The sequence below is a fragment of the Mesorhizobium sp. M0698 genome, from assembly GCF_040320455.1.
GTDB lineage: Bacteria > Pseudomonadota > Alphaproteobacteria > Rhizobiales > Rhizobiaceae > Mesorhizobium.
Genome location: NZ_JAMYPQ010000020.1, coordinates 1 through 102,757, shown reverse-complemented (window position 1 = coordinate 102,757; position 102,757 = coordinate 1). Strand labels below are relative to the sequence as shown.

Genomic DNA, 102,757 nt, shown 5'->3' with positions numbered 1-102,757 from the left:
ACAGCCAGCCGGCCAGATGTTCGAACATCGCCGCCACATCTCAGGTGGCCACCGCTTCCGCGATTACTTCATGTTCGTGCATCGGCCCCACACCGGTCGTTGCGTTGCTCCGGCTTAGTGGACGATTCTGGCGCTACAGCCATCTTCGCCAAGCGATACGGATACGTGCTGCATCTTCACACCAACCCCACCCTGAAATCCTCCAGAACGTGAGCCAGCCCTCGCGCGCCGAGAAGGGTCACAACACGCCTCGCTTGAAGCTTCGGTACCGCGCGATCGTAAATGGCAAGATTGGTCGCCTCGTTGAGGCGCGAGGGATAAATGATCCCGTCGGGCTCAGATGGGTGCTCGTGAAACGCCAGTGACCACCGGCGTGCCAGGTTCTGGCGCTGCGCCCGAACGACATCGGTCGGCACACCCATCCGAACGGCATTGTCGCCTCTGAGATCGACCAGGCATAGGTCTGTCGTGGTCGCGATCTCCGCGTAGCGCCGACGGGTCAGCTCCACCTCCTCTATTGGAAGATCGTCGAGAAGCCCTTCGCGGCGGTCGCGGAGCACGGTCTCTAGGAAGCACACCTTCAGGGAGTCACCGAGGTAAAGAACGCCAAACCGGTTGGCGTCAACGCGGCGTCGAGGATCGCTGAACCGGCTCGGCGACTTCCCGTATCCCAACGGATCGGGATAGGTGCTCCAGTAGATCCGGCCGAATGGCCGTCCCGGCGATATGGTCTCGATTTCGAGCTTTGCGCGCCCAAAATCGGGTGGAGGTGGAACGCCGGGCATTCAGTCGAAATCGCCCCTGGCCTTGCCTTCCGCCGCGACCAACACCGAGGCGTCATCGCCTTGCTGTAGGGCTCGAAGGCCCGTCCGCCCATCGAGGGCGCCATGGCGCGACACCAGAAACCGATAAACCGCCCAGGCGCTGTTGCCGAGCGTCTCATGGAGCGCCGGCAATGTCCCGAACGGCCGGCCGTCCTTGTCGAGTTGCCACACAGGAAAGCGGAAGCCGCGCTTGGCGCCATCGATCCCGAGTACCTGACCGCTCTGCCGCTTGGCATTGACCGTCACCCGCGAGGTGCCGAGCAGTTTGGCGAAGGCTTCCGCGCTCAGCATGTCCTCGCCGGCGACAATTTCGGCGACGCGCTTGCGGCCACGTTCGCGCGCCGCGGCAACAGCCGCCTCGAGTTCGGCATCCGGCTTGCCCGTGTCCTCCACGGGAAACACATCCGCAGCGATCGGTTGCTCCTCGACCGGCGTGATCGTCTGCGCATCAGCCGTTGGATCGACCTCTACCCGGAACGAGACGCGATGGCCGATCTTGCGGCTGCGTGCGATCGCTTCCTGATAGCGTTCGAGCAGCACCTTCTTGAAGTCTGCCTGTGCCGGCAGCTTCGTTGTGAAGCTCACGGTGGCGGCGACCCCCGCCTGCGACGCGGTCCCGCTATGATTGCTGCGTTTCGGAGCGGCCATGATGACAACCTCTTGCTGTCACCAATATGGTTGCAGAGCGCAAGTTCGTCAAGTTCGATAATTTCGTAAAGTCAGTGGAGAATGGCTGCGGATTAAACAATTCCCCAGGCGCGAAACCTTCCCCTGCCCGTCATCTCGCGCAGGCCGAGTTCGCCGACCAGATTGAGCGCCCCCTGCTTTGTCACTTTTAGCCGCTCCTGGATCATGCCTGCCGAGACGAGTGGCCGCGACAGCACGAGTTCGACCACGTCGGACAGTTTGGAGCTGGCGCGGCGGTCGCGGAGTTTTCGCTCCATCTGGCTTTTGGCCAGCACCAGCCGGTCATGCTCCTTCAGGCCGACCAGCGCGGCGTCGTGGATGGCATCGAGGCAGGCCAGCAACCGGTCGGACCGATTGCGCGCCCGCCGCCGCTCGCGCGGAATGTTTTTGGCGCCGAGATGCAGGCTGGCGAGATGGTTGGCGGCAAGACCCTCCTGGCGCAGCAGCGCAGCCACCAGCAGCGGCCCGAGCCAGGCGGCATGCTGCAGCACCTCAATGTCGGTCCAGGCGTCGAGCAGGATTGCGCTTCGCAGGACCACCGGCAACTCTTTCGTTTCGGCGAGCACCGCCTGCCATTCGGCGAGGCGTTCTTCTTCGTTCCAGTCGAGATCGTAGATCAGGCCGTCTTGCGGCTCCGGCCGGTCACGTCGTGACGTTTCCTCTTTTCGAGCCGGCACGTCGGCGCCGCTGAGAATCTTCGACGAGCGCGCCAGGACGGCATCGATCTCGGCAAATTCCTCGGCCAAACGATCGTCCTCTGCGTCATCACGACCGTCGGCTTCAACGGCGCTTGCGGCGACAACCCCCTGCCCTTCCCGGCTTTTTGGCCCCGATGCCGGTGTAACGCCGCCGCGACCGGTCAGCGTCAAAAACCCGTCGCGGCTGAGCGCCCAGTCCGGCTTTTGCGCAAAAATCCGCCGGCGGGTTCGCAGCACCGCGTGCGCCCGGGTGAGTTCGTGGGTCGGGGTGCGGATGTCCATGTGGGCGTCGTGCAGCACGAGGTCCTCGACGTGGACCAGTTCGCCCGCGAGCCAGAGCGCGGAAGCGGCGTCGGCAAAATGCTGGCGTTCGACAAAGCCGTCGCGGACCGGCGAGCGGGCGACCCGCTCGTCGAGGCGGACCAAAACCTCGGTCGCGCGGGCAACCGGCCCGATCAGGGTTTCCAGGGGCAGTTTGTCGAGCGTGTAAGCCATTGTTTTCATGATGCCTGATTCGCGTTGGTCAAGCTAGCGAGGCTATCACTGGACTTACGTCGTGTTTCTTCAGGGAAAAAAGACACTATCGATAATGACCGCATATCGGGACTGTACAGCACCACGCCCTAGGACGCTCAGGAGGCCGAAAAACGTTGATTTGCCGGCTCATCGAAGCCGTAGGAGCTACGCAAAAAGGCACTAGAGACGTTTACAAAGGATCGTTTGTTGATATCTTCGGTGTTTGTACAAACGCCTCTTTCCCATGCTGAGAGACGCCGCAAATGGCCCGTGAAGCGCAAGATCGACGCTCCGGACGACCAAGAGGCCGGCAAATCGGCTACGCGCGCGTGTCGACGGACGAACAAGCGACGGAAGCGCAGGAGATTGAGCTGCGATCGGCCGGTTGTGACGTCGTCGTTCAGGAACATGGATCCGGTGCGTCGAGAGCTCGCCCGGCCCTACTGCGGTTGATGAGCGACATCGGCGCCGGCGATATCTTGGTCGTCGTGCGTCTCGATCGCCTTGCGCGCTCGGTCAGCCACCTTCTTCAGGTGATCGAGGATCTGACTGAGAAGGGCGCGCATTTCCGATCTCTCCGAGATCCAATCGACACGTCGACGCCACAGGGCATGTTTTCGCTACAGGTACTCGGCGCCGTTGCCCAGCTCGAGCGTGCACTGATTTCGGAGCGAACCAAGGCCGGCATCATCGCTGCACGATCCAAGGGGCGACCGCCAGGCAATCCTGGTATCCGGGAGCGCAGGCCCGAAGCCCTGGCGAGAATGACCACGATACAAAAGGCGGCTTATGGCCGACGGCTACAATCAACTATGAACCAATGGCTTCCGACGGTCCGCCGGATGCGACCAGACCATAACTGGGACGACATCGCTCGGGTCCTGAAGCAGCGCGGCCTCGACTGGACGCCTGAACGACTGCGGCGGGCAGTGAGGTGGCTCGTCACCGAGCACCTGGCCGAATCCACACTGCTAAAGCGGGCGTCTCCTCTGCCTCCCGAAGATCGCCTGATGACTCTTGTGGCAGGGATTTCGCAGTCTAACCCAGACCTGTCGCTCCGCGACATCGCTGGCCAGCTCGAGCGCCTGCATGAGCGAACCCCACGAGGAAGCGCAAAATGGTCTGCCTCCTCAGTCAAGAACCTACTCGATCGAGCCCGGCGGCTTGGACTCGTCGCCGAACTACCCGCGAGCTGACCGTCATCCCGCTGCAAAACAGTCCTCAGTTTACAGTCTGTGGCTGACGCTCGACATTCCCGAGCCGCTTGTACGCGGTTCAGGCATCAGCTGGAACAGCGCTGCCGGCCCGCGTCAGCCAAGCCGCTCGATCGGTTTCGGCGAGTGAGTTCCACCACACCATTCCGGCGGTTTCATCGGGCGTCGGTTCCTGGTCGTGTTGGTTTTTTCATGCCTTCGATGCTCTCACAAGACGCTCGTCCCGACAAGCGCTGCAGCCACCGTCCACGGATCGAAACCCGCCCGGCTGATCATGATCCGCGCCCTGGCTTGTCGAGGCTGCGGCGCAACGCATCGCTGATTTCCAGCCGGGATTCGGTGCGCACAACCTTGCCTGCCGCCTCCAAATCGACGGCAGCGGCTTCAGCTCCGGTTCCGGTCGTCTTCGACGCGTCAAGCTTGTCTCGCAACAAGGCCATCACCATCGGCCAGACCGAGAACTTTCCGACCTTTGCTCGATCTGTCAGGCTGCGCAAATAGCCGCCGGCGCTGTTGATCTGGTCCTGCCGCTGGTAGATCGCGGCAACGGCAATCGCCGCCTGCTGCTCACCCATTGCCGTTCGCGCTTCCTCCCAGGCGCTCGGGCTGATGCCCATAGCTGGCCGGGCAACCTCGGCCGCGGCCAGAAATTCACGCCAGTTGCGGATTCCGCCGCCGCCCTTCACCAGCCAAAGCATGTCTGGGCAGGCATCCAGCACGATCCCAAGCGGCAGTTCGCGTTTCGGCAGGCTCCGTACGTTGTCGATGTCCGTAACGTTGCCGTCCGCTTCATCTTTGTCTCCTAAGCTACTTTCAGATTCAAATTTAGAGTCTGGTTTTGAATTCTGTATGTGGCGTCCATTTCGGGACTCATTGGCGTCCACTTTCCGCGTTTTTACAAATGATTCCAATGCCTCACGCACTTCAGCCCAAAGGCCTTCAAGCTCCTCGGCAATCGCCTCGAGGGTTTGTCTGGTTGCGGTGCGTGGTATCTGGCCGACAATCGCCTGGTAGGCCTGCTGGACCCTGCCCCAGTTCGCCGGCACGCCTTCCTCAATCCCGGCGTCGATCATCTTGACGATGTCACGGCGGCATATGGTTAGCCGCTCCTTAACGAGACGAAAGGCCTTCTTCTCAGATCTGACCGCTTCCGCAAGATTCTTGAACTCCTCAGCGCGCGCCACGATCGGCGAGATGTCAAAGCCATAGGCCTGCTCGATCTCGCCCCCCTGACCCTTCCGGGCGAAGCGCTTGCCGTTTGGGCTGTCCCGACGGATGATCAAGCCGCACTCGACCAGAACGGCCAGGTGCCGCCGTAACGTCGTTGGGGGCATTCCGTTGGCGCGGCGGATCAGCTGCTCGTTGGATGGCCATACAACCAGTTCGCTGTCGCCATAAAGCGCCGTGTCCGGATGGAACGACAACAGCGCGTCGAGAATAGCCAGAGCGCGATCGGTGGCGCCCAGAGCGATCCTGGCGTCCTTGATATCTTGGAAGACATGCCATTTGTGGACTGTCGCGTCCTTCGGCACCGCCCTTGCGGTGACTTGGCTTGAAATCATGCCAAGCGTCATCGGTCGCCGCCCAAAGGGCGTCGTTGCAATATTCGTCTCCATTTTCTTTCACCCTCGATGAGGCAAAAGAAACCTGCTCGCCAAAACGACGCCAATGACTCTTGACAGTGATTCGTGGAGATGCGATTCTCAGAGTGCTTAGTTCAGAGAGAGGCTTCCACGGCTTGCCGTTCGGGGGCCTTTTTCTTTTGCGGTTTCAGACTCCTTGTTTCGTGATGGACTTCCGAAAGGCCTCAAACAGGTCGTCCAGTTGTCCGGCGATAAACGCTGCGAAACGCGATCCTTCAGCCTCTCCCACGGCAATCATGGTAGTTTTTCCGTTGTCTTTGAGGCTGACGCTGACTGTTTTGTCTGGAGCAGCCCAGGATTTCATAGCAATCTTGGGCTTTGATGGCTTGGCCGGACTCGCAGGTTCTTTGATCGCATTATGATCCGATGGAAGCGTCTCAAGCAGAATAATGAATCTGTCGTCGGACGTTGCCTCGCGGAATTTGTTTTTGCGAATAAGATCGAAAGCTTTTGCGAGTGAGCCGTCTATGGAATAGCGGTTCGAGAATTCCTGCCATCGTCCTCGACCAATCCCGGGAGCTTTACCAATCGATTGCAGTATCTCCTTGTCGACCGATGAGGCGATTTTGATCATCTCGGAGACATGCGATTTTCCTGTCGACAGCGAAGCGCAGATGGTGTCCCGTTTGTATCCCGCTTCCTGCTGCGCAAGCGCAAAAGCGCACTTTTCAATGTATGAAAGATCCTCTCGAGCGGTGTTTTCTTCGCCTTGGAAAATGACTGCTTGTTCATCAGTTAACTCGCGGACGGCCGCTTTGAATCCGATCCCAAGCTGCTTAGCTGCCGCTAATCTTCTGCGACCATAGACGATTTGAAACTCGCCATCCTTGCCTTGCACTGGCCGAACCAATCCAGGCACAATCTGACCGCGCTCCCGCATGGATTCAGTGATCTCAGCAATGGCGGAAATCTCGTAGGCGTCATCATATCGATCGGTGATAGACGACGGCCGTATTTTGTCGGGATCGAGTTCAATGATCTGTTCGCCTGACTTCAGTAACTTGTCGGCGATATCGCTACGCTCTTGCATTTGGCGAACACCAGCCGCCACCTTCATCAGGTGCGGCGATGACGTGCGGCGGCTGACGCCCTCCTCCGAATTGTCCTCCCCGAGTTGCCCCAAAACAGCAGCAAACATGCCCTTAGAATCTTTACGGCTCACTGTTCACGCCTCCATGCCATTGTGATGAGGCTTTCTATTTCCGCGTTCGCGGCATTGATCGATTCGATTGCACGATCATAAGTTTTAGGTGCCGAAAACCTCGATCGTTGCACTTCATAGAGGCTCTGCTTCCAAGTGAGAGCGTCCGCAACCGCAGTGGATTTGGAGACTGAATTCAGAAGTAAATCCTCGCCAAACACTTGGCGCATTAGGGCCTGCATGTTGGCTTGCGGGTGGTCGTTGGCCTCAAACTTTGTGATGAGGAATTTGGCGAAATCCCAACGTGCGCCTGCACCAGCCTCATCCAGGATTTGCATATAAGATGCGGCCAGCTCCAAAAACTTCCCTGTGGAGTCGACATCGAGCATGTGCGCTGGAACTGGGATTAGGACTCCGGTAGCGGCAGTGAGCGACGAAAGTGTCAGGAAATTGAGTGACGGCGCACAGTCGAGAAGGACGATGTCGTAGTTATCGACGATCTGTTCGAGCGCCTGTGACACTCGAAGCAGAAAACTGGTTCCACCGCTCTTGCGCATCTCAAGGGTGACGGCCGTCTCGAATTCTGTCAGCTCAAGACCGGCGCAGATGACGTCGAATCCGATGATATGCGTCTGATGAATAATCTTTTCCGTTGGCACCGGATCATCAAACCGAATCGCTGAGTAAAGGGTGTCACCTTCTCGGTAGTCAAATCCGGGTAACGCTCCTTGCAGACTTGTTAACGACGCCTGGGGATCCATGTCGACTGCGAGAACGCGATATCCACGTAGTGCCAACCAATGACCCAAGTGAATAGTGGTCGCTGTCTTGGACGATCCACCTTTGAAGTTCGTGATCGCGATGATCTGGCAATCCTCGCCTTTAACACGACGAGGATTGATCCATTTCTTCCGTGCCTTTTCCGCCAGGTGCATCCGAAGGTCCAGCACCTGCTCCACAGAATATAGGCGCTTTCCGGTGGTCGTTGTCTCTGGCTCAGGTCCCTGCCCTTTTAAGGAGACCTGCCGTATGTAAGCTTCGGTCACTCCTAGCAATGCTGCCACTTCCGTCGAAGTGAATTTGCGCATCGTACGAATCGCATCAGGAGGATACTGAGCCAGCGAAAGATTGTTGAGTGCCTTCTCGAGTTTCGTCGAAAAGGTATTCATGAACTGAAGGCTACTTAGATGCCGCGTCACCCAGATTCTCCTCTTGCACCCAGCGCCTATTGATAGCGACTGTGGTTAACAAGCTGTTAACGCCACGCCAACTACGCCAACTTTTCGAATTACGCGGTTTTTCCGTTACTGGAGGTATGCCCGATTCGGAGCATTCGAGCAAATGGACACAGGGCAGTTCCCAGCTGGGAACTTTTCGTTATCGCTGGCTTCCCTGTGCCGTCAAAGTTGCGCATCAGGCATTGAAAACGACAGCTATGAAGTTGATCACGCAGCATGGGGGCACGGGCGAGCCCCGTTGCCCGTTTTGTTCTCGGTCGACGTTGGTGTACCGGTTGGCCTCTGGCTTCCGCGTACGGCGGCGAGCGACCTTACAAAAGCGCAGGCAAGTTTCGGCGCATGGAGAGATACCCCCCACATTGGCGCGGCGGCGAAATTCCCGTTGTGACGGAGGCACTGAGCTCGCGCAGTCCTAGGGGAGTCACCATCCTTTGCGTCGGAGACGATGGGTTGTGTTTGTGATGCAGCCATGCCGCGCCGCTTCCGATGTCACTTCGGTGATCGCCCCCCAGGCTGACAAGTTAGACGCCCCACGGCCCCTACCCTGCAACGAGGCATTCCTTCCGGGCCGAGCGACTCTCGCGAATGGCAACTCAGCGGCTAGGATCTATCGCCAGGCGTCCCACGCGATTTGACAGCAATCAGCACCGTTTGGCACGTGGGCGTCCTGTCCACGCGCACTTTCCTCCAGCGTCGAGCGAGAGGCTCCTGCAGTCGCCAGGCAACTTCCCTCGGGGGCTAGTCCAAGTGTCGGCGAAGGATCCTGGAGAACTCATCGAGAAGCAAACTTCTCGCACACCGTACTTTGAGTTCCCAGCTGGGAACAGCTCTTCAAGTTGGAGGCTTGCGCCGCACCAATAAACCTTAGAAACCCATCAACTTGAGGGTTGGATCTGTGGCGCCGGGGTGGATTGGCGCATCCAGAGTCACCTGCGGCTTGGGGGGCGTACCGCACTCTACAATCCTGACGCCTTAGTTAGATTGACGCGGAAGCGATCGCGCCGGCGCTGGTATTTGCGTGTCATCTGCCGAGGCGTGACCAAGCTGCTTCTGCACGTAGCGCTCGTCAACCTCGGCAGAGGACGCGAGGCCGGCACGCAGCGAGTGGCCCGAAAATATTTGGCCGCGCTCGCCCTCGGAAAGATCACCGCGCACGCCAGCGGCCAAGGCCGCGCGTTTGACCGCCGCGCCACCTCCTGATCGTTGAGCCGCTCGGCGCCCACAGCTTTGCCCTGCCCCGTGACGCGGCGGAAGAGGGGGCCATGCGCGATGCGGGCCAGCTTCAGCCAGGTCCGCAGGGCGACGACCGGGCAGGTGGCATCGGACGAGCCGCGGCCAATCTCGACCTCGCGCCAGCCGGTCTTGCCTCGCAGCGTAACCAGCACGCCCTTGTCCGGGAAAAATTCAATCCAGCCGCACCCGTCCTCGGTTTGATCGCGCGCAACATCGAGGCCCACGATTTCGGAGCGGCGCAAGCCGCCAGCGAAGCCCAAAAGCAACATGGCGCGGCCGCGCAGACCGCGCAGCGTGCCACGATCGAGCGTTTCCAGCATGGCGACAAGATCGTCGCGCAGGATGGCTTGCTTTTGACGGGGAGGGGAGGCGTGTTTATTGCGGATACCGGCGAGCACGGTGGCGATATGCCGGTCCTTCCGGTCGAGCGGTTGACCGCGTTGCGTATAGTTCCAGGTCAGCGACGACAGGCGGCGCTCAATGGTCGACACAGACTTTTTGTCCCGTTCCGATCCTGAGGCCTGGGCCGTGATGTAGAGGCCGACGACTTGTGGATCTGGCGGCAGCGGATCAAACGCCTGGCGCCGGCACCAGGCGCAAAAATGCTTCCAGTCGGCGGCATAGGCGCGACGGGTGTTTGCCGAACTCGCCGCCTCGACGTAATCGCGCGCGCGGTCGGCCAGCTTTTCTAGATGGGCAGGCAGTGATGCTTGTCGCGAGTCGAGGACCTGCGTGGGAGGGGAGGGGGCCTCATCCGGGTGCCCCATTTCCATGACGACGTCGACAATGTCAGGCAGGTCGCTGGTGTCGACCGCGTCGATGGGCGTCATGAAATTACGGGGACTGCCCATCGAAACTCTCGATCATTTGAATGTCACAGTGGTGCGATTCTGAGAGCCCCAACGTGCGACCAAGCGCCCAATTGTCCACCGCGAGGTGCTTGACCAATAGCTCCCGAGATTTGCGCCGGTCGCGTACGACCACACGATGGGTCGTGCTATAGCATGACCGGGCGACGGACCATGTCCGATCCAGTGTTGACCCTCCTAGGGCCCTCTTTCTCAGTGCCGATCCTTGCCTTCATGTTCAACATCCCTTATGTTTCGTTCAACAGGAGAATCCAGGATGAGCGTACGTGGCGCAACGGCAGCCGAAAGCGAGGAGCGGATCGCCCACACCCGGAACCGTCTGGTGCTTGAGCAGGCGAGGGCGGTCGGCCTTCTCGGCGCGGCCAAGAACACACGCCTTTCCGGCAGGGTGCCGTCGGAATTGATCGAGGCGGCAAAGAAGCGCGCTCATGTGACCTCCGACACTGAGCTGCTGGAGCTCGCCTTGTCGCGGCTGGCCCTCGAGGACGATTTTGGCGCCCGGCTCGTCCGCCGCAAGGGCAGCATCACCGCAGACATTGATCTTGGCGTTTGATCTCGGGAGCGCACTGCGTTCCCTCAAACCACAGCGGCGTGCCGGCGGGCTGGAACGGCGGCCGGATTCCGCTCTGTCCTGGGCAGGGGACCAGCCGCCTGTCGGCGGTGCATTGCTTCTCGACACGAGCGTCTATCTGGATGTCCTTCAGGGCCGCACGCCCAAAGTGGTCGATGACCTTCTGACCTATCGGCTCTGTCAGCACTCGGCCGTCTGCCTTGCCGAGCTCAGCCACCTGTTCGGCCGGCTCGACCCAGCGCACCCCACGACGAAGTCGGTCCTGAAAGTGGTTGCAGGCACGATTGAAGACATTCCAGTGCACCGGCTGCATGCACCCGACGCCACCGCCTGGGGACGCGCCGGCATGCTTGCCGGCCTGCTGTTCCGGCTGAGCCGTCTGCCGAAAGGGGAGGGGCATGAACGCCGCTTCCTCAACGATGCGCTGATCTTTCACCAGGCCGGTCTGCTGGGCGCGACGGTTCTGACCGGCAATGTTCGGGATTTCGATTACCTCAACCAGCTTGTTCCGTCGGTGCGTGTGATCGTCTACCGGCCGGTGACAGACTTGCGCCCGCAGGGTTGAAAGCGTCTGTGGCAGATATGCCCGTGCACCGTGATCGTCCAACCTTCTTTAATGACCAGCAGTCTTCAGAAAGGTCACTGACACTCTCCTGCGACCGTTGAAACGCGGGCGATAACGGCCATTTCTAACGTAAGGACAAAAACGACCGATAATGCAAGATTATCGGTCATTATTTGTTGGCGACAGGCGCGGCGGTTATTGCGCAAATCGATTGCTAAAAGCGCCGCCGTGATTCATCCTGTTCTCGATGATTCTTCGCCCCAAGCCGTCCCCGCGCCGCCATGCCCAGCCTCCCGCGACCGAGCCGTTCGCGCCGATGGCGCCGGTGCCGTTCTGGCTGCGCAAGGCGGTCGAGGCGGCGCAAACCTGCGCTCCAAAGGGCCTTGAGGATGCTGCGATTGCCTTTGGAGCCGCGATCGCCATGCTCGACACGGTCGTGCGCCGGGAGGAAAGATGGGCCGGCGCCTGGCGGCAGCGGCTGGCGCTTTCGGCGGCCGCGGTGACGGCGAAGCAGGCTGGCCGCGTCGAGGATGAAGCCGCCCTGCGCGATTCTTTGCTCCTCACCCGCCCGGGCGACGATTGTGGGCCGGCCGGTTCTTTTGTCCTGGCCTGGCGCCGGCTGGCGGCGCGGCCCGTGGAGAACCTTCTGACGGAGGGAAACCTCGCTGCGGCATCGGAGGAATTCGGTCACGCCCGCAACGACAAGGCTGTCAGCGATCTGACTGACGAGCTCGGTCCGCTGCCTGCGGCAGAGGGCGTTGTCGAAATGCTGACCGGCGCTTTCGCAGCTGCTGAGCGCCGTGGCTTCGGGCGCAATTTGGGTTCATGGCTCGCCGACGCCATGCTCGCGAAAAAACTGGGATGGTCGCATGCGGTGCCGCTGCTGGGAGCGCAGCCGGGATCGGCTGGCAGCACGCGTGGCATGCGCCCGAAAACAACCAGCCTGACGCAGAGGGACCAGGTGCCGGGCAGGGAGACGGTGCAGGGCCTGCTCGTGGCGCAGTCGCGGGCCGCGCTGCGGGCCATCGACCTTTCGGCCGAGCTCGGCCGCCGCGCCGAACGGCTCATTGCCGTCGCGCCGAAACTGAGGGCGAAGGGTGCGGACCTGGTCGTCGACCAATTGCTGAACGAAGATGCGCTCGTCGCGTCGCGTGGTGACAAAAAGACCGGAATGAGCGACCGCGGCCTGCGGCGCCTGTTCGACAAGCTGGTCGACCTCGGCGCCGTGCGCGAGCTGTCGGGCCGCGCCACGTTCCGCATCTACGGACTGTGACAGCGATGGCCGAGGCGACGCGCGCGAAACGGGGGAAAGGCCGACCAGACGACGGTCTGTTCGATCGTGAGTTGGATCACCTGTCGCCGGAGGGGCGCTGGCGCGAGTGGATGAACCGCGTCGAGGCGACCATTTTTGCCGCCACCGAGCCCGTTGGCCGCGAAACGCTGGCCCGCATTGTCGGCAAAAGCTGCAGCATCGACCTTTTGATCGACGATATTCGTGAAGAGCTGCGCGGCCGGCCCTATGACCTGGTTGCCGTCGCCGGCGGCTGGAAGCACCTGACCCGCCCGGTCTATGCCGACGCCATCCGCAATGCATTTGGCACGGCCGTCGGCGGGGGCGGGCGGGCGGTCGACCTGGCGCAGCCGGAGGTGCTGGTGCTGATGTGCATCGCCTATTTCCAGCCGATCACCCGCACCGAGCTGTCGAGCTTCTTCGGCAAGGAGATTTCGCGCGATCTGATCGGCCATCTGCGCGGCGCCGGGCTGATCGCGTCCGGCCCGCGCAGTCCGACACCGGGCGCCCCCTACACCTACGTCACGACCAAAGAATTCCTGCTGGAGTTCGGGCTCGACACGCTGCGCGACCTGCCGGATTTTGAGGCGCTCGAGGATGCTGGCTTGCTCTCGAAGGAAAAGCTGCTGGCCGGAGATATTCCGGTTGGATTGGCGAGTGGGGAGGGCGAGAGCGAAGAGGAAGAAGCAGAGGCCGATGTCCTTGAGGACCAGGTGTCTTGAGCGGGTCGTTGCCGCGTTGCACCCTCAGCGACAGGCGGCACTCATGACCAAGACGACTGATCCTGTGGCAGCCGGTGATCGGGATCATGGACCGCGACCTGATCGCCTTCGACAAGATTGGCCAGGAAGATCACCAGATTGGTGCCGCCGGCATGACGCAGCGACGGAAACAGGATACCGCGAAGCCCAGCCTTGATGACCAGGTCCGCGAGCTTCCAGGAAGGCGGGATTTTCTTCTCGATGCGAGCGATCTGTCGCCAGGCACAATCCCATTCTTGCCAGGTGTCGTCCCAAACGTTCGGGTCGAATCCCTGCGAAAGGTCGGCGACCTCGGCGAGCGTGATCTTGTAGGCTGCAAGGGTGGCCGGCGGGTTGATGCTGGCGCCCTGCTTGTATTCATCGAGGGCCGTTTGCGGCGCGCGTGACAGGTAAAGCGCCTCGACGCCTGGTCGATTGAAGCGGCCGCCGTCGATTCGCCGCGCCCGCACCGCTGATGGGCAGGAAGGCCCATTTGGGTGTCAGATAGCGGTGAAAGATCTCGTCCGGGCCGACGTGGGTGATTCTCACCCGCGCGCGCCATTCTCGAGATCCCGGATGAAGGCCAGAACCGCCTCGACCTGGCCGTCCGCAACGAGCTCGGCCGCCGTGCGATGGCCATAGTCGGCGAGGGGCTCGTTGCGATACCAGTAGATCGCCTTGTCGACATTACCGGTGAGTTCCGTCGCGGCCGAAATCACCTTCACCATTTCGCGCATCCGGCCCTGCAGGCGTTCCGATGCGGGGTTGCGCAGCGTATTGCGATGAACACCGATTAACCGCGCCAGGTTGGCCACCTTCACGCCCAGCGCCTGCGACAGGCGCTTCGGCGAGATGTAGGGCGTGCGTGGTTCCTGCAGGCTCTCGACAAAACCTGATACCACCGTGGAATGTGCGAGCTGTGCGTGGGTCATGACAAATCTCCGACCTCTTATTCGCACAATATATGCACATTAAAGCGCATACCAAGTGAACAGAGGCCTGAACCCTTCTAGCGCACTGCGTGTCCTTCCTCGTCCTCATAGCGGTTGCTAGCGGCAGCAATGCGCCTAATCTCGGACGTTCGGACAGGTTTGAACACCTCCTGGAAGCGGAACGTATATCGCCAGTGTTTCTTCCCGAATTCCTGATCGTGCGCTATGCAGGCCACCCTGCGGGTTGGGACTTGTAACTATACTGGGGACAGGTCGCCCGCTTGCCGAGCAGCTTAGGGAGGCGGAGAGCAGCTGGTAGCAATATTGGCGACTTGATAGCTGATACGTAGAGTTGGGAGACATGATGACCGGCAAAGATCTGATTGCGAGGCGCAACGGCTTCAGTCCCTCATCCCACTATCAGAGGAGGATGTCATTGTTAGGCAGCTGAACAGCGCCTTACGCCGCATCCCCGCCCTCCAGCTAGTGTCCACAGAAACCTGAAAGCTGTCTTAGGTTACAGCACAACCCGGTACGCGAACGGCGAAGGAATATGCGTTTCAGGCCGATCAGAGCTGGACTGAAAGCTGCCAGTTCATTGACTTAGTGCGCGAAATAATCTCGGGCACTGATGTTAATAGAAACTCGCCAGTAATCTTATTGAACAGAGCGACTCGGTGTCGCGCGCCCAACTGCTCAGACGCTGCAATTTCGCTTTCCGTCAGAGCGAAAAAGAACCTCTTGAAGCCAGGTTGCACCCGCAGTTGATTTGCGGTCTTGATTTCGATGAAGATGATCTCAGGCAGATGCAATGTAAGACCGTATGTCCGCCTCTGTCGGTGAGGTGGCTCGCCCTACACTGCGCGTCCGAGGATTGCTCGGGCGGGCCGAGCCGATCCTCATCACAGGAGGACGAGCCGTGGCAGATTATAGTCGGGACGATCGAAAAACATGCGCGCGTGACGCACGCAATCGGCGCCGAGATCGAGGTCGGCGAGCGCGGCCGTGCCGGTTGCCGGCTTTGCGGATCACTTCACATATCTCCGCGCAGGCGACGCGCCACGAAATGTGTCTGCCATGCTGGCCGGCATCCTGGCCGATGCAACGAATCTCGGTCCGAAGCGGATGGCCGGCGCATCCAAGGGCATCAGCGCCAATCAGATTGGCTGGATGCGCACCTTCCATGCTCGATCAGAAACCTATCGCGCCGCTCAGGCCTGCATCACCGACGCCCATACCGGTGACCCACATTCCCGCCTGTGGGGCAACGGAACGACCGCGTCGTCCGACGGACAGTTCTTCCGTGCGAGCGACCGAGCGGCAAAACGCGGTGACGTCAATCTGCACTATGGCAGCGAACCGGGATCGAAATTCTACAGCCACCTGTCGGACCAGTACGGCTATTTCAGCATTTTGCCCATCAGCCCCACGGAAAGCGAAGCGGCCTATGTGCTCGACGGCCCGTTCGACCAGGAAACGATCCTGGACATCCAGGAGCACTTTACTTTACGGATCCCGGTGGCGCGAGCGATCACGTCTTCGGGCTGTTCGCTCTTCTCGGCAAGCGCTTCGCGCCACGACTGCGCAACCTCAAGGATCGGAAATTCCACACATTCGAGAAGGGCGATGCCTACCCGGCGTTGACCAACCACATCGGCGCGCCGATCAACACCGCGCTGATCCTTGACCATTGGGACGATCTGCTCCATCTGGCAGCCTCGATCACGACGCTCCGTCGTCCCCTCGACCATCCTCAAGAAGCTCTCGGCGTCTCCGAAGGAAAATCAGCTGGCCAAGGCGCCGCGAGAACTCGGCCGGATCGAGCGATCGCTCTTCATGATCGAATGGTATTCGAGCCCAGCATTGCGCCGGCGATGCCAGGCGGGCCTCAACAAGGGCGAGGCAGCGCACAAACTGAAGCGCGCGGTGTTCTTCCACGAGCGTGGCGAAATCCGTGACCGCTCATTCGAGCCAGGCATTCCGCGCTTCCGGTCTCAATCTCGTCGTCAGCGCCATCGTCCATTGGAACACCATCTATCTTGACCGCGCAGCCACACACCTGCGCACGGCGGGTCGGAATATCCCGGATGGAGTGCTCAAACACATCTCGCCGCTCAGTTGGGAACACATCAACCTCACAGGCATCTACATCTGGCATTCTGAACACCAGATGCCCGAAGGCTTCAGAACGCTTCGCTTGCCAGTACCAATTCGACGGGGGCGTGATGTTCATATTTCGTTCGGCCTTAGCGTACGGAAAATCGACGAGTAGCCAACGTTAGGGCCCGCATCCACGATAACGGGTATGAACCCCTTTTGTCTCCACTCGTCGTCAGCCGGTTAAGCGCGCTTTGGCCTGCCTTTCCGATTTCATATTCGCGATGCCCAAAAACCTGGGAGATGACAAACAAGTCGCTGTCGGTAGGCCTGATCAGCAATTCATGACAACCACAGCGAACTTTCATCGCCGACCCGATCCCCAGCGCCCGACGAAACAGTACGGAGACCAATTTCTTCCACCCGATGGCGTGCGCGACGCCATCTATGTGATAAAGCTTCGAGTAGTAGCTCATATGGATTCTCATTCTTCCACACCGAGGACGCCGGAAGCCCATTGTGTCGCCGGCCGCTTTCTCTACAAGGGCCAGTCTTAGCCGTGGATCAGCGTTATGGGGTTCTGGGTGTTCGTCCCGACCCGCACCTTGTCGCCGATCTCCTTCGCCCTGGCCAAAGTCTTAGCCATGTCTTTTGTCGTAAGCACCGTGCGCCGATGCGGCTTCTCGAATACGCTCACAACATAGGTGGTGGCTGGCTTGTCGGTCATCCCAGGCCTTAGCCGGTTCCTCATTCGCACGCATCGCTTTCATTGGCGTGAGCGCATAATTTTGCCAGCCGGCGACTACACCCGCCGGTCAGGCCCGGTGCTCTTTGGGTTGGTGCCCCCCTGCCTAACGGGGCGCCGGGTCGCCTCGATCTGCGTGGTCCTTGGATGGGCCTACGTACTCCGCGCAACCAGGTAGGCGATCCGATATGCGAGAAGGAGCAAAAGAACGAGGATCGTATATTCGAGAACTGTGCGTGAGGGATAAATTTTCAAGGCTTCCGACCTGTTGGCAGCGGGCTCAGTCAGACATAACTGCCGCGGTAGCAATCTATGGATTGTCAATTCCTTACGCCACAAAAAAGCCGGCACGTTAAGGCGCGGGCCATGGAACCGTGGCTTCTTTGCCTGCGCGAACGGAAAGGAATTGAAGGGCCTAGCCCGCCACCTTGGCATCGATGACCACCAAGCTGCCGACTTGGCTAAATCCCTCGAAGCGGAGTTCGAGCGCCGATCGGCTTCGGAATGCGTGGCGATGCTGACAAAGCTCAATATCGGTGCGGTTCAGCCAAGCTCAATCGCCGAGCTCCGCGAAAAGTATCTCCATCAGACGGCGGTGCTCAAGAGCGGGTCCGGCCCCACCTATCAGTTCGTCAGGCACGATATCGATGCCGCTGACCGATGGGTCGATTTGTTCGAACCGTGCGCGATCGGGCCCGACAATGGCCATATCAGCACACATCCGCCAGCGGAGAAGTACGGTGCCTCGACGAGGCAGGTTCTGACGGAACTCGGATTTGACGAGCCGCGGGTCGAAGCAATGATCAATCAGCGCGCGGCGGCAGTCCAATGGTCCGAATTCTATTTGCCAGAATGATTTCGGTCCGCCAGCTCAGTGCAGAAGACTTGAGCAGGATTAGGGTCGCAGCACCAAGCGGTTGTGTTAGCCTCCCATATGAGCCAGACGCCGGTCACCATCGTGCTTTTTCCGCCGGGACCTGAGGGTTCCGATAACAGGGCACTCGCGGCAGCGGCGTCGACCGGGAAGCCGGTCATGGCTCTCTACATTTTAACGAGCAAAGCCAAGGCTTGCGCGCAATCGGCGGAGCCAGTCGCTGGTGGCTGCATCATTTCCTGGCCCGCCTGCAACTGAAGTTGCGAAATCTTGGCGTCACCCGCAGTTTTGGGCGCGGTCCAACACTCCAAACCGTCAGCAAAGCCCTCGCGGAGTGTGGCGGCGACGCGGTTCTCTCTGGAACCGCCGATACGATCCAGCCGAAGCTGCAGTGGATGCCGAACTGAAAACCTCTTGGAGACAGCAAGGGATCGAGTGCCGCAGCTTCCCGGTCGCTTTGCGTCAAGAGCGGTCCATCATGAAGACCAGTTGGCTGGGATCGATCCGCCTAACAAGCTGGTGTTCGCTCACCTCGTTCGACGTCAATTGACGGAGATCAAAACCTAGATGCCGGTCCAGGGCTCCCAGCGCGGTTTCATCAGATGGTCTGCGCTCGAGCGCGAGAAAAGGACACGGGGCGCATCACGTCAGAGCGCTCCTATGGCGCGTCCATAGTGATGCCCTTTCAGCGGGACCAACTTAGGCACGGACTTCGGCATCGTCCGGAGAAGTAAACGGTGCGGCGCAACTAAAATGTCGCAATGCAAAAGAGACTGTCATATACTGGGAGTTGTAAGGGCGGGGCAACAAACCATCGCCAACTAGAAGGATAAGGAAATGTCCAAGACCGCTGAAAAGACCAGCGAAACCGTTGAAAAGACCGAACTCCCGGCATTCGACCCCAGCAAGGCCACCGATCAGCTCCGCGCGGTCGCCGAAAAGGACGTCGAGCAATCGAAGGAAGCTCTTGCCAAATTCCAGTCGGGCGCTGAAGATACCCAGAAGGTGCTCAAGTCGACCTTCGAAACCGCCAAGTCGGTCGGTAACGAGCTGTCGTTGAAGACGATTGCCGCGCTGCGCGCCAATGCCGAAGCCGACTTGTCGCATCTCGAAGCTCTGGTGGGTGCCAAGTCGCCGTCAGAAGTTTTTGAGCTGCAGACCACTTTCCTGAGCAAGCGCGTCGAAATGGGTGTCGAGCAGGCCAAGGAATTCCAGGCGCTCACAACCAAAGCGGTGACCGACGTTTCCAAGCCCGTCAAGGACGCCTTCGAGAAGGCCTTAAAGGATCTCAAGGTCGCTTGACAGCTCGGGCGACCGCTATACCCGCAACGCGGCGCCTCGTCTCGCCTTCTTCCGGGCGTAGCGGCCAGCACCTCCGACTGGACTTTGGTGCAGCGATCAAAAGATCGACGCATCCCGGTCTTTGATATCAACCCTTATGCCTTCATGGCTCGGCAGCGGACAGATTCCGGGCGTCCATATGCCAGCATGCGGTTGAGAACCATGCAGCCGATGGCGACCTCGGTCTGCTGAGCCGGGAAGGAACGCGCCCGCAAGCGGCGTCCAATCAGCGCCTTGTAGCGCCCCGATGGCGGTTTCGATCAGGGCACGCTTGCCATAGCCGGTGGCCGCCTGCCATGGCAGCCGCCCGTCTTTCGCGATCACCGCGACGTGGCTGTCCCTTTGACCAGGCGGTCCGGTGTCACCGCTTTCCACCGCTGTTGCACGAGGCGGGATGACAACCCTTGCGAGGCCACTGTGCTGCAGGACTTTTCCGTCGGTCGGCTTGCCGTCATAGGCGCCGATCGTCGGTGTCCAGCCCATGGGCAATGATGGGCTCAATATTTGATCTCATGGGAGTGGAGATACCCGTCCAGGGTATGCTCCGCAGTTCAGTTCGAGCTCGAATTTCGAAGGCGCTCCCGAGCACAGCGAATGGCGCGAGCAATTTGCTACCCGTCGATATGCCCTTTGACGAGATGGTCCTGCGCACCGTCTCGAACCGCCTCTGGCAGGGGCAAGAATCAATCATAGGCGGCGCGAACGACGAACTTACAGGCCTTCACAACCGTCGCGGCTTCGCAATGCTCGCTAAAGAAGTGGTGAAGCGCGCCGCCCGGACCGGAACGGGGTTGGTGGTGACCTTCATCGATCTGGACGGCATGAAGCCCTCAAATGGCTGCAGGCGTGGATCTGATGGGCAAGGCGAAACAATCCGCAACTCACGAGAATTAGGCACGGTTTCGTTTTGAACTCGTAGCTGGTTCCTTTGACGCCGTTGGCGCAATCGAGGGCAGATTTGCAGATTTCTAGTGCGACAAAAGGACAGGCAGGCGCAGATCGCCAAGAACGCCTTTGGTTGCGCCACCCACGACAAAATCTCTCATCCGGGAATGGCCGTACGCACCCATGACAAGCAGATCGGCGCTCATGCCGACAGCGCGCTCCTGAAGCGTAACGCCAATGGGGCGATCTTCAGCATCGATTGAGACTCCCTCAGCGGGAAGGCCACGCGTTCTCAGGCTTAGAGCGAGGCGTTCGCCAATATCGCGCAGCGGCTTTTCGCTTGTCACTGTCAGTACAGTTATCTTTGCCGCACATTGCAGAAACTCATACGCGTCGGCAACGGCCCGGGCCGCAACGCGACTCCCATCCCAAGCGATGATGACATGATCGATTGCACCGACATTTGCGCCTTCCGGCAGAATTATGGTCGGTCGGCCCGAACCAAACAGAACCGCGTCAACGGTCATACGCGCAGTCTGGTTATTTGGCTCCAACCCAATCAAAGAAAAATCGAAATAGCGTGACTGCGTTGCTGCAACATCGCTGATAGATGCCGGCTGAACAGCAATCTCCTCGGTTGTCAGGGGCGATCCGACGCGTGCCGCTTCAGCTTTCAATGCCTCTAGCAAATCGAGCCCATGCTTGCGGCTGGTCGCTTCTGTCTCCCGGATCATTTCGGGAAGGTTGATCAAGTATCTCGACACGGGGTTGGAAATACCCGGGATATCGACATTGACCGTTAATGCGTGAAGCGCCGCGCCAATGTGCTTGACCACCGCGATTGCGTTTGAGACGATTTTGGTGGAATTCGCTTCCGGATACGTCACCAGAGGAAGTAAGGCAATTTTACTCATCAGACCTCAGCTCCATGATTTCGGTCGCTGTCGAGCGACCATTGGCCCAATGCGTGTTACACCTCAAGCCTCGCCACTTCAGCCCGCCAAAAAGCTCAGACGACCGAGGTTCGCTATAGCCTAGCTCAATATTCCAAGGCGATCTTGCGCCGCATCGATTCCGTCCTGAACGATTGTGGCTATGATGGCAGGCGTCGATGACGAGAGAGGGTCAACCAAAATTAGCCTGTTTGTTGCCATGAGCGCAGTAGCGACCGCAAGCATTGTTTTGACAGTAGCGGCAGCCGAGGATGTGGTGGCAACTCCGCTGTTCACGATCCGCGCCCGGGATATCTGGTGCCGGTAAACGCGGACATCAATCAAGTTGATGTGATCCTCGTCCCAGAGATCGATCTGGACGTCAACCCGGCCGGCGTCAAAGGGCTGGGCGAACTCGGCAATGTCGGAACGGCGGCGGCTGTGGCGAGCGCCGTGTACCATGCCAGAAACAGAAGTTCAAAGACGCCCCTTGAGCGCGGAAAGAAGTTCGCCGCGAGCAGGAAGAGCGCCCGCAATGAAGAAGGGGAAGCAATGGTGGCCCTATGGCGGACTTACGATCCGCGTCTTTTCGGCGTCCGTGCGCCGCCGCCGGCCCGTCGGGCCCTCGATCACCTCCAGCCGACCGGCATAGCCGTCGCTTGAGACGTCCAATTGGACGCCCATTTTGCCGTCTCTATCCATGCAGTCACCTCCGTCCAAATCAGAGGATTCTTCGCATGGTCAGGCCAGGCTGAGCAGGTCCGGAATCGAGGGGGTCGTATGAGCGCTTACAGACCTGAAGCCGTTGAGGAGGTTTAGGCATGACAAAGGCTTCCCTGCACATGCTGAAGGGCGTGGGCTATTTGATCTCAACGGTGACTGTGATCCTGCTAGCCATCGTAAGTTGGTCGAGCGCTTCAACCAGTCCTGTACTTACTGCCTGTTTGCTCGGCGGCGGCGCGTCATCCATCGTTGGGATGTTCTGCCGTTGGCTGACATACGAAATTGAGAAGCGCCGAGGGGGACGAGCAATAATGTCTCGTCGGCCGCTTCATGCCCTTTGGCGCCGTGCCTGCACGCTCCTGTATTCGCTTCCAAAGCCGTTCGCGCATTTCGCGGTTCAAGGTGATAAAAGCAGAGCCGACATAACGGCCAGTACCGCGTTCGGCCATCAGTGCGAAGGCGGGCTTTCCGACCTCGCGCTCGACGCCAAGCAGCTCGAATTCGTCGATAGTGAAAGCCTTCGTCTTCAGCCAGGCTGTCGAGTTGCCGCTGCGATATTTGCTGCCCTTGCGCTTCCAAACCATACCCTCCAGACCGGCCCGATCGACGAGGTAGAAGATTGCCTTGGCGTCGTCTGGCAGGGCTTCGCTGAACTGGATGCGCTGTCCTTCAGCGATTGCCCTCCAACGGCACGTCGCGCAGGTCGTGGCCGTTGAGGTGCAACAGATCGAAGGCGACGAAATAGAGCTCGTGCTGGCGCCGCGTGATGGCTTTGCGCAGCGCACCGAAGTCCGACAGGCCGGTCTCATCGAGTACGATGATCTCGCCATCAATAATGGCGCTTTCCAACTCCAGTTCGGCGGCGGCCTTTGCGAGGTCACGGTACTTCGAGGTCCAATCAAGGCCACGGCGGGTGAAGATACGCACGCCGCCGACATCCGTGACGATCTGCGATCGGTAGCCGTCGAACTTAACTTCGTGAATCCAGTCGTCGCCCTCTGGAGGTTTCTCCACAAGGGTCGGGAATACGGTTCGATGAACTCCAGCCGAGCGTGTCGGGCGATGAAGATCATGAGGTCAGATACTTCGCAAGCAGCACCGCATCACGCCCCGAGCAGGTTCGGGAGCTCATTCAGGAGCATGGCAACAATCGAAAACTTTGGAGCGCGAGGCCACGAACCTGGGAAGGGTGACAAAGCTATCCGATCTCGGCGCGCCAATCATCGGTCGCCGGCACGGCCAAGAGCCCGCCGACAGGGCAGACAACTTCTACATCTGCCCTGCATGTGGCCAGCCGGTCGATAGGCGAGACCTCCGGGTCATCTGGCACGAGCAGCCCGGACACAAGCCACTGGAACGTGATTCCTGATTGTTCCCTTGTCGGCGAGTCTAGTTGGCCTAGAGATGACTTCGCCGCCCTCAACCCGGTATCAACCCGCGGTCGGCTTGCTGCCCATGCCCGCGCCTTCCGGCTGAGTCAAGCGCTCCGTCGGAACTCTTAGGAGCGTCGCTGGTTCATCTTGTCTAACCCACAGGAGACCCGGTCATGGACCACACCAACCACGTACGGCTTACAAACGCTGAGCTGACGCCATCGATACTCGAAGGCGCGACCATTTACGGCCCTGACGATGAAAAGATCGGTTCTGTCGATCATCTGCACGGCAGCCAGGTCGTCATCGATGTCGGCGGCTTTCTCGGCATAGGCACCAAGCCTGTAGCGGTTTCCGCCAGCCAGTTGGATTTCATGCGCGACGAGAACGGCGACGTCCATGCCGTTACCAACTGGACGAAGGACCAGCTTAAAGACATGCCCGAGCATCACGATTAGGAGACAGTGAGAATCCCCGAATGGTGCTCCAGGCACCACGGACCAGAAACCACGTTGCGAAGCTCCGCCGGAAAATCGACCTCGTGGCTATTCGCCGGAACTGGCCGAGGAGCGCTGGCGCTGACGAAATCACTCCCGGGCCGAGGTGACCTCCTTGGGCCCGAAAAAAGCCGCGCCACCGGAGAGATCGATGACGCGGGCCGGCCGATGTTTGTCCATCTAGACACCATGCGGCGGCATCCAGAGCAAGAACTCAACTATTCGATATCGCTAATGTTCCATTGGGAAAGGCGTGCTCGTTCGCTCGCGCGTTTGCGTCGCCGGCGAATGGACTCTGATTCCTAAACCCGCGGCTTTTTAGCCGTTAAGCCTGTTGTATTGCGGAGAGCTTCCAGTCCGCGCCGTTCTGGCGCGTGAAGGTCCACAGTTCGGTTGTTTCCGTCGGCCGATCGGCGTCGCCCGCGACGATCTTGCCACTGTCGCGCTCGCGGGTGACGTCGCGAGACTCGTAGCGCAACGCAGCCGTCGCGTAGTTGCGATCATCTTCCCGCCAGCATTCTGCAATGTCGGCCTGCAACAGGCTGACATCCGACACGTCGTTCCTGAGGCCGTTTTTGGCATTGTCGGCAAGTTCCTCGGACAGGTAGGACACCATCTCCGGGGTCGCCAGCCGGCGCAGGGCAGCATGGTCTTCGCGCCCGAACGCTTCCTGGACTTCGGTCAACCGTTGCTGGAACGTGTCGAGGTCCGCCTGGGTCAGTATGATTTCATCGGAAGCGGTAGCTTGAGCCGTCCCGCCAAATCCAGACCCGATGCCCGGAATGGGAAACGATGTGACGTTGTCCGCATCGCGCTGGGTCGTGTCGCTTCGCCCAAAGCTCCCCACGCCTCGCGGAACGCCAGCCATGGCAGGCGCTTGGCTGCGTGCCGACTGCGACCCGAAAAAGCGGAGGGCCAGCATGATCGCGCCGCCGATCAGCAGCGCCTGAAGCAGCAGGCCAAACATGCCTGCCAAACCGCCGAACCCGTGGCCCAGAAGAACTCCGATCAGACCACCAAGCAGCAAGCCCCGCATCATCGAACCGCCGAAGCCGTTAAGGAAGCCTGGTCGTTGCGGGAATACCTGCGTCTGGCGGGCCGCAGTATTCGTTCCGGTGTTGGGCGTCATCGAGCGCTCGACCGGAGCGACAGGCTGTGGCGCCGTTCTGGTCGGCGGGGCCGACTGAAACGTGCGCATGCCACGGCTGCCAAAGCTGCCGCCACGGCGCGCCTCAGCGTGATCCATCGCGACCATGGAAAATGCCAGGAACAGTCCTGCAAACAAAACTGCAAACCAACGCGAAATCAACATAGGTAAGTTCCCTAATCGATGCTCTTGCTGCTTCATATAGGCAGCGCCGAGCGAAATAGCAGTGATCCGCACCTTCCGCGTTCAACCGGTGATCCAAATTCTTTGGACACGTTCTGACTGGATCACGACTATGTCGGACGGACCCAATGGGCCCTGATCCTGTCGACGGATTGCGTCCCTCGCGTGCGGACTTGTCCTGAGAACCCGGCGAGCCTACGTCCCGCCGCCCCAGGTTGAGGCGAGGGCCCGCATGGCAGCCTATCGGTTCTGTTGCAAATTTTGGGACCTATATACGTGTCTCACCCAGCATTTGACAGAGCACAGGTTTCAGGATCAGAGTCCGGTTAGGGCAAGCGTTGCACCGAGGCCGGGCGGACTGATCAATCGCCACGCTACATCGCAATGACTTCCGGCACCGTTATTCAGAGGCTCGAAAACACTGGGGAGGTGATAACCGGGTGCCCGCCCATCATGCCTCATCAAGAAGATCGTGGCGGACTGCGGGGGTGCCGGCGTCGGTCGGCAGCTCCTCTTCAGGCGGCGTGTTTTCCATCTGGTCATTGTCGGTGCTGGTCTCGGGGAAGTAACCCGCCGCCTCGTTTGGAACGTCTGCCAGCCAATAGCCGCCGCCTTTAACGCGGGCCACACGGTCGCGCGTGCGCCACAGCATCGTTGAGAGGACCATCTCAGGGTCAGTGCCTGCAATCGTCAGCCCGCGTTCGGTGAGGGCCTTGAACAGGTCCGTGCGCGATACCGGTTCATTCCGCTCGCGGATTATGGCGCGTCCACGCTCGGCCAGCTCGTCGGCCTCCTTCTTGTCTGTCTGTGCGAAACGTTCGAGAGCCTCGGCAAAGCCCATGTCGAGATAGAGCGGCGGTTCCTGTTTCTTATCGGTCACCCGATCAAATCCTTGTACCGCAGCCGGCCCTCGACGCACGTGAATATGTCATTCAACAGGGTGTAGGTTTTCGCCTCCTAGGTCGCGACCGCTGTTTGCAGGGCGGCCATGATCTTCTTGCCACCGTCGATCGACAGGTCAAGGTCTCCGTCACGCAGACGCTCATCGCTTTTGTCGATCCGGACCTCATTTCGGCGAACATCGCCGAATTCGTTCCTGCTCTCGATCGTGATCGTCCATTCCACCGCCATCGCCGCCGCCTTAAACAAAGCAACGGTGATGGCCCAGTCGGCGCTAACAAATCGTGGCCGGGCTCACCCCAGAGAAGTTACCGGTCTCCATGCCTCGATGCCCCGAGCGCTTCATCCACCGAGTTACTGCGCAAGAACGTTGCTGATCTCGACCAGGTTCGAGCGCACGCGCAACATGTAGAAGCCAATTGTCGTTAGGTGATCCGGCAACAGCCAGCCATCCTCGCGGCCATTGGCGATGATGAAGGGCTGGATGCGCAGCGCCGAGACGAACTGCGAGTCCATCGTGTCCCACAGGCTCTGCAGGTGCTTTTCGTTGATCACGTCCTCGAAATCGGCCTCGGCGCCTTTCATCAGCCCGTAATAGGCATAGAGCTGGCCATAGGCGAACCAGAAGCGATCGTCGGCGCGGAAATCGAACCAGCCATTGTTGTAGTGCTCAGCGCGCTCCTTGAGGATCGCCGAGGTCGAGCCGATATCGGACGAGATGCGGTCGATATACTGCTTGAGATTGTCGGCGCGGGCATCGAACACCGTCTGGCAGGTTTCCAGCCGGGCGTTGAAGGCGCGCAGCTTGCGCACCGCATCGCGATAGTAGCTCGGCGTCGGCGTCTTCGGCCCGAACGGGTTCAGGCCGAAATACCAGGTCTCTTCATCGAACTGCAGATTGCCGCGCGCGTCCTGAAGATCGGCGTCGATCTGCGAAGTGGTGCGCACGCGGCCGAGATTGTCGGCAAGCTCGGTCGCCGTGCGCCGCACCGCCTGGTTGATGCCGCGCTGGAACGAAGCTTTGTTGTCCATGAACGGCGTGTGGTCCCAGTCGATGCCGAACAGGCCGAGCTTGTAGAGGATCATCGACGACACCCAGGCATTCTGGTTGACGTTGAAGTCGGTCAGGTCGGCAGCGACCTGGGCAATGGCTGAATTTCCGCAGGTCTTGGCCGTGTCGGTGCCGGTGGCGGCGGAAACCTGTTCACCGGCGGAGCTGTTGCGTTTTTCGAACGTGTATTTGTCGACGTAATTCGGGTCGAAATTGTTCCACCACTGGGTGGCGTAGAAGAAGTTGACATAGAGACCGATCAGCACGAGCACAGCCAGGCCGAGCACCGCCTTCAGGATCCAGCCGCGTTGCGTGTACCAGCGCCCCGCCCACAGGAACGGCCACAGGATCGCACCGATCAGCAGGCCGATGCCGCGGCCAATCCACTGGAAAATCCGGGTGAAGAAACTCACGATCGGATCAAGCATGGCGATGTCACCCCCTCAGTCAGTCAAGCCGTAGAGGCGTGTGCGAAACGCCACCTTGTCCTTCAAATATGTGGTTTTCAGAACGTCGCGCTGGGTAAGCCATTCTCAGTTTGGAGCCGCATGGTTATCGACACACGAAACCTCGCTTGGCCATCTTGCACGCGACCGGCAATTCCGGCGCGCTTTATGAGTTCGCTTGAGTGCACTGTTTGCTTCCATCTGATGTCGACAGACGTTCGCCAAATGCAAGCGGAATTGGTCTCATGACAGCCAGCTTTTCCGGCATAAATCTGTCCCGCCATCCGACGCAGGTTCGCGAGTGTCCGGCCACCAACCACGATCATTTCGTGCCATCGGTGAGAAGCGCCTTGAGTACTTCGAGCCTGTCGTTGATGAGCCAGCCGTAATAGTTCTCGACGGGCAGGGTGCGGCCGGTCTTGTCGGTCACGGCCTGCCTCAACTCACGTGCACGTCTGCGCGGCTGGCCAACATTGTAGAGCGTGGCGGTGATTCCGGGATTACCGGATATATCGAACCCCTGTTCCCGATAGGCATCGATCGAATCCCGGATGATCGCGGCGATGTAAACAAGACTGCGATCAGGATCCATGACGTCGCGATAGATCGCCTGCGGGCGATCGGGCGACAATCGGGGAAGCTTGCTGACCCGGCTGACCATGTCTGTGACCTGCAGGGCTGCAAGCGGGCTTATCTGTCCCAGGCCGAAGGTCTGCCCCGCATAGAAGGGTTGGAAGAAGGCCCGCTGGAACGTGATGGGTTCGTAGTCGACGCCATCGACCTTGCGACCCCGGAATGTCTCTTCCCAGACCTGGTCGCGGCAGCTCCAAATCAGCGCGCTGCTTTCGAGAGAAGAGCAGGATGCGAATTCGGGCCGCTGGACGAATGACTGGACCGGAGTGCCCCTGTAGCTGAAGGAGAACTTCAGATCGGCATAGGCGAGCGCCTTGACGTAATAGGTCTGAACCGAGTCGACCACGCTGATATTGTAGGTGTGCTCTCCGACGAGAGCCGCGACGATGTGGATCGGATCGATGCCATAGGCGAGCGCCGCCTTCCTGATCTTGCCGACGAGTTTGCGGTCGTCCCGTAGCAAGGCGGTTATGGCCCGATACTTCTCCTCGTACGTCGTGTTGAATGCCTTGGAACGAAGCGCGGACGCTCTTGGGATCACCGGTTGCTCGGCAAGACGATTGCCCGTCGGGACGACTGTGACAGTCTGCGCCACGGCTGGGGCCGTTCCGACACAAGTTGCAACGATCGTCACCGTCATCAAAAAGCGCTGCAGCTTGGCTGTTGGCATGAGGCTCCGTTGGCAGCCTCCGGCTCCGTGAAGGGATGCAGGGTGTGCCGTCATATGGTCATGGCAGTGTGCTTTCGAGCCTATAACAGAGAGGCGGAGGTTTTGCGAGCCGGCAAGGTGTTCGGATGCAAGGACGCTGGAAAAAATGTTCGGCATCGCGTTACCTAACCGCGCCGACGAAAAGATCGTCTTCGCTCAAGATGGAAACCCACCGTCTCGTGTTGTATTCCGCTTGGCGCTTCAGGTAGTGATAGTTCGTCTCGTACCAGGGACGAACCCTATTGGTCAGATTATCGAGAATGAAATCGCCCTTGTCGGTTCGAACCGCCAATACAGCGTGTCCTTCGCCATCGGACTTGCGCACTACCGTCAAGAGCAGACTGGAGACGCGTTCGCATCAGCGGTCGCCGATTTTCCAGTGCATAATCCTCGCAATCACCCAGATTATCGTCAGGATAGGACCAATATTCTGGAACTCCATTGTGTTCCATGTCGCTCACCGGCTTGACGCGGTGGTTTACGGATACGTTAACGCCTACGAGCGATCGCAAAAGTCATCGGTCATGGTCGGCGAATGCAGGGCAGCTCGCATTCATGCGAACAAACGGACGGACAACGCAGCGATCGGTCATTACGAATACTGTCGGAACTATCGCGATGATTGCTCGATCGTCAGGCGCGACCCGAAGCCCATCGAACTGACCCGCTCCTTGTGTAAGACAAGGATCGAAATCAACAACGGGGCCAACACGACGATCATGGCCATGACGGACATAGATACCCGGGGTGTCGAGGAGAAATGGGAGTATCCCTATAAGGGATTTGGCGACTGCGACGACATCGTGCTGGAAAAACGTCGCGAACTGATGAGACAGGGCGTGCCCCCGCAAAACCTTTTGGATAACGGTGGTCAGGCAGTCGAGCGGCGAGGGGCACGCGATCCTGAGCGTCAACACGACCGCCGGTGACTTCATTCTCGACAATCTGGAGCCGAAGGTCCTGCTGTGGTCGGACACCGGATACACCTACCTGAAGCGCCAGTCGCGATCCAACTCCGGCCACTGCGAAGCGATCGAATCCCAACAGAACATTCTCGTGAGCGGCACGAAATAATCTCAGGACGCTGACAGGAGACCGGCGCCGAGAAGCAGAAATATCGAGGCGCCGAGCCCGATCCGATAGTAGACGAAGGGTATGTAGCTGCGCGTCGAGACCAGCTTCAGAAAACCCGCGATCGCGACATAGCCGACCGCGAAGGACAGCAGGGTGGCAAGCGCGGTCGGACCGGTGCCGACCGGACTGTCTGCCCCCCAACTTGCATAGAGCTGGAAGAAGCCTGAGGCGAGCACGGCAGGTATCGCCAGCAGGAACGAATACCTGGCCGCGGCCTCTCGCGTGTAACCCATCAGCAGTCCGGCGCTTATAGTGCCTCCCGATCGCGAAACGCCCGGGATGAGGGCCATCGCCTGGGCGGCGCCGAACAGAAAGCCGTCCCGCCAGCCCAGATCGCGCAAAGCCTTGCGCTTGGGGCCCAGCCGGTCGGCGGCCGCGAGAACCAGCGCGAAGACGATCAACATGGTTGCCGTGAGATAGAGGTTGCGGGCCGGACCTTCGATCAGGTTCTTCAGCAATAGTCCCAGGATGGCGATCGGCGGGGTCCCTATGATCACCAGCCATCCCATGCGGGCATCCGGGTCCAGCCGTTCACGGCGGCCGGCCAGGGAACGCAGCCATGTGGCGATGATGCAGATGATGTCATGCCGGAAATAGATCAGGACCGCGATCTCGGTCCCGATCTGCGTAATGGCGGTAAATGCGGCGCCGGGATCGCCGGCCGGTGGCAGGAATTCACCAACGATCCGCAAATGCGCGCTTGAGGAGATCGGGAGAAATTCCGTCAGTCCTTGAACCACTCCTAGGATCGCCGCCTCGCTCCATCCGATTTCAGCCAATTGCACTTCCTTTGCGGCCGTCACGATCTTCCGGCAACCTGAACCGACGACTGTCTTGGGTGTCAATCGCGATAGAGCGTTGGGCATAGGTTTTGTTGGCTTTGACGAAACCGTTTGCGAGGACGAGCAGTTTCCTAATTCGGGCTGCGGTGAGAATTTTTGATGAGCACAAATCGGTTCAGTTTCTGAGTGCCTGCGCCGGCGATTGCCGGTATGCAAGCATCGACGGCACCAGAGCGATCAGACCCGTGACAGCCAATAAGACAAGGGCGGACTGCCAGTCCTCGCTGTGGAACTCGACGGGCAATGTAAAGCCGCTGGCTCCGCTCAAGAGGTGCGCACCCGTTCTGGCGGCCGTGTAGCCCAGCCCGAAGCCGAGAAGCACCCCTGCTGCGATGATTGCGAACGTCTCCAGCCAGACGATTTCAAACACCACCGTCCGCGCGGCGCCCCGAACGCGCGCAAGGCACCAATCTGCCGGCGCCGCTGCATGACGTGAAGGATCACGACAAGCAGGATCGCGGCGGCGACAAGCGCCTGCGCTCCGCCGGCCACCAAGGAAAGCACGCGTCGCGCATCGCCGAGCGTTCCGTAGAGCCTCGTCAGCACCTCGCCCGGGAAGATCGCGACGGTCCGATTGTTGCGGTGCGCCTGTCGCAGCTTATAGGCGTCAGCGACCGTACGCGGTTTCACCACGATGGCTGGCAGGCCGGGTGTCGATGGATCGAGGACGGCCTCCGGATGGATCGGCTGGTCGAACTCGCTTGTCTCTGCGGCGCCTTGGGCGGCAGCCTGCAGGAGCGGCGATCCTGTTCCCGCCGGATCGCGTTCATGAATGTGCCAGACCGCTTCGATCGGAACGATGACGGCTCGGTCCCAGGCGGTACCGGTCGGCCTCAGCCGTCCCACGACCGCGTAGGTGACATCATTGTGCATTGCGGTCGCCTGGCGGACCTGGCCGTGCGCCGGGTGAAAGCGGCTTCCCATGTTCTTCGCCACGGACGCTCCGACAAGCGCTTCGCCGAGCTTCTCGAACGTGCGTCCTTCGGCCGCGCCGCCCAGTCCGTCGACCAGCGCTTGCGTCGTGCCGACGATCGGGAAATCCTCGACGAAATCACCGAACCCGACGGGGGCCGCCCAGGCCACACGTTCGTCCCTGATCAGCCCCGCCAGTACATTGCCCGGCATGAGCGTCAAGGGCGCTGCCTGCAGGAACACGGCGGACAGCAGCAATTGGGTCTCGCTGCCGGGCGCGCCGACTACCAGATCGAAGGCGCCCGCCGCACGCGCGCTACCCAACCGAAGCGCCCGCTCGCCGAGCGTGACAGCGACGCCGAGCGCGGTCGCGAGCGCGATGAGCAGCGCCACCGCAGCCACGCCGATCCAGTGTCGCTTCAAGTCCGCAGCGATAAACCGCAACAAGGGTCATTTCCTTCGCGTGAGCGCGGCCGCAGAACCGGCAGTATGGTTACCTCGGCTGATCGGATTCGCGACCGATCGTGCGCGCACGTCAAAGAAACGCCTCATCATGCGTGGCCGCGGGCTTGCCGGTGTCGCTGACGACGGCGCCGGACTCCAGATGGATCACGCGATCGAGGCCTTCGATGAGGCGTTTTTGGTGGCTCGCCACGATCAGCGTCGCACCCGCCTGGTTGGACAGTCGCAGCAACAGGTCCGCGACAGAGGCCCCGGAATCGGCATCGAGACTGGCTGTCGGTTCGTCGGCGACGATGATTGCCGGCCGCCCGACCAACGCCCGAGCCACCGCGACCCGCTGCATCTGTCCACGAGACATGGTTTCGACCGGCTGATCGGGACGATCTATATCGACCAGCTCGAGCAACTGCATGCCGTCCGCTCTGAAGTCGGTATTCGAACGGAGCCGCGACAGTCGGCTCGGCAACAGCACGTTGTCGAGCGCCGAGAGGCCGGGGAACAGGTGGATCTCCTGCATGACAAGGCCGACATGCATAGCGCGCCAACGGTCGCGACCAGCTTCCGAAAGACCGGAAAGATCGGTCTCGCCCCATCGCACCGAACCCTTCCGAACGCGATCGAGCCCGGTGACGACGTTCAGGAAGGTCGTCTTCCCGCACCCGGACGGACCGGTAACGGCAACCTTTTCGGTTGGCGCGATTTCCAGCGCGGACAGAGCCAGCGCAGGCCTGCCAAGACCCTGAAACGACATCTCAAGGTCACGGATCGTCAAACGGAGCATCTGCGGTCAGGCCGTGCGGAAATGCGCATCGACGATGCGAAGCAGGCTGACGAAGCCGGTTTCCGGGTCGGTCCATGAACCGACCTCCAGCCGCCCGCTCACCTCGATCGGGGCATTGGCCTGCTCGAACGTCTGCGCCTCGTCGAGGTAGATTACCACGATGTTGTCCGGCCAGTCGGCGTCGGAGGAACAGAACGGGCAGAGCGCCATTGGGATTTCCGTGAGCACGAAGAAATTTGCCTCGGCCTTGAGCGGCGGCGCCATGAAGCCTTGCATGGAGACTTCCGCTTCCGCGAGCCCTTTCACCTTGTCCGAAAAGCTGAGCCCGAGAACGCTGATCTTTCCATAGAGCTCATCGAAGCCAAGGGTTGCCGTTGCCGTGGAAGCGGAACTCGCGCCAGTCATCTTGACCAGTGCGACGGCCGAGCCAAGCAGCACCAATTTGCGGCGGGTGATCGGGCGCTGTTTCATGAGCGAAACTTGCTTCCGGCGTTCTGCTCCAGGCGCCGCAGCGTCAGGAGCCATGTCGCGACTGACCGCGCTCAGACAGATATGAGATTCTTGCAGTTGAGGAGGGGTTCTCCGTAACTCGGGTTGCGAAGCTCGAATCATAGGAGAACCCCATGCAGGTTTTTGGCCTGCCCGGTCATATTATACGCAACGCCGGCCGGGCGTCGCGGCTTCTCGGCGCGAAGACCCCAACTATCGAAGCAGAGAGAAGACGCGACGCGGTGGCGCGATGGCGGCGCGCGATGCGGGACGGACTGGATGCCGGGCAGGCAGCGCGGGCCGTCGGAGTGCCGCGTTCGACCCTCTATCGCTGGGAAAGCGCACCCGAGCCGAAGAGCCGGCGTCCGCACCGGGTTCGCGCCAACGGCTGGAGCCCGACCCTTCGCCCCGAGGTCGAGCGGCTCAGGCTGGACTTTCCTTTCTGGGGCAAGGACAAGCTCGGTCCTGTGTTGCGTAAGGCCGGCTTTGCCGTCTCCAACGCCACTGTCGGCCGCATCCTGAAGAAGCTGGTCGAGCGTGGCCGGGTGACGCCGGTGCCCGAACTCATCCGCAAGGCCGGCCGCAAATCGCCCCCAAAGACCAGGCCACACGCCATCCGCAAGCCGAAGGACGTTTGCTTCGAGAAGCCCGGCGATGTCATCCAGATCGACACGCCGTGCGTGTGATCGCCCGTGGCGACGATCAGCGTGTCCGGATGCGTCTTGGCGAACTCCATCCCGATGCCGACGGCTTTGTCGAACTCGATGGTCTCGAACAGCGACCGCTCCCAGTCCATCGGATGCGACATCTTGTCGACGGACGCCGCTTCGACCATGAGGAAGAAGCCGTCCTCGTCCTTGGAAAGCTGATCGAGTGCGGTCTGCGTCATCTCGACAAGGCCGGGCTGGTTCGGGAACTTCTCGACGCTGCCCTTCTTGAGGAATTCACGGTCGAGTGTCGTGTCCATGTTGCCGGTGTGGAAAAGGCCGAGGATCTTGCCGGTGTTGGTTCCCTTGGCGGCCACGAGTTCGGTCTTGTCGGTCGCCAATGTGTAACCGGCATCCCTCAACATCGCGATGTAGTCCTTGTCGTCCTTGCGCTTTGAGCCCGGCGTGCTCTGCGGCAGGAAGTAGGCGGAGCCGCCGCCAAGGACGATTTCGGGCTTGACGTCGAAGAACATGCCGACAATGTCAGCCTTGTCGGCGCGCAGGCGGGTATGGGCGAGGACCGCTGCAGGGGTGGCGTCTTCCACCTCGGCGGTCGAGACAACGCCGATCGACTTGTTGCCGGTGCGCCGCAGCGCCTCTGCGATCGTCTCGACCCTGGGGTCGTCAAGGCTAGCCTTGGTGCGATCCGCATAGACGCCGAGCGCGTTGACAGCCGTCTTGTGGCCCGTCATGTAAGCCGACATCGTGTTGGCGCTATCGGTTGAGATCGCATTGGTCGCGGACGTGCCGATGAAGGCCATGTGATCGAGGTCGTCAATGTTGAGGCGCCCGTTGGCTTTGCCTTCCGTCATGCCCTTCGACATGATGCGGGCGCCGGTGCGATGCGCGACCGAAAGCCCGTCGCCGAGGAAGAAGATGACGTTCTTGGCCTTGGGCGTTGCCGGGGTGCCGAAAACCTGCCAGCTCACCGACTTCATTTCGTCGCCGGCCTTCGCCTCCAGCTTGTAGGTACCAGGCTGCGAAATGCTGGCTGCGCGGATCAACACCGCCGAAGCGTCGAAACCTTCTTCCTTCTCGATGAATTCGAATTTCTTGCCCAACACGGTTTCCGCCGGCTGGCCGTTGATCGTCACCGTGACTTGGTCGGCGCTAACGACCTTGTCGAACTCGACCTTCACGTCGAAAGGCGACTGCGCCAGGATCGTGGCCCGATCAAGCGGGTAGACCGTCGCTGCCCCCGCAACGGCATCTCGCTCGTTTCGAGGCGCATGGTGCGCAGCTCGTCTCGGGCTGTCGCTTCATCGGATCGTCGAAGAGCCGACGTTAGCCGGTGCGGGCCTGCAGATAGGAGAGCATGAGGAACTGTGGGGCGGTCACGCAGCTTTGCTGCGCTGATCGGGTCTGGATTGTCGTTTGCCATGCCCGGATACCATTCCGCGAAGACTGCTTTGAGACTTCCGTCGAGTGTCCGGGTGCGGCCATTGGTCTCGCCAGTTGCCTCCGGTGCTCAACGCGAGGTGCAGTGATGATCCAAAAGGCGCTCGGCCGGCGAGCTTTCCCAGTTGGTCAGGATGTAAAATCCCGGTCTTGCGCCGGCGAGTTCGGCGCCAACGACGACGACATTTACGTGATGCATGGCGCGCCGGGCCTGCGGCAGGCCGGAAGCGATGATGCCGACTACGTTGGTCGTTTCCAAATCCGGCTTATCGACTGCCTTGATCCAATAGCGTTTCCCCATCAGAGCCAAAGGGAGAAGCTGCCACGGACCTTCCACCTTCGGCCCCTTCAGGACAAGTTTCTTTTCCACCGACACCGCAACGCAATCGATATGGATGTGGAACTGATCCTGGGATCGCTCAGTCCTGGAATTCACAGCCATGGCGATGGCCGTTCGTGGAAGGTGACGTCCGAGGCTCGCCGAGACCTTGCTTCGTGCTTTCCATGCCCGATTCCAGAGTTGGGAACTGCCCTGCCAACGGACAGACGGGCTTTCAACGCCGGCAACAGCCGTGAGTGGCGTCAACAGAAACTCGGTCCGGTAGCGGGGTGATTTAATGAGAGCTGATCCAGGCACGCCCTGCCTGGGCAGGATCACTTCCTCGCAGGGGAAAGCGCTGCCAAGATGCGCTGCGGCAAGAGCGCAGGTCTGCACAACCTGCCAGAGCGCGTTGCGATGCGCTGAAGCGGAGCCGACGTCGGTGGCCGCCGCAGTCAGCAACGCGATTGTCAAAAAGACCACGGCTGCAGCACGGCAGTGGGGGAACAACGGTAACCTGTGAAGGGATTTCACAGTGAGGGGATGCCCGTCATGAGGTCTTGAGCCTCGGCCTGTGGTCGGGCGAAACCGAGACGGTGAAGGTGGAACGGCTGGGAGCCTCGCGATGGTTCCGATGGGCGACTGCTCTTCTGCCCGATCACTGGTTTGATGACGTTTCTGCATTAAACCTCGCGTCCTTGGCCGTGACCGACGTCAGTTCAGATTCTGCGCCCCGCTCAGCGGCCGGATTGAGATTGCTGTCCTTCCCTACTATGGCCTTGTCAGCGCTTCGCGGCACGTCCTCCATCGCATTCTGAAGCATCGAGCGGGTTTCCTGCAGGTCGAGTTCCTTCTCGGCTTGATGTATAGCGTCGTCAAACTGTTTTCGAAAATCGCCCGCAATCCGATTGAATGTCTTCATCATTGCCCCCGCCGATCGCATGACTTTTGGAAGCTCCTCGGGGCCGAAAACAACCAGCGCCACCACGAAGATAACCAACAGGTGGGTCATGCCAAGTCCGAACATCGGTACGTCCTCTCGCGCATATCGCCGGCAGCGACAACCTCTCCGCGGTTTGCGGTGGCCGATCCGGTTGAATGCCTCGACCTACGGCGCCAAATCCAACCATCATACCCTCTCGCCTGAGCCATTCCAGTATGCGGCCGCGGGAATGTCGTTCATACTTCGAGCCATGTGGCACCACCCGTCAACCCGAATATCAGGCGCACGTCTGGTAGGGATATTCGCAACCGTGCTCGCAGCAAGCGGACTCCTCGCTGGAGCCGATGGCACAAGGCCCAGAATATTTGAAGCAGGCGCCTACTCCTTTTCCGACGAACTCGGCGGATTCCGGATCATTGCCGCTTCGGGAGCCGGAACAAGGGCCGATCCTGTCGTGATTACCGAGGAACTCGAGTCGGCAAGCCCGGTAACCCTCACCATACGCGCCATCCGGCCGGTTCAGCCATTCGGTGCCTCCGGCAACTATGCCACCGGTTTCATTTCCCTAAGGATCGTTGCCCTCAACAACAGCGGTCACGCCTGGGTCGAATTCGAGTTCGAGTTGCAGGAGATTCTCAACCAGCCAAGCGATTCCAGCGACGGGCTTTCGTTCGACCAGGCGCGCCGCGAAACGGATGCAATTCGGTCCGATAGTTTCGCCGAATTCAGTCGTGAATTCGAACCTTATGACCATCTTCTGTTCCGGAAAGGCGAGGTCGATCCGCTGAGCACGGTTTCGTTCTCATTCCTGGTGACTGATTTCACGCCGACTGCGCGGCTCTATCTCGTTCAGGACCCGCGCATTCCCTCAACCTGAACGTGCCGCGCATCATCGCGGCCGTTGGTTCGAACAACGCTGCTCGTCATGCATGCCGGCAGTTTGGCAGGTGTCGTTGGGCGCGGCATGCCGATGGATTTGCTGGTCATTTTGGTCGCTTGGCCGTGCCTTTGATTCGGGCCACAAAATACGGACAATGAGGGCAAAAACCGACGCGAACGACGATTGAGGGATCGCGAGCGCCCGCGGTACGAGTTCTCCGCCGAGTTACTTGTGGAGCGTTCACACTAGCGACAGTTCCGGATCGTGTTATGATCTTGCGCATGAGGACGATCACGGCCTCTTACATTCTGGTTTTCGCGGCGCTCGCTGCAACGCCCGCGCGGGCCGAATGCCAGTGCCTCGCCAACGGCCACATTTTCCATCACGGCGAAATCGCTTGTCTGCAATTGCCGTCAGGTCCTGAACTCGCGCAATGCGATATGGTTCTCAACATTTTCGTCATGGAAAAAATTCAGGATGGATGCCCGGAGGCGACTGCGCCGTTTGGCTTGCCTGTCAACGGGGACGAGCAGAAACCAGGCGAAGGCGGAGATAAAGCCAACGATTTGGCTTTATCAACAGCAAACGCCCGGAGCTAAAGCGAAGCGCAGCTTGCGCGCAGCCAACAGTGCGACGCAAGGCCAATGCATACCCTAGCGGTGTTCCAACACCGCTAGGGACCAGTCCTATGGATGAGCTTCCTGTTAAGATTCTGCTATCCTGTCAGTCCTTCTTGTTCCGGTAGCTCTCAATGGCTTTGCCAACCATGTCGATGGCGACGTTGGCGCCACCAAAGCCGTTCAGCTCAACGACCTTGCGGCCTTCAGGTAGCTGCTTGTAAACTCGAAAGAATGCCTCGATGCGCTGTCGTTCGATGGCCGGAAGATCATCGATGGTCTTGATCCCGTCATATTGCGGATCGATGTCCGTGGCCGGCACAGCGATGATCTTGTCATCCGTTTCGCCGCCGTCGACCATGTTGAGCACGCCGATGGCGCGGACTTTGATCAGAGCACCGGGCACGACGGGTTCCCGGGTGAAGACGAGCGCATCCAACGGGTCGCCGTCGCCGCCCAACGAACTGGTAACGGAACCGTAGTTGGCCGGATAGACGACCGGCATGGACTGGTATCGATCGACGATGATATGGCCAGTTTCTGAGTCAATCTCGTATTTAGTGAAGCTTCCCGCCGGAATCTCGATAACCGTGTAAAACTCGCTGGTGTCTTTCGGCTGCGGAAAATCGAAAGCTGTGACGAATTCGGCGAAAGCAGGCTGCGTGCCCAGCAGGGCCGCAACCGCCATGACAGTCGGCAAAGCGCGCATGGTTGTCTCCAGAGGTTGGACGGGCAGGGCGCCCTGCATCCGCCTAGCCACCGTATGTGACGGCAGCATTACAGGGTTCCGTTATTGAAATTGGATGACCGTATTTGCACCGATCCTGCGGCGAGCAGAAATGGGCCGAAATAGAGCGCTGACGAGTGATGAGCGTCTATGGGCGTTTGCGTTTATGGGGCGTTTAAGAGACCGTGGCCGCTTCAAATGTGCTATTTCAGGCGAGCCCATTTCCGGCAAGGGGATAGCTTGCGTCGTAACTCCTGCCAATCGGGCACGCTACACCCACAACAAGCCGTTCGGCGAGAGCTGCCACGTAGACGCCTCGCGGTTCAGTGCGACGTTGTGTGGCAATCATCAAAAAGCAAGTGAAACTCCAACTTCAGTTGAAGTCCTTCGGAGACTACGCCACCTTCACCTTGAATCATTGCCAGGGTTCGAAATTCGTGAAGGAAGACACAACAACACCACGTCCGCTATACTCCACTGAAAGGGCTGCTTCATGTCGGGAATGTCGCGCAGGGGATTCTTGCTGGGCGGCACGGCAGCAGTAGCTGTCGGCGCTGCAGGCGGGCTGATTGCCGGCAGGGCCGTAGCAGCCGATCTGACCTTGCCGGTTTCAGCGATCAGTCGGTCGATTTTGCCCGGCACCGTCACCAAAGGGATGATGAGTTTCGGTGCGGGCGGGCCGCCGCCTACTCTGCGTTTATTGCGAGATAGGCCGTTTTCCATAGACGTGGTCAATGATCTCGATGAAGCGACGAGTGTGCACTGGCATGGATTGCGCATCGCCAATGCCATGGACGGCGTGCCTTATCTCACCCAGCGTCCTATCGCGGCGGGCGAAAGCTTCCGTTACACTCTGACACCGCCGGATGCCGGCACCTATTGGTATCATCCGCATTGCAACACGCTCGATCAGATGGCCCGCGGTCTGACCGGCGTGCTTGTTGTCGAAGATGACGAAGATGCCGGTTTCGACCAGGATTTGCCGCTCAATATCCGCGACTTCCGTCTCGGCGAAGACGGCCAGTTCATCGAATTGTTCAAGGCACGCAACGCTGCGCGCGGCGGCACGCTGGGTACGGTCTCGACGGTAAATTGGGAAGTCACCCCGATTTACGATCTGCCGGCGGGCAGCCTTGTGCGCCTGCGTTTGGCAGTCACCGATGTCACCCGTATCGGCACTTATGACCTCGATGGCGGAACGGCCAAAGTGATCGCTCTTGATGCCAACCCGCTGCGGCAGCCTGTTGCGCCTCGGGGCATTGTCGTCGCGCCCGGCCAGCGCGCCGATATCGCCCTCCGCGTGCCTGATGGCGAAGACGAGATTGTCAGCCTGAAACTCAGAACAGCCAAGGGACCTCGCGTTCTCGTCCGATTCCGGCCTATCGGCGCCAGCGCCGGGCGGGCGCTTGGCGAACTCAAGCCGCTGCGGCCGAATCGCGTACCGGAGCCGGATCTTGCCGATGCCGAGACAATGGACTTCGTCTTTGGCTGGTCGCCCAATGGTGATGCGCCGGCGCCGGGTATTTGCGGCACGCTCGGCTACACCTTCTGGTCGATCAACCGCGTCGCCTGGCGAGGGGACGCGCCGGGGCCAGTTGGTCCGCTCGCGGCTCTAAAACGGGGCAAAAGCTATGTTCTGCGCCTTCGCAACGAAACGCCGAACGATCATCCGATCCATTTGCACGGTATGTCTTTCCGTCTGCTACGCTCCGATAAGCGCAAAATTGCGTCGCTTGTAACGGATACGGCCCTTCTTAAATCGCAAGAAGTGATGGAAGTGGCGTTGGTCGCTGACAATCCGGGTAACTGGGCATTCCATTGCCACGTCATTGAACATCAGAAGAGCGGCCTGACCGGTTATTTGCGTGTGGAATGACGCGGTCCTCATCCAGGGTTGCGTTGCCGAGCGCGTGAAAGGGTCGAAATTGGGCGAGGCGGAGCGTCCGAGTTCTCGCCGCACTGATGGCGCTACTGCTCGCGGGCGCCGGAGCGGCCGGCGACGGGTGCTGATCTGTGCATCTGATCGAGCCTCTGCTGAGTGGCCTCCCGGGCTCGCTCGCCAACGCCGGTTCCCATGCCACCGCCGTCGCGATTGCGTTCGTCATCATCACGGCGCTGTACCTCGTGCTGGGCGATCTGGCGCCCGCTCCGGATCGTGCTATGATTTCGCATGAGGACGTTCCATGCCTCTTGCATCCTGGTTTTCGCGGCGCTTGTTGCAACGCCCGCGCGGGCAGAATGTCAGTGCATCGCCAACGGCCGCACGTTCCATCACGGTGAATTCGCCTGTCTGCAATTGCCGTCGGGACCGGAACTCGCGCAGTGCGACATGGTTCTCAACATTTCGTCATGGAAAAAAATTCAGAGCGGCTGCCCGGAGGCGACAGCGCCATTGAGTGTGCCCGTCGAAGGGGGCGAGCAGCAATCAGGCGAAGGCGGACACAAAGCCTTAACAACGACGAACACTCCGACCTAAGACGAAGAGCAGGCTGCGCACCAGCCGGAGAGATCTCTTTCGGCAAGGCGTCAACTTTGGGTGAACTGTTACACGACCGTCACTTGATCGCGCTGACCAGTGGGTTGTCGCCATCAAGGATGGAGACCCAGCGCCCCGTGTCGGTGCCGGCTTGCCTCTTCAGGAAGCGGTAGCCGGTCTGGTCCCAGCGGCGCACCGTGTTGATGAGGTTATCGAGGATGAAGTCGCCCTTGTCGGTTCGAACAGTCAGCACTGCATGACCCTCGCCGTCGGGCTTGCGAACAACCGTCATCAATAGATCCGACACAGGAATGCCGCTGTTTATCAGCAGCCGGCGCTTTTCCAGCGCATAGTCCTCGCAATCGCCGAAACCGCTGTCTGGATAGGCCCAGAATTCGTCCTGGCCATACTGGTCGAGATCGCTCCTCGGCTTGACTTTGTCGTTGACCGTCAGGTTGACGCTCGTAATCTGCCGCCAGAGTTTTCCGGTCATGTGCTCCGGACCATTGTCGCGTGAGCGGATCTCACATTCGGCCCGATGGGATTTGCAGAAATTGTAGTGACCGATCGGCTGCGAGATAAAGCCACCGATCAGCATCGACTGTGAAGCCGTCGCCGCCGACCACGTGGACGTTATCGCAACGATTGCAACGACCGCACCGCCGCCCAACCGTACGCACAACCGCACTCGTGAGGAACTCATCCGACCCGCCCAACCAACTTTTGTTAAGAATGAGTTAAGGTCGATCCCGTGGGTACTGTCAATCAGAGCGAGAGGAACATCCTTCTGAATGGTTACTTGCGCCGTGTGCGTTGCTCGGCCGCTACACGTCTGCAAGACATCCGTTCCGACGTGGCAGGTCTTTGCCAGAGGGACCGATATGGTGAGATGTCAGCCGCCGGTCACGCTTGGTGCGAATTGGAAAGTGATGAATGAGCCTCGATGAGATCACGCGAGCGACGATCGCGTTTATCCGGACGCATGAAGCATGGGGTTTTCCGCTGGTGCTCGTGCTGGCCTTTGGGGAATCGCTGGCGTACATCTCTCTGTTGTTGCCTGCAACCGTGATCCTGATCGGTGTCGGTTTTCTCATCGGCGAAAGCGGTATCGCATTCTGGCCTCTGTGGCTTGCCGCCGCCATTGGGGCGGCATTGGGGGACTGGCTGTCCTTCTGGATCGGCACGCGGTTGGGAAACGGGGTTTCGCACTATTGGCCCTTGTCACGTTATCCAAACCTCATTCCGCGCGGTCACCTGTTCTTCGAGCGATGGGGGGTGGCCGGCGTGTTCTTTGGGCGCTTCTTCGGTCCTTTGCGCGCATCCGTGCCATTGGCGGCGGGCATCTGTAAGATGCCCGCCCTGGCGTTTCAGATTGCCAACACCACCTCAGCCTTCGTCTGGGCCACCGGCATTCTGGTTCCTGGCGCGTTCGGCCTCAAATGGCTGCAGCAGTAGATGTGATGGACAGCCGGCGGGCGAGCAGCTTGTCGATCCGCTTTCCATCCATATTGACGATCTCGAACCGCCAGCCCTCATAGTCGAAATGCTCCCCGGCTTCCGGGAGATGCCCAAGCCGGGAGAGGGCGAACCCGGCGATCGTGTGAAAACCGCCATCCGGCTGTCCTGATCGGAAGCCAAGGCGAGCGAAAGCATCATGAGCCGGCATCATGCCGTCGATCAGCAGCGAACCATCCCCACGCTCGACGATGTACGGTTCCTCGCCCTCCGCGTCCGGCAGATCGCCGGCGATGGCCTCGAGCAGATCGGTTTGCGTGACGATCCCTTCCAGGCTGCCATATTCGTCGATGACGATCGCCAGACGTACAGGCGCCTTCTTGAATTGATCGAGCACACGAAAGATTGCTGTTCCCTCGTGAACGATCAGAGGCTGGCGGATGGCAGCCATCGGATCGAGCGTTTGCCCGTCAAGCACCTGATCGAGAAGGTCCTTCTTCAGAATCATGCCAAGCGGTTCGTCGATGCCATCCCGGCCGACCAGAAGCTGCTCATGGCGACATTCGCGAATGGTGCGCAGAATCTCGTCCGGACTGTCATCAGCGTCAATCCAATCGACGTCGCGGCGCGGCGTCATGATATCAGCGATGCGCCGGTCGCCGATACTGAAGACGCGCTCGACGACCTCCTGTTGCGCCTGGTGGAGCAGCCCCGCCTCCTGGCTTGCCGCGATGAGCAGCTTGAGTTCGTCCGGCGAGTGAAGGGATTCCTCTCCCGTGCCGGGTCGCAACCCACAGAGGCGCAGTACCAGGTTGCCGAGTCCGTTAAGCGAGATGATCGCTGGCCGCAGCAGAAATAGGAATAGGCCGAGCGGGCGCACGACCCAGAGTGCCGTGCCCTCGCTGCGCTGAAGGGCAAGGCTCTTGGGGGCGAGTTCGCCGAGCACGATGTGCAGGGCGGTGATAATGATGAAGGAGATCGCAACCGCGATCGCATGAGAGCCGGCCATGGCGAGCGATCCCGGCAGCGCGCTCAGCAATGGCTCGATCAAATGGGCGAGCGCAGGCTCGCCGATCCATCCGAGCGCAAGCGACGATATGGTGATCCCGAGCTGCGTGGCAGCAAGGTTGGCGTCGAGATTGTCGACCGCCCGCTTCAAGGCACTGGCATTGGTCCTGCCGGCATTGACCAGTTCCATCACCCGGCTACGGCGGACTGCGACGAGAGAGAATTCCGCTGCGACAAAAAAACCGTTCGCGGCAACGAGAACAAGTACGGCGAGTATCCCGATCAGATCGTAAATACTGCCATCGGAACTAGGCATGGTCTCCTTTTGGGCGGCAATCCGCCACGGTTGTTGATGGGAGTCCGCCTATAACACAACTCCTCCGTATTGACACAGATAGTGCCGACGACGGCCAGGCGATGGAAGTTTGCTTGCCGGTGCCGAAATCGCGAAATCGCGATACGTTTTACCGGCGTCGCCCATTACTTTGGCATGCCGAAGAATCCGAAACTTGTGACGCTTGGTCGTTGAGCGGGCTGGTGGCACGCTGATCGTTATCAAGAGAGCGGCGATTCACGCGCGAACCTTCATCGGCGGGCCATCGAAATCCCACGCATTGCGTACCTGCCGCACTTGGCAACGTCGGCGTCGACGGTTCCACCCCATCGATTAGGCCATTCTTGCGCGTGCGCTTGGCCTGCCGACTCGCTTGCTCGAGGGCCGAAGCATCCTCGCCGAAGGCGCGGGTGGCGCGGACGGCCGCTTCCAGCAGCGGCCGTTTCATGCCCCGAAGGAACGCCTGATCGACGCGTGACCGCGGACCGGCAAGTGTTAGCGCGCCAAGCAAAGTGCGCCCTGGTCCGAACACTGGCGCCGACACGCCGGCCGTTTCGGGATCGCGCTGTGACCCGCCCTTTCCGCTTCCGCACGCCATCGATGCAGCAGCATCAGCAATGCGTTCTCGTCGATCGCGAGCTTCTTCAGCGGCTGGCTGGCGCTCGACGCCAGGCACGATCCCGGCGACAAGCCAACTCGCCAGGATCAGTCTCGCCGCCGGTCCCATAGCATCTTCCCTGGAGGCTTTCCGACGCCGGCTCCGTGCAGGAGGAGAGACTTTCGCTTGGGCCGGCATCCGAAACCCTACACACCACCCGCCATTCTCCGGCTCGCGCGACCTTGCCGTTGTGGACCCCTAAGCGGACGTTCAATTCAATGATGCCATCCAAGCTTCGTAGTGGTCAGAATGAGAGTAACCTGCCTCGCGGTCACGCAACTTGATGCCGGGCGCGTCTTTGTTTTCGACCCCTTACGGAGTGTCGCCGACCATGCCCGAGAACAGCACCGAACCGCGTTGCTCGAGAAGCGATAGCGAGGTGTAGTCCAGAATCGAGAGCCCCCCATCGGCAACCAGGGTTTGGCCGGTGATGAACGAAGCTTCATCGCTCGCCAGGAACGCGACAGCGGCGGCGATTTCGGCCGGTGTGCCCATCCGGTCGAACACGCTTGGCGGCACCGTCCAGTCGCCGGTACCCGACGCTGGCGCCGCTGCATCGATTTCGGTGGCGATCCAGCCAGGGCTGACGCAGTTCGCCCTGATCCGATGCGGAGCCCCCTCGATGGCCAGCGATCGCGTCAGCGCTTCGACGGCCGCCTTGGCGACGCAGTACAGGCCCCAATTGCCGTGCAATGTGGCCGTGGACGATATGTTCACAATCGCACCTCCACCGGAATCCCGCAGCAGCGGCAAGCCGTAGGAGGATACAAAATAGGTGGAGTCCAGGTTGGCGCCGCGCATCTTGTCCCATCTCGTTCGGGGGCGATCGCCGGGCTCAACCCCGCTTCGGCGCGAACCGGCGCCTGCGTTGTTGACACGACACTCAGTCGCCCCCATTGGCCGATCTGGCCGATCAGGTCCTCGACTTGATGTTCTTCCGACAGATCGCACGGGAAAAAGCGGGCTTCGCCTTCGATCGCCTTTGCTTCCGCTTCAACGGCGCGGCCCTTCTCGCGGTCGCGGCCGGCGAAAGCGACCCGGGCTCCCTCTTTCAGGAAATACTGGACGATTCCGCGTCCTATCCCCGAATTCCCGCCGGTCACGAGAACGTCTTTACCTTTGAATCGCATGGACCAACTCCTGCTCAAAACTGGCGCAGATGCGCGCGAACTGCGGCATCTCTGGTCCCATTTCGCTGAGAAACGACGGACGATAATGGTGTATATCTCGCCCTTCAAATCAGCGTCAGCGCCACAGCCGGGTCGAGGATTAGCCATCGATTGCCGGGAGCAAATTCTTCAAGTGGCGGCGATTGCGGCGCGCCGGATCCGGCCCTCTTTTGAAGTCATGGCTGGTATTGTAAACTGCTGTCGGATCTCCTCGCATCCGCCAAGAGTTTCAGAAAGGCCTTCGGGGCGTGATCTGGCGGGGAATCACTCGTGCCGTCGCCGGCTGCATAGGCTACCACGAGTTCCCAGCAGAGCTCTGTTTGAGCGATCGGGTTGATGCTGAGCGTGGAGCGCCGTGCTTCGGCGATGGCCTCCGGAACAAGGGCGATCCCGAGGCCGCGCGCAACCAATTCCAGGAGCGTTTCAAGGTCGCTAACCTCGAAGACGGTACGACGCTCTATGCCGACCTCCAGAAAGGCGCGGTCGACGAGTTTCCGCGTCCCCCAATCCGGCTCGAAATCAACGAATGGGTCGTCTTTCAACGCGGATAGCGACGCCTCACCGCAGTCGGCCAGAGCATGATTCAAAGCGCAAATCATGACAAGGGATTCGCAGGCGATCATGGTTGTCGCAATGCCGACAGGCGGCTCGAACAGAGGCAAAAAGGCGAGATCAATTCGGCCGCTTCTGATCTTCTCCAGAAGATGGGTCGAGCTTCCCTGGCAGAGCCGGACCTCGATACCTGGGTGCTGCGCATGGAACCGCGCGAGCAGCGACGGCAGATCCAGAAAGGCCGGGAGGCTCTGCACGGTGCCGATAGTGAGCGTGCCTCGATCCAGTCCCCTAATCGCCGCCACGGTGTCGCGAGCTTCGCGCACCGCTTCAAGTGCCGCTCGCGCCTTGTCGAGGAAGACACGGCCGGTGGTCGTAAGCCGCACCTGTCGCGTACTGCGAATGAAGAGTTGAGCGCCGAGCTCCTCCTCGAGAGCCCGGATGGAAACCGACAGAGCCGATTGGACGATGTTCACCCGCTGGGCGGCCCGGGTGAAATGGTTCTCCTCGGCGACCGCCACGAAGTGCTGCAACTGGCGCAGTTCCATGATCGCATCCTATTAAGGCATCAAACTGATCAATATCATCTCAATTATCCATTGGAAAGATGGACGTAGATTTCTCATGTTGCGGTGCACATAGGAGAATGCATTATGGATACGCTTCAACAATCGACATCCCTCGCCAAGGCACTCCCAACCCGCCGCTTGGGTCGCACCGATATGGAGATCACCCGTGTCGGTTTTGGCGCCTGGGCGATCGGCGGAGCCGATTGGGCCGTCGGGTGGGGCTCTCAAGACGATCGCGCGTCGATCGCTGCAATCCGCCATGCGGTGGAACGCGGTATCAACTGGATCGACACGGCGGCTATCTACGGCCTCGGCCACTCGGAAGAGGTCGTGCGGCAAGCGCTCGCCCAGATCCCGGCCAATGAGCGGCCTTACATTTTCACCAAGTGCGGCCTCATCTGGGACGAAAAGGATCGCCAAGCGCTGCCCCGCCAAGTCGGCGCGCGCGCAAGTATCCGCCGCGAGGTGGAAGCCTCGCTGAAGCGGCTCGGGGTTGAGCGCATTGATCTATACCAGATGCACTGGCCGGCGGAAGATGGCACGCCGCTTGAAGTGTACTGGCAAACGCTCCTCGACCTGAAGAAGGAGGGCAAGGTGCGTGCCGTCGGCCTTTCCAACCACGGTGCCGCGCAGTTGGAAACGGCCCAGAGCCTCGGCCATGTCGACACGTTGCAGCCGCCGTTCTCCGCGATTCGTCGCGATGTCGCCCAGGCGGAGTTGCCCTGGTGCCACGCTCATGAGACCGGCGTCATTGTCTATAGCCCCATGCAATCCGGCCTCCTCACCGGCGGCTTCTCCGTCGAGCGCGCCCAAGCCCTGCCGAAAGACGACTGGCGATCCCGCAACGCCGAATTCTCCGGCGAAAAGCTCACCCGCAACCTGGAGTTCGCCGATGCCTTAAAACCGATCGCCGAGCGTCACAGCACGAGCGTTGCCGCGGTTGCGATCGCCTGGACGCTGGCCTGGCCGGGGGTGACGGGTGCGATCGTCGGCGCCCGCAGCCCGGCTCAGGTGGACGGCTGGCTCGACGCCGCAACCCTCGAATTGACAGGGCGGGATTTGGCTGAGATCGCTGCCGCCATCGAAGCCACCGGCACCGGTTCGGGCCCGTCGCAGCCCAGAGCGTGATTGCACCCATGACAATGATCGAGGCACGTAGTCAGACGCGGCTCCTCGGCTTACCGGGGAGCCTGCGCCTTGGCTCCTACTCCCTTGCCGTTCTCCGAGGTCTGCAGCCGGCGCTGGGTCCGGCGGTTGATCTCCAAATCGGCGATCTGCGGCTGCCTCTTTATGACGAGGACCAAGATGGACCGTCGACACCGGAGACAGTGCAGGCGTTCAGGCAAGCCGTTGCGGAAAGTGACGGGGTCGTGATCGCGACGCCGGAGTACAATCACGGCATCCCAGGTGTCGTCAAGAACGCGCTTGACTGGGCGTCGAGGCCTCTCGGTCGGTCGGCGTTGACCGGCAAAGCGGTGCTCGTCATCTCTGTGTCGCCGGGCTTTACCGGCGGTGTTCGTGCTCAGGCACAGGCCAACGAGACGCTGCTCGCCATTCAGTCACGTCCCGTTCTCGGTCCGCAGGTCGTCATTGGCAACGTTGCCGATAAGATTTGGGATGGACGATTGGTCGATGAGCCCAGCCTACGCTTCGCCTTGGCGGCGATCGATCGCCTGATCGCCCTTTGCCCAGCTGTTCGTCAGGCCGAACATCCGCACCCGTCATTGAGCTGAGGTTGGGATAGTTTCCAAAGTGCACTCACGATGGCAACCGCGCGAGGATGGAGCACGTTCCAACAGGAACCGTATACCGCAAGAGTTCAGGCCCAAGAGATCCCCAGCCAACCCGAGCGTCTGGATCGGGCGGATCGGCACAAGTGAGAAACGCGCGTCTCGCGACCGCATCGAAAGGAGAACATCATGGACGTCGGCTTCATCGGACTGGGGCACATGGGTGCCGCAATGGCCACGAACATTCTTGAGGCAGGGCATGCCATGACCGTCTACAACCGGACGCCTGGCAAGGACGAGGTCCTGGTCCGCAAGGGTGCGCGTTCGGCGGCCAAACTTTCAGAGGCCTGCCGCGGCGAGGCTGTCGTCACCATGCTGGCAGATGATCACGCGGTCGAAAGCGTGGTCTATGGCGATGGCGGTTTGCTCGCGACCCTTCGCACAGGAGCGACGCACATCTCCTTCAGCACGATCAGCGTCGCTCTGTCGGAGCGCCTCGCGGCCGATCATGCCGCGGCTGGCCAGCGCCTCGTCGCAGCGCCGGTGTTCGGCCGGCCCGAGGTGGCGGCTGCCGGCAAACTGTTCGTCGTCGCGGCCGGAGCGCCGGATGCCATCGCCGCCGTGCAGCCGATTTTCGACGCCGTGGGCCAGAAGACCTTCGTCGTCTCCGAGACGCCGAAAGCCGCCAACCTGGTAAAGCTTAGCGGCAACTTCCTGATCGCCTCGGTGATCGAATCGCTGGGCGAAGCCATCGCGCTGGTCAGCAAGGGCGGTGTCGACAAGGAACAGTATCTCGATATTCTGACGTCGACCTTGTTCACGGCCCCCGTCTACAAGACCTATGGTGCGCTGATCGTGGAGGGCAAATTCGAGCCTGCCGGCTCGCCGCGCCGTTGGGTCAGAAAGATATCCGGCTGACGCTGGCAGCAGCCGAGGACCTGCGCGTGCCGCTGCCGGTGGCAAACCTCCTGCGTGACCGCTTCCTCACCCTGCTCGCCCATGGCGGCGAAAAGCTCGACTGGTCGGCGCTCGGTTCGCTTGCAGCGAGAGATGCTGGGGAGGCAGTAAACTGAGCAACTGCGATCCCGCGCCAGCATTGGCAGACTGGACCAGTGCCGGTTCATGCGAAGCGCCTTGAAGGCAGCCTTCCGATTGATTTCATTGGATGCGAGTGACCGGCTGCCGGTCGTCCTCTTTCCATCGACGTGCTCGTGGCCAGCGTGCGTCGATCTCAGGATGCTGTGCGCCTTCGACGGCTGCTTAAGAACTCCATGATGCCGTGTGCGCTCATCGGCGGGCTCAGCGCATATGCGAGGTTCTCCTTGATTTGATGGGCATGTCACTGCCTGACTTTGCCGGGGATGCCGAGGCGAAAGTCGCCGCCAAACTCATCGCCGCCGCTGCCGATGACGGCGCTAAGGCGGTCCTGGGAGATGTCGACGCTCACAAGAACGCCTGGGCCGCCAAGAGCAACGAGGAGCGCACCACGCTCAGCCAGTCGGCGGCCGTTTGGGCAATCCGCCAGGCGGCCATCGGGTGAACTGTCCATCGTGCGCTTCCCAAGCGTTTGTCGTGGGTGAGCCCCTCACTGCGCCGACACAGAAACTCGAGGACGGCGAGATCACCGAGACGCAGGAATATCTGCCCAATCGCTTCGAGTGCATCGCCTGCGGCTTGAAGATCAACAGCTTTTCGCGCCTCGCTGCGGTTGGCCTGGGCGAGCGCTACAAGAAGACTCAAGTCTATGACGCAGCGGAATATTATGCGCCGCAGGACAACTATGAAGGCTATGAGGATGACAACAACGAACGTTGATCCTGCGGAAAAGTGCGCAGGGCAGGGCATGACCCATGCTGGACTGATCGCTTCCGCTGGGCGCGAGCCCTCATTCGACGGGGTTCCATTGCTCGACCGTGATAGCAGTGCATTCGGCAAAAAGTAGATCGAGAATGCGGCCGAGCAGACTGGCGACGCCGGTAGCCAGACATGACTTTCGCGCATTTCAGATTCGAGAAAGTCCTTGACTCTTGACGCCTATTAGCGGACTTTCGCGCATCTGAAATGCGAGAAAGTCCGTGCCCATACTGCTGGTTGGAGAGACAATAGACAAGAGACGTGCGCATGCGCTAGCGGCGGTAGGGGAACTCGTCCCGCTCGTCCGCGGTGTTTATGCACGATCAGGCGACGACGTTGAGCAAGCAGTTTTAGGCCACGCCGTGCGCATCGCGCGCTACCTCTATCCTACTGCCTATCTATCGTCGGCCTCTGCCCAACTTCTTGCTCCCACACCTGACGGCCGCCTGTTCGTTAGCGGTCGGCGCAACCAACGAACCCGGCTACGGATGCTCGAAATAATCCAGAATGAGGCGCCCCCCCATCCTTCGACTGCCTCTGCGGTGGTAGGGGACGATCTCGGCGAGTTGCGAGTTGACGTTTCCTCGCCGCGCCAACGCTTCCTGGAAGCGTTCCGTTTGCGGAGCGAGCATGCCAGCGCCATCACCGAACCGATGCGCGCCGAGATGGCGGCAAGACTCATAGAGGAACATGGCTCGCCACAGGTGGCCGCTGACGCGGTCTGGGCGTTGGCTCGCGAGAACGGATGGTACCGCGAAGGGGAGGGCGCTGAGCGTTATCTGATTGCGCGCCCGGCGGCGCCCAAGGGCTCCGTTAACAAGGCAGCACTGGATCTCCTTGTGGCATGGCATGGGGATCCCCTCGGCCGTCTAATCCACGATGGATTCGAGTGGCGCTGGAAGCCTGTGAGGCGCAGCGGTCCGCCACTCGTTCGACAGACTGCACCAGGCAAGCTGCCGGCTTTCATCGAGTCGCTCCTCCCAGAAGGATGGCTCGCGCAAGTGCTCCATCAGCGGGATGAACGCGAAGCGCTGCGACGCGGCAAGCGCTACATGTCAAATATCGCGGTCGTCGAGAGCCAAGCCGAGCTTAACGTCCTGCCGCGAGACGAACTCGACACCAAACTTGCCGCGTTCACCGACGATGGGCGCTTCACTGGTCGATACGTCGGCCCGTCGCGAGGCGAGATCGAGGAGACGTTCGAGCACAACTTGGCTCAGCTGTTTGCGCGCGCGGAAACGCCGAGATTATCGGGTGTCCAGATCAAGGCGCCGATGAATTTGGCATCGGACGGCGCCCTGCTGCCCGCGATCGATCTGCCATTCACTCACATCCTTAAGCCGGCCGGAACCGCGGGCTTCGAAATGCTGCCGGTCGTCGAATGGCTTTGTCTTGAACTTGGTCGCGCAGCGGGCTTCGAGGTTTCGGCCGCCGCGCTCATCGACATGCCGGATGGGATGTCACCTGCATTGGTCGTCGAGCGATTCGACGTGCGACGCGGGCCCGATGATCGACGCTTCCTAGCGCTCGAGGACTTCTGTTCGGTTCTCGATCTGCCGGCCTCAGCCAAATACGACGGCACGATCGAACGCATGGCGCGGGGTTTGCGGCCGCTTTCGACCGACCCTGCCGCCGATATCGAGACCTTGTTCCGCCGGGCGTTTTTCGCGTGGCTGATCGCCGACGGGGACATGCATCTCAAGAACCTGGCGCTCCTCAAGATTGCAGAGCTTGGCTCTAAGCGGTTCGAGACTGTCCGGTTCGCACCCCTTTACGACGCCGTGACGACCCGCGTCTTTCCGGGGCTTGGTGGCGATCGTACGGCGCTGAAGCTCAACGGTAAGGACGACCGGCTTACACGGCAGGACTTCCTAACTCTCGCGCGCACGATCGAACTGCCGGTCGCGCGAGCGGAAGAAGCGATAGGTTCGATTGCCGCCGCCCTGCGCGAAGCAGCGCCTACGCTCGCTCTGCCGTCCTTTACCGGACGGGCCGACGCTGCTCAAAAGGTCGCGGAGCGAGTGAAGGCGATCGTGAGCGATCGTATCAAGGCGTTTCCATGACCGGCAGCGCGATCAAGATCTATGTCGGCGTCACCGATCTGGATTGGTTCGAATTTGTGTCGCGCCGCCAGGACGTTTGCGAGGTGAACGGGCTCGCGATCAACACCGGGCCCAGGCATCGAACGGAGGACGGCCATGAAACATTATATCGGTCTCGAAGTGTCCATGAAAGAGACGGCGCTCTGCGCCAAGCCGCATGACCACCACCATGGCCGTCCCTTTTTGCAGAACTTGACGCACACAACTATCCCAAGCCGTGCACGCAAAGCGGCGCACGCCTCTGAGGTACGAACCGCCGCTGACTTCCATAAAGACGGTACACGTGTCAGGCGTCGATACCTGGATGAAGAGAGCTGTGCAAAGACCCGTTCTCGGGGCGCTCACGCTATATCCTTCAGCGTGTCGAGCGGCCCTTTCAAAGCGGACCTGGGTTGGATCAACTCCGGCGCAATCAGGAAAATCTGCGGGGCCGTCGGCGGTTCATTGATCAGTTCGAACGCCTTCGCAATCATCGCCTCAAAATTCTGCCGCACCATGATTACGGGGAAGGGCAGGAAAGAGGCGAATGGGTCATAGTCGTAGCAACCGACGACAAGCTCGCTAAACATCTCCGCCGGCCGGCCCGCCATGAAACGCAGCAGACCCTCCATATTGATCGACGAATTGATGAACAATGCGCGCGGCAGCTTGCCATGGCGTTGGCAAAATGCCTCGAAAGCACGCAATGTTATGTCGGGCGAATAGCCGGAGGACTGTACTCCGTCATCAGGGTCGGCGCCCAACAGTGCCTTTTTGGTCGCATGGAAAGCGGCGATGCGTGCGCGGCTTGCGTGGTCGTTGCGGCCGCCAAACAGAAACAGCTCGTCCGGCCGCAGGGGGTCATCATTGCCGAACTGGCGGATGATTGACTCCGTCAGCATCCGCGCGCCCTCATAGTTGTCGCTGATCACCGAATGCGCCTTTGCTCCCGGTAGGTCGATGTTGACATGCCTCAGTCCCGCCGCCTCGCAGACCTCGTGCACGCCGTCCGGATCGGTGGCGCCGACGATGAAGAGCTGGTCGATTGAGTAGGAAATCAGCGTCTTCGCGGTCCGGCGTTCCTCTTCCGGGTCGCGGCTGGCACTGACCACGACCGGGCATTGACCCCGGCTGCGCACATTTCCCTCAAATGTCTGCGCCATGGAGGAGAAGTAGCGATTGTCGTGGATGGGCAGCATCAGGCCGACCAGGCCCGATCGCGATCGTCGCAAGCCTCGCGCCTGCAGATTGGTGGTGTACTGGTGGCGTTCGGCGAGGCTGAGAATTGTTTCCGCCGTACTTTCCTTGATGCGGCGCTTGCGCCAAGTGCCGTTCAGCACCGCGCTCACGGTCGACGGCGAACTGCCCGATAGCACGGACAGGTCATAGATCGTCGCCTTCTTCTTGACCTGCTGATGCATCTGGCCCTCCGGAGCGTCTGTTTAGAGCAATATCCCGCTGGAGCAATATCTCGCTTGACGAGCGCGTCTTGATGCACAATAGTTAATGCACCATCGATTGTGCAAGCACAAATCGGTGGCGGAGGTGTGTTCCCGTTGGGAACGTTATGGGAGGAGTACAGATGAAAAAGTTCATGATCGCGGCGCTCGCCGCGACCCTTATGCTTGGCGGATCAATCGCTGCCATGGCTCAACAGGCCGGCAAAGTCGGCGTCGTCGTCAAGATCGGCGGCATTCCCTGGTTCAACGCAATGGAGGCGGGCATCAAGGAGCGCGGCCAGAAGCTCGGCGTCGACGCATTCATGGTTGGCCCGACCAGTGCCGATCCGGCACTGCAAGTTCGCGCCATCGAGGATCTGATCGCTCAGGGAGTCAAGGTCATAGGTGTCGTGCCGAATGACGCGAAGGTGCTTGAACCTGTCCTGCAGAAGGCGAAGGACGCCGGCATCATCGTCATCACGCATGAATCGCCCGGCCAGAAGGGCGCCGACTGGGATTTCGAACTCGCGTCCGCGACCGGCTTCGGCGAGGCTCATGCCAAGCTCTTGGCGGACAAGATGGGCGGCAAAGTCTTCGTTGGTTCGCTGACGGTGCCGCTGCACAATGCCTGGGCCGATGCGGCAATCGCGTATCTGAAGAAGAACCATCCGGACATGAAGCTTGTCGGCGATCGTTACGGCGTCGCCGAGGATGTGGACAAGAGCCGCAGCACTGCACTTGATCTGATTTCCGCCAATCCCGGCTTGAAAGGCTTCCTTGCCTTCGGCAGCCAAGGCCCGATTGGCGCTGGCCGTGCAATCGAAGAGCGCCGGAAGGTGGGCCAAATATTCGTGCTCGGCCCATTCTCGCCGGGGCAGGGCCAGAAGCTCATCAAGAGCGACGCGATCTCCGGCGGCTTCATGTGGAATCCGAAGCAGGCGGGTGAGGTCTTCGTTACGCTAGCCGACCAGCTCATGAAGGGCAAAGAAGTCAAAGATGGCGATACGATCGAAGGGCTAGGGACAGTCAAGCCCGACTTGGAAAGCTGACATTCTTCAGGGCCTTCACGCCGCCAAACGTCATGTTGACATTGCGCAGCGATAGCAGCGGCCAAGAGCACGCTGATCAAGGTCATCACTGGCGTGTACAAGCCCGAGGCTGGCGCCGGGATCGACTATGACGGCCAGAGCTACGCCCATATGTCACCGGTAACGGCGCAGGCCGGCGGAATTCAGGTCATCTGGCAGGACCTCGCTCTGTTCCCCGAGATGACCGTCGCGGAGAACATCGCGTTTCAGACTGTCATCGGCCGGTGGCCGCGCCTCGTTAACTATTCCGAAATGCGGCGTGTCGCGACCAACGCTTTGCAACGGCTTGGTGTTACCCTCGATGTCGATCTCGCACTCCAAAATTTTCCCATCGCACAGCGGCAGATCGTAGCAATCGCGCGCGCGCTCGTCGGCGAGGCGAAGCTTGTCTTCATGGATGAGCCGACGGCCTCGCTCACGCAATCTGAAACCGACTATCTGCTGGACATTGTGCGTAATCTGTCGGCGTCGGGCGTTGCCGTTGTGTTCGTCAGTCATCGCTTGGCGGAGGTTCTCGAAATCTCCAGCCGTGTGACGGTGCTGCGCGACGGCGCCTTGGTTGGCGTCTATCCGACCAAAGGTCTGACCCAATCGCGTATCACAGAGCTGATGACCGGTAAGACCTTCGACTATTCCGTCCTGCATCGCGATTTGAGCACGAGCCCGGTCATGCTTGAGGTTAAAGGGCTGTCGCGGCCCGGTGAATTCGAAGACGTGTCATTGACGGTCCGGCGCGGCGAGACGCTCGGCGTCACCGGGCTGCTTGGGGCAGGGCGCACCGAGCTGGCGTTGACCTTGTTCGGCATGCGCAAGCCGAGGTCCGGCTCTGTTGTGCTGGATGGCAGGCCCGTTCGCTTCGGTTCCAACCGTGACGCGATCGCCGCCGGCGTCGCCTATCTTTCGGAAGACCGGCTGTCGCTCGGCCTCATTCAGCCCCAATCAATTGCCGACAACATAGTCATTGCCTCGCTGGACAAGGTTCTTTCGGGCGGTTTCATTTCGAGCGATCGCAAATGGTCCCTGGTCAGTAGCTGGATAAGGGATCTCGGCGTTAGGATCGGAATGCAGGAAGACGCGGTTTCGACCCTGTCGGGGGGAAATCAGCAACGTGTCGCCATTGCAAAATGGCTGGCGACCCAACCGAAACTGCTGATCCTCGACGGACCGACGGTCGGTGTTGATGTTGGCGCGCGTGCCGGCATATTCGATATCGTTTCCAAGCTGGCCGACAGCGGCCTGTCGATTATCTTGATCTCGGACGAGGTGCCGGAAGTCTATTTCAACGCGGACCGTGTGCTGCACATAGCTCAGGGGCGCGTTGTCGGCGAATATGTTCCCGGCGCCACGTCCCTCCAGGCGATCGAAGAGGCGGTCTATGCGTAGGTTTGTCCGCTCTCATGCAACAGAGCTGGCTTTGCTCGCCGTGATCGCGGTCATCTGCGCCTTTCTGTCGTTTGCGACAGACCGGTTCTTCACTCTCGGCAATGCGTTTGACCTCCTGAACACAAGTTCGGTAAACATCATCTTCGCCATCGGTCTGCTCGTCGTGCTGATTGCCGGCGGCATTGACATCTCCTTCGCGGTTGCCGCCTCCGTGGTGCAATATCTGACGGCAATCGTCCTTGGCTGGATCGGCGGCGGGAATTGGATTGTCGGCCTTACCATTGCTGGCGCATTGGGCGCCGCGTTGGGCTGCATCAATGCTTTCCTGATCCATAGGTTCAGGATCATCTCGATCGTCGCCACGATTTCGACCTACAACATTTTCTTCGGCTTGCTGATGTTCTTCACAGGCGGCGTTTCGATCTACAATCTGCCGGACTGGCTCACCAACCGCGTGGTGCTGTTCGAGCGCGAGATGGCTGACGGCACCTGGGCGGAGATAACCCTACCCGTGCTCATTATGGCCATATGCGTATTCGCGACGTGGGCGTTGATCACGCGCACGACCACTGGTCGGCAACTCTACGCTTTTGGCGACAATCCGGAAGGCGCGCGCCGCTTCGGCATCAATATCGGTGCCATGCAGTTTATCGCCTTCGGCTGGCTTGGCCTGATGGCAGGCATCGCCGGTCTCGTCCAAGCGCACTACGCGCAGGAAGTGGTGCCTAACGCCCTATATGGGCGCGAACTCGACGTCCTGGCAGCCGTAGTGCTTGGCGGTGCGCGGCTTGGCGGCGGCAAGGGCAGCGTGCTCGGCTGCATTCTTGGCGTTCTGTTGGTCTCGATCACCCAGAACGGACTTAATTTGATGGGCGTGTCGCCTTTCGCGTTCAAGATGATCGTCGGCACCATCATCCTGACCGCCATCACCCTGTCGAACACCAGCATCGAACGCCTGCTGCCGTTCCTGAAAAGCCGGCGGGTGCCTTCATGACGGCTGTGATTGAACGCGTCCGCAACTTGCTTGGCCCCGAACTGGCAGGTCCGCTTGCTGCCTTCGTGGTAGTCATGATCGTGTTCGGCATTGCCGCACCGAACTTCCTTTCCCGGGCCACTTTTGGCTCCGTCGCCTACCAGCTGCCGGAGCTCGGCCTGCTCACACTCGCCATGCTGCTCCCGATCCTGACCGGCGGCCTGAACCTGGCCATCACCTTCACGGCCAACATCGCCGGGCTGACGCTCGCTTGGATCCTTCAAAGCCAGGGCGGCGTCGACGCGGGCATCGGTGCCTTTGTCCTTGGCGCGATCCTTGCCCTTGCGGTCGGAGCACTTAGTGGACTGATCATGGGGCTCGTCATCGCCAACACCAAGGCTCACCCGATCCTGGTCTCGCTGTCGATGATGATTTTCCTGCGCGGTCTCGGTGAGTTCCTGACGCATGGCGGCGACGTGTCCGGCTTTCCCAGCTTCCTGGCGCCGATCGGCTACGGTTCGATTCTTGGTATCCCGGTTCCGTTGCTCATTTTCATCGCCTGTGTGCTGATCTGGCACCTCCTGCTGACGCGCATGAAGCTAGGCTTCAACACCTATATGATCGGCTCCAACATCGAGGCCACGCGCTACTCCGGCATCAATACGCGCAAGGTGCAGGTTCTGGTCTACACACTGTCCGGTGCGATGTGCGCGGTCGCCGGTATCATCATGCTGGCGCGCTTCAATTCGGTGCGTGTCGGCCACGGCGAGTCCTATCTGCTGATCACTGTGCTTGCCTGCTTTCTTGGCGGGGTCAATCCGTTCGGCGGCTTCGGTGGCGTGATCCCTGTCTTCGTCGCGCTCGTGGTGCTCCAGCTTCTGTCCTCGGGACTCAATCTGATGGGCGCCAACCAGCATCTGGCGACGGCGGTCTGGGGCATTTTGATGATCACGGTGATGATCCTGCGCTGGGCTGCCGGGCGCCTAAAGTTCCTAAACACAAACAAAGGGTGAGTTAGATGCATGGTTTTGGGGTCCACACCTCGATGTGGACGATGAACTGGGACCGGGCGGGCGCAGAGAAGGCGATCGCCGCTTCCGTCAAATACGGCATGGACTTTATCGAGATCGCGCTTCTGAACGCGCCGGCGGTCGATGCCGCGCATACGCGCGCCTTGCTCGAAAAGCACAATCTTCCAGCTGTTTGCTCGCTTGGCTTGCCGGAGCGGGCCTGGGCCTCGGTGCGGCCGGATGCCGCCATCGAACATCTCAAAGTGGCCATCGACAAGACTGCAGAGATGGGCGCTCTGGCGCTTTCCGGTGTGATTTTCGGTGGTATCGGTGAACGCACCGGCGTGCCACCCACCGAAAAGGAATACGACAACATCGCGCATGTGCTGACCGTCGCCGCCAAGCACGCCAAGACGCGCGGCATAGAGCTCGGAATCGAGGCGGTGAACCGCTACGAGAACCACCTGATAAATACCGGCGCGCAGGCCGTCTGGATGCTCGAGAAAGTCGGCGCCGACAACATCTTTGTCCATCTCGACACCTATCACATGAACATCGAGGAGAAGGGGGCCGCCAATGGTATTCTGGCCGCTCGCGACCACCTGAAGTATATCCACTTGTCTGAGAGCGATCGCGGCACACCTGGTACGGGCAATTGCCCCTGGGACGAGATCTACGCGACGCTCGCGGCGATCGGCTTCAAGGGTGGACTTGCGATGGAAAGCTTCATCAACATGCCGCCGGAAGTCTCCTACGGCCTCTCAGTCTGGCGGCCAGTCGCGAAGGACGAGGCCGAAGTGATGGGTAATGGCTTGCCGTTTTTGCGCAACAAGGCTCGCCAATACGGTCTGATCTAGCACAATGGATGACGGGCAGAAGGCGGACGGCGCGAAGATCGCCGTCTTCGACGTCGGCAAGACCAACATAAAGCTCTCGGTGATGACATTCGACAGCGTGCTCGCCGAGAGTCTTTTTGTCCGTAACGACGGCGCTCATGGTGAAAAACGCCTGCGCCCGGTAGAGTTTTGCCCGGAAACGCCAAACTAGAAGAGGGAAATCGGGCGTCAGGTATTCGCAACATTTAGTCGAAGCAATTGATTGATAAGGCTTCGGGCTGGCACGCCTCGTGTGCTTGGGAGGGGCTGGGCTACAGATGAAATGCCGGATGCCCTTACACAGCGTGTAGGTTCTCATCGATTTCGCCATCGACATTTCCGGCATGCCTGTCGGGACGAGGTCGACAGCTTCATCATCCTGCCGCCGTCAGGCGCGCGGTCGCAATCGGCCCTGCGCGGGGGTCGAGGCATTCCTGAAGAGCTGTTTTCCCGAATGCGATTTTACTGCCAACGGCGACATTTTGCCGTTCGACGACGACTACCAGGTGTTGCCGATCTGCGGCGTGGGCGGCGACGAGCCGGGCACGCTGCGGGTGCTCGACTATCCCAAGCAATCAGTGGTGATGGGCATCGCTGCCGCACTTTAAGGCTTTCAGGCTTAGCCGGCCCCCGGCGCTGAACTAGCTGGACTATCGCTCGACCGGAAGCGGCTCGTGCTGCGGCTCGGCGTGATGAAACACCTGTCCAAGATCGCGCGCGTCGAACGTTTGCCCGCAGACTGGGCAGTAGACAAAGTGCTTCGATTCGTCATCCACCGGCCCGTCATGCTGCCTTCGTAGCCGGTGGCGATGTTGTCGGTTCTGATCCTGGTCATTTATCCGCAACGCAACCGTCGGGTATTGGTTTCCGTGCGGAATCACGTTCCGTTCACTCTGGCTAATATAAGCTTTGTACCTACAATTCAGTGGGTGAGTAAAATTGTAAGTACCGGCTCCGGCCGGCTCGAGTTCGTTCCGCCTATGGAGCCAAAGCTGGTCGCCAAGCCGCCCGAGGGTGAGCACTGGATTCACGAGATCAAGCTCGACGGCTACCGCGCTCAAATCGTCATCAACAGCGCCGACGATATCCGGGTCTTCACCAAGTCCGGCGCCGATTGGACCAGCAAGTTCACCGGCCTCGTCGAAGCGGCGCGTGAGCTCGATGTCGAGAACGCGAACTTCGAGGGTGAGGCGGTTGTCACCAGCACGGCCGGGCTGCCCGACTTCGACGCGCTGCAGAAAGCCGTGCACAGCAATCCCTACGCCATGATCCTCGGTGCCTTCGACATCATGCATCTGGACGGCCACGATCTGCGCGACATCGGCTGCAAAGCGCGCCGGGAAATTCTATTTGGCATTATCAGGCCGAACAGCCGCATCCAGTTCAGTGAGGCCATACCTGGCGACCCAAGGCGATCTTCTATCTTGCCGACCAGGCGGGGCTCGAGGGGATCGTCTCCAAGCGCGCCGACAGCCCGTATCGAAGCGGCCCGACGACGAATTGGCTGAAGACGAAGAGCTTCACAGTCCAGGAATACGAGCTACTGGGCGTCGAACGCGAGCCGGGCAAGGCGGCATTCGCCTTGCTGGCGAAGCCCGGTACCGGAAAATATGTCGGGTCGGCCTTCATCACCCTTGGCCGCGATATGAAGGAACGCCTATGGAAGCAGGTCCAGGAACATGCCGGGCCACCTCCGGAGGGTGTTAAGAAGCGACCGGCAACGCAGTGGGTTGGGCCGCGCGTGAAGCTGCGGATCAAGCACCTTCGTGGCGAGCACAAGTATATACGGCACGCTTCTCTGCTTGGCTTCGGCGACGATCCGGAGCGTCCGGGAAATTAAGGCCCCGCCTGCCAAGTCCAGGAATGGCCGGCGGGCCTTTTCAGCGCAATGAAGGGACTTTTCTTGCGCCGATTTCTCCTCCCGGAGATGGCGCTATCAACTGTGAATGGGCCACGGTTGTTCCCGACGCCGCATATGCACCGGACCATTGCGCAGCCAGGTCAGACTTAGGTCCCCATGATCGAGCGAGGCTGAGGGGCGCACCTCAATTCGGGCCGCGGGTCAGTCGCTCGATCCGTCCAACACGGAAGCAGCGAACCTCAAATGCAGTCTGTCTCACAACACTGCGCTGGCTGCAGCCAAGTTCAATTCATCAGTCTCGTTGCAGAATTCGTTGTCAATAAGTCACTTGCGCCAGCAAGATAAATTGAGCCATTGCCGTTCATCTCGATGCGGTTGACCACAAAGATGCGAGGCTTACTGTCGGTCGACAATGCACCGCCACCTGTAAGAAAACGCTTTTGTGACGGCAGATAGACTATACCGCCTAGATCTGTATCGCCACCGCCAATGAGCGTGGAGGTTCTCTCCACGCCTTGGGGTTTTTGAGCTAGCGCGATCCCCATCCACGGGCCGCTGGTCGGCGCCGTCAGGCGTAGCTTGGCGCCGGCCTGCATTGTGATGGTGGCCTGATCGTCGAGTAGAACGATGGTGGTACCTTCAGCTGCATCGAGAACCGCGCCGGAGGAGAGCGAAAGCCCTCCCGTCCTGATAACATACGTTCCCGCGGCAAGATTGACCACCGCTCCGACCGATAGAGTGAGCCCTCCACAAAAAGTGCCGGGAATGAGATTTGCGGTGGCGTTTTTGATCACCAGGTTATTGTAGGTGCAGACATTGTCTGTTGGCCAGACCAGTCGAGAGATAATGGGATCTGCCAGCTCTTTCTGATTGAAAAGCGGTTGAGGGTAGAAGCCGGCAGACGGCCCGGAGGGGCCGACGACTGACGTCACCAATGTCCTGATGGACGATGCGCCATTCGTGGCTAGCGCAGACACCGATCTTGAATTCACCTGCGCAACGCAGCCGGCTCGAACCGCAAATCTCGAAATGTCTAGTGATGGCCACTGGGACCCCGCACATTCGGGGATTCGAAGCTGATTTTCAGGTGGTGCTAAGCAAGGCCGGCAAGGTGGAGACGATCACCGTTATGCTAGGTATGCTCATACATCGCGCTTTGCTCTGAGTGGCGGCCCAGCAGCTTGGGTTAGGGGGGCCGCTGGGCCTGACCAGCGAGCGTTCGGGAATGCTCGACTGGCTGGTTAGTATTTTAGATAAATCTAATATAATCGAACCATGCGAACGAAGTACGCGGCGGTAAGAAAGTGGCTGGCGTCCGATTCACTTACCGCGCGGTTTTGCCTTGGGTTCTGGCGAGCTTTCGGACGGGTTTGCAGCCAATTTTGCAGATCGCCGATCTGTTACCCACAGGGACTTTTTCCTCGCCACCAAATCGTCACGATCGCCCTCAGCGGTCGCTCGGCTATGCATCGCAGCTATGGCGTAGTCGGCTCTGTTGGTTCGATAGTCTTCTTTTTGGACAGTCATCGTTTTCTCCCAGTTTCATAGCCCCTCTTTTGCCCTTGCGGGGAGATTAACTGCCGGTGCATTACGCGAGTCAATCGATGAAACGACCACTCGGCAGTCGCGAGGGCGGGAAGCAAGCCGACAATTTTAACGTTGGAACGGCTTACAGAGTGCCGGCAACACAGCCGCCCTTTCGTCGGGCTGCGTTGATCGCGTCCATGTTGCCCTTCAACTCGCCGATCTTGGCTTCACCTGCCTTGATGTCTGTGTCGTCCATCATGCTGCCAACCGGCAAGCCAAGCCAAAACACGCCATCCACGTCATGGCGGGCGGTTCTGTCTTGTACGGCCATTATCGGCGCCAGGTCGGAACTCGTTCGGTAAGTTCGGCTTCCAACTGGCTGCAGGACTTGCCCGCGTATACGCTGGACGAAACCAGCGTGGGCTTGATGTCGGCTGGGCGAGTAGCGCAGCCCGACAAAAACGCTGATGGCTACAAACGCACATAACTTGATTCATGCTTCCCCCAAAATGCCCGCGGCTAGCAGGCGCTGAGGGCAGGACGAAGTCTATTTGCCTTGACGGCATGCGGAATATATTCCTATTATGCGGGATGCCGCACCCTCGCCGACACGAAGCCGTTTCCGAATATCACCTCGCCAAAATTGAACGACAGGCGTGGCTTCTGACGGTAGAACTCCGCGACGCGCAGTTGTCGCTCAAGCCATTTGGCGAGCATTGGGAAGCGATCGACCATCTGCATCGGGACATAAAGCGGGCGCTCAATCTGCTTAACAATAGGCCGGCGGACTACGAAGAACCACATTTCGCGCCTATGTCGCGAGGGTGAAGAACTAGCCTGTCAGTTTAGTGAAGTCGTGGCGCCGCGCGCGAACATGTGCCAGCAAATTCGTTTCGTTTACGACCCCTGATTGAAAGAGATTCAGCGTGGTCGAGGCCAGAATCTGACCGTCTATCGGGGTGCTGTACCATTTGGCGTCGGCGGTTACCTGGTCGACAACCCGCTGGCAGATCGCCCGATCTTTAGGTCTAAGGAACTGACTTTTCGGTGCTCGTAGCATCTCGACGCCTTGAAACGGGGAGTCACTGTCTCCCGCGCGATCCCCATGCGTGGTCTCCGAGCATGGACCCTAAACGCATTCAGACGGAAAATTGCCATTCGTTTGAGTGGTACCGATGTCGCGTGGATAAGTGGCGGTCCGCGAGCTAATCCACCATGTCGCGCAGCGGCTTCTTGCGCTTTGGCGTCCTGTACTTCTCGACCAGCCTGACCTTGTCGATGTCGATCGTCACCAGTGGTCCCAGATCGACGGTCACCCTGCCGCCTTCCTCGTCTACGCGCGTGATCTCTCCGGTAAGCTCGATCTGCTGCCCCTTCTTCACCTTGGTATGATCGAGATCGAATGCGGAAAGCTATAGCTCGGAATCGAGACGTTTACGCAGTGCTGAATGACCCGTTTGCGAAGGCGGCCGGGATCGCCACCTCGTCACGAATGGAAATTCCGCGCGCCGTTCCATGAGTCTGGTGCGCTCGGTGCCTTACTCAAGATATTGCTAATTATGGATGAGCCCGCTTCCTCCAATCGATGGATGAAGCCGATCGTGGGCCGGTGCTATTTTGATGCATCGCGCGACTTACCCGACAAGAGCTGGCTCCAGGGGCAAAATATGAGCAAGACGACTCTCATTGCTATCGCAATCCTCGCGATCAGTGTCGGCTGTGCCGAAGCCAAGGACCGTAAGGTCGAAACCGCGACGCTCGGCACGTACGCCAATTCGAAGAACCTGCCGGTTTGTACCGCGTCAAGCTCACCCTTCGAAGTCCTCGGTGATGAATGTTTTCTCGTCACAGGTTCGATGATCTATGGCGACATCGCCGAACTCTCCCGGACAATCACTTTGAGTTGGTAGCCTAACCAACAACCTCCCAGCGCGGCCTCCATTCTCCGGTATGAAGTTGTTGCGTCGCAGGGGCTGCCTTCGCCCAGATATCGACCCAGTCTTCGCGCGTCGCCAATACCGGCGCAATCCCCAGTCACCACGGGCCTCTCCAAAATTCTTATGCCGTCCGCACCTGCGGTCGAGCGTGTCGCGCCAACACAGCAGCGCCTCTGCATCGTTTGGGCAACCCAACGCATAGCTTCCGGTCCGGAAACTCGCTTACGCGTCTCATCGTCCATTCGGCAGTGGAAAATTAGGCCGATTTGGCAGTGCTCAGATTCGCGTAACTGTCCTGCGATCCGCTCGGAGAGGATGGCGAGTGGTTGCGGCAACTGCGCCTCAAGCGGGCTGGCGACCGCCGTCTACAGCGCGCTGCTGCGGAGCAGCGCTGACGCTGCGTTCGTCCGGACCGTCGCAAGACCGCTTGATTGTATCCGGCCTGGAGACAGACCAACGCCGGCGCAACCTCACCCTGAAACCAAAAGACAATATCGATGACGTCCAACAGCTATGCTCCCAAGGGTTCAAGCGCCTGCAAACATTTCACCATGCTAATTTCGCCATCGCCGCTTCGATAATGACGGCGCCATCAGTTTCATGGCGCAAGCCGCTTCATGAACCGGCTAGAAGACCCCACCCCAAAAGCCGCTGATCGATTTGAGCCGCAGTAACGAAGTCTAACCGGGTTCCCACTACAAGAAGCTCAAACCGCGCAAGACCGCTGATCGATACGGCCACGATCTTCAACGGTCTTGCCCAATGGAAGCCGCCCCAATGGAAATCGCCACGAACGGCCATACGACTAGCCATCTGATGACGTCACGGCGCTATGCGCCTCTCTTCTGGACGCAGTTCCTTTCCGCCTTCAACGACAATTTCCTCAAGAACACGCTGGTGTTCCTTATTCTGTTCACCCTGGCGGCGGACAAGCACTTGCATGGCGGATTGAAGCGTCGTCATGCGTATCCTAGTCCCTTCATGCGCTGATAGGGTCCGCTCCCACTGCTCGCACAATGGCGTGTCCACAGCCGGTATCAGGGCTGTTAGTGATCTTCACACGCGCACCAATGCGCCTTGTAGCAGTTCTTCTCCCTCGAGATGCAGCTATCGCCGCACGCCTTCCCGGCGGAGCACGTCTTGCAGCAGCCCTCGACCGGGATTGTCGACCAGGGTATTGCGGATCCGGGCGCATGACGATCGGCGCCGTCGGCATCAGAATGCCGGCAATCGCCGCAGCGGCGACGAGTCGAAACATGGTTGCCCCCTCACAAGGAAGGAGGATCAGAGCATTTGTGATGGCTCAAGTCGAGGGAGGTGCAAACGTGATGAAATGCAAGGTTTTCGCCACTGCCTCACGGTGGAGGGCTCTCCTTTCATCGTGACATCCAGCCGTCCGGCCCGTTGTCTGAGCGCATTGTCTCGTTGAGTTGCCGAAGCCGCTCTTTTCTCGCCGCCTCGGCCGCGGTCCGTAGCGGGTGAAGGGAAAAGCCTCGAGCTTGGAGGCAGAGGGTCACCGCCTTATGCCAGCGAGGCCCTCGCCGGGTCCACATTTTGAGCTGCTCAAGGGCTTCCTTCGCATTGTTGCAGCCATGCCTGACACCGCTTTCAGTCTTCACGAACACCGGAGGGACGAACCAATGGGTTGCCATGATACCTCCTACTCAGGGGAGAGATACACGTTGGCCTCCTTGGCAGCCGCCTCAAAGGCTTCACGGACCTCTTGGGGGGAGGCTTTGCCCTCGAACGCATCGACGCAGGATTGGACCGCCTTGGTCCACTTCGGGCCGTTTGTCTCCCACCCCATGAGTTCCTCGGCGGCTCCCTCGACGTGGCTGACCCCATTGCGAATGCCCGGACGTTTCGTCTTCACGTAGACCGGTGGAGAGAACCAGAGAGGACCCATAAGGGGGAACTTAGAGCGGCAAGAGCCCGCCGACCAACCCCGCTTTAGCCGCAGCTAAGGGAACGATGTAGGCCCTCGCGGGTTTAGAACTCGCAGCGGTCCTTCTTGGATGTGCAGCCGCTGTGGGGGTCCGTCGCCTTTCTCACGGGCGGCGGGCTCCTTTCGCGAAGGCGGTGTTGGTCAGAGAACCTTTACCGCAACTCAAGTTAGCTACTTGTCATTGGGGGGAGTAATGTCCCCTCCTCTTTTGCAGCAGCCAGGAATGCCTTACGGGCCTCCTCAGCTTCCATCTCGTCGAAAATCACGGCCATGCAAACGCGCACCGCGAGGTCCCGCCAAGGGCCACGCTTGGTCCACTTCATCAGCTCCTCGCCGGCTGCCTCGGCGTTGTTGACGTTGCGGATGATCCCGGGACGCTCGGTCTTGACGGGGACCGGAGGGTTGAACCAGTGGCGAACCATGAAGGGGCCTTTAGGGCGGCTAGCGGGTTTCCTCTCTATAAACCGGCTCAGCGATGAGGACGGCTAACCATTTGTTAGGGATGGTCTGAGTCCGTGACGGGTGTTTCCAAACGTTCATCGACGTTTATCCGAGCGGTCGGTACGAAGCCGGTATGCATCATCTTCCGGTGGGTGTCGCCCTAGTCATTTCGCTTGTAGTCGGTCTAGCCATTGCGGCGATCGCCTCAAAGGACCATTCGGAAATCTGCGGCATCCGATGCTTATTCGTCCTCGGCGAGAGCGTTAATGTGAGGGCGGTCACGCCAAGGCCGGAATGTCGAGAATGAATGGCAGCACACGGTCGCCATTGCCAGGTCACGGCAAGCGAAGTTGGCTGACAGCTACTCCTGGGCGTCGAAAGCCACGCAGAGGCCCATGGCAGTTGCTGCCTCGACGATTGCCTCGGTTAGTTCTTCGTCGGAGGCCACCAAATAAGGCGCAGTCTCCCGAGCTTCGCGTAGTGCCGCTTTGATCGAGACCGTGTCGCGACGGTCCGCCCTGTTGAGGAGTACAGTAATTGCTTGTTCTAGAAACGGACCGACCCTTCGCGCGACGCTCATCCAGCCCTCCCCAGGGACACGCCGAACGGTGACTCTACTCCCTACCTGAGCGGCATCAAGGCCATGTACGAATTGTACAAATTGGTACGGCGCTGGGCCGCGACAGTCAGGAATGTTTGTAGAATTTCTGTGGTGGGGGTCGGACACCGGCTCGCGAAGACCCCATGCTCCTCCTCGAATCCTATTGACGCGCCTCGAGCCGCCTTTCTCCCACAATCCCAGGTCGGTCTGTCCTGACGTACACCGCAGGGGAGAACCAATGGGTTGCCATGAGGCTATTCGCGGAGGTCGAACCCGACGAACAGGCCAAAGGCTGGGGCAACATTGACAATAAACTCCACCAGCTCGCAGTCAGTTTCCGCCAGATGTGGCCCGTCTCGGCGCACCGCTGCGATAGTCTCTTTGACGGAGATGATTTGGCCGCGACGGGCTTGTAAGATCAGCTCGTGAACAAGGTGTTTGGCAGTCACCTTGTCGGGTCGGCAGTTCGTCCAAACGTTCATACAAGGCCTCCCACCTCAGCGAGAACCCAAGGGGCATTCATGACCCACTGTCGGGAAAAATCAAGAAGAATGTTTGGTGGAAATTTCTGAGCGGGAACCAGAAAAAAGTACGGAGCGAGCCTCTGTACTCTTCCCGCTTTGACGCTCAGCCAGCCGGCTAGGGACCTTCTTCCGTCGGGGCCTGTTTGGCCCGATCAATAGCCGCAAGTAATGACTGTAGGGTTGGCGGCAGTTCTGGTTCGACCCCCAGATTTAAGAACGTTTGTACGTTATGACGATAGCCTTCGGAACGGATCAGTTTCCGAAACGCTTCGGAGACAGACTGATGGTCTGCTTTGTTGCTGGTCGTCATGTTCGGGAAGTCCGTCCCAATGAGCCGCAACTCGCCCGCAACGAATGGGTTCCATCAGGAGGTCGGAATATTTGGTAGAAATTTCTGAGCGGGAGATCGGATAACTGGCTCGCGCGAAGACCCCCCGTTGCTCGAGCGCATTACCTTCACCAACTACTTCGCGCGCGAGATTGCGTTGCCGGTCCGTCTCGACTTCGATGCCGATTTCCGAGACATGTTCGAGGTGCGCGGCACCACGCGTAGCCGTCGCGGTCGTGCCCCTGACGCGCTGATTGGTGAGGCAAGCGTCACATTTCGGTACGAAGGGCTCGATAATGTGGCGCGCCAGTCGGTCATTGCGTTTTCCGTGAAGCCGGATCAGGTGCATTCCAGTTACGCCGAGTTCCGCATTGTCGTGCCGAGCCGTGACCGCAGGATCCTCCATCTGGATGGTCGGTCACGGCGAAGAGATTCCATCCAGTGACCGGTTTCGTGCCGCCGCTGCGCGAGCGCGATGTGCGATTCGCTCAAAGCGCCGGCAAGGCGCCACCGTTTTCAGTTCCGGAAGTGTTCAATGACTGGCTGGCCCGCATACGTACCGACATCGCGCTCCTGACAACCGACCTCGAGACGGGACCATACCCGTATGCCGGCATTCCATGGTTCTCAACCGCCTTTGGTCGCGACAGAGTCATTTCCGCCTTGCAGATGCTCTGGCTCAATCCCGAGCTTGCCCGTGGCGTGCTGGCGTTTCTCGCCCGCTACCAATCGACCGAGACTTCCGTCTTCGGAGACGCGGAGCCAGGCAAGATCATGCACGAAACGCGCAAGGGCGAGATGGCCGTGCTTCGCGAGTTGCCGTTCGGCCGTTACTATGATGGCGTCGACACCACTCCGCTGTACATCTATCTGGCTTCGTCCTACGCCGACAGGACCGGAGATGAGGACTTTGTCGATCGCATTTGGGAATCACTGGGTGCTGCCACGGCTTGGATGGAAGAAGTCGGAGCCCGCAACGGGGAGGGGTTCGTTACCTACAGCAGGGCAGCGGATCGGGCCTCTTCAATCAGGGCTGGAAGGACAGTGCCGATGCGATCTTCCATACCGACGGCACTATTCCCAAGGGACCGATCGCCTTGGTCGAGGTGCAAGGTTACGTCTTCGCAGCATACCAACCGCGCTGAACGCTCGCACCTACCAAGCCGGACAGCGCTACTGGTCGCCGCATGTTGCACAGGAGCGGAAGAAGCTCGAACGCTGAGGCTTTACCCCAACGCCGAGATCAGCCGCTATGCGACGGCGATCAGCCGCATCCTTCACTCTCAAAAGCAATATGGCTCAACACCGGATAGTGCCGCATGAGCGAGGGAGCGAGCATGTCCGTCCGCGAAGCGGAACGGAATGGGGGTGTGGGCCTCAGGCCCCACGTCTTCCTTCTGTTGGCGCCGCGCGCGCGATGGCATTTCGAGGCAGTGGAGCGCATGCCCGATGACAGGTTCCTCGCGAGCACCAGGCCGCGCACGATGAGCCGCGCTCGCCGTCTGTCGACCTGGTTGCCGCCGTGCTTGAGCGCGAGTGGTGCCGGTGGCCTGAAGGTCGCAACGAATGAACCGCCGGCCCAGTTCAACTCGCGCGACGTCCTTCAAAGCTGGGGGGATCGATCTTAACCAAGCGGTCTGCGGCCTCGACCGCAGTTCGTATCCTGCTGCACAGCGCAAGATTTTCGGCCAGCATTTCTTCAGTGCGTTGAAGCGCGAGCTCGGTCCGGTGGATGCGCTGCCTGGCATTGGCAACTTCCGATGTCAAAAGATCGGCCGCCATCCCGTGGCCGTGGGGTTCCATAGTGTCCATGGGTTTCTAATACATGGGGGGCGATATCGTTCCCTGATGTCGGGCGAAACGGCGGGCCGCAGAAAAGCGCGATGGGCCGAATGACCAATGCGCTCCCTGTCAAAACAGCGGACGCTGAGGAAGATCACAAGGGAAGCACTAAACAAGGGAGCGCCTCTTCTTTGGTTCGGCCGATCGCTTCTAGTCAGCAGCCGCGGGCCAGCCGCATCGCCTGCAAAGCCAAATCGTACGTGATAGGCTGATCGCGCAGCCATGGTCCGAACTCGCCATGAGGCACTGACGCCTTGACCGCGAGCATCCTCTTGCCGAGTGCGATCAGTTCCTCGCGGCTGCGCTGGCGCTTGGTGAAGCCCTGCCGGCCCTTTTCAGCCTCGCTGGCGTCCGCCTTGGCCATCCGGGACCGAATAGTCTCCTTTGCGTTAGCGAGCTCTCCCGGAGGCGCCGGTAAGGATCCCAGCTAGCGCATGCCTCTGATGAACGCGGCCGCGCAGCTCATTGACGATCGCCATGTATGCGCCGAGCGGGATCGCGTCGAAAACCTCGAGCACGGCGGCCATGCCCTGCTCCACTAGGTCCGGACCGGCCAGCAGCAAGTCAGGCCGTCAGGCTGCTTTCTTCGGTGAGCGCGTGGTTCGCCGCGGCCCTCAGCCAGGACACACAGGACCAACCGTGCATGCTCAGCGCCATGATTGTCGATCAGCCGGCGGATGGAGCCGACGGCGCGCGTCTGGCCTTCTCTCGGATAGCGGCCCTTGGGGACGATCTCTACGTGGAATTCGCCACAGAGGGCAGCAACGCGCGGGTCGACGTCGGCTGTTGATCCGCGACTCCATCCTTCTCGCGCAAGAATCCAGCGTCTCCGAGCGATCGATGCACGATATTTGCACCATTCTAACGGCCGCTGCAAGAGTGATGCACGATGGACAGTGGTGGGGCACGCGTTGACGAGATGTCAAGCAGTCAGGATTTTCGCTTCCTTGGCGGCGTTGAGAAATGCCACGCGCGCTACCTCCGGTGCGCTGCCGCCGCCGAGCACCTTCATGCACGCCATGCGAGCCTGGATGCGGCGCCCGGTTTCTCCAATGGGCCAGCGGTAAAGCAGCATTTCGGCGGCTTCGCGGGTGCTCAAAACACTGACTTTGCCGGAGGACAGCAAAACGGTCACGGGCTCTTCGAACGTGCCGACGTCTCGTTCGCAGGTCATATGCTGGTCTCCTTTCGCAATCTCCCCAAGACCTTACGGGTGAACCATCCGTTCCGTTGCGTCACGTTTGGCCCGGTGGGCGAACATTCTGTGAGGATGGGACCTCGTCCAGAGCGCGGGCTTGATCGCTCAGACTAGACTCGCCAACCCGTTGCGGTCCTCAAATAGCGAGAACCGTCCTTATCGTTACGAGCCCGCTATGCCTTGGTCAGTTGCCGGCGCTGATATCGGAAACGAAGCGCGGAAGGGCACTCTGCCGCCCAGAGTAACCGGCCTGCACGGTGAAGACGAGAAGGACGCTCTTCCAAGCGCGGAGTTCGAATCCTCCCTCACCGCCATAAGTCATTGTTTACATCAATAAAAATACAAGAATAGGTTGGGCGCCCGCCATAAAGCCCGCCTACCGAAAACGGGGTATTCGCGGCACGTCAGCTTACGACACAAATATGCGGGGTTGATGTTTCGACCTGGTAGATGGCAGAGATCAACTTCGGCCTCGCTAAGCGAAGTCGTGGGGTTCATGCGACAGCGGAATCAGGATACGCGACGAGCACCCCGTGCCGGGTCAACCTCGCCGTCGGCAAGTACCGATCGGTGCGGAACCAAGTGGATTCACGCTTGTCGGCAGCGGACGCCGGCGGTGGCGATCAGCACCCGAGCAGGCTCCTCATTAGCGAGACAAACGTCCAGAGCGGAGGCCAATCTTGGCACGCGACCGCGCCATCCTGAACGACCGCTCTCCTCGGCTTAGTCAAGCATACCTGCGGAATGAAGCGCCTGGCCGGTGACAAATGAATCTCTGCTGGACCGGCGATGATATGGGGAGGCGCTCGCAAATCGCGCCCCACGCGCGGGTTGATCGGTTGATCAACATCAAAGCTTGAATATGAGAAATGCGCTAACTGTGACGGCGGTGGTCACCGTGGCTCGTGTGTCAGCAGATGTGGTAAGGTTGAGTGTCGGCGAGTGGCAGAGGTCCAGCAACAATGACTTTGAGACGAACCAGAGCTTACGGCGCATCCGGCTTGGTTCTAGCGGTTTGCACTGTGTTTGCTTGGCAGAACGCCACTGCCGCTCAAAATTGCAACGCAGCCGCGACGCCTGGCGTCAATTGGCACGAGTGTGACAAGAAGCTTCTCATCCTAGAAGGACAGGACCTGAGCGGAGCGAACCTGTTCGGTGTTGATTTCACTTCGACCGACCTCAGGAACAGCAATCTCGTTGCCGCAAATCTTGAGAAGGCAACGCTTGTGCGTGCTTCCCTGGCCGACTCGACCGCCAAAGGCGCCCGGTTCGACAGAATCGAGGCCTACAGGACCGACTTCAGCCGTATGGACGCGCAGGGCGCTGTGTTTGCGAGCGCGGAAATACAGCGCTCGAATTTCCAGGACGCCAATCTGACCAATGTTGATTTCACAAAGGCAGAATTGGGGCGTGCGCAGTTCCATGACGCCGATATCAGCGGCAGCCGCTTCTCGTTTGCCAATCTCGCACGGGCGGACTTCCGGGGAGCGACGTTCACCGCGCCGATAGACTTTGACCGCGCCTTTTTCTTTCTGACCCGTATCGAGGGCGTCGACCTTTCCAATTCGGTGGGTCTGTCCCAGTGGCAGCTCACCATGGCTTGCGGAGACGCCCGGACCGAGTTGCCTTCTGGCTTGACGAGGCCTGAAGATTGGCCCTGTCAATTCCAGCAGGAATAGTTGTCGGCAAGCGAACTGCGGCAATGCTGCACCCGACAGGATTTGAACCTGTAACTTCTGCCTTCGGAGGGCGCAGATCCTCCGCCAAGGTGGCACGTTTCTGCGGTATTGCTATTGGCGAAATCGCGGCCGAAGGGTGTTTGTGCCCCTTCCGTTCACCGCTACCGGTTCAATCGAACCGGTAGCTCCTGTCCGAATAAGTGGCAGCAACTCTTGTATCGTCGAGAATGACTACCATCGTCGTGATTATCATTCAGAAGCCTGGCACCAACGCGTCGATCATACTCGCCTCGCAGCACTTGAAATAGGCCGCGGCATCTTGGGGGGCTTAAGTGCCCCGGCCATCTTTGAATCTAGCGCAGGCCGACCTTATCGCGCGTTTTCACAAGCTGTGTCTACGCAAGGTAAGTCATAAGACAGCGGGTCGTCGAAGAACCCGCAGCGGTCGTGGCCAGACCTACACGGGCGCGTTCCTCAGGCAATGATCAAAGACGCATCTGAAGGGCTATGGAGAGGGCCAAACGACTGTTCCAATTTTGCAGCCTGTTGTTACCGGAGTGGGGGCCGTGCAGGTCGTGATCCCCAGATGAGCCAACTCGATGCAAATGGTCGTCGAACTTCTTGCCCGCCGCCTTGACGGCAAGCGCGGCCTGATCACCCTTCGCCTCCCGAATGACGGCCTCGATGCTCTGGCGGTTGATATGCGAGAAATAGCTGTCGCCGGTCGGCTCGAACCATTTCGCCATTTTCACCTCAAGAGCCTATCCAAGCCGCTCTGCGCCCTTGAAGAGCGGACCTCTGATGTCGAGGATCCCGACGTTGCCACGAATTGACAGCCGCTCGCCGTTGTCGGCGCGCGCAGCACGGTACGCCTCGAGCGCCTCAGGGGTCGGATCATTTTCGCGAGAAGCGATTTCGAGCAACTGCTCAATGCTCTCAGGCAGCATTGCCCAAGAGGCGGACATGGCACTGTCATAGGCTCGCATGCGTGATCTCCTTCGGTGACTGAGAATCGGTAAGCGCTATTTTCCCTGCACGTTGACGCGGGCGCTTTCGAGGGATGGCCTTCGAATCGGGAACGGTATCTGGTCTGATCAGGCTGCTGCTGCTTTGGCGAAGTTGAAGGGCAGCAGATCCTCGATGGCTGCGTTCTCGGGGCGCTGAGGTAGTTCAGTGAGGACGTGGCGCAGCCAGGCTAACGGCTCGACGCCACAGGCGCGGCAGGTCAACATCAGGCTGTAGATGACGGCGCTGGCCCTGGCTCCGTCGACGGTATCGCTGAACAGCCAACTTTTCCGGCCAGTGGCAAAGATTCTGATGTCACGCTCGAGAAGATTGTTGTCGATCGGCATGCTGCCGTCCTCGGTGTAACGAGTCAGATATCCCCATTGGTTCAGGTGACCTGCCACTGAATTTTCATCCGGCTGCAGTTAGAGCCTCGGCGGGTTTTACGCCGTATGGCGCGGGTTGAGCAACGGGTGATCGGCGGAGCTGGTCGGGGTTGCGCAGCCGATCGTCCGTTGCGGTGAGATTGGCGGCATAGGCCGCAGGCGTGATGTATCCGAGCGCCGAATGTGGGCGCGATCGGTTGTAGTCGTCTGCCCATTCGGCGATGGTTGTTCGGGCATGGTCGAGGCCGAGGAACAGGGTTTCGTTCAGCAACTCGTCGCGCATCCGCCCGTTGAAGCTTTCGCAGAAGCCCGTTCTGCATCGGCTTGCCCGGCGCGATGAAGTGCCATTCCACCTGATGATCCTTCGACCAGGCGAGGATCGCGTTCGAGGTGAACTCGGTCACGTGGTCAGAGACGATCATGCCCGGCTTGCCGCGCCGGGCGATCAGTTCCGTCAGTTCACGCGCCAGCCGGCGGCCGGAGATCGAGGTGTCCGGGATCGCAGCCAAACATTCGCGCGTCACGTCGTCGACGATGTTGAGGACGCGGAAGCGCCGGCCGCAGCCGAACTGGTCATGGACGAAATCCAGCGACCAGCGCGCGTTCGGCTTCGCCTGAACCAGGATCGGTGCCCGCGTTCCTACCGCTCGGCGCCTGGAGCGTCGCTTGCGCACGGCCAGTCCTTCTTCGCGGTATAGCCGGTAGATGCGGTTGATACCCGATGCCTCGCCTTCGCGCCTGAGCAGAATGAACAGGCGTCGATAGCCGAAGCGGCGGCGCTCGTTGGCGAGGTCGCGTAACCTTGTGCGCAGCTCCGTCTCCGGCGGACGCCGGGACCGATAGCGGACCATCTTGCGATCAGCACCGACGAAGGAACAGGCCCGACGCTCCGACACGCCCATGGCGGCCTGCAGATGCGCGACGGCTTCGCGCTTGGCGGCGGGCCCTACCATTTTTTTGAAAGAAGCTCGCGCAGGGCCGACGCTTCCAGCATCTGGTCGGCGAGCAGCTTCTTCAGCTTCGCGTTATCGTCTTCCAAGGCTTTCAGCCGTTTGGCATCGGAGACGTCCATCCCGCCATACTTCGCCTTCCAGTTATACAGCGTCGCCTCGGAGATCCCATGCTTGCGCGCCAGGTCGCCCGCCTTTGCCCCCGCTTCGTGCTCACGCAGAACCGCGATGATCTGCTCTTCCGTAAACCGCTTTCTCTTCATCAGTCCGTCCTTCAATCGAGGCCGGACTCTAATCTCAGATGAAGGAAATTACCCGTGGCAGGTCACCACCGCCCAAGGGCATGAAGCGGCCAGCGACGCAATGGGTCAAGCCGGGGATCAAAGCCCGCGTGAAGCACCTCAGGGGCGAGGAAGACTTACGACACGCCTCGCTGCAGGATTTTTGGGATGAAGACTAGAACGCCGTTTGTGTCTCGAAGGCGCGACAACGCAAAGTTCACCGGCCCGGCCAGCGCCGACTATTTGACAAGCGCGCAAATGGCGTATGCTGTCAGCGTCCAAGCTGTTGGGGACGTAGCGGCTACATGCGCTTGTGCTACCCACCCTGGAGCTGGGGAAGTAACCGGCAAGCTCCTAGAAATTAGAGCATTTGAATTTGATGCGCTGGCACCGCCACCTATGACGACTTTTGGCTTGGGACACCAAGCCTGTGCGGATTTGTCTGGGCTTGTATCACTCGCGCTTGCATACTGGGTGATTTCCCAACCGCCGACGGCGTCCTTCCCCGCCGGACCCTCAGCCCCCATTGCACCTTTAGGTCCCTGCTTGCCGGGAAGACCTTGTGGACCGACCGGCCCTTGGGGCCCTGGGGGGCCCGCCGTTGTGCAACCTGCAAGGAGGGCGACGCATGCTAGAATGGTAATAATCCTCATGACCACCTCCCCGGTTTCCCGGTGAGTTGACGACAAAAAACATTCGCCAAATCAACCGAATGTACCACCACGCGATTGTCGTGGATAGGAACGCGATCGGCGGCCAACGGAACGTCGCATATGCGCCGTGACGACGGGCGGCCAGCAATCGTGGCGTAGAGTGTTGACGCGCCTTCCTTGCGCTAGGGCGGTCGGGTCGTTTCGGCGCTCTGATCATCCGCTCCTTAGAGAAATGCTTCGCGATCAGCACCGTGTTCAAAGCAGAACCAATGCGATGGTTTCCTAGGTTTGGCGAAACCCCATCCTGCATTCTTGCCGCAGCCGGGATGCTCGCACCTATGGTGCTGAATGCCGGGGCGCGTGACAGGCTCCATTGCACCGGGAAGGCGGATCAGCTCGTCGCTCATTGGCCAGTTTCTTTGCTCAGATTTGGTTGAAAGATTCCATAGCCGGTCTTGACGATCAAGGAAACGGTTCCTTTCTGTTCTCATGCCGGAACAACCAGAAAAGTGGCCGAGAGGCGCCCCATGGACGCTGATGCATGCCCACAATGCGGGACAAGTGGCTCGCATCAGCTGCGGCCACTGCAACGTCAAGCGCTTCTACAGGCCGCTGGAACTGCGGGAAGTGATCGGCAACGTCACCATTGATCAGGTGCCCGCCAAAGTCCGATGCGAAAAATGCGGCCGCAAGGAATCGATGCGGGCGGAACTGTTCCACCCTGTCGGTAAGGAATTGGAGACCATCCGTTTCCGTCGCCTTGTCGAAATCAGGTGGGAGCGACGCGTGATTTGGAAAGATGAGCTGTGACCGATACTTTGCCCTGCCGAGTGCCTCATCGATAGCGCCTTCTGTATGACCGGGACTTGCCGACGGGCTTTGAGCTGCCGAACCGGTCACGCCTCAGCTTCGCTTTCGCGAGCTCGGCGGCTATGTAGGCGGCTGACTCCTCAGTTGCTCGCCGGGTCTTTTCCCGTAACCGCTCCAATTCTTCGGGCGCGAGGCCAGAAGCTTGTGGGCTAGCTGGGGTCGAGCTAAATCCCGGCGCCGTAGCGGGCCGCATCCATGTCGCAAAGGCAGGCTTGATATTCAAAATCTCGCTGCAGGACGGAAACCTGCTGCATCCCCAGAACTGCCGGCCGGCAAATCTCCCCTGCTTGGCCGTGCGAAGCTTCATTGGCGCAGCGCATTGTGGACACTGCAGCCAGGCAATTTGTCGGGAGACTGACTGCACGCTGGGCACCGTAGGCTCGTCCCCGGTTCTCAGATTCGCCCGATTCCGAAGCGGAAGCAGCGTCCCGGAAGGCTCGTCCAGGCAGTTCCCGATAGGGGAGATCATGTCCGGCGAGGGAACTGCCTGCTTGTCGAGAGGAAGCCGGACCGAAGCCAGCCCGTCAAGGCCGCAGCCGCTTCGCGGTGGCGTGTGCCGCGCCAGCCTTGACCGGCAGTTTTCGGCTCGGCGGCCGCTTTGGACGCAGGCAAGCCTCCGGCACGAGCGAGACGGCTCCACCCCTCGGGGTGCTTTACTCCGGCAGTTCGTCGCCCCTGATCGGTGCCTTCCCTTTGCCGGCCCGCTTCAGGATGTCCAGCGCCTTAGGGATGTCGGCACGGGCAGCGCGTTCCTGAAAGTAGCTTTCCGTGCGCAGCGCCGAAAGCTTCTCAGCGACTGCCACATTAATGAACTGGTTGAGCGGCACGCCCTCGCTCTCCGCCACCTTGCGCGCCTCATCGAGAAGCGAGAGCTGAAGCCGCAGTGCGAAATTGCTTCTCCTCATGTCTTTCTCTCCAATCGTCTCAGCGCCTCACCCGGCGACAGGACCATTATACTGAAGCGCTCGGCCACCTTGCCGAAGTCGCGCAGGTTGAACGTCACTATAGCATCCGCCCGTCCGTTTACCGCAGCTTCCAGCACCATGTCGTCGTTCGGGTCGCGAACGGCGGGTCCCAGAGGAAGAGAAGGCGAACCGGCTCGGCGACGGCCGCCACGGCATCTAGCAACGCGTTCACATCCTCAGCCGACAGGCCAGAAGCCTCAAGGTGCTCGGGCCTCGTCATGACCGCCTCGTACTCGATCATCAACGTCACCGAAGCGATGAGCGTCAGCCGGCGCTCCAAAGCCGCCACCAACAGTTGGCGCGAGGCACCAGCGTCACTTCGGATCGCAGCCACCATGGTCGCCGTATCGAGAAGCAGTCTCATGCAGGCATATTGGATATCGCGTGCGATATTGCAAGAGGACGGAGCTTTTGTTAATTTGGCCCGGCTTCGGAATTCCAAATCGCAGCGCGCAAGTATTTGCACGCCACACTACGGCCGCGCGGCAACTGAACTTGTCTTGCCGATCATCACGCCGCTCAATGCCCTTGATCTACACAGAAGAGCGGGCATGCCATGGTGGACGAGGCCAAACCTGGGAACGACAGCGCAAGCCACGATTACAGGGCTGACATGTCGGCACGAGACATGGCTGAACGAGCCGTCCTGTCGATCGCCCGTTTGTTGGGTCGGCAGGTTGCTCGGGAGCATTTCGAGGAATTGCAGGCGGCCAACGACAACAATGTTCGTCCTCTTGAGAAGACACCGTCAGAAGGGGAGGGTGAGGATGGCGGCGGACAATAGCAAAGAGAGGAAGAGGAGCGGTTCATGACCCGTGTCGCGCTGTATGCTCGTTACTCATCCGACAACCAGCGCGAAGCCTCTATCGAGGATCAGCTGAGGCTTTGCCGAGAGCACGCGGCCAGGGAGAAGTGGACTGTCGTTGGGACCTACGCCGACGCCGCCGTATCCGGTGCAAGCATCATCCTTCGACCAGACATCAAGCGGCTTCTAGCCGATGCTCAAAGCGGGCAATTCGAGATCGTTCTAGCCGAGGCACTCGATCGCCTGTCACGCGACCAGGAAGACGTGGCCGGCCTCTTCAAGCGGCTGCGCTTTGCAGGTGTCAGGATCGTCACTCTCTCCGAGGGCGCCGTAGACGAACTGCACGTGGGCCTGAAAGGAACGATGAACGCGTTGTTCCTGCGCGATCTTGCCGCCAAGATCAGGCGGGGCCAAAGCGGCCGCATATTGAACGGCTACAACGCCGGCGGCCTCTCCTACGGCTATCGCGTGGTCAAAAAGCTCGATGAACGCGGCGAACCGATCCGCGGTCTGCGCGAGATCGATGAGTATCAAGCCGAGGTCGTGCGTCGGATTTTTCGGGAATTCGCGGCTGGTCAATCGGCGCGTACGATAGCTGCAGGCCTCAACAGGGAAGGTATCCCATCACCCTTTGGGGGTGCGTGGGGCGCCTCGACCATCAATGGCAATCTCAAGCGGAAAAGCGGCTTTCTCTACAACGAAGCCTATATCGGGCTGCTCGTCTTCAATCGTCTCCAAATGCGCAAGGATCCCGAGACTGGGAAGCGCATCTCGCGGCCGAATCTGCCGGAAACCTGGCAGGTCGTTGAAGTGCCGCATCTGCGTATCATCGACGATGAGCTGTGGGATGCAGTGCAAGCCCGCAAGAAGCTTTATGGAGGCATGAAACTCCATCACCGCCGACGGCCGAAGCACATGTTCTCGGGGCTCGTGCGGTGCGGCTGCTGTGGCGCTTCCTATACGGTGAAGAACAGGGACCAGCTTGCTTGTGCCGCGCACCGTGAGAAAGGCACTTGTACCAATAACAGAACGATCCGTGTTGGCGAGCTTGAGAAGCGTGTGCTGGAAGGCATCCAGCGGCGCTTGCTGGCGCCAGATGCCATTGCGGGCTTCCTTGCTGAATATCATGCTGAGCATAAGCGACTGAACGCCATGAACCGCGAGCGGCAAAGGGAAGTCGAAAGGCGGCATGCCGGCATCGACAGGCAGATCGCTAACATCGTCGATGCCATCGCTGAAGGTGTCGCGACGACCAGCATGAAATCGAAGCTACTGGACCTAGAGCGCGAAAAGGAGAATCTAGCCCGAGAGCTTCAGGCGATGGCGGCCGCGGAAAGCATTGTGGAGTTTCATCCGGCAGCGGTGACGATTTACCGTCGGCAAGTATCCGAGCTCCAGGACGCGTTGCAATCCGATGAGTGTGAGCGGCACGAAGCGGCGAGGATCATCCGCTCACTGGTCACAGGGATCGAGATCATTCCGACGGAGGGTAGGGGACAGGTTGAACTGAAAGTCCGCGGTGCGCTGGCGGAGCTTCTCAACCTGCCAAATCGTAAACCAGGAACAGCGCCTAACGCTGCAGTGATGGTAGCGGGAGAGCGCTACCGCTTTTCCCCCCACTCGGACAGCATGCGATATTGTCTACAGTGTCGGGCGTGATGGGCCTGTCTCGGTGCTGCAAAGACCGGTAGGGAATGGGAGAGTACCAAGGTATCGGCGATACCAACGTCCAATAGAGCCGACCGACACTTACTGGCCTCATGGGTTGATGCTGTCTCGACGCGAGCATCTTTGACCAAATTATGAGGAGGTACAGATGTCACCATTATCTTCAATGTCCACCCGCCGGGAAGTTCTTGCGGCATCCGCCGCAGGGGCTATTGCAATGATTACCTCGGCGGGTGTCGCCGGGGCGATTTCGACGAGTGGCGGATCTGCCGCCATCCGCCCGTTCCGTATCCACGTTGCGGACGCGGATCTCGTCGACCTCAAGCAGCGTCTCAAAGCCACGCGTTGGCCCGAGCGCGAGACGGTGAACGACACCACCCAAGGCGTTCGGCTCGCGACGATGCAGGCGCTCGCGCATTATTGGGAGACCGAATACGATTGGCGCAAATGCGAGGCCTATCTGAACGGCTTGCCGCAGTTCGTTACCGAGATCGACGGGCTTGATATCCACTTCATCCACATTCGCTCGAAGCATGCGAACGCGCTGCCGATCATCGTTACCCATGGGTGGCCCGGGTCGATCATCGAGCAGTTGAAGATCATCGGCCCCCTGACCGATCCGACGGCCCACGGGGGCAGCGCCACCGACGCCTTCGACGTGGTCATCCCGTCGCTGCCGGGCCACGGCTTCTCAGGGAAGCCGACGGCGGCCGGCTGGGATCCGATCCGGATCGCGCGGGCCTGGAGCGAACTGATGACGCGCCTGGGTTACACGCGGTATGTGGCGCAGGGGGGGATTGGGGGAATACCGTCACCGAGCAGATGGCGCTGCAGACGCCGCCGGGCCTGATCGCAATCCACACGAACATGCCGGCCACGTTGCCGGACGACGTCTCGAGTGCGCTCGCGGCGGGCGGCCCTGCGCCCTCCGGTCTGTCGGCCGACGAACGCTATGCCTGGGATCAACTCGACTTCTTTTGGAAGCATGGGCTGGCCTACGCCCAGGAGATGGCGAATCGGCCGCAGACGCTGTACGCGCTGGCCGATTCACCTATCGGCCTCGCAGCATGGATGCTCGACCACGATGCACGCAGCTACGACCTGATCGCCCGCGTCTTTGACGGAAACTCCGAGGGTCTGTCCAAGGAAGACGTCGTCGACAACATCGCGCTCTACTGGCTGACCAACACTGCGGTCTCGTCGGCGCGCCTCTACTGGGAAAGCAAACTAGCTTTCTTCGCGCCGAAAGGCGTGCCGCTCCCCACCGCCGTGAGTGCATTCCCGGACGAGATCTACACAGCGCCGCGGAGCTGGACGGAGAAGACGTATCCCAAGCTGATCCACTACAACCGGCTCCCGAAAGGCGGTCACTTCGCGGCATGGGAACAGCCGCAGGTTTTCACCAACGAGCTCAGGGCCGCGTTCAGGTCGCTGCATAGCGCCTGACCCCTGCCAGTGCAGACCTGCCCGCGCCCTCAGCTCAGGGCAGGTCTGCGCGCCGACCCGCCCCCCGTAGGCGGGCTGCCGCTTCTCCTTCATGATGTCGTGGTCGCCGATGATCGTCACGCGCGGACGCTTTATCTTTGAAATCTCCGCCGAAAATCGGGGCCTTGCCTCCGCCCAACGACCGACGTTAACAGAAAAAACCCTTAGACCGATACCAAGGTGGACACCTCGAACTACCGGCAGTTCCAGAGTGGGTGGTGCGACAATGAGGTTGCGAACAGCCTGACGCGCGGCGGGGGCTGGATTTCGGTCGTTGGGGCTGATGCTGGTTGCCGATTTCGGCATCGCGGCGGCGTTTTCCGCCGCTCTCGCCGTCAGGCGAACGCAGTTCGCCCTTGGTGCCAGACGAAGCGGGTGAGATTGTAGGCGAGGTTGGCCATGCCGATCTTGGTGCAGGCGCGAGCGATGCCGATCGTGCGGACAAACAGGCCCATGCGGGATTTCTGCTGCGCGAAGACGTGCTCGACGAAAGCGCGGATCTTTGAGCGCCGGCCATTGGCCCGTGCCATCGCCTCGCTCATCGGCCGGCCTTTCGGCTTCTTGTGATGAATGTCGGAGACGTAGCCGTTCTTGTCCAGCCACGCCTCATTCTTCTTCGAGCGATAGGCGGTGTCGGCCCATACCGTCGAGCCGGTGTTGTTCTTGTCCAGCACGTTGCGAAGCTGCGCCCCGTCCCAAGCCGAGGCGCCGGTGACGTTCCAGCCGCGGATGAAGCCGTGGCGGCGATCGATCGAGGCATGGTTTTGTAGCCGAAGGCGGGAACGGCGATATCGCGCTGCTTCGTCTTTCCCTCCTCATCGGCCTTGGCCTTCGAGAACTTCACGGTCCAGCGCGCGTCCCGGTCCTTCTGGCGCAGCTTGGCTGGTTTCTTCTGCCACTCGTCCGGCACCTTTCCTGCCTTGATGTCAGCCTTTTCAGCATCGGAATTGCGTTGCTTCGGCGCCGCCACGATCGTGGCATCCACGATCTGGCCACCCATCGCCAGATAACCGGTCTTGGTGAGGTGCTTGTCAAAACGGGCGAACAGGTTGTCCACCGCCCGGGCCTGCGTGAGGTGCTCCCTAAACAACCAGATCGTCTTGGCGTCGGGCACCTTGTCGCCGAGCCCCAACCCGAGGAAACGCATGAAGGAAAGCCGGTCTTGGATCTGAAACTCGGTCTGATCGTCCGAGAGACTGTAGAGCGCCTGCAGAACCAGGACCTTGAACATCATCACCACATCAAAGGGCGGCCGGCCGCCTTTGGCGCCATCGGAGCGCTTCAGCGCCTTGGCCAGCGGTTTCCGGAAAACCTCCCAAGGCACCACCGCGTTCAGCTTCTCCAGTGGATCGCCGGCCGCGCTCAGCCGGACATAACGCTCGTCAATGTCCCAGAATCCAGCCTGGCCTCGCATCCAACGCCTGCGTGCAAATCACCAGGCGAAGTGAATCAAAATGCGGTCTCGATTGCCAGGTTTTTCGAGGTGTCCGACCTGCTTTTCCGATGCCGTAATCTACAGCGGTTCGGCGGGCGACGAGATTCGCAAATGGCTGCGCGCTCAGATTTGCGAGGGCCTTGATGGCAAAATGGTCACAGAGCAGCGCTGCGAAATAAGCCGCAAAGCTAATCATCGGGCCACCATTTTTGTGGCCGAAAGTCTCGGTAGCAAGATGCTGTCTGATGCGCTGCTGTCGATTTGGAAGTTCGCCGACGACCCCGGCAAGGCGAGAATTGAGGAACAGCTCGGCAATGTCCAGATGGTGTTCATCGCCAAAGACAGCTCGGCCTTACCATCGTGATTGTCGCGCATGACCTCGCAATCGTGCGCGAAGTCTGTTCGGACGTGACTGTGATGTATCTCGGCCGCATCGCCGAAGCTGGCGTGGCACGGCCGCTGTTTCGCGAACCCGCCCATCCGTACAGCCAGGGCTGCTGTCCGCAGTTCCTTCGCCTGACCCGCGCATTGAGGCCGACCGCCGCCGCATCATCCTCGCAGGCGACCCGCCGAGCCCGAGCAATCCACCGCCGGGCTGCCGGTTCAACACGCGCTGTCCGGTGGCGATGAATATCTGCCGGTTGGACGAGCCCCAACTGCGTCCCGTTCCTCATGGCGGCGTCGCCGCCTGCCATCTGGCTGAGAGTGATCACCGCCGGTGATCCGACAACGAATGGCAGTTGGTCTTCCGAGAATAACGTTAAGCGCCGTCTGCCGGCGTCTGATCTCGCTGCGACGGGATTAGATTGGCCTACCACCACCCTCGCACGGCGGGGAGACCGGAGCGGACGCGCGATTCTCGTCCGGGTGTGAAAAAGGTGAACTCCTGCGTGTCCAACAAGCCGTAGCGAGACGCGATGTCGTAATAGCAAGCGGCCTCAACGCTGGCGGCGGCCTCTTGCGCTCCACCGATGCAGGCCACCGAGCAATCCGATCTTGAAGATTACGAAAAGGGCCACGAGTGCAATCACTGTGTAAGAGATCGGATTTGAGGCGTCGCTTAGACCGCGCCACGATAGCCACCAGGGCGCGCCTGCGTGCATGGCGATCAGCGCGACGATGCCTAGCACTAGGCCTATGGTGTGCAGGTGGCTCATGGCTGCAGGCCGTGCCGGGCCTGAGGGTTCTTCCGTGCCGAGAGCGACAAACCTATCGCGAATACGGGCGACGTCGGCGGCCGCCGTGGCTAGCACGAACTGCAGGTTCTTCGTGCCAACCGCGCCGCTAGCGACGATGTTGAGACCCGAGTCCCGGAATTCCGTTATGATGTCGTCGACTGTGCTGACGCCGTGATGGTGGAAGCGATCGATGAAGCCTCCATCCTGTGGCGCTTGCACGAAGTCGACGGCGAGTACGCGACCGGATGGCTTCAGGACTCTGTGTATCTCATGAGCCATCTGATTACGTCCATCGGCAGAAAGATGATGGAGCATCAGCGTCGTCGTTACGACATCGAATTCGGCATCCCGGAACGGTAATGCCTGGGCGGCGGCCTTTTCAAAGGTGACCTTCAGACCGACTCTTCGAGCCTTCGCACCCGCCCTGGTGATCATTTCCGGTGACGCATCGATCCCGTGCACGGTGCCCGTCGGCCCGACCTGCTGCTTGGCAAGTATAGCGAGCGTTCCCGTCCCGCACCCTATATCGAGGACGGACTCTCCAGGTTCGAGCTGCGTCAACCGGAGGATCTTTTCGCGAAAGGCGCGTTCGCGGCCTAAGGTGAACAGCCAAGTCATCAGATCGTAGCGTGCTGCCCAATGTATGACGCGGCCGGGCGCGCCGGCTCCGCTGTTGTTATGCCCATGTTTTCTCATCAGAGACTCCTTGGCCACTCTCGCCGGTTGATGGACATCATGTTCGGAAACTGACATGGTATCCGGGAACGCGTCAACGACCATTCGCGGCAGAATGTCCGGTACCGCACGGTCCTCTGCCATCTGAACGGAAAAAGCTCATGGGAACGGAAAAGACGATAGACCGCCGTGTCGCCCGGACCCGGTCGACTCTTCACCATGCGCTGATCACTTTGATCCTGAGAAAGGGATATGAAGCAATTACCGTCGAGGACATCTGCAATGAGGCAAACATCGGCCGATCGACCTTTTACGCGCACTTCACCAGCAAGGACGACCTCAAGCGCAGCGGCCTGGACGATCATCTGCGCGCCATGCTGGTCGAACGCCAGCGGCATGCGCTTGCAGCGCCAGGCGAGCTGAAAGATCGCAGCTTGGGGTTCGTGCTCGGTATGTTCGAGCACGCGCGTGAACATATAGATCTCTACCGAGCTCTGGCCGGGGGCCGCGGTGGGACTATTGTGCTCGGCAGCATCCGCGAGATTCTATGCGATCTCGTGCGCGCGGAGCTTGCCGCAAACAAGGACAGGAAGCTCCCCTATGTCGTGCCGAACGAACTGATCGTCCAGTTCGTCGTGGGTGCCTTTCTGTCGGTGCTGATCTGGTGGCTCGACGGCGGCGCCAAATTGCCGCCGCAACAAGTCGACCAGATCTTCCGGCGTCTGGCCACCGAGGGCGTCCCGTCGGCTTAGATATCAGGCCGAAGAACTGTGAAGCAGTCAGTTGCACTGCCGGCGTTGCCAATTCACCAACCACCGGCTTTGTTCGACGCATGTCCTTGAGGTCGCGATACACCGCCGTGAGATCGGTCGACCAACGCCTCCGATACGTGGCTTGCGGCCGTCAGACGGCCGTCGGCGTGGACAGCAGCCACAGCCCGAAAACCGTATATCCGACCATAAAAACGGTCAGCGGAAATTGGCTGAGCGCCGCGCGGCTGCGCGCCGGATGCAAACGGAACGCCAGCCCATGCGCGACCAGAACGGCAAGTGTATGGCCGCCGATGATCGCCGCCGCCTGAAAGTTCCAGATGATCCACGCTGCATCGGAGCCCATGATCACTCCCGCCCCGACATTCATGTGCGCCGTGCCGAATAGGTTCCATCCCCGATCAAACGGATCCGAAATAGCGACGAGCGCATTCTGGCCGTTCACCAGGAGGGCCGTCAGATAGTGGGAAAAATGATAGGCGAGCGCGATCGGGACGATCGACCAGACAAGGAGCCCGACCGCTTTTCCGAAAGAGATGCTCCCGGCCAACCGCTCACCGACAAACACTGCGGCGAAGAACACGGCGACAAGTGCGATAAACATCAGCACAAGACCGGCGCTGTTGATTCCGACTAATGCCGAGCGCCCCGGAAATTCGAGCGGATTGACACCATTCGCGCCCAGCCAAGAGAAGGTCTTCGACAGACCGTCGAAGGACACCGAGCTCAACGTCAGCAACAGAAAGAGCATACCGCTCGCCGGTAAGGCTTGCGCGCTCCACAATTTCGCTCCAGGCCAGCAGAGTGAGAGGGCGCGCCCCCCGCTTGGGTGGTCCGGCGTCGTTTCGACGATGGCGAAGCGTGACACCATGCGGAAGAACGCGGACAGAAACTCGCCGCGCCGGCTCCAGCCTTCGTAGCCGAAGATGATCATGCAGACGAAGGTCGAGAGCCAGTAGGCCATGAGAGCGAACGCAAGCCGCGCCGGATCTTCGGGCGCCGGATAGATCAGCTCGAACCAGGCGAAGCTTGCAAACAAAATCAACGCCGGCCAGTAAGCCAGTCCTTGTGGCATTGTGCGATCGCGGAATGCCGGGAAGACGCTGGAGAAAATGCGCCACGGCCCGTACCACGGGTTTGTCCACGACCAAACATTGCCGAATACGCCCTGAAGCAATGTCAGTCCGACCCAGACCAGCGTCCATACCGTTAGCGGAAGTGGATTCGACAGCGGATCTCGGCTGCCGAGAATTCCCGCCGCCACGAGTATGGCGAGAACCGCGAAGGCGAGCGTGCTGATCCAAATGCGCGCGGCGTCGCCGAATTGACCAATTGGCAGGCGGGATGCCGAAATGCGTTCGAGCAGCCTGGGCGGGAGGACAGCCAGAACCAGAAAACTCGCGGCTACGGCCACCGCCCCGCCCACGACATAATATCCGGTCGGCAGGAGCATGACATAGCCGCGCTCGGAAGCATGGGCAAAGGCTGGGGTTGTGAAATGCGGCACGAGGGCAGCAGCTGATAATGCGATGCCCAACGCTCTCGCAGAGATGCTTTTATGTTCGCTGTCCGCCGCCATCCATCCGTCTTGCCACATGGCATTTGCGAAGGAAAGCGGACTACTGCTCGCGCAAGTGGAGGTGCCAAAGTGGGTGCCCGACTTCGTGCTAGCCCCCAAAGTCCGCTTGGTGAACAGGCCATATGATGCAGCTACGACTTCGAGTCGAGAGTTGCGTTGTGGACGACGTTCTCGTCCTCTGCCCTCTGCTGCAATACGTGGCAGCTGTGCCTGCGCCGGCCGGCGGCGCATTATCTTCGAAACAGGACCGGAGCGCCCACCGCCAGGATCGTCGACGTGCAGAAGTTGTGGGCCGAACATCTACCAATGGCCGGAACTCGCGGCGCTGTCGATCCTGTTTCGCGAACGCCTGGTGTATTCCTTCGAGAGTCGGCCGCGCTTGTTCGACATTATCTCGCGCAGCATCGAAGGCGTCGCCGGCCTGATCCTGGGCCGGCGTCGCGGTCTGGGAGGTCGCTGCGCGCTGACCAGGCCCCGGATGGATTTCTGATTTGCGTCTGCCCATCCGGCCGGCGCATGGGCTGGCGGGAGAGGTTCGCTAGTTCAGGATCTGGGCAAGAAACAGTTTGCTGCGCCGGTGACGCGGATGCGAGAAGAATTCGGAGGGCGTGTTCATCTCAACGATCTCGCCCTGGTCCATGAAGACGACGCGGTCGGCGACCTGGCGGGCAAATCCCATCTCGTGCGTGACACACAGCATGGTCATGCCATCCCCAGCCAGCGCGACCATCGTGTCGAGCACTTCTTTGACCATTTCCGGATCGAGTGCCGACGTCGGCTCGTCGAAGAGCATGATTTTCGGGCTCATACAGAGCGCACGCGCGATCGCAACCCGCTGCTGCTGACCGCCTGAAAGCTGGCCGGGATATTTGTGCGCCTGGTCCGGAATCTTCACCCGTTCCAGATAATGCATGGCGGTCTGCTCGGCTTGTGCGCGCCGCATCCTGCGCACCCAGATCGGCGCCAGCGTCAGGTTCTCCAGAATGGTTAGGTGCGGGAACAGGTTGAAATGCTGGAACACCATGCCGATGTCGCGGCGAATTAGGTCTATCTTCTTCAAATCATTGGTGAGTTCGACGCCGTCGACGACGATCTGTCCCTGCTGGTGCTCCTCCAGCCGGTTAATGCAACGGATCATGGTCGACTTGCCCGAGCCCGAGGGCCCGCAGATCACCAGCTTTTCGCCGCGAAGGACTGTCAAGTCGATGTCCTTCAGCACATGGAAGTTCCCGTACCACTTGTTCATCCCGGTCATTTCGATTGCCGGCGGATCATTGGGATCGGTCATGGGCGGAACGCGCTTGGCGGCGGACGACAACATCACAACATTTCCTAGTGAGCGGCTGGGCCGCGCCGCTCCAGGAAGTCGGCGAAGCGGGCGAATGAGAATGAGAGTGCGAAGAAGATCGCCCCGATAAACAGGAACGTCTCGGCCGCTGGCGATGGCCAGTCCGGGTCGGCCAGCGCCGCTTTACCGGAGCTGATCAGGTCGAACAGGCCGACCACCAGGACAAGGCTGGTGTTCTTGATCATGACGATGATCGTGTTGGCCAGCGCCGGGATCGCCACCCGGATCGCCTGCGGCAGGATCACCAGATATTGAGTGCGCCAGAAGGGCAGGCCAACCGCAGCCGCGGCCTCGTACTGGCCATTCGGAATGGCCTGCAGGCCGCCGCGGATCACCTCGGCGAGATAAGCCGCGGCGAAGATGGTGAGGGCGACCAGCGCGCGCACGAACTTGTCAGGCAAGAGGGCCTCGGGCAGGAACAGCGGCATCATGATCGATGCCACGAACAGGATGGACAAGAGCGGTAGTCCGCGCACCGATTCTATCAGGACCACAGCGCCGATGCGTATGATGGGCATGGTCGAGCGCCTGGCCAGCGCCAGGAGGATGCCGACGGGGAAGGCGACGCCGATCGCAACGACGGTGAGGATGAGTGTCACCGGCAGGCCGCCCCAGGACGAGGTCGGAACCTCGGCTAGGCCGAAACCGCCGGCCATCAGCCAGAAGATCAACACGAGCGCCGCCATCCAGAGCGCTGCCAGCCGCGGCGCCCAGCTGGCGGGCCGCACCGACCAGGCAAGCAGCGCCAGGATAAGCACGCAGACGATGGCGGGGCGCCAGCGTTCGTCGAGCGGATAGATGCCGAACAGCAACTGCCCGGACTTGGCGTAGATGAAGCTCCAGCACGCTCCGGCGGCCACCCGGCACGCGCGTGGACTGGGGTCGAACAGCACGGCGTCGATTACCAGCCAGCGCAGCATCGGCGGTACCGTGGCGACGAGCAGAACGCCGAACAACAGCGTCAGGACGGCATTGAGTGGCGTGCCGAACAGGAGCATGGCTGACCGCCGCAAAGCGCCGAAGCGGATCTGTCCTGGCATTGGCTCGGCCGGAAGGGGAAGAGACAGGGCCTTCATGGTTCAGCGCTCCACGATGGCGATGCGACGGTTGTACCAATTGGCCGCGCTCGAGAGGCTCAGGTTGAGGGCGAGATAGACGCCGAGGATGATGAATACGCCCTCGATCGAATGGCTGGACTTGCTGATGATGGTGTTCATAACCGCAAGGAAGTCCGGATAGCCGACCGCGATCGCCAGCGTCGAATTCTTGACGACGTTGATGTATTGGCTGTTGAGCGGCGGGACGATCACCCGCAGCATCTGCGGAATGATGATCAGACGCAATATTTTGCCGCGTGGCAGGCCGAGCGAATGACCTGCATCCCACTGACCGCGGCCGACCGAAAGCACGCCCCCACGCACGATCTCGGCGACGAAGCCGGTGGTGTAGATGGTCAGCCCGATGAGGATGGTGCTGAGCTCGGGCGTCAGGTCCTTGCCGCCTTTGAAGTTCGACCCAGTGAAGGTCGGCCAGTCGACGGAGAACTTCGCATCGGCAAGCCAGAGCCCGGCAATGCCAACCGCGAGGATCGCCGGCGCGGTCAGCGGTGGCAGCCATCCTCTTCTCGCCGCCGCCCAGCCAGCGGCCGCCAGTGCCAGGGCGAGAGCAATGACGAGCATTCCCGCGGTGGCGACGTCCATGCTGACGGCCGGCACCACAAAGCCGCGCATGGAGGCGTAAACGCCTGGCAGCGGATTGAGCGCTTCGCCGACCGGCGGCAGCACCTTCCACCACAGCGAGTAGAGAAAGATCAGAAGCACGATCGGCGGTGAATTGCGTGCAACCTCCACCCATACGCGGCAGGTGCCCGCCGCCAGGGGATTGCTGCTCAGCCGGGTGATGCCGACGACGAGGCCGAGCGCGGATGAAAAGACGATGACGAGCGCGGAGATGAAGACCGTATTGGCGAGCCCGGTCGCGATCGCCCAGTAATAGGGGTCCCGCGACTTGTAAGTGAGGATTGCTTCGGAGATGACGATCCTTGACGGCATCGTCAGGAAATCGAAGCCGATCGGTATGCCGCGTGCCCTGAGATTGGCGAAAGTCGTGCTGACGAGCAGGGCAGCGAAGGCGGCAGCCACGGCCACCAGGGCACACTGGATGATGATCGATCTGGTCCTGGCGTCGCTCAGCATTTCGACCTCGACGGTTCGCGGCGTTGGCAGGGAAAGGGAACGGCGGGCGCGTCCCCTTCATGCAGCTCAATCCCAAGGGAAAGGATAGTTGAGGCCGCCGTCCTTCCACAACGCGTTCAGGCCGCGCTCGACCTTCAGCGGGCTGTCCTTGCCGAGATTGCGATCCCAGATCTCGGCGTAGTTGCCCATTTGTTTGATGACGTTGTAGGCCCACTTGTCGTCCAATCCGAGCGGCTTGCCGAAACCGGGCTCCTCACCCAGCACGCGTTTGACTTCCGGACTGCCCGAGGCAAGCTTTTCATCGACGTTTTGCGAGGTGATGCCGTTGGCCTCGGCCCAGAACAGCGCATTGAGTGTCCAACGCACGACGTCGAAAAGCTGATCGTCACCCCGGGCGACCGCGACTCCATTGGGTTCGGCGGCCCTGCCGACCCGGATGATGTCGTAGTCGTCCGGGTTCTTGGCCACCGAGGCACGCTGTCCTGCTGCCGCGGTGCCGTCGGTGACGTAGGAATCGCAGCGGCCGCCAAAGAAGGCGTCGCGCGCTTGAACGGTCGAGTCGTAATAGACTTTCTCCATCGCGATCCCGAACTCTTCCTCGGTTTCCTCGATCGCTTTCTCGGTCAGGCTGCCACCGCCTTGCAGGCAGACGGTCTTTCCGTCCAGCAGTTTGGGCTCGGTGATGTTATCGGCCTTGCGCACGAGCATGCCGTCCGTGTCGTAGAGATTGATCCAGACGAAGCGGACAACCGTATCACGACTGTAGGTGATGGTGGATGTGCGCGACAGAACGTCGATTTCCCCAGTCTGTAGCGCAGCAAAACGCTGGCCTGCGTTAAGGGGCACGTAACGGATCTTGTCTCTGTCGCCGAGGATGGCGACCGCGAAAGTGCGGCAGATGTCGGAATCGAACCCGCGATAATACCCCTTCTCGTCCGGCCGGGATAGACCGGGCACGCCCTGGCTGGCGCCGCAGCTGACATAGCCGCGCTCCTTGATCTTGTTGATTACCGCCTGCGCGCTGGCGTCCACGGCGCCCGTAGTCAGGCTGGCCAATCCTATCGCCAGACCCGTGAGCCATTTCAGACCTTGATGTTTCATAATCATTCCCCTTGTCGTTGAGTTGTCGTCATTCTGCGGCGTTGACGTCGGCCGCGGCGGTTCCGTTGCGCCGGGCTTCAGCAAAAAGTTCGAAGGCCTGAGAAAGGTCGGCCAGAAGATCTTCGAGCGCCTCAAGGCCGATCGACAGGCGCCAGACCGGGCCGGGCTTCAGCCAGTCGAGGCTGGCGCGGCCCTTGCGGGGATCGCTGACGGCAATCAGCGAATGCACGCCGCCCCAGCTTGCGCCGAGCCTGAACAGCCGCAGGCTGCGCAGAACATCGGATTGCAGTGGCGCCAGTTCCGGCCGCAGCACGAAGGAGAACACGCCCGCCGATCCGGCGAAGTCACGCTTCCAGACCGCGTGGCCGGGATGGCCAGGCTCCGCAGGATGCAAGATCTGCGCGACTTCCGGGCGCCCCGACAGCCAGGCGACAATCTTGCGCGCTGTACCGTCGGCGTGGCGCATGCGAACCGGCATCGTCATCAGGCCGCGCTCGCACAGCGCGCAATCCTCGGGCGAGACGCCATAGCCAAGGAAACGCGCTGTATCCTTCAGGCGCCGGAACAGGGCATGGTCATGCACTGCGAGCGAGCCCATCAAGAGGTCGCCGTGGCCGCCGGCGTGTTTGGAAAGCGCCTGCATCGAGATGTCGACGCCATGAGCGAGCGGCTTGAACAGCAGATGCGAGGCCCAGGTGTTGTCGGCCGCAACGAGCGCGCCGGCCTTGTGGGCCGCGGCCGTGATGGCTGGCACATCCTGAACTTCGAAGGTGGCTGAGCCAGGCGATTCTGCCCAGACCAGCCGCGTTCTGCCGTCGATCATGGCCGCGATACTTGCGTCCAGCCGTGGATCGTAGGAAACCGCCTCGATCCCGAGTGGGCCGAGAAAACGCTCGGCCATGTCGCGCGCCGGGCCATAGAGCGTCTCCGGGATCAGAACGCTTTCGCCGCCACGGCAGACAGCCATGGTCGCCAGCGTCATGGCCGCCATGCCCGACGGGACGACGAGAGCCCGCGATCCGCATTCCAACACGGCGATATGATCTTCGAGCTGCCGGCTGGTCGGTGTGCCGTAAAGTCCGTAGCTGAACCCGTCGTACAGACGCTCGACGCGAAGCTCGAACGATTCCAGATCGTCAAAGACCACGGTCGAGGCTCGCTCGACCGGCATCGCCACCGCCTGGAACGGTTCCTCCGAGCGCTTGGGAGGATGGACATGTGAAGTGTCATCGCGTCGGTTCATAGGCGCAGCTTAGCCGGCTCACCCATTGCCATCTATGACCGCAGCGATAAAGTTAATTCGCTTTTGATATGGGCTGACTATGAACCTGCGCGACATCGATGTCTTCAACGCGATCATGATCACGCGCGGTGCCGGCGCGGCGGCCGCGCTGCTGGATACCTCGCAGCCGGCCATCAGCCGTTCGCTAGCCAAGCTAGAGGCCGACTCGGCTTCAGGCTTTTCGACCGCATTCGTGGCAGGCTGGTGCCGACACGCGAAGGGGAGTTGTTCCATGCCGAGGTAAAGGCCAACCTGGTCGGGCTCGACCGGCTCAAGCTGCGGGCGGCCCAGATCAAGGAGGTCGGAACCGGTACCATCCGCGTCGCCTGCCTGTCGGCACTCGGGCATGGGCTGGTGCCGCGCGCCATCGTAGCGTTCTCACGCCGGCATCCGCAGGTGCGAATCAGCTATCAGGTCCGCACCTCCAATATCGTGCGCGACCTGGTCGCCTCTGGCAGTTTCGATATCGGGCTCGCGGCCGACGAGGTCGATACCAGCGGCGTGCTGCACAGCATCTTCACCACGCCGCGCGCCGTCTGTGTAATGCCGACGAACCACCGGCTGGCGCGGAAGCAGATAATCACGCCGGCCGATCTCGCCGACGAGGCCTTCCTGGCATTGTCGCCGGAAGATACGGCTCGGCTCGCGATGGACAAGATCCTGGCCGCGCATGGGGTGCGGCCGCGCATCCTGATCGAAACGCCCTACGGCCTGACCATCGCCATCCTCGCAGCGAAGGGCATGGGGATCGGCTTGGTCAATCCCTCCGTCATTGCGGACGGCATGATCGGCGGTATTTTGGCCAGGCCATTCGAGCCAGCCGTCAATTTCCGCGCGCTACTCCTGCGCCCGCCGGACGGCATCAATTCGACCTTGATCACCGACTTCATTGGCGAACTCTATGACGCCCGCAATACGCTATCGAGCGAGGCATAGGGGCGTTGTCGCGGCAACCGCGTGTCAGGGATCGCTGCGATAGATGCTGGGGATGAACACTTCGCAGATCAGCTACAAACGGCATCGGTTCCCACCCCAGATTATCGCCCACGCGGTGAGGCTGTATTATCGATTTCCGCTGAGCCTGCGTCATGTCGAAGAAATGCTGCTGGAGCGCGGCATTGTCGTTTCCTACGAGACGATCCGTCGGTGGGGAAAGAAGTTCGGGCTGGACTACGCTCGGCGCCTGCGCCGCAAGCAGCCCAGTCGAAATGATATCTGGCACCTCGACGAAGTCGCCATCACGATCGCCGGCAAGAAGCATTGGTTATGGCGGGCCGTCAACCAGGACGGCTATGTGCTCGACGAGATCGTCCAAACCCGGCGCAACACCAAGGCCGCCAGGCGCTTGCTGACACGGCTGTTGAAAAAGCAGGGCCAGGTGCCGAAGCGCGTGATCACCGACAAGCTCGGCTCCTATGGAGCAGCGCGGCGTCAAGTCATGCCGGGCGTCGAGCACCGGTCGCACAAGGGCTTGAACAACAGAGCGGAGAATTCGCATGTGCCACTGCGAAAACGAGAACGGATGATGCAAGGCTTTCGATCGCCGGCTTCCAGCGTTTCCTCTCGACCTTTTCTGCAGTCCGCAATCTCTTCGTCCCGCCCCATTCAAAACGCTCCGCCTTTCAGATCCATCTTCACCGCCTGAATGCCATGGCGCAATGGAAAGCTGCTGCCGGCGTGATCGCCTGAAATCATTCCCAAAAGTCACAACCACAGCCCATCTCTGTTTATGTGACATCACCGCCGACGCAGGTCCGTAGCAGTACTTGTGCAAGAGATCATCGATTCAGGGTGGCGGCATCGGCTTGTCACTGAGTGTGCGCAAGTACGCGATCAGGTCGACCCGTGCGGTCTCGTCCGAGACACCAGGTATCTCCATCTTAACGCCCGGCGTGGTGAGCATGGGCCCGAAGAGATATCTGTTCAGGTCCTCGTACGTCCACACGCCTTCCCAGCCGAGCAAAGCGTCGGAGTAACGCATTTTTGCCATGGATGCCTTATCGCGGCCGACGACGCTCCACAAGTTCGGTCCGTTTTGTTCCCTCCCAGTGGCTCGGCATTGTGGCAACGGTCACACGCGCGGGTGAAGTAGGTCCGGCCTTTCTCGACATCGGCAGAAGCCAACTTCGTTGAGATCGGGGCCGGCGTTGGCAAGACGACGCCGTGCGACATGAGATAGTCGGCAACTTCGCGTTGCCGCTGGCGTTTTGCCAGATGGAGTGGTGTCTTGGCGCCGGGCTCGACTGTGCGGTCATGCAGCGCGTGCCAGGGGTATCCGAGGCGCTACAATTGCTACGCGGCTACCTCTGCACACTCGAAAAGCATCCACTCAACGGTTCTGCGGAAGCCCGTGAGATCATCTGCCGGCACATCTTCGATCTCGTTTTGCTCGCCATCACACCGCACGGCTGTTTGGGACAGACCAGTATGAGCGCGGTCGTCGCCGCGCGCCTGGCCGCCATAGTCGACTACATCACGGATTGACGGCAATCGTGGCATTCGCTCGCTCCGCGTCTGGCGGATTGGCGGCAGCGCCAGCTAAAGACGAGTAACGAAGGCCGCGGGGTGCGATTACCGATGAAGGCACGCCGTGATCAAAGACCCGATCCGGAGAAACGTCACTGCGAAGCACTTTCCGATACATCGGGCACGATGATGTAGCCCTGATCGATCAGTTGCAGCCTCGTTTCCTCGAAATGCCGCTTGAAGCCGCTCTTGATTTGCTCGGGTGGGTATCGCCAGCCATTCGCATAGGCACGGCGCAAGAGATCGGAATAGACGCGGTCGCTGGCAAGCCTTACCGCTTCTATGGAGATTGGCGTTCCCACTGGCGTCGTTTCGCCGGAGAGACTTGGCGCGGTCGAAAGAGCCAGCACCAGCATGCCGGCGACTGCGGATGACTTTCTCATGGATGCCTCCTGACATTTTGCCTGGCCTGGACAGTGAACCGGGCAACGTGTTGCGGATCCGTGGATGCTAGGAGCGGCAACGACTTGGCGGGATCGTACAGATGGAGTGTTTTTGGTGTCGCATCTGTAGTATTTTCGCTGTGTCGCGAAATCGGTACGTTCCCGACCATACGCGCCGCGGATCGGAATGACGCACTGCTTGACGCAGTCGGCAATCCTCTGAGCGGGCTTTCGGACCGGGAGCGGGTGGTCGCTGCGAAATTCGCCGAAGGCATGACCTATCGTGAGATCGGCGAGACGCTGTTCATCGCGCCGACCACCGTTCGAACCCATCTGTCGGTGGTCTATCGAAAGCTTGGCGTTCGCAGCAAAGTGGCGTTGGCAAGCCTGCTCTCGAGTGAGAGCCGGCAAGAGTCCGGACAAGCTCGTTTCGAGGGTCTGTCGCCCGGCGGCTCCGGGCCACCGGTCATCGCGGTCCTGCCCTTTGAAAATTTGAGCTCGGACGAGCGTTGGGGAAGGCTGGCCGACGGTTTGTCCGCCGATATTATTGTCGATCTCGCGCGTTACTCCGCCCTTGCGGTGATTGCCCGCCAGACGATGCTGATGTTCAAGGGAAGGCGCGATGATCTGCGCTCCATCGGTCGGGAGTTGAATGCCGACTATTTGCTCGAAGGGAGCCTTCAGGCTACCGGCGAGCAGTTCCGCATTTCGGTGCAGCTTGTCGATGTGAGGAGTGGTGCCGGTCTTTGGGCGGCGCGATACGATCAATCGGCCGACAATCTGTTTGCTACGCAAGACATGGTCACCGAGAACGTCGTCAATGTCCTTGTCAGCTGCTGCGGCAAGCTTGCCCACCTTGGACGGGATGTCATCCGGCGCAAGCCGCCCGCCAGCCTGGGTGCCTATGACCATAAGTTAGAAGAGCTGACTCCGGACTACGGCGCCGAGCGACGGCGACTCCGTGTCATGAAGTATCGCGGGCAGGCCTTCCGTGGCGGGTATCACGACTTCACGATCAGAACCGGGGGCGTGGCCGTGTTCCCGCGGCTGGTCGCCTCAGAGTACCGTGCTGGATTCGCTCGCTCGAAGATGACGAGCGACACCCCGGCGCTCGACACTTTGCTGGGCGGCGGCATTGAGCAGGGGTCGAGCACGCTAATCATCGGACCCGCGGGCACGGCGAAGAGTACCTTCGCCTTCCAGTTTGTCGCCGCCGCGATTCGACGAATGTGCGCTCCACGACCCAGCGGCGCGGCAGGACCTCAAAGCCCTTTGGCTTTATCCGTCCGCTTGACGATCTCCAGGGTGAACGTGCCGATCTTTTGCATCGCGCCCTTAAGCTTCGGTCCGGCATATCCGCCGTCGGCGAAGACGTGTCGCAGCCACGGCCAGCGTTCGAGAATGGTCTTGAGGGCAGCCGGTGCGCCGTCCCGGTCCTGGATATCAGCGGCGTGGACGACGAGACCGACCATCAGGCCGATGGTGTCGACAACGATGTGACGCTTGCGCCCGTTGATCTTCTTTCCCGCGTCGAAGCCACGAATTCCCACGCTTTCCGTGGTCTTGACCGATTGGCTGTCGATCACGCCCGCCGTCGGGCTCGCTTCCCGACCCTCAGCCTCGCGCGCCGCCATGACGAGGCTGTTGCTGATGGTCCGCAACAAGCCCGCCTCACGCCAGCGATAGAAGTACTTCTGCACCGTTGAAAAGGGTGGGAAGTCTTTCGGCAGCAATCGCCACGCGCCGCCCGACGAGGCGAGGGTAAAGAAGTGCGTTCACGACCTCGCGCAGGTCTGTCTTGCGCGGCCGGCCGATGCGGCTCGCCGACGGCATCATTGGCGCAATCAGCACCCACTCTGCATCGGTCAGATCGCTTGCGTAGCGGGCGCAACGCCGCTCATAATGCGCACGGGTGATTTCAGTCCAGGCCATCGTGATCTCCATCGAATCTCGTAAATCCGACAGAATCACAACCTGCTGAAATCACTCAACTCTTTTTGGAACGGACACTCAAGCCGAAGCGCGAAGATCAGTATTGGAGAAGCGCCGGGAATGGCGGCTCCTGGCGCTGCCTGCTCGTTCCGCTCGACGAGACAGACGGCAGAGAACCACCCAACCAAGCCGTTTGACCCGCACTGGCGGCTGCTGAGTAGGCGAAGTCCGCATCGCCTCGATCGCGCCAAGAGCGGACATGCGCCTTAGTCTTTCGTGAGAGGCAGCCGCCCAGTGTCATGACTAGCTCTAGGCGTGCGACCAGGCGCCTACTTCCGAACGGCTCACGATAACGCTACCCGCCTCGATTTCGCGCTGCATCCGCTGTCCCAAAGTTTCAATATCGACCTCAGCGGCCGTCGCAACGCCCCGGCTCTGGATTTCCGGCAGCATCGTGACAATGAGTTCGGCGGTCTGGTGTGACCAGTCGAAGCCGCCATTGGTTCCCCCCACAACCGCCTCCATACGCATTGAGGGCGCGGTCAATCCAGCCGCGCGGAATGCCGCATCGAGCTTGATACCCATATTGGTCTCGATACCGCTGCGCCGGAACGTCTCGACGATCCATCGACAGCAGTGGTCGTAGGTCGGCGCCGGCGGGCTGGATCGACAGCCGTCCCAATCCGGCTCATGGAAGACGATGGTCCCTCCAGGCCGGAGATGACGAGCGACGCCACGCAGCATGGCCACAGGATCGGCTTGAAACATCAAAATGTAGCGGCCGATCACGGCGTCGAACGGTCGGTCGAACGAGAGTGCCGCGGGATCGCCTTCACGGAAGCTGACGTTCTGGATCGGATGCGCCGCCGCACGCCGCTCCGCCGCCGCCAAGGCCGCTGGAGCCCGATCTGCGCCGATGACCTGACCTTCGCTGCCAACCATCTCGGAAACCAGGAATGTAACATCACCCGCGCCACAGCCCACGTCGAGCACGCGCATCCCGGGGCTCATGCCCGCAGAGAGCAAGATTCTTTGCGTGATCGGGTTAATGATGTCCGCCTGATGGCTGAGACGCCTGATCTCGCGATCGGAATGGACGAGAATATACGGGACGTGAACGTCGGCACCAGCGCCACCGGCGACTTCCATGGCCTGCCTCCCCTCATACGACTGTTCCCCAAATGGGGCATCGTGCTGGTCGACGACTATGCGCCGATGGGGCAGCCAGTCAACGAGACTCGCTGTCCACCTCAGCGCGAATGTCGCTTCAGGGTCACGACCCCCGGTTCCGCTAAAGGTCAGCTTTCGGGCCGCCAAATCGCCCCGGGAAGGGTCGGTTCGGGTCATCGGCGTGAATTCGCCCTCGACGAACGAACTTCCGCTCGGGGTCGTCTTTGCCCGTTGGCGCGCTGTCGCAAATTTGGCCGCCGCCGCATCACGATTGGACCTTCAATCTTTCGCCATTCAACTCTGCTTGACCCCCTAGCAACCGCGGCGCAGTGTTGCCATGCGTGCGTAATATGCGCAGTCCAATTGGGGTCGTCCTTGGTGAGTGCAGCGGACGTCAATACGGGCAGCCATCGTGACATCAAGCGCCAAGGATCTCATCGCCAAGGGCTATATCGGCTAACTGTCCACCCATTCGCGCGGCTCGACAGTCGAGGTCGCGATCGCGCGGACCGACCACAAGAGCGCGCCGAAACCGGCCTGCGGCGCGACCGATGTGCTCGATTTCGGCACTGGCTTCGAGTGTTCGACCCGCGAGCGAAACGGCTCACCGACCGCTCGCCAGTGAAGTAGCGGCAAACCGCGAAAGACTTGTCGAGGCGATGCGCGCCGGCGGCTTCAACAATTATGCCCGCGAATGGTGGCACTTCACGCTGGAAAACGAGCCGTTTCCAAGAGAACGCTTCAACTTTCCCGTCGGCGCCGAGTAGCTCCGCCGGCCACCGTGGGATGAAACCCTCGTTGACCCTGCGCGGCCATTGCCGAAGGGCTGGCGGTTTCTAATTATCGCCTCCGGGAGCCCAGGATCCCGAATCACGCTGTGTGAGGAAAAACATTCCTCATTTAGGGTAAAATAGGCGAAAAATTGCTTCACTAGGCCAAAAAAGGCAACATTGAATGCATCTAAATTCTATCAATTCGGTAGATTTGGCGCGAGTTCAACGGAGGCGGAAATGACCAAACCTCATTTCAGGAAACTGCTCGGCGCGCTGGTCGCCACATCTGTCCAGTTCGGCACGCTCGGTTTCGCGTTTGCCGATACCACCATTCTCAACGTGTCCTATGACCCGACGCGTGAGCTCTACAAGCAATTCGACGAGGCCTTCGCCGCTCACTGGGAGGCCGAGACCGGCGAGACCGTCACCGTCCAGCAGTCGCATGGCGGATCCGGCGCCCAGGCGCGCGCCGTGATCGACGGCCTCGACGCCGACGTGGTGACGCTGGGGCTCGAAGGCGATATCAACGCCATCGTCTCGAAAACGAAGAAGATCAATCCCGACTGGCGGACGAAGTTCGAGAACAATTCGGCTCCTTATACCTCGACCATCGTCCTCCTCGTCCGCAAGGGCAACCCGAAGGGCATTCACGATTTTGGCGATCTCACAAAGGACAGCGTCCAGGTGATCACGTCCAATCCCAAGACCTCCGGTGGTGGCCGGTGGGCCTACCTCGCGGCCTGGGCCTGGGCCAACACCAACGATGGCGGCGATGAAGCCAAGACCAAGGAATTCGTCGGCAACCTCTATTCCCATGTTCCGGTGCTTGACACCGGCGCGCGTGGCTCTACCGTGACCTTCGCGCAAAAGGGCCTTGGCGACGTGCTGATCGCCTGGGAAAACGAGGCCTATCTGGCGCTGGACGAGTTCGGCGCCGATCAGTTCGAAATCGTCATCCCGCCGACCTCGATCCTCGCCGAACCGCCGGTCGCCGTTGTCGACGCCAATGTCGATGCCAAGGGCACACGCAAAGTTGCCGAAGCCTATCTGGGCTATCTCTATTCCAAGGAAGGCCAGACGATCATCGCCAAGAACCACTACCGTCCGGCGAAGCCCGACCTGGTGCCTGCGGAGGATCTCGCCAAACTGCCTGAGATCAAGCGGATCAGCATCGACGATCCAATTTTCGGCGGATGGACGAAGGCGCAGCCTTACCATTTCGGCGACGGTGGTATATTCGACCAGATCTACAAGCCAGCGCAGTAAGATAAAATCTAGATCAGGACGACACCCGCCAAGGCGGGGTGGCGGTTCAGACAGCCGAGCGTCATTCCGGGTTTCGGATTGACGCTCGGCTTCTCGCTTGCCTACCTCACGCCATCATCCTCATCCTCCTCTCAGGGTTGGTCTGGCGATCGGCGGCGCTCGGCTGGACCGATTTCTGGGCGATCGTCACCGATCGCCGTACCATCAACGCGCTTGAAATCAGCTTCGGTACTGCCTTCATTGCCGCCGCCGTCAACGTCGTCTTCGGCACGATCGTCGCCTGGGTGCTGGTGCGCTACAGCTTTCCCGGCCGCCGCATCGTCGATGCCATGGTCGACCTGCCCTTCGCGCTGCCGACGGCGGTCGCCGGCATCGCGCTGACCGCGCTCTACGCGCCGAATGGCTGGGTCGGCAGCCTATTGGCGCCGCTCGGCATCAAGGTCGCCTACACGCCGCTCGGCATCGTCATCGCGCTGATCTTCATCGGCCTGCCTTTCGTCGTGCGCACCGTGCAGCCGATCATGGAGGAGATCGACAAGGAGGTCGAAGAAGTGGCCGCCACGCTCGGCGCCAATCGCTTCCAGATCATCAGCCGCGTTCTACTACCCGGACTGGCGCCTGCCATCGTCA

General features: G+C 60.4%; 108 protein-coding genes and 16 pseudogenes. 57 read left to right on the top strand and 67 right to left on the bottom strand.

Annotated features, from left to right (window positions below; genetic code table 11):
* Positions 1-176: 176 nt before the first annotated feature.
* The 3 genes from NKI16_RS28515 to NKI16_RS28505 form a co-directional block, all read right to left on the bottom strand.
* Complete coding sequence (locus NKI16_RS28515) at positions 177-785, bottom strand: RES family NAD+ phosphorylase (protein ID WP_352924026.1); 609 nt, start codon at positions 783-785, stop codon at positions 177-179.
* Positions 786-1,472 (bottom strand): XRE family transcriptional regulator, encoded by a 687-nt coding sequence (locus NKI16_RS28510; RefSeq protein WP_352924024.1) that lies wholly within the window; start codon positions 1,470-1,472, stop codon positions 786-788.
* A 92-nt stretch (positions 1,473-1,564) separates the two neighbouring features.
* Positions 1,565-2,713 carry an RHE_PE00001 family protein gene (locus tag NKI16_RS28505; RefSeq protein WP_352924022.1) on the bottom strand — a complete coding sequence of 383 codons (1,149 nt, stop codon included), beginning with the start codon at positions 2,711-2,713 and terminating at the stop codon, positions 1,565-1,567.
* A 275-nt stretch (positions 2,714-2,988) separates the two neighbouring features.
* On the opposite strand from NKI16_RS28505, the gene NKI16_RS28500 reads away from it, so the two are divergent.
* Positions 2,989-3,921 (top strand): recombinase family protein, encoded by a 933-nt coding sequence (locus NKI16_RS28500; protein ID WP_352816346.1) that lies wholly within the window; start codon positions 2,989-2,991, stop codon positions 3,919-3,921.
* Positions 3,922-4,211: 290 nt separating this feature from the next.
* Here NKI16_RS28500 and repC read toward each other — a convergent pair whose 3' ends face one another.
* The 4 genes and pseudogenes from repC to NKI16_RS28480 form a co-directional block, all read right to left on the bottom strand.
* Positions 4,212-5,555 (bottom strand): plasmid replication protein RepC, encoded by a 1,344-nt coding sequence (repC, locus tag NKI16_RS28495; RefSeq protein ID WP_352924019.1) that lies wholly within the window; start codon positions 5,553-5,555, stop codon positions 4,212-4,214.
* Positions 5,556-5,709: 154 nt separating this feature from the next.
* Positions 5,710-6,744: a plasmid partitioning protein RepB gene (gene repB, locus NKI16_RS28490; protein WP_352816343.1), complete on the bottom strand. Its 1,035-nt coding sequence runs from the start codon at positions 6,742-6,744 to the stop codon at positions 5,710-5,712.
* Positions 6,741-7,922, bottom strand: a complete 1,182-nt coding sequence (gene repA, locus NKI16_RS28485; RefSeq protein WP_023749471.1) for a plasmid partitioning protein RepA — start codon at positions 7,920-7,922, stop codon at positions 6,741-6,743. Before repA ends, repB begins: the two co-directional genes overlap by 4 nt.
* A gap of 995 nt (positions 7,923-8,917) precedes the next feature.
* Positions 8,918-10,045, bottom strand: a pseudogene (locus NKI16_RS28480) (site-specific integrase).
* Between the two features lie 274 nt (positions 10,046-10,319).
* On the opposite strand from NKI16_RS28480, the gene NKI16_RS28475 reads away from it, so the two are divergent.
* From NKI16_RS28475 to scpB, 4 genes are all read left to right on the top strand, one after another.
* On the top strand, positions 10,320-10,616 hold the full coding sequence (locus tag NKI16_RS28475) for a hypothetical protein (protein ID WP_352508233.1): 297 nt from the start codon (positions 10,320-10,322) through the stop codon (positions 10,614-10,616).
* Positions 10,606-11,199, top strand: a complete 594-nt coding sequence (locus NKI16_RS28470; protein ID WP_352924017.1) for a type II toxin-antitoxin system VapC family toxin — start codon at positions 10,606-10,608, stop codon at positions 11,197-11,199. Before NKI16_RS28475 ends, NKI16_RS28470 begins: the two co-directional genes overlap by 11 nt.
* A gap of 247 nt (positions 11,200-11,446) precedes the next feature.
* On the top strand, positions 11,447-12,472 hold the full coding sequence (locus NKI16_RS28465; RefSeq protein ID WP_352578988.1) for a DUF1403 family protein: 1,026 nt from the start codon (positions 11,447-11,449) through the stop codon (positions 12,470-12,472).
* A 5-nt stretch (positions 12,473-12,477) separates the two neighbouring features.
* Positions 12,478-13,212, top strand: a complete 735-nt coding sequence (gene scpB / locus NKI16_RS28460; RefSeq protein ID WP_352578987.1) for an SMC-Scp complex subunit ScpB — start codon at positions 12,478-12,480, stop codon at positions 13,210-13,212.
* A 41-nt stretch (positions 13,213-13,253) separates the two neighbouring features.
* Here scpB and NKI16_RS28455 read toward each other — a convergent pair whose 3' ends face one another.
* The 3 genes and pseudogenes from NKI16_RS28455 to NKI16_RS28445 form a co-directional block, all read right to left on the bottom strand.
* Positions 13,254-13,700 (bottom strand): RES family NAD+ phosphorylase, encoded by a 447-nt coding sequence (locus tag NKI16_RS28455; protein WP_352924014.1) that lies wholly within the window; start codon positions 13,698-13,700, stop codon positions 13,254-13,256.
* A gap of 75 nt (positions 13,701-13,775) precedes the next feature.
* Positions 13,776-14,162: a hypothetical protein gene (locus tag NKI16_RS28450; RefSeq protein WP_352816338.1), complete on the bottom strand. Its 387-nt coding sequence runs from the start codon at positions 14,160-14,162 to the stop codon at positions 13,776-13,778.
* Between the two features lie 923 nt (positions 14,163-15,085).
* Positions 15,086-15,172 (bottom strand): annotated as a pseudogene (locus NKI16_RS28445) (nucleotidyl transferase AbiEii/AbiGii toxin family protein); the annotation flags it as partial.
* Between the two features lie 7 nt (positions 15,173-15,179).
* Between NKI16_RS28445 and NKI16_RS28440 the strand changes: the two are divergent.
* The 4 genes and pseudogenes from NKI16_RS28440 to NKI16_RS28425 all read left to right on the top strand — a co-directional run.
* A pseudogene (locus NKI16_RS28440) lies at positions 15,180-16,434 on the top strand (Tn3 family transposase); the annotation flags it as partial.
* Positions 16,435-17,272: 838 nt separating this feature from the next.
* Positions 17,273-17,860 (top strand): hypothetical protein, encoded by a 588-nt coding sequence (locus NKI16_RS28435; RefSeq protein ID WP_352816337.1) that lies wholly within the window; start codon positions 17,273-17,275, stop codon positions 17,858-17,860.
* A gap of 212 nt (positions 17,861-18,072) precedes the next feature.
* Positions 18,073-18,285: a hypothetical protein gene (locus tag NKI16_RS28430; RefSeq protein WP_352816336.1), complete on the top strand. Its 213-nt coding sequence runs from the start codon at positions 18,073-18,075 to the stop codon at positions 18,283-18,285.
* 430 nt (positions 18,286-18,715) lie between these two features.
* Positions 18,716-19,180 carry a phasin gene (locus NKI16_RS28425; protein ID WP_352924011.1) on the top strand — a complete coding sequence of 155 codons (465 nt, stop codon included), beginning with the start codon at positions 18,716-18,718 and terminating at the stop codon, positions 19,178-19,180.
* 134 nt (positions 19,181-19,314) lie between these two features.
* Here NKI16_RS28425 and NKI16_RS28420 read toward each other — a convergent pair.
* Positions 19,315-19,681: pseudogene (locus tag NKI16_RS28420) on the bottom strand (IS5/IS1182 family transposase); the annotation flags it as partial.
* Between the two features lie 146 nt (positions 19,682-19,827).
* Here NKI16_RS28420 and NKI16_RS28415 point away from each other — a divergent pair.
* A complete protein-coding gene (locus NKI16_RS28415) occupies positions 19,828-20,130 on the top strand; it encodes a diguanylate cyclase domain-containing protein (RefSeq protein WP_352579157.1) in 303 nt (100 codons plus the stop codon).
* Between the two features lie 57 nt (positions 20,131-20,187).
* Here NKI16_RS28415 and NKI16_RS28410 read toward each other — a convergent pair whose 3' ends face one another.
* Positions 20,188-21,018, bottom strand: coding sequence for a universal stress protein (locus tag NKI16_RS28410; RefSeq protein WP_352579156.1), 831 nt, complete (start codon positions 21,016-21,018; stop codon positions 20,188-20,190).
* 336 nt (positions 21,019-21,354) lie between these two features.
* Between NKI16_RS28410 and NKI16_RS28405 the strand changes: the two genes are divergently transcribed.
* Positions 21,355-21,699 (top strand): hypothetical protein, encoded by a 345-nt coding sequence (locus tag NKI16_RS28405; protein ID WP_352816330.1) that lies wholly within the window; start codon positions 21,355-21,357, stop codon positions 21,697-21,699.
* A 158-nt stretch (positions 21,700-21,857) separates the two neighbouring features.
* Entirely contained in the window at positions 21,858-22,475 is a 618-nt protein-coding gene (locus tag NKI16_RS28400; protein ID WP_352579154.1) for a hypothetical protein, read from the top strand.
* On the opposite strand, the gene NKI16_RS28395 is transcribed toward NKI16_RS28400, so the two are convergent.
* Positions 22,429-22,773 carry an ATP-dependent DNA ligase gene (locus tag NKI16_RS28395; RefSeq protein WP_352924007.1) on the bottom strand — a complete coding sequence of 115 codons (345 nt, stop codon included), beginning with the start codon at positions 22,771-22,773 and terminating at the stop codon, positions 22,429-22,431. The two genes, NKI16_RS28400 and NKI16_RS28395, sit on opposite strands and share 47 nt — an antisense overlap.
* A 532-nt stretch (positions 22,774-23,305) precedes the next feature.
* Between NKI16_RS28395 and NKI16_RS28390 the strand changes: the two genes are divergently transcribed.
* Positions 23,306-23,590, top strand: a complete 285-nt coding sequence (locus tag NKI16_RS28390) for a PRC-barrel domain containing protein (protein ID WP_352579152.1) — start codon at positions 23,306-23,308, stop codon at positions 23,588-23,590.
* 364 nt (positions 23,591-23,954) lie between these two features.
* Here the strand turns inward: NKI16_RS28390 and NKI16_RS28385 are convergent, their stop codons facing one another.
* From NKI16_RS28385 to NKI16_RS28355, 6 genes are all read right to left on the bottom strand, one after another.
* The gene (locus NKI16_RS28385; protein WP_502897631.1) at positions 23,955-24,941 is read right to left on the bottom strand and encodes a Tim44 domain-containing protein; all 987 of its coding nucleotides are present in this window, start codon (positions 24,939-24,941) and stop codon (positions 23,955-23,957) included.
* A gap of 469 nt (positions 24,942-25,410) precedes the next feature.
* Positions 25,411-25,839, bottom strand: a complete 429-nt coding sequence (locus NKI16_RS28380) for a hypothetical protein (protein ID WP_352924005.1) — start codon at positions 25,837-25,839, stop codon at positions 25,411-25,413.
* A gap of 77 nt (positions 25,840-25,916) precedes the next feature.
* Positions 25,917-26,090 (bottom strand): hypothetical protein, encoded by a 174-nt coding sequence (locus NKI16_RS28375; protein WP_352579150.1) that lies wholly within the window; start codon positions 26,088-26,090, stop codon positions 25,917-25,919.
* Between the two features lie 123 nt (positions 26,091-26,213).
* Entirely contained in the window at positions 26,214-27,338 is a 1,125-nt protein-coding gene (locus tag NKI16_RS28370; RefSeq protein WP_352924002.1) for a DUF2333 family protein, read from the bottom strand.
* A 340-nt stretch (positions 27,339-27,678) separates the two neighbouring features.
* Complete coding sequence (locus NKI16_RS28365) at positions 27,679-28,629, bottom strand: DUF1402 family protein (protein ID WP_502897630.1); 951 nt, start codon at positions 28,627-28,629, stop codon at positions 27,679-27,681.
* A gap of 320 nt (positions 28,630-28,949) precedes the next feature.
* Complete coding sequence (locus NKI16_RS28355) at positions 28,950-29,150, bottom strand: transglutaminase-like cysteine peptidase (protein WP_352923998.1); 201 nt, start codon at positions 29,148-29,150, stop codon at positions 28,950-28,952.
* Here NKI16_RS28355 and NKI16_RS28350 point away from each other — a divergent pair.
* Positions 29,142-29,627 carry a transglutaminase-like cysteine peptidase gene (locus NKI16_RS28350; protein WP_352579148.1) on the top strand — a complete coding sequence of 162 codons (486 nt, stop codon included), beginning with the start codon at positions 29,142-29,144 and terminating at the stop codon, positions 29,625-29,627. The two genes, NKI16_RS28355 and NKI16_RS28350, sit on opposite strands and share 9 nt — an antisense overlap.
* A complete protein-coding gene (locus NKI16_RS28345; RefSeq protein ID WP_352579147.1) occupies positions 29,566-29,772 on the top strand; it encodes a transglutaminase-like cysteine peptidase in 207 nt (68 codons plus the stop codon). The genes NKI16_RS28350 and NKI16_RS28345 overlap by 62 nt, the downstream gene beginning before the upstream one ends.
* Positions 29,773-29,774: 2 nt before the next feature.
* Here the strand turns inward: NKI16_RS28345 and NKI16_RS28340 are convergent, their stop codons facing one another.
* From NKI16_RS28340 to tatB, 7 genes and pseudogenes are all read right to left on the bottom strand, one after another.
* Positions 29,775-30,602: an undecaprenyl-diphosphate phosphatase gene (locus NKI16_RS28340; RefSeq protein WP_352579164.1), complete on the bottom strand. Its 828-nt coding sequence runs from the start codon at positions 30,600-30,602 to the stop codon at positions 29,775-29,777.
* Between the two features lie 187 nt (positions 30,603-30,789).
* Positions 30,790-32,033, bottom strand: a pseudogene (locus NKI16_RS28335) (ABC transporter permease).
* 88 nt (positions 32,034-32,121) lie between these two features.
* Complete coding sequence (locus NKI16_RS28330; RefSeq protein ID WP_352579146.1) at positions 32,122-32,829, bottom strand: ABC transporter ATP-binding protein; 708 nt, start codon at positions 32,827-32,829, stop codon at positions 32,122-32,124.
* Positions 32,830-32,835: 6 nt separating this feature from the next.
* Positions 32,836-33,300, bottom strand: a complete 465-nt coding sequence (locus tag NKI16_RS28325; protein ID WP_352495676.1) for a hypothetical protein — start codon at positions 33,298-33,300, stop codon at positions 32,836-32,838.
* Between the two features lie 343 nt (positions 33,301-33,643).
* On the bottom strand, positions 33,644-35,188 hold the full coding sequence (locus NKI16_RS28320; RefSeq protein WP_352816416.1) for an alkaline phosphatase: 1,545 nt from the start codon (positions 35,186-35,188) through the stop codon (positions 33,644-33,646).
* Between the two features lie 305 nt (positions 35,189-35,493).
* Positions 35,494-36,276: a CDP-diacylglycerol diphosphatase gene (locus tag NKI16_RS28315; RefSeq protein ID WP_352923995.1), complete on the bottom strand. Its 783-nt coding sequence runs from the start codon at positions 36,274-36,276 to the stop codon at positions 35,494-35,496.
* 124 nt (positions 36,277-36,400) lie between these two features.
* Positions 36,401-36,769: a Sec-independent protein translocase protein TatB gene (tatB, locus tag NKI16_RS28310; RefSeq protein ID WP_352579144.1), complete on the bottom strand. Its 369-nt coding sequence runs from the start codon at positions 36,767-36,769 to the stop codon at positions 36,401-36,403.
* A 226-nt stretch (positions 36,770-36,995) separates the two neighbouring features.
* Between tatB and NKI16_RS28305 the strand changes: the two genes are divergently transcribed.
* On the top strand, positions 36,996-37,562 hold the full coding sequence (locus NKI16_RS28305) for a hypothetical protein (protein WP_352452000.1): 567 nt from the start codon (positions 36,996-36,998) through the stop codon (positions 37,560-37,562).
* A gap of 284 nt (positions 37,563-37,846) precedes the next feature.
* The gene (locus NKI16_RS28300; protein WP_352625226.1) at positions 37,847-38,164 is read left to right on the top strand and encodes a hypothetical protein; all 318 of its coding nucleotides are present in this window, start codon (positions 37,847-37,849) and stop codon (positions 38,162-38,164) included.
* A gap of 124 nt (positions 38,165-38,288) precedes the next feature.
* On the opposite strand, the gene NKI16_RS28295 is transcribed toward NKI16_RS28300, so the two are convergent.
* Positions 38,289-38,891, bottom strand: coding sequence for an inorganic diphosphatase (locus tag NKI16_RS28295; RefSeq protein ID WP_352594250.1), 603 nt, complete (start codon positions 38,889-38,891; stop codon positions 38,289-38,291).
* Positions 38,892-39,429: 538 nt separating this feature from the next.
* On the opposite strand from NKI16_RS28295, the gene NKI16_RS28290 reads away from it, so the two are divergent.
* Positions 39,430-40,785 carry a multicopper oxidase family protein gene (locus tag NKI16_RS28290; protein ID WP_352923992.1) on the top strand — a complete coding sequence of 452 codons (1,356 nt, stop codon included), beginning with the start codon at positions 39,430-39,432 and terminating at the stop codon, positions 40,783-40,785.
* Between the two features lie 92 nt (positions 40,786-40,877).
* Here the strand turns inward: NKI16_RS28290 and NKI16_RS28285 are convergent, their stop codons facing one another.
* Entirely contained in the window at positions 40,878-41,081 is a 204-nt protein-coding gene (locus NKI16_RS28285; RefSeq protein ID WP_352579168.1) for a hypothetical protein, read from the bottom strand.
* Here NKI16_RS28285 and NKI16_RS28280 point away from each other — a divergent pair.
* Positions 41,080-41,385, top strand: coding sequence for a hypothetical protein (locus tag NKI16_RS28280; protein ID WP_352579167.1), 306 nt, complete (start codon positions 41,080-41,082; stop codon positions 41,383-41,385). The two genes, NKI16_RS28285 and NKI16_RS28280, sit on opposite strands and share 2 nt — an antisense overlap.
* 79 nt (positions 41,386-41,464) lie before the next feature.
* Here NKI16_RS28280 and NKI16_RS28275 read toward each other — a convergent pair whose 3' ends face one another.
* Positions 41,465-42,088, bottom strand: coding sequence for a transglutaminase-like cysteine peptidase (locus NKI16_RS28275; RefSeq protein WP_352579140.1), 624 nt, complete (start codon positions 42,086-42,088; stop codon positions 41,465-41,467).
* 230 nt (positions 42,089-42,318) lie between these two features.
* On the opposite strand from NKI16_RS28275, the gene NKI16_RS28270 reads away from it, so the two are divergent.
* On the top strand, positions 42,319-42,840 hold the full coding sequence (locus NKI16_RS28270; protein WP_352816315.1) for a DedA family protein: 522 nt from the start codon (positions 42,319-42,321) through the stop codon (positions 42,838-42,840).
* Here the strand turns inward: NKI16_RS28270 and NKI16_RS28265 are convergent.
* The 4 genes and pseudogenes from NKI16_RS28265 to NKI16_RS28250 all read right to left on the bottom strand — a co-directional run bounded on the left by NKI16_RS28265 (position 42,821) and on the right by NKI16_RS28250 (position 47,109).
* On the bottom strand, positions 42,821-44,164 hold the full coding sequence (locus tag NKI16_RS28265) for a hemolysin family protein (RefSeq protein WP_352816313.1): 1,344 nt from the start codon (positions 44,162-44,164) through the stop codon (positions 42,821-42,823). The two genes, NKI16_RS28270 and NKI16_RS28265, sit on opposite strands and share 20 nt — an antisense overlap.
* A 148-nt stretch (positions 44,165-44,312) precedes the next feature.
* Positions 44,313-44,909, bottom strand: a complete 597-nt coding sequence (locus NKI16_RS28260; RefSeq protein WP_352923988.1) for an IclR family transcriptional regulator — start codon at positions 44,907-44,909, stop codon at positions 44,313-44,315.
* A 243-nt stretch (positions 44,910-45,152) separates the two neighbouring features.
* Positions 45,153-45,970, bottom strand: a pseudogene (locus tag NKI16_RS28255) (SDR family NAD(P)-dependent oxidoreductase).
* A 215-nt stretch (positions 45,971-46,185) separates the two neighbouring features.
* Positions 46,186-47,109, bottom strand: coding sequence for a LysR family transcriptional regulator (locus tag NKI16_RS28250; RefSeq protein WP_352816311.1), 924 nt, complete (start codon positions 47,107-47,109; stop codon positions 46,186-46,188).
* A 105-nt stretch (positions 47,110-47,214) separates the two neighbouring features.
* Here NKI16_RS28250 and NKI16_RS28245 point away from each other — a divergent pair, with 105 nt between their 5' ends.
* The 8 genes from NKI16_RS28245 to NKI16_RS28210 all read left to right on the top strand — a co-directional run bounded on the left by NKI16_RS28245 (position 47,215) and on the right by NKI16_RS28210 (position 52,977).
* Positions 47,215-48,258, top strand: a complete 1,044-nt coding sequence (locus NKI16_RS28245) for an aldo/keto reductase (RefSeq protein ID WP_352923986.1) — start codon at positions 47,215-47,217, stop codon at positions 48,256-48,258.
* Positions 48,259-48,266: 8 nt separating this feature from the next.
* A complete protein-coding gene (locus tag NKI16_RS28240) occupies positions 48,267-48,863 on the top strand; it encodes an NADPH-dependent FMN reductase (protein ID WP_352816309.1) in 597 nt (198 codons plus the stop codon).
* Positions 48,864-49,049: 186 nt separating this feature from the next.
* Positions 49,050-49,778 carry an NAD(P)-dependent oxidoreductase gene (locus NKI16_RS28235; RefSeq protein ID WP_352923983.1) on the top strand — a complete coding sequence of 243 codons (729 nt, stop codon included), beginning with the start codon at positions 49,050-49,052 and terminating at the stop codon, positions 49,776-49,778.
* Entirely contained in the window at positions 49,754-49,933 is a 180-nt protein-coding gene (locus tag NKI16_RS28230; protein WP_352923981.1) for a hypothetical protein, read from the top strand. Before NKI16_RS28235 ends, NKI16_RS28230 begins: the two co-directional genes overlap by 25 nt.
* Positions 49,934-50,196: 263 nt before the next feature.
* Complete coding sequence (locus NKI16_RS28225) at positions 50,197-50,400, top strand: hypothetical protein (protein ID WP_352579131.1); 204 nt, start codon at positions 50,197-50,199, stop codon at positions 50,398-50,400.
* A gap of 32 nt (positions 50,401-50,432) precedes the next feature.
* Positions 50,433-50,675 carry a hypothetical protein gene (locus tag NKI16_RS28220; RefSeq protein ID WP_352923979.1) on the top strand — a complete coding sequence of 81 codons (243 nt, stop codon included), beginning with the start codon at positions 50,433-50,435 and terminating at the stop codon, positions 50,673-50,675.
* Positions 50,676-50,935: 260 nt separating this feature from the next.
* Entirely contained in the window at positions 50,936-52,777 is a 1,842-nt protein-coding gene (locus NKI16_RS28215; protein ID WP_352923977.1) for a HipA domain-containing protein, read from the top strand.
* On the top strand, positions 52,774-52,977 hold the full coding sequence (locus NKI16_RS28210; RefSeq protein WP_352579128.1) for a hypothetical protein: 204 nt from the start codon (positions 52,774-52,776) through the stop codon (positions 52,975-52,977). The genes NKI16_RS28215 and NKI16_RS28210 overlap by 4 nt, the downstream gene beginning before the upstream one ends.
* Before the next feature lie 180 nt (positions 52,978-53,157).
* On the opposite strand, the gene NKI16_RS28205 is transcribed toward NKI16_RS28210, so the two are convergent.
* Positions 53,158-54,216 (bottom strand): LacI family DNA-binding transcriptional regulator, encoded by a 1,059-nt coding sequence (locus NKI16_RS28205; protein WP_352923975.1) that lies wholly within the window; start codon positions 54,214-54,216, stop codon positions 53,158-53,160.
* 161 nt (positions 54,217-54,377) lie between these two features.
* Here NKI16_RS28205 and NKI16_RS28200 point away from each other — a divergent pair.
* The 8 genes and pseudogenes from NKI16_RS28200 to NKI16_RS28165 form a co-directional block, all read left to right on the top strand.
* Positions 54,378-55,271, top strand: a pseudogene (locus tag NKI16_RS28200) (substrate-binding domain-containing protein); the annotation flags it as partial.
* Positions 55,272-55,343: 72 nt separating this feature from the next.
* Positions 55,344-56,705, top strand: a pseudogene (locus tag NKI16_RS28195) (sugar ABC transporter ATP-binding protein); the annotation flags it as partial.
* A complete protein-coding gene (locus NKI16_RS28190; protein WP_352816297.1) occupies positions 56,698-57,699 on the top strand; it encodes an ABC transporter permease in 1,002 nt (333 codons plus the stop codon). The pseudogene NKI16_RS28195 and the gene NKI16_RS28190, both read left to right, overlap by 8 nt.
* Positions 57,696-58,691, top strand: coding sequence for an ABC transporter permease (locus tag NKI16_RS28185; protein WP_352579124.1), 996 nt, complete (start codon positions 57,696-57,698; stop codon positions 58,689-58,691). Before NKI16_RS28190 ends, NKI16_RS28185 begins: the two co-directional genes overlap by 4 nt.
* 5 nt (positions 58,692-58,696) lie before the next feature.
* Positions 58,697-59,545 (top strand): sugar phosphate isomerase/epimerase family protein, encoded by an 849-nt coding sequence (locus tag NKI16_RS28180; RefSeq protein WP_352579123.1) that lies wholly within the window; start codon positions 58,697-58,699, stop codon positions 59,543-59,545.
* A gap of 4 nt (positions 59,546-59,549) precedes the next feature.
* Positions 59,550-59,735 carry a hypothetical protein gene (locus NKI16_RS28175; RefSeq protein ID WP_352923972.1) on the top strand — a complete coding sequence of 62 codons (186 nt, stop codon included), beginning with the start codon at positions 59,550-59,552 and terminating at the stop codon, positions 59,733-59,735.
* Between the two features lie 310 nt (positions 59,736-60,045).
* On the top strand, positions 60,046-60,171 hold the full coding sequence (locus NKI16_RS28170) for a hypothetical protein (protein WP_352816293.1): 126 nt from the start codon (positions 60,046-60,048) through the stop codon (positions 60,169-60,171).
* A 204-nt stretch (positions 60,172-60,375) separates the two neighbouring features.
* Positions 60,376-61,071, top strand: a complete 696-nt coding sequence (locus tag NKI16_RS28165; RefSeq protein WP_352923970.1) for an ATP-dependent DNA ligase — start codon at positions 60,376-60,378, stop codon at positions 61,069-61,071.
* 637 nt (positions 61,072-61,708) lie between these two features.
* On the opposite strand, the gene NKI16_RS28160 is transcribed toward NKI16_RS28165, so the two are convergent.
* The 4 genes from NKI16_RS28160 to NKI16_RS28145 all read right to left on the bottom strand — a co-directional run bounded on the left by NKI16_RS28160 (position 61,709) and on the right by NKI16_RS28145 (position 64,333).
* Positions 61,709-62,356: a hypothetical protein gene (locus tag NKI16_RS28160; protein WP_352923968.1), complete on the bottom strand. Its 648-nt coding sequence runs from the start codon at positions 62,354-62,356 to the stop codon at positions 61,709-61,711.
* Between the two features lie 737 nt (positions 62,357-63,093).
* Positions 63,094-63,282, bottom strand: coding sequence for a hypothetical protein (locus NKI16_RS28155; RefSeq protein ID WP_352923966.1), 189 nt, complete (start codon positions 63,280-63,282; stop codon positions 63,094-63,096).
* A gap of 251 nt (positions 63,283-63,533) precedes the next feature.
* Entirely contained in the window at positions 63,534-63,755 is a 222-nt protein-coding gene (locus NKI16_RS28150; RefSeq protein ID WP_352816288.1) for a hypothetical protein, read from the bottom strand.
* Between the two features lie 401 nt (positions 63,756-64,156).
* The gene (locus tag NKI16_RS28145) at positions 64,157-64,333 is read right to left on the bottom strand and encodes a hypothetical protein (protein WP_023680685.1); all 177 of its coding nucleotides are present in this window, start codon (positions 64,331-64,333) and stop codon (positions 64,157-64,159) included.
* A gap of 66 nt (positions 64,334-64,399) precedes the next feature.
* Between NKI16_RS28145 and NKI16_RS28140 the strand changes: the two genes are divergently transcribed.
* Together NKI16_RS28140 and NKI16_RS28135 are read left to right on the top strand one after the other, a co-directional pair.
* Entirely contained in the window at positions 64,400-64,861 is a 462-nt protein-coding gene (locus tag NKI16_RS28140; RefSeq protein WP_352469333.1) for a hypothetical protein, read from the top strand.
* 804 nt (positions 64,862-65,665) lie between these two features.
* Positions 65,666-65,878 (top strand): hypothetical protein, encoded by a 213-nt coding sequence (locus NKI16_RS28135; RefSeq protein ID WP_352579517.1) that lies wholly within the window; start codon positions 65,666-65,668, stop codon positions 65,876-65,878.
* A 670-nt stretch (positions 65,879-66,548) separates the two neighbouring features.
* On the opposite strand, the gene NKI16_RS28130 is transcribed toward NKI16_RS28135, so the two are convergent.
* The 4 genes from NKI16_RS28130 to NKI16_RS28115 form a co-directional block, all read right to left on the bottom strand.
* Complete coding sequence (locus NKI16_RS28130; protein WP_352816284.1) at positions 66,549-66,794, bottom strand: DUF982 domain-containing protein; 246 nt, start codon at positions 66,792-66,794, stop codon at positions 66,549-66,551.
* 206 nt (positions 66,795-67,000) lie between these two features.
* A complete protein-coding gene (locus tag NKI16_RS28125; RefSeq protein WP_352816282.1) occupies positions 67,001-67,255 on the bottom strand; it encodes a DUF982 domain-containing protein in 255 nt (84 codons plus the stop codon).
* A 380-nt stretch (positions 67,256-67,635) separates the two neighbouring features.
* A complete protein-coding gene (locus tag NKI16_RS28120) occupies positions 67,636-67,854 on the bottom strand; it encodes a hypothetical protein (RefSeq protein WP_352469336.1) in 219 nt (72 codons plus the stop codon).
* A gap of 275 nt (positions 67,855-68,129) precedes the next feature.
* Entirely contained in the window at positions 68,130-68,357 is a 228-nt protein-coding gene (locus tag NKI16_RS28115) for a hypothetical protein (RefSeq protein WP_352457911.1), read from the bottom strand.
* A 479-nt stretch (positions 68,358-68,836) separates the two neighbouring features.
* Between NKI16_RS28115 and NKI16_RS28110 the strand changes: the two genes are divergently transcribed.
* Positions 68,837-69,172 (top strand): glycogen debranching N-terminal domain-containing protein, encoded by a 336-nt coding sequence (locus NKI16_RS28110; RefSeq protein ID WP_352816280.1) that lies wholly within the window; start codon positions 68,837-68,839, stop codon positions 69,170-69,172.
* Positions 69,169-70,050, top strand: coding sequence for an amylo-alpha-1,6-glucosidase (locus tag NKI16_RS28105; RefSeq protein ID WP_352923962.1), 882 nt, complete (start codon positions 69,169-69,171; stop codon positions 70,048-70,050). Before NKI16_RS28110 ends, NKI16_RS28105 begins: the two co-directional genes overlap by 4 nt.
* 261 nt (positions 70,051-70,311) lie before the next feature.
* Here NKI16_RS28105 and NKI16_RS28100 read toward each other — a convergent pair whose 3' ends face one another.
* From NKI16_RS28100 to NKI16_RS28090, 3 genes are all read right to left on the bottom strand, one after another.
* Positions 70,312-70,509: a hypothetical protein gene (locus tag NKI16_RS28100; RefSeq protein ID WP_352923960.1), complete on the bottom strand. Its 198-nt coding sequence runs from the start codon at positions 70,507-70,509 to the stop codon at positions 70,312-70,314.
* 214 nt (positions 70,510-70,723) lie between these two features.
* A complete protein-coding gene (locus NKI16_RS28095) occupies positions 70,724-70,933 on the bottom strand; it encodes a hypothetical protein (protein ID WP_352466276.1) in 210 nt (69 codons plus the stop codon).
* A gap of 25 nt (positions 70,934-70,958) precedes the next feature.
* Entirely contained in the window at positions 70,959-71,096 is a 138-nt protein-coding gene (locus NKI16_RS28090) for a hypothetical protein (protein ID WP_352624651.1), read from the bottom strand.
* A gap of 116 nt (positions 71,097-71,212) precedes the next feature.
* Between NKI16_RS28090 and NKI16_RS28085 the strand changes: the two genes are divergently transcribed.
* Positions 71,213-71,359: a hypothetical protein gene (locus tag NKI16_RS28085; RefSeq protein ID WP_352579519.1), complete on the top strand. Its 147-nt coding sequence runs from the start codon at positions 71,213-71,215 to the stop codon at positions 71,357-71,359.
* A 132-nt stretch (positions 71,360-71,491) separates the two neighbouring features.
* On the opposite strand, the gene NKI16_RS28080 is transcribed toward NKI16_RS28085, so the two are convergent.
* Complete coding sequence (locus NKI16_RS28080) at positions 71,492-71,704, bottom strand: DUF982 domain-containing protein (protein ID WP_352923957.1); 213 nt, start codon at positions 71,702-71,704, stop codon at positions 71,492-71,494.
* A 1,025-nt stretch (positions 71,705-72,729) separates the two neighbouring features.
* On the opposite strand from NKI16_RS28080, the gene NKI16_RS28075 reads away from it, so the two are divergent.
* Positions 72,730-73,446: a pentapeptide repeat-containing protein gene (locus NKI16_RS28075; protein ID WP_352923955.1), complete on the top strand. Its 717-nt coding sequence runs from the start codon at positions 72,730-72,732 to the stop codon at positions 73,444-73,446.
* Positions 73,447-73,931: 485 nt separating this feature from the next.
* On the opposite strand, the gene NKI16_RS28070 is transcribed toward NKI16_RS28075, so the two are convergent.
* The 5 genes and pseudogenes from NKI16_RS28070 to NKI16_RS28050 all read right to left on the bottom strand — a co-directional run bounded on the left by NKI16_RS28070 (position 73,932) and on the right by NKI16_RS28050 (position 77,128).
* On the bottom strand, positions 73,932-74,192 hold the full coding sequence (locus tag NKI16_RS28070) for a hypothetical protein (RefSeq protein ID WP_352579522.1): 261 nt from the start codon (positions 74,190-74,192) through the stop codon (positions 73,932-73,934).
* Positions 74,193-74,207: 15 nt separating this feature from the next.
* The gene (locus tag NKI16_RS28065) at positions 74,208-74,432 is read right to left on the bottom strand and encodes a hypothetical protein (RefSeq protein ID WP_352923953.1); all 225 of its coding nucleotides are present in this window, start codon (positions 74,430-74,432) and stop codon (positions 74,208-74,210) included.
* Between the two features lie 108 nt (positions 74,433-74,540).
* Positions 74,541-74,846 (bottom strand): annotated as a pseudogene (locus NKI16_RS28060) (IS66 family transposase); the annotation flags it as partial.
* A 16-nt stretch (positions 74,847-74,862) separates the two neighbouring features.
* Positions 74,863-76,050, bottom strand: a pseudogene (locus tag NKI16_RS28055) (IS3 family transposase).
* An 895-nt stretch (positions 76,051-76,945) separates the two neighbouring features.
* Positions 76,946-77,128: a hypothetical protein gene (locus NKI16_RS28050; protein WP_352579524.1), complete on the bottom strand. Its 183-nt coding sequence runs from the start codon at positions 77,126-77,128 to the stop codon at positions 76,946-76,948.
* Positions 77,129-77,258: 130 nt separating this feature from the next.
* Between NKI16_RS28050 and NKI16_RS28045 the strand changes: the two genes are divergently transcribed.
* Positions 77,259-77,531 carry a hypothetical protein gene (locus tag NKI16_RS28045; RefSeq protein WP_352579525.1) on the top strand — a complete coding sequence of 91 codons (273 nt, stop codon included), beginning with the start codon at positions 77,259-77,261 and terminating at the stop codon, positions 77,529-77,531.
* A 25-nt stretch (positions 77,532-77,556) separates the two neighbouring features.
* On the opposite strand, the gene NKI16_RS28040 is transcribed toward NKI16_RS28045, so the two are convergent.
* From NKI16_RS28040 to NKI16_RS28025, 4 genes are all read right to left on the bottom strand, one after another.
* Entirely contained in the window at positions 77,557-78,060 is a 504-nt protein-coding gene (locus NKI16_RS28040) for a topoisomerase DNA-binding C4 zinc finger domain-containing protein (RefSeq protein WP_502897629.1), read from the bottom strand.
* Between the two features lie 184 nt (positions 78,061-78,244).
* Complete coding sequence (locus NKI16_RS28035) at positions 78,245-78,496, bottom strand: toxin-antitoxin system HicB family antitoxin (protein ID WP_352579526.1); 252 nt, start codon at positions 78,494-78,496, stop codon at positions 78,245-78,247.
* The gene (locus tag NKI16_RS28030) at positions 78,493-78,636 is read right to left on the bottom strand and encodes a hypothetical protein (RefSeq protein WP_352923950.1); all 144 of its coding nucleotides are present in this window, start codon (positions 78,634-78,636) and stop codon (positions 78,493-78,495) included. Before NKI16_RS28030 ends, NKI16_RS28035 begins: the two co-directional genes overlap by 4 nt.
* Positions 78,615-78,920, bottom strand: coding sequence for a PIN domain-containing protein (locus tag NKI16_RS28025; RefSeq protein WP_352923948.1), 306 nt, complete (start codon positions 78,918-78,920; stop codon positions 78,615-78,617). Before NKI16_RS28025 ends, NKI16_RS28030 begins: the two co-directional genes overlap by 22 nt.
* A gap of 192 nt (positions 78,921-79,112) precedes the next feature.
* Between NKI16_RS28025 and NKI16_RS28020 the strand changes: the two genes are divergently transcribed.
* From NKI16_RS28020 to NKI16_RS28010, 3 genes and pseudogenes are all read left to right on the top strand, one after another.
* Positions 79,113-79,340 carry a hypothetical protein gene (locus tag NKI16_RS28020; protein WP_352923946.1) on the top strand — a complete coding sequence of 76 codons (228 nt, stop codon included), beginning with the start codon at positions 79,113-79,115 and terminating at the stop codon, positions 79,338-79,340.
* 24 nt (positions 79,341-79,364) lie between these two features.
* Positions 79,365-81,020, top strand: coding sequence for a recombinase family protein (locus NKI16_RS28015; RefSeq protein ID WP_352923944.1), 1,656 nt, complete (start codon positions 79,365-79,367; stop codon positions 81,018-81,020).
* Positions 81,021-81,177: 157 nt separating this feature from the next.
* Positions 81,178-82,475: pseudogene (locus tag NKI16_RS28010) on the top strand (epoxide hydrolase family protein).
* Positions 82,476-82,849: 374 nt separating this feature from the next.
* Here the strand turns inward: NKI16_RS28010 and NKI16_RS28005 are convergent.
* Positions 82,850-83,928 (bottom strand): annotated as a pseudogene (locus NKI16_RS28005) (IS5 family transposase).
* 40 nt (positions 83,929-83,968) lie between these two features.
* Between NKI16_RS28005 and NKI16_RS28000 the strand changes: the two are divergent.
* The gene (locus NKI16_RS28000; RefSeq protein WP_352816266.1) at positions 83,969-84,313 is read left to right on the top strand and encodes a hypothetical protein; all 345 of its coding nucleotides are present in this window, start codon (positions 83,969-83,971) and stop codon (positions 84,311-84,313) included.
* 34 nt (positions 84,314-84,347) lie between these two features.
* Positions 84,348-84,671, top strand: coding sequence for an oligopeptide/dipeptide ABC transporter ATP-binding protein (locus NKI16_RS27995; RefSeq protein WP_352816414.1), 324 nt, complete (start codon positions 84,348-84,350; stop codon positions 84,669-84,671).
* Between the two features lie 216 nt (positions 84,672-84,887).
* On the opposite strand, the gene NKI16_RS27990 is transcribed toward NKI16_RS27995, so the two are convergent.
* Positions 84,888-85,907, bottom strand: a complete 1,020-nt coding sequence (locus tag NKI16_RS27990) for a methyltransferase domain-containing protein (RefSeq protein ID WP_352923941.1) — start codon at positions 85,905-85,907, stop codon at positions 84,888-84,890.
* A gap of 56 nt (positions 85,908-85,963) precedes the next feature.
* Between NKI16_RS27990 and NKI16_RS27985 the strand changes: the two genes are divergently transcribed.
* Positions 85,964-86,554: a TetR/AcrR family transcriptional regulator gene (locus NKI16_RS27985; protein WP_352923939.1), complete on the top strand. Its 591-nt coding sequence runs from the start codon at positions 85,964-85,966 to the stop codon at positions 86,552-86,554.
* A gap of 151 nt (positions 86,555-86,705) precedes the next feature.
* Here the strand turns inward: NKI16_RS27985 and NKI16_RS27980 are convergent, their stop codons facing one another.
* The 6 genes from NKI16_RS27980 to NKI16_RS27955 form a co-directional block, all read right to left on the bottom strand.
* Positions 86,706-88,151 (bottom strand): hypothetical protein, encoded by a 1,446-nt coding sequence (locus NKI16_RS27980; protein WP_352816262.1) that lies wholly within the window; start codon positions 88,149-88,151, stop codon positions 86,706-86,708.
* Between the two features lie 538 nt (positions 88,152-88,689).
* Positions 88,690-89,472, bottom strand: a complete 783-nt coding sequence (locus NKI16_RS27975) for an amino acid ABC transporter ATP-binding protein (protein ID WP_352455528.1) — start codon at positions 89,470-89,472, stop codon at positions 88,690-88,692.
* A gap of 11 nt (positions 89,473-89,483) precedes the next feature.
* On the bottom strand, positions 89,484-90,575 hold the full coding sequence (locus NKI16_RS27970; RefSeq protein ID WP_352825007.1) for an amino acid ABC transporter permease: 1,092 nt from the start codon (positions 90,573-90,575) through the stop codon (positions 89,484-89,486).
* Between the two features lie 3 nt (positions 90,576-90,578).
* A complete protein-coding gene (locus NKI16_RS27965) occupies positions 90,579-91,694 on the bottom strand; it encodes an amino acid ABC transporter permease (RefSeq protein ID WP_352596278.1) in 1,116 nt (371 codons plus the stop codon).
* A gap of 66 nt (positions 91,695-91,760) precedes the next feature.
* Positions 91,761-92,879, bottom strand: coding sequence for a transporter substrate-binding domain-containing protein (locus tag NKI16_RS27960; protein WP_352455525.1), 1,119 nt, complete (start codon positions 92,877-92,879; stop codon positions 91,761-91,763).
* On the bottom strand, positions 92,824-94,038 hold the full coding sequence (locus NKI16_RS27955) for a trans-sulfuration enzyme family protein (protein WP_352455524.1): 1,215 nt from the start codon (positions 94,036-94,038) through the stop codon (positions 92,824-92,826). The genes NKI16_RS27960 and NKI16_RS27955 overlap by 56 nt, the downstream gene beginning before the upstream one ends.
* A 79-nt stretch (positions 94,039-94,117) precedes the next feature.
* Here NKI16_RS27955 and NKI16_RS27950 point away from each other — a divergent pair, with 79 nt between their 5' ends.
* From NKI16_RS27950 to NKI16_RS27940, 3 genes and pseudogenes are all read left to right on the top strand, one after another.
* The gene (locus tag NKI16_RS27950; protein ID WP_352923936.1) at positions 94,118-94,321 is read left to right on the top strand and encodes a LysR family transcriptional regulator; all 204 of its coding nucleotides are present in this window, start codon (positions 94,118-94,120) and stop codon (positions 94,319-94,321) included.
* Positions 94,282-95,013 (top strand): LysR substrate-binding domain-containing protein, encoded by a 732-nt coding sequence (locus tag NKI16_RS27945; protein ID WP_352923934.1) that lies wholly within the window; start codon positions 94,282-94,284, stop codon positions 95,011-95,013. The genes NKI16_RS27950 and NKI16_RS27945 overlap by 40 nt, the downstream gene beginning before the upstream one ends.
* A 52-nt stretch (positions 95,014-95,065) precedes the next feature.
* Positions 95,066-95,766, top strand: a pseudogene (locus NKI16_RS27940) (IS6 family transposase).
* 97 nt (positions 95,767-95,863) lie between these two features.
* On the opposite strand, the gene NKI16_RS27935 reads toward NKI16_RS27940, so the two are convergent.
* A complete protein-coding gene (locus NKI16_RS27935; RefSeq protein ID WP_352816254.1) occupies positions 95,864-96,067 on the bottom strand; it encodes a c-type cytochrome in 204 nt (67 codons plus the stop codon).
* A 173-nt stretch (positions 96,068-96,240) separates the two neighbouring features.
* Between NKI16_RS27935 and NKI16_RS27930 the strand changes: the two genes are divergently transcribed.
* Positions 96,241-96,561, top strand: coding sequence for a hypothetical protein (locus NKI16_RS27930; RefSeq protein ID WP_352923931.1), 321 nt, complete (start codon positions 96,241-96,243; stop codon positions 96,559-96,561).
* Positions 96,562-96,695: 134 nt separating this feature from the next.
* On the opposite strand, the gene NKI16_RS27925 is transcribed toward NKI16_RS27930, so the two are convergent.
* Positions 96,696-96,986 carry a hypothetical protein gene (locus tag NKI16_RS27925; RefSeq protein WP_023722481.1) on the bottom strand — a complete coding sequence of 97 codons (291 nt, stop codon included), beginning with the start codon at positions 96,984-96,986 and terminating at the stop codon, positions 96,696-96,698.
* Between the two features lie 84 nt (positions 96,987-97,070).
* On the opposite strand from NKI16_RS27925, the pseudogene NKI16_RS27920 reads away from it, so the two are divergent.
* A pseudogene (locus NKI16_RS27920) lies at positions 97,071-98,213 on the top strand (LuxR C-terminal-related transcriptional regulator); the annotation flags it as partial.
* On the opposite strand, the pseudogene NKI16_RS27915 reads toward NKI16_RS27920, so the two are convergent.
* Positions 98,212-98,918, bottom strand: a pseudogene (locus NKI16_RS27915) (IS5 family transposase); the annotation flags it as partial. The pseudogenes NKI16_RS27920 and NKI16_RS27915 sit on opposite strands and share 2 nt — an antisense overlap.
* Positions 98,919-99,227: 309 nt before the next feature.
* Positions 99,228-100,067, bottom strand: a complete 840-nt coding sequence (locus NKI16_RS27910; protein WP_352923929.1) for a class I SAM-dependent methyltransferase — start codon at positions 100,065-100,067, stop codon at positions 99,228-99,230.
* Positions 100,068-100,639: 572 nt separating this feature from the next.
* Here NKI16_RS27910 and NKI16_RS27905 point away from each other — a divergent pair.
* The 3 genes and pseudogenes from NKI16_RS27905 to cysT form a co-directional block, all read left to right on the top strand.
* Positions 100,640-100,855, top strand: a complete 216-nt coding sequence (locus NKI16_RS27905) for a M15 family metallopeptidase (RefSeq protein WP_352816246.1) — start codon at positions 100,640-100,642, stop codon at positions 100,853-100,855.
* Between the two features lie 243 nt (positions 100,856-101,098).
* Positions 101,099-102,127, top strand: coding sequence for a sulfate ABC transporter substrate-binding protein (locus NKI16_RS27900; RefSeq protein ID WP_352923926.1), 1,029 nt, complete (start codon positions 101,099-101,101; stop codon positions 102,125-102,127).
* A gap of 12 nt (positions 102,128-102,139) precedes the next feature.
* Positions 102,140-102,757 (top strand): annotated as a pseudogene (gene cysT, locus NKI16_RS27895) (sulfate ABC transporter permease subunit CysT); the annotation flags it as partial.

Bases quoted from the DNA above. Each gene is read 5' to 3' on its own strand.
- NKI16_RS28020 (WP_352923946.1), top strand. From the start codon at position 79,113: ATGGTGGACGAGGCCAAACCTGGGAACGACAGCGCAAGCCACGATTAC.
- NKI16_RS28265 (WP_352816313.1), bottom strand. From the start codon at position 44,164: ATGCCTAGTTCCGATGGCAGTATTTACGATCTGATCGGGATACTCGCC.
- NKI16_RS28205 (WP_352923975.1), bottom strand. From the start codon at position 54,216: ATGCATCAGCAGGTCAAGAAGAAGGCGACGATCTATGACCTGTCCGTG.
- NKI16_RS28365 (WP_502897630.1), bottom strand. From the start codon at position 28,629: ATGACGGTGACGATCGTTGCAACTTGTGTCGGAACGGCCCCAGCCGTG.
- NKI16_RS28190 (WP_352816297.1), top strand. From the start codon at position 56,698: ATGCGTAGGTTTGTCCGCTCTCATGCAACAGAGCTGGCTTTGCTCGCC.
- NKI16_RS27955 (WP_352455524.1), bottom strand. From the start codon at position 94,038: ATGAACCGACGCGATGACACTTCACATGTCCATCCTCCCAAGCGCTCG.
- NKI16_RS28030 (WP_352923950.1), bottom strand. From the start codon at position 78,636: ATGGTGCTGGAAGCTGCGGTAAACGGACGGGCGGATGCTATAGTGACG.
- NKI16_RS28180 (WP_352579123.1), top strand. From the start codon at position 58,697: ATGCATGGTTTTGGGGTCCACACCTCGATGTGGACGATGAACTGGGAC.
- NKI16_RS28000 (WP_352816266.1), top strand. From the start codon at position 83,969: ATGCGGTCTCGATTGCCAGGTTTTTCGAGGTGTCCGACCTGCTTTTCC.
- NKI16_RS28510 (WP_352924024.1), bottom strand. From the start codon at position 1,472: ATGGCCGCTCCGAAACGCAGCAATCATAGCGGGACCGCGTCGCAGGCG.
- NKI16_RS28505 (WP_352924022.1), bottom strand. From the start codon at position 2,713: ATGAAAACAATGGCTTACACGCTCGACAAACTGCCCCTGGAAACCCTG.
- NKI16_RS28050 (WP_352579524.1), bottom strand. From the start codon at position 77,128: ATGAGCGACGAGCTGATCCGCCTTCCCGGTGCAATGGAGCCTGTCACG.
- NKI16_RS28250 (WP_352816311.1), bottom strand. From the start codon at position 47,109: ATGGAACTGCGCCAGTTGCAGCACTTCGTGGCGGTCGCCGAGGAGAAC.
- NKI16_RS28125 (WP_352816282.1), bottom strand. From the start codon at position 67,255: ATGGTTCGCCACTGGTTCAACCCTCCGGTCCCCGTCAAGACCGAGCGT.
- scpB (WP_352578987.1), top strand. From the start codon at position 12,478: ATGGCCGAGGCGACGCGCGCGAAACGGGGGAAAGGCCGACCAGACGAC.
- NKI16_RS28300 (WP_352625226.1), top strand. From the start codon at position 37,847: ATGAGGACGATCACGGCCTCTTACATTCTGGTTTTCGCGGCGCTCGCT.
- NKI16_RS28370 (WP_352924002.1), bottom strand. From the start codon at position 27,338: ATGCTTGATCCGATCGTGAGTTTCTTCACCCGGATTTTCCAGTGGATT.
- NKI16_RS28185 (WP_352579124.1), top strand. From the start codon at position 57,696: ATGACGGCTGTGATTGAACGCGTCCGCAACTTGCTTGGCCCCGAACTG.
- NKI16_RS28045 (WP_352579525.1), top strand. From the start codon at position 77,259: ATGCATGCCCACAATGCGGGACAAGTGGCTCGCATCAGCTGCGGCCAC.
- NKI16_RS28120 (WP_352469336.1), bottom strand. From the start codon at position 67,854: ATGAGCGTCGCGCGAAGGGTCGGTCCGTTTCTAGAACAAGCAATTACT.
- repC (WP_352924019.1), bottom strand. From the start codon at position 5,555: ATGGAGACGAATATTGCAACGACGCCCTTTGGGCGGCGACCGATGACG.
- NKI16_RS28130 (WP_352816284.1), bottom strand. From the start codon at position 66,794: ATGGGTCCTCTCTGGTTCTCTCCACCGGTCTACGTGAAGACGAAACGT.
- NKI16_RS28270 (WP_352816315.1), top strand. From the start codon at position 42,319: ATGAGCCTCGATGAGATCACGCGAGCGACGATCGCGTTTATCCGGACG.
- NKI16_RS27975 (WP_352455528.1), bottom strand. From the start codon at position 89,472: ATGTTGTCGTCCGCCGCCAAGCGCGTTCCGCCCATGACCGATCCCAAT.
- NKI16_RS27900 (WP_352923926.1), top strand. From the start codon at position 101,099: ATGACCAAACCTCATTTCAGGAAACTGCTCGGCGCGCTGGTCGCCACA.
- NKI16_RS28210 (WP_352579128.1), top strand. From the start codon at position 52,774: ATGACCGGCAGCGCGATCAAGATCTATGTCGGCGTCACCGATCTGGAT.
- NKI16_RS28155 (WP_352923966.1), bottom strand. From the start codon at position 63,282: ATGGCCGTACAAGACAGAACCGCCCGCCATGACGTGGATGGCGTGTTT.
- NKI16_RS28090 (WP_352624651.1), bottom strand. From the start codon at position 71,096: ATGGCCGCCGTGCTCGAGGTTTTCGACGCGATCCCGCTCGGCGCATAC.
- NKI16_RS28465 (WP_352578988.1), top strand. From the start codon at position 11,447: ATGATTCTTCGCCCCAAGCCGTCCCCGCGCCGCCATGCCCAGCCTCCC.
- NKI16_RS28175 (WP_352923972.1), top strand. From the start codon at position 59,550: ATGGATGACGGGCAGAAGGCGGACGGCGCGAAGATCGCCGTCTTCGAC.
- NKI16_RS28225 (WP_352579131.1), top strand. From the start codon at position 50,197: ATGTCACTGCCTGACTTTGCCGGGGATGCCGAGGCGAAAGTCGCCGCC.
- NKI16_RS28260 (WP_352923988.1), bottom strand. From the start codon at position 44,909: ATGGGACCGGCGGCGAGACTGATCCTGGCGAGTTGGCTTGTCGCCGGG.
- NKI16_RS28390 (WP_352579152.1), top strand. From the start codon at position 23,306: ATGGACCACACCAACCACGTACGGCTTACAAACGCTGAGCTGACGCCA.
- NKI16_RS28330 (WP_352579146.1), bottom strand. From the start codon at position 32,829: ATGCTCCGTTTGACGATCCGTGACCTTGAGATGTCGTTTCAGGGTCTT.
- NKI16_RS28115 (WP_352457911.1), bottom strand. From the start codon at position 68,357: ATGAACGTTTGGACGAACTGCCGACCCGACAAGGTGACTGCCAAACAC.
- NKI16_RS28235 (WP_352923983.1), top strand. From the start codon at position 49,050: ATGGACGTCGGCTTCATCGGACTGGGGCACATGGGTGCCGCAATGGCC.
- NKI16_RS28065 (WP_352923953.1), bottom strand. From the start codon at position 74,432: ATGCGAGCCTATGACAGTGCCATGTCCGCCTCTTGGGCAATGCTGCCT.
- NKI16_RS27985 (WP_352923939.1), top strand. From the start codon at position 85,964: ATGGGAACGGAAAAGACGATAGACCGCCGTGTCGCCCGGACCCGGTCG.
- NKI16_RS27965 (WP_352596278.1), bottom strand. From the start codon at position 91,694: ATGCTGAGCGACGCCAGGACCAGATCGATCATCATCCAGTGTGCCCTG.
- NKI16_RS27935 (WP_352816254.1), bottom strand. From the start codon at position 96,067: ATGGCAAAAATGCGTTACTCCGACGCTTTGCTCGGCTGGGAAGGCGTG.
- NKI16_RS28325 (WP_352495676.1), bottom strand. From the start codon at position 33,300: ATGAAACAGCGCCCGATCACCCGCCGCAAATTGGTGCTGCTTGGCTCG.
- NKI16_RS28410 (WP_352579156.1), bottom strand. From the start codon at position 21,018: ATGAGTAAAATTGCCTTACTTCCTCTGGTGACGTATCCGGAAGCGAAT.
- NKI16_RS28095 (WP_352466276.1), bottom strand. From the start codon at position 70,933: ATGGCCAAGGCGGACGCCAGCGAGGCTGAAAAGGGCCGGCAGGGCTTC.
- NKI16_RS27990 (WP_352923941.1), bottom strand. From the start codon at position 85,907: ATGGTCGTTGACGCGTTCCCGGATACCATGTCAGTTTCCGAACATGAT.
- NKI16_RS28475 (WP_352508233.1), top strand. From the start codon at position 10,320: ATGAGCGTACGTGGCGCAACGGCAGCCGAAAGCGAGGAGCGGATCGCC.
- NKI16_RS28085 (WP_352579519.1), top strand. From the start codon at position 71,213: ATGCTCAGCGCCATGATTGTCGATCAGCCGGCGGATGGAGCCGACGGC.
- NKI16_RS28135 (WP_352579517.1), top strand. From the start codon at position 65,666: ATGGAAATCGCCACGAACGGCCATACGACTAGCCATCTGATGACGTCA.
- NKI16_RS28285 (WP_352579168.1), bottom strand. From the start codon at position 41,081: ATGCGAAATCATAGCACGATCCGGAGCGGGCGCCAGATCGCCCAGCAC.
- NKI16_RS28425 (WP_352924011.1), top strand. From the start codon at position 18,716: ATGTCCAAGACCGCTGAAAAGACCAGCGAAACCGTTGAAAAGACCGAA.
- NKI16_RS28240 (WP_352816309.1), top strand. From the start codon at position 48,267: ATGACAATGATCGAGGCACGTAGTCAGACGCGGCTCCTCGGCTTACCG.
- NKI16_RS28025 (WP_352923948.1), bottom strand. From the start codon at position 78,920: ATGAGACTGCTTCTCGATACGGCGACCATGGTGGCTGCGATCCGAAGT.
- NKI16_RS28400 (WP_352579154.1), top strand. From the start codon at position 21,858: ATGACAAAGGCTTCCCTGCACATGCTGAAGGGCGTGGGCTATTTGATC.
- NKI16_RS27980 (WP_352816262.1), bottom strand. From the start codon at position 88,151: ATGGCGGCGGACAGCGAACATAAAAGCATCTCTGCGAGAGCGTTGGGC.
- NKI16_RS28015 (WP_352923944.1), top strand. From the start codon at position 79,365: ATGACCCGTGTCGCGCTGTATGCTCGTTACTCATCCGACAACCAGCGC.
- tatB (WP_352579144.1), bottom strand. From the start codon at position 36,769: ATGTTCGGACTTGGCATGACCCACCTGTTGGTTATCTTCGTGGTGGCG.
- NKI16_RS27925 (WP_023722481.1), bottom strand. From the start codon at position 96,986: ATGAGAAAGTCATCCGCAGTCGCCGGCATGCTGGTGCTGGCTCTTTCG.
- NKI16_RS28280 (WP_352579167.1), top strand. From the start codon at position 41,080: ATGAGGACGTTCCATGCCTCTTGCATCCTGGTTTTCGCGGCGCTTGTT.
- NKI16_RS28140 (WP_352469333.1), top strand. From the start codon at position 64,400: ATGACCCGTTTGCGAAGGCGGCCGGGATCGCCACCTCGTCACGAATGG.
- NKI16_RS28515 (WP_352924026.1), bottom strand. From the start codon at position 785: ATGCCCGGCGTTCCACCTCCACCCGATTTTGGGCGCGCAAAGCTCGAA.
- NKI16_RS28070 (WP_352579522.1), bottom strand. From the start codon at position 74,192: ATGGCGAAATGGTTCGAGCCGACCGGCGACAGCTATTTCTCGCATATC.
- NKI16_RS28355 (WP_352923998.1), bottom strand. From the start codon at position 29,150: ATGGAACACAATGGAGTTCCAGAATATTGGTCCTATCCTGACGATAAT.
- NKI16_RS28275 (WP_352579140.1), bottom strand. From the start codon at position 42,088: ATGAGTTCCTCACGAGTGCGGTTGTGCGTACGGTTGGGCGGCGGTGCG.
- NKI16_RS28375 (WP_352579150.1), bottom strand. From the start codon at position 26,090: ATGGCGGTGGAATGGACGATCACGATCGAGAGCAGGAACGAATTCGGC.
- NKI16_RS28295 (WP_352594250.1), bottom strand. From the start codon at position 38,891: ATGCGCGCTTTGCCGACTGTCATGGCGGTTGCGGCCCTGCTGGGCACG.
- NKI16_RS28245 (WP_352923986.1), top strand. From the start codon at position 47,215: ATGGATACGCTTCAACAATCGACATCCCTCGCCAAGGCACTCCCAACC.
- NKI16_RS28100 (WP_352923960.1), bottom strand. From the start codon at position 70,509: ATGGCGGCCGATCTTTTGACATCGGAAGTTGCCAATGCCAGGCAGCGC.
- NKI16_RS27950 (WP_352923936.1), top strand. From the start codon at position 94,118: ATGAACCTGCGCGACATCGATGTCTTCAACGCGATCATGATCACGCGC.
- NKI16_RS27910 (WP_352923929.1), bottom strand. From the start codon at position 100,067: ATGGAAGTCGCCGGTGGCGCTGGTGCCGACGTTCACGTCCCGTATATT.
- NKI16_RS28150 (WP_352816288.1), bottom strand. From the start codon at position 63,755: ATGTGGTTCTTCGTAGTCCGCCGGCCTATTGTTAAGCAGATTGAGCGC.
- NKI16_RS28040 (WP_502897629.1), bottom strand. From the start codon at position 78,060: ATGATCTCCCCTATCGGGAACTGCCTGGACGAGCCTTCCGGGACGCTG.
- NKI16_RS28450 (WP_352816338.1), bottom strand. From the start codon at position 14,162: ATGACCCACGCACAGCTCGCACATTCCACGGTGGTATCAGGTTTTGTC.
- NKI16_RS27970 (WP_352825007.1), bottom strand. From the start codon at position 90,575: ATGAAGGCCCTGTCTCTTCCCCTTCCGGCCGAGCCAATGCCAGGACAG.
- NKI16_RS27905 (WP_352816246.1), top strand. From the start codon at position 100,640: ATGTGCTCGATTTCGGCACTGGCTTCGAGTGTTCGACCCGCGAGCGAA.
- NKI16_RS28035 (WP_352579526.1), bottom strand. From the start codon at position 78,496: ATGAGGAGAAGCAATTTCGCACTGCGGCTTCAGCTCTCGCTTCTCGAT.
- NKI16_RS28500 (WP_352816346.1), top strand. From the start codon at position 2,989: ATGGCCCGTGAAGCGCAAGATCGACGCTCCGGACGACCAAGAGGCCGG.
- NKI16_RS28385 (WP_502897631.1), bottom strand. From the start codon at position 24,941: ATGTTGATTTCGCGTTGGTTTGCAGTTTTGTTTGCAGGACTGTTCCTG.
- NKI16_RS28075 (WP_352923955.1), top strand. From the start codon at position 72,730: ATGACTTTGAGACGAACCAGAGCTTACGGCGCATCCGGCTTGGTTCTA.